This window comes from Nibribacter koreensis (genome assembly GCF_039541795.1).
Taxonomy (GTDB): domain Bacteria; phylum Bacteroidota; class Bacteroidia; order Cytophagales; family Hymenobacteraceae; genus Nibribacter; species Nibribacter koreensis.
Map to the genome: position 1 here is coordinate 1,267,948 of NZ_BAABGX010000002.1, position 115,343 is coordinate 1,383,290.

Below are 115,343 nucleotides of genomic sequence, written 5' to 3' on the forward strand. Positions count from 1 at the left end.
TTCCCGGTAGCCTTGGAAGGAGCCTTGAAACTGAAAGAGATTTCTTACATCCACGCAGAAGGATACCCAGCGGCAGAAATGAAGCACGGTCCTATTGCATTGATTGATGAGAACATGCCAGTGGTGGTGATTGCTACTAAGGACAACTCATATGAGAAGGTAGTATCCAACATCCAGGAGGTAAGAGCCCGCAAAGGCCGCGTAATCGCTATCGTGACCGAAGGTGACACCGTTATCCCAGAAATGGCGGAGTTTGTGATTGAGGTGCCTGAAGCGCATGAGGCCTTGGTGCCATTGCTTTCTGTGATTCCATTGCAATTGCTGAGCTACCACATTGCGGTAATGCGTGGTTGCAACGTAGACCAGCCTAGAAACTTGGCCAAGTCTGTAACCGTTGAATAATTTGGTTCATACATAAATAAAAAGGGCACCCCAACAGGTGCCCTTTTTATTTGCTCTGTTTTTAGCCTGTTTTGCAGAAAACAGGCTAAAAACGAATTTTAACTTATAGCTCTTCCCCTTTTAGATAGGCAGTTTTCAACAAGGGACAAATCTTGTAGCGCTCATCTTTGGTGTCTTCATAGACAGCTTCCAGCAACTCATAGACATTGGCTACCCCTATTTTATTCGCCCATTCAAACGGCCCGAAGGGGTAGTTAGTCCCCAGCTTCATGCCCAAATCAATGTCCTCCTTAGAAGCGGTCCCTTCTTGTAAGGTGTAACAGGCCTCGTTGATGATCATGCAGAGCACGCGCGGCGTTACCATGCCTACTCTATCTGCCACCAACTCATAGCCGGTGCCCAAGACCTCCATGACGCGCTTCACTTCTTTTTCAGACTCTGGCTTCAGGACACTTATTTCTAACACTTCTCTATTAAAGAGCGAAGGCAGTGCATTTACGCCGCACAAATGAAAGTTGACCGGGCCGTGCTCTTTGACAAAGGCGGCCAATTGCAGCTTGGCGGCATTGCAGAAAACCACCAAGTCATTGCCTTTCTCTGCTTTCGCGTATTGGGCAAGGCGCTCTGGCTGTTCATGCAGCAACAAGTCAAAGACCACTTCCACCTGATTCAGCCACAGACCCAGTTCTGCCGGGTCTTGCAGGTAGAGGTACGCTCTGTTAGGGAACTTCAAACTGTATTCCTGCTCCATTTCTGGAGAGGCCAAAACCATTGTCTTCATAAATCTGTACCTTTAAGCACACAAAGATACTGATTTAACTATTCTTGTTATGGCAACCAACATCATAGAAAGCAAAGCCGCCCCGGCGCCCATTGGGCCTTACAGCCAAGCCGTGATGGCAGGCAACACCTTGTATGTCTCTGGTCAGATTCCGTTAGACCAGGCCACCGGTCAGTTGGTACAGGGAGACATTCAGGCAGAAACCCATCAGGTTATGAAGAATCTGCAGTACATTCTTGAAGAAGCAGGAATGGGCTTTCAACATGTGGTAAAGTGCTCCATTTTCGTGAAGGACCTAGGCAACTTCGCGGCAATCAATGAAACCTACGGCAGCTATTTCTCTGCCAATGAACCCGCCCGCGAAACCGTGGAAGTTAGCCGTCTGCCCAAAGACGTAAACGTAGAAATCTCCTGCATCGCGGTTAAATTCTAATGAGAGAATGAACGGTTGAATGATTGAGAGAATGAACGGTTGAATGATTGAGAGAATGAACGGTTGAATGATTGAGAGAATGAAATTGATGTGAAAATTTGACGATGTGTAGATTTTGGAGATGATTCAGATGAGCATATTTTCAAATTTTCAATCTCTCAAAATTCCCTAAGCCCTTTAATACCTCCCCATTCTCTCAATCATTCAATCTCTCATTCACTCAATACAACATGCACCACCGCGAAGAACAGCACAACATCCATGAGCTCATGCAGGCCCGTTGGAGCCCTAGAAGCTTTTCCTCTGAACTGCTGACTAAGGAACAGATAGAAAGCTTGTTTCAGGCGGCGCGCTGGGCGGCATCTTCTGGCAACGCACAGCCTTGGCGGTTTGTGTATGCCACCAGTGACCAGCAAGAGACCTTTCAAAGGCTGGTCAATCTTCTGGACGAGGGCAATGCCATTTGGGCAAAGAACGCGCCTTTCCTGATGGTGGTGTTCTCCAAAACCGAAAGAGACAACGGCAAGCCGCATCCTGGCCACCTGTATGACACGGGTTTGGCCATGGGGCAGTTCTGTCTGCAAGCCACAGCCATGGGCTTGCAGGTGCACCAGATGGGCGGCTTTGCCATGGACAAGGCCAATGACGTATTACAAGCACCACATGACTACCAGCCCATCGCCATGGCGGTAGTTGGCCACCCGGCTCCCTTCACCCTACTCCCCACCCAGGAATTACAAACCCGTGAGCAGACCAAGTCTACCCGCAAGTCTCTGCAGGAGACGGTGCACATGGGCACTTGGGAAGGCAGTTACCAAGAACTAACTTAACTTCCTCGTTTTTGGCTTGATTTCCTGAAAACAGGCCAAAAACGGAAGGTTACTGCTTCGGTTCTTTTCCCTCTTCGTCGTCAGGGTCTTCCTCTCCTTTGGCCTTGGCCTCATTGGGACCGGGTTCTGCGTTTAAAGGAGACTTTCCTAGTTCTACCTCTTTGTTCTCTATGCGGACCGCATACGTGGACGGATAGATGTTGGCGCCATAGCGCCGGGCATACACCAGCGTAAACTGGGCGCCCAAAAAGATGATCTGCGAAGAATAAAACACCCACACCAGCACCACAATCACAGAACCAGCCGCCCCGTAAATGCTGGAGAAGTCACTATTGCCCAGATATAACCCAATCAAGGATTTACCCAAGGCAAAAAGCAAGGCCGTCACCAGAGAGCCCACCCACACGTCCTTCCACTTTATTTTGGCGTCTGGCAAGTACTTGTAAATAAGGGCAAACAAGAAGGTAACCACCGCGGTAGACACCAGAAAATTAGTCACCTGCGTCAATTGCAGCAAAGACGGGTCTACCTTCTGTGCCAGGTAAGAGGTAATCACTACCAAGATGGCGTTTACTATCAAACTCACTAGCAAGAGAAAGACAATGCCCAGAATCATGGCGAAGGACAACAGACGGTCCAGCAGTATTTTCAGGTACTCGTTCTTGGGCTTCGGTTTCACGCCCCAGATTTGGTTCAAGGACTCCTGCAAAGACACAAATACCCCGGTGGCCCCCACCAGCAAGGTAAACACCCCTATCACGGTGGCCATGGTAAAGTCAGCGGACTGGTGGATGCTCTCTACCATCTCCTGGATGTCTGAGGCGCCTTTTCTGCCCATGAGCTCGCGTAGCTGGGTGTAGACTTCGCCCTGCACGGCCTCCCGGCCAAAGACGGCCCCGGCGGTGTTGATCATGATGATGAGAATGGGCGGCAGTGCAAAGATGGTGTAGTAGGCCAGCGCCGCCCCTTTCTGGAATGAGTTGTTGTCCAGAAAGTCATACCAGACCTCTTTGATGATGCACCAGCCTTCAACAAAAATCTTCTTAAACATGGATATGGATTTCCCCTTCATACGCAGGACGCTCCATAGGTTTTCAAACTTCTTGCATGGCAATAGGTTTTCCCGCTGTAAGCAAGGGGAGTGAATGCAGGCTGTCCCTTTAAGAATACCTGACAGAACCGCAAGGTTTTACAGGCAAAAGCTTTACGAAAGCCTTTAAATACTGTACTTTTGCACCCTGTTTAACCTAGCATGACCATGGAAAGAGAAGTACGTGTACGCTTTGCCCCTAGCCCAACCGGGGCCTTGCACATTGGCGGGGTACGCACTGCGTTATATAATTACCTTTTTGCAAAGAAGATGGGCGGCAAGATGTTGCTGCGCATTGAAGATACAGACCAGAACCGCTTTGTGCCTGGCGCCGAGCAATACATCTTTGACAGCCTGGAATGGTGCGGCATCAAGCTGGACGAGAGCCCCGTGCACGGTGGACCGCATGCGCCGTACCGTCAGTCTGAGCGCAAGCCCATGTACATGGACTACGCTCTGCAACTGGTTAACGCCGGCCACGCCTACTATGCCTTTGACACCGCCGAGGAGCTGGACGCCATGCGCGAGCGCTTAAAGGCCGCCAAGGTAGCCACCCCGCAGTACAACGCCATCACGCGCGCCACCATGAAGAACTCCCTTACCCTGCCAGAGGATGAGGTGAAGCGCCGACTGGAAAGTGGTGACCCGTACGTAATCCGTCTCAAAGTACCGCGCAAAGAGGAAATCAGACTGAAGGACATGATCAGAGGCTGGGTGATGGTACACTCCTCGGCTATTGATGACAAGGTCTTGATGAAGTCTGATGGTATGCCGACGTATCACCTGGCCAACATCGTGGATGACCACTTGATGGAAATCACCCACGTAATACGCGGCGAAGAGTGGTTGCCAAGCGCGCCTTTGCACGTGTTGTTGTACCGCTACTTTGGTTGGGAAGACACCATGCCAGAATTCGCCCACTTGCCTCTACTCTTGAAGCCAGACGGTAACGGTAAACTAAGCAAGCGCGATGGTGACAAGCTGGGCTTCCCGGTGTTCCCGTTGTTCTGGCAAGACCCTAACACCGGTGAGACGGCCAGCGGCTACCGCGAGAGCGGCTACCTGCCAGAGGCGTTCATCAACTTCCTGGCCTTCTTGGGCTGGAACCCTGGCACCCAGCAGGAGCTGTTCACCATGGACGAACTGATTGAGGCCTTCAGCATTGAGCGGATTGGTAAGTCAGGTACTCGTTTTGACATTCAGAAAGCCCGCTGGTACAATGAGCAATACCTTCGTGCGAAGCCTGATACTGAGTTAGCCCAATATCTGTTGGCGTCTTTGAAAGAGCAGAATGTTGACTGTTCAGAAGACCGCGCCGTGAAGATTGTGAGCCTCATGAAAGAGCGTGTGACCTTCCCGCAGGACTTCGCTAAAGAGGCTACCTACTTCTTCTCGGCGCCTACGGAGTACAACGAGCAGGTGGCCGCCAAGAAATGGAATGCCGCCGGGGCTGCCGCCTTTGAGCAGTTCCGGAATGAGCTGAGCACGCTGGAGGACTTCAACGCAGACTCAGTAAAAGCCTTGTTATTGCAGATTCTGGAGCGCAACGGCCTGAAGATTGGCCAGGTGATGCAAGCCTTGAGAATTGCCGTAACCGGCGTAGAGGCTGGCCCGGATTTGATGGCCATCATTGAGATAATCGGTAAGGAAGAAACGCAACAACGCATTGACGCCGCCATTGCCAAACTGAGCCAGTACGCTGTTTAAGTAAATAGCTTACTTATATTTTTTAGAAGCCGTTTTTGGCCTGTTTTTCAGAAAGCAGGCTAAAAACGGCTTCTTCTTTTACATGTCCTTGATAAAAGGAAAGGGCAATTGCTTGCGTAAGCCAATGGTTTCTTCTTAATTCGCCTATCCTTCTTAGGATTTTTCCCGTTTGTAGTAGCATTAGACCTACCGGGCCGCAAGGCTTGGTCCACAAACAAATCCCTACTGCCATGGCTAAGAAAAAACCTGAAAACAAGAAGGAGAGCAAGCCGGAGAAAAAAGCGAAGGTACACCCTGAGCTGGAAGGCTTCGAGATTAAAATAAACCCGCTGGGGGACATTACCTCTAACTTCAACATAGACCAGCTCAACGACTTTCTGGACCGCAATGTGCGCGACAAGAAACTGGTAGGCGAACAAGGCAAGAAACGCCCCGGACAAGAGGAAGAGGAGTTCCCGATTGAGGAGACCGCCGATGTGGAGGAGAACGAGGAGGATTTCTTTAAAGGGAAGGCAAAGTTGTCTGAAGAAGACGAGGCCGACCTGGGCAAAGAACTAAAAGACCCTCCGGCGGACGACAAGAAGCCGAAGAAAAAATAAACCAATAGAACCGCATGAAATCACACGAGATTGACTACCGCATCCATGGCTCTGACATTCAGGTGCTGGAAGTAGAACTAGACCCGCAGGAAACCGTCATTGCTGAGGCCGGCGCCATGGTCTTCATGGAAGACGGCATTCAGTTTGAAACCAAAATGGGCGACGGCTCCAACCCCAGTCAAGGCTTCTTCGGGAAGCTGGTGTCTGCCGGAAGCCGCTTAATCACGGGTGAGTCTCTGTTCATGACGCACTTCACGCACCGCGGGTATAGTAAGGCCAAGGTAGCCTTCTCGGCGCCGTATCCGGGCACCATCATGCCCATTGACCTGGCGCAGTTTCCGCAGGGACTGATTGTGCAGAAAGATGGTTTCCTGGCCGCAGCCATGGGCACCAAGATTGCCATGCACTTTAACCAACGCTTGGGCGCGGGCTTCTTTGGCGGTGAGGGCTTCATTATGCAAAAACTCACCGGCGACGGCCTGGCCTTCATCCATGCGGGCGGAACTGTGGTAGAACGCCACCTGCACAATGAGACCCTGCGCGTAGACACCGGCTGCGTGGTGGCCTATGAATCTGGCATTGACTTTGACATTCAGCAGACGGGCGGCTTAAAATCCATGGTCTTCGGCGGCGAGGGCTTGTTCCTGGCCACGTTGCGCGGAACCGGCCGCGTGTGGATTCAGTCCATGCCAATCAAGAAACTCATCCAGGCCTTGATGCCCCACGGCGGAAACGCCACCAAAGAAGGTGGTCTGCTGAGTAGCTTCATGGAGTAGCAATCCATTCTGAATTAAAATTAAAATGCCCGGTTCACGCCAGGCATTTTTTGTATAACCGTTTATGGCCTGCTTCCAGAAAACAGGCCATAAATAGTCATGCCGTTTGACTAGGAAGCGGCAGGCGGAATAGGTGCCGGTACCACGTTCTTAACAGGTGGCAATGATTTGAGGTAGGTGAAAATGGCTTCTACGTCTTGATCGGTCATGCTCTGGTAATTAGGCCATGGCATGGGCGGCAGTAGGTTTCTATTGTTCTCCATGCCTTTGTATTTGCCTTCGCGCAGGGCAGTTTTAAAATTGTCTAAAGTCCAGTTGCCAATGCCGGTAGGATCTGGTGTAAGGTTCGCCGCGAAGGAGGTTCCCCAAGGCCCCACCATGGCGGTGCTTCCCATGCTAAACCGCACCCAACCATCATTGTTTGCGCCAGCTGCAAGAGGTGGCAATTTCTCAGTAGCCGGATGTCCTGACATTAGTCTGTTTGGATCTGGCGCGCCTTCTTTCCCTTTCTCCGGGGAGGCATCTTTGGGCGAATGACAGTCATTGCAGGACCCAATGGCCACCAGATACTTTCCTCTTTCCAGCAATTGGTCTTGGCTTAGCGAGGCATTCTCTACCGGAGTAGGCGCTGGAATATTGGCAACGGTTTCAGCTCTGTCCTGGGTTTTACGTTCACAGGCTACTAGTAGCGCGATGGCACATAACATGGCAAAGATGTTTTTCATGGGTATGTCTATTTAAGGTGAGAAGAAACATAGCGAACAGTCGCATATAACCTAAAACCAAGTAGGCCTACACGATGCATAAAAAGAGGGATAAACTAAAATGGGGGTTACCAGAGAACCGCGAAGGTTGCCAAGGTCAAGCGACCCTAAATAGTCACTGAGCAGGAAGCAATAAGACTATAAGTGTTTGATAGTATGGAATATAGATTATTATACTCTCAAAATGCAAGAAGGATATAAGTTCTATCCAAAATTTTTAAATAGTCATTCTGGAAAGGGGACACGCTTAAACTGTTCTTGCTCATGAATGACCTAAGCATTGAACGAGTATTGTTATAGCAACAGAATCAAGTTTAATTGCCTGATAGCAAATTGCCGTTTTTGGCTTATTTTCCAGAAAACAGGCTGAAATCAACAGGCCTACACCAAATTGTTCACCTCCAGAATCTCTTCCAGATAGTCGCGGTTGTTGGCCAGTCTGGGGACTTTGTGCTGTCCGCCCATCTTGCCTTTGCGCTCCAGCCAGTTCAGGAAGGCTCCTTTAGGAGCCACCGTGATTAACGGGGCTTGCAGGGCCATGTCTTTGTAGCGCTTGGCGTCATAGTCTGAGTTGATCTGGCGCAGCGTTTGGTCCAGCACTTCGGTGAATTTCTCTATACTGGAAGGCTCTTTAGAAAACTCTATAATCCACTGGTGACCGCCTTTGCTTTTGCCTTCAAAGTAGATGGGCGCGGCCGTGAAGTTGGTGATGGTGGCATCTGTGGCCTCGCAGGCTTTGGTGATGGCCGTCTCGGCGTTTTCTACTACTACCTCTTCGCCGAAGGCGTTGATGAAGTGCTTGGTCCTCCCAGATATTTTAATGCGGTACGGGGCCAGCGAGGTGAATTTAACGGTATCGCCAATCTTATAGCGCCAGAGGCCGGCGTTGGTAGAGATAAGCAGGGCGTAGTTCTGGCCTAGCTCCACTTGGTCTAAGGTGAGCACTTTCGGGTTTTCTTTGTCCTCCTCTTCCATGGGGATAAACTCATAGAACACGCCGTAGTCCAGCATCAAGAGCATTTCGTCTTTGAGGCTTGGCTCATCCTGTATCCCGAAGAAGCCCTCTGAGGCATTGTAAATCTCCAGGTAATGCATCTTGTCCGTAGGGATAATCTGACGGAACAACTCTCTATACGGACCAAAGGCCACCGCTCCGTGCGCGAACAGCTCCAGGTTTGGCCATACTTCGGTGATGTCCTTGGCGCCGGTCTCCTCCAGAATCCTGTTCAAGAGTACGTAGGTCCAGGTAGGCACGCCCGAGATGCTGGTCACGTTCTCTTTCACGCAGATTTCCACCATCTTGGCAATCTTCTCTTCCCACTTGTCCATGAGTGCCACTTTGAGCGCCGGGGTACGCATAGCCTCGGCCCACAACGGCAGGTTCTGCATAATCACCGCAGACACGTCGCCACAGCGGGTATCTGAGTTGAACTCATTAGGATGGTGCGTCCCACCAATGGACAGTCCCTTGCCCGCGAAGACCTTGGTGTCTGGGTAGTTGTTGACGTAGATGGAGAGCATGTCCTTGCCGCCCTTGTAGTGGCAGTCTTCCAGCGCCTCGGGACTTACGGGAATGAACTTGCTGCGGGCGTTGGTGGTCCCAGAGGATTTGGCAAACCACGCTATCTTAGACGGCCACAGCACGTTCTGCTCGCCGCGCATAATGCGCTCAATGTGCGGGTACAAGTCTTCATAGGTACAGATGGGCACCCGCTCCTGAAACTCGCGCACGCTCAGTTTGTCTGAGTAGCCATATTGTTTGCCCCACTCGGTGTTCTTCGCGGTATTTATCAAGTTGGAAAACAATTCACTTTGGACATCATGCGGATATTTCCGGAACAGGTCTATCTGATGGACCCGCTTCTTCATTACCCACGTCACAATTGAATTGATTATTTCCATGCAGACAGTAAACAGTTATCAGTAATTAGTAAACAGTGATTTTAGTTATCAATAACCAGTAATTAGTAAACAGTTTATTTCGGTAGAAGTACCTATTTAGGTACAATCCTGGTTTTCTTTAGAATACTAAACATGATTCGGCTGAGTTCGTCCGCATCCGTCAGCAATCTATCTACTAAAACAGGTTCAATATACTCTGTATCTCTAAGTAAGTTTAGCCAATATTTGGTTTCTAGAGTCTCTTTATAGGCCAAGGAAATTTTAGAGGAGAAATCAGCTGTAGAAATAGCACCATTTGCTTCTGCTACATTGGCACCAATAGAAGTGCCACTTCTCAGCAACTGCTTAGAAAGAACATATTCCCTTTTCTCACCACTAATCTTTTGATACAACCGCACCATCTCTACAGCAAAAGCATAGCTCTTCTTATACAGGTTGTTCTCCAAAATCTTTTCAGTTATCAGTTAACAGTAATTAGTAAACAGGGGTTTCCAGTAAATAGAGAGCAGTAATTAGCAAATAATCAAAAGATGCTTTAGCTCATTGACAATAATTACGGTAGGAAACAAAAGGATAAAATTCCATACTCCTGACTGTTAATTGTTAACTGAGAAACTGTTTACTACTTACTGCTCACTGTTAACTGTCTCAGACTTTCCTTTTCAGTTCAAAGTGCTTGCCTAAGTACACGCGTCTCACCTGCTCATCGGCGGCGAGTTCTTCGGCGGTACCGGATTTGAGGATTTTGCCTTCAAAGAGCAGATAAGCGCGGTCCACGATGGAAAGGGTCTCGTTTACGTTGTGGTCGGTGATGAGAATGCCAATGTTCTTGGTCTTGAGCTTGGCCACAATGCTCTGGATCTCCTCTACGGCAATGGGGTCTACACCCGCAAAGGGCTCATCCAGCAACACAAAGCTCGGGTCCACGGCCAGGGCGCGCGCAATCTCGGTGCGGCGGCGCTCACCACCCGACAGCACCACGCCCTTGTTTTTACGTACATGAGTAAGGGAGAACTCTTCTAAGAGCTCTTCTACTTTCTCCTTCTGCTCCTGCTTGGGCCGGCCCGTCATCTCCAGCACCGACAGGATGTTCTCCTCTACGGTGAGGTCTCTGAACACCGAGGCCTCTTGCGCCAGATAGCCCACGCCTTTCTTGGCCCGGCGGTACATAGGCAGCTCGGTGATGTCCTCCTGGTCAAGATAGATTCGCCCAGAGTTGGGTTTCACCAAGCCCACAATCATGTAGAACGAAGTAGTCTTTCCCGCGCCGTTTGGCCCTAGTAGTCCCACAATCTCGCCTTGGTTTACTTCCACGCTCACGTCGTTCACCACCGTGCGCGACTTATATTTTTTGAATAGGTGTTCAGCTCTTAAAATCATTGGGCTAAAAATAGGCAATAAACCGCAGATGTGATAGTGTAACGCTCAAGTGAGGGCCTTACGCGTATGAATCAGCAATGTTTCACTAATAATTGCACTTTACAAGGGACTTTATTTTATAATTCAATGAATGTTTGATTGGCTTTATTCTTCTTTCTAATTTACAATACCTTTTAGTACAAGCGCTTATCTGTTATGGCCTCCTTCTTTACTACAGCTGGTTTTAAAGCATTTACTGCTACTATTCTGTTAGCAGGTAGTAGCATTTTGATGGGAGCCAGAAGCAATGAGTCTAATTTTCTGCACGGCATTGACGTGTCCAGGTACCAGGCCGAGGTGAATTGGGAGCACGTAAGGGAGTCTAACATTGCCTTCGCGTTCATGAAAGCCACCGAAGGCAACTTTTTACGTGACCCATACTTTAAGCGCAACTGGGAGTCAAGCCGCCAACATGGCATCAAACGCGGGGCCTATCATTTTTATCTACCTTGGGTAGACGTAGACAGCCAACTAGAACTGTTTAAAAGCACCGTTGATTTACAGCCCGGCGACCTGGCCCCGGTCTTGGACTTAGAAACCTATGCCAAAGACATTTCTGATGCCCAGATGCGCGCTGACATTAAGCGTTGGTTGGTAGGCATTGAAGAACATTACGGCATCAAGCCCATCATCTATACCTACCAAGGCTTCTATGACAAGAAGTTGCGCGGTCACTTTGCCGGCTACAAGTTCTGGATTGCCCGCTACAAGAACGAAGAACCGTCTACGCACCCAAATGACAAGATGGCCTTCTGGCAGTACTCAGAGAAAGGCACCGTAAAAGGCATTAACACCCCCGTAGACGTGAACTGGTTCTACGGCGACATCAACGCCCTCAACGCGCACTGCCTGCCCGCTCCGGCAAAAGCACCTACGACAACCGCTTCCCCTGCGATGGCCCAGGCCGAGCCTGCGTTTTAAGGCTATTTTCTGGAAAACAGGCTAAAAATGAACAGGCTATCTCTGGTTCATTCTTTTTCTTTTGCCTAGCCACCATCCCAACAAAAGGCCAAGTGAAGCTCCTACTACATAGGGTCGACTAGAAGAAACAGGGATGAACTTTGTTCTTTTGGCCGTCACTTCAAACACACCTTTAGGAAGAGCCAGTAAACCGCCCCCTGCGCCAGACCCCTGCCCCTCTCCGCCTTCGGGCGTGGCTTGAAGGCTCTTCTTGCCCTGGCCATACCCACCGCCCATTCCAAGCACCACCTGGGCAACAGGAATAATGATCTTGCCGGGTCCCTGGATGGGTTCGCCAAAGATGTTTCTGATAGAAACATTGTCGCTCAGCCTGTTGATGATGGAAACGCCAATGCGGCTGTCTTGGGTATGAGTTGCCTCTTCTTGCTCCATGGTAGTTGATAATTGGTATGTATTCAAGTACCTGCTACGTGTGAGAATTGTTACTGGACAAACCCGTCAAAAACACAGATAACAGATTATCAATCAAGCACTAACTAAAGGACAGCCGTGGTTGTTTTTGGGCTATTTCCTGAAAAACAGGCTAAAAACGAAAATCAGGCTTTAATGGGTAGCGAGCAGAAAGACCTCTATTTCCTGGCCCAGGCTGTCTTGCTGTGAGTGCCCGAAGATTACTTCACATTCGTCTCCGCACGCTTCTTGGATGGCATCCGTAATTTCCGTCAGTTCATCCATCTCCAATTCAGCGTTGGCCCCAGAAGAAATCTGAATCAACACCTTGCTGGCGTTTGTCAACTGCCCTGGTTTCATAAACGGCGTTGACATCAGTTTCTGCGTCACTTGGCTGGCCCTCTCCTCGCCAAAGGCCCTGGCAAACCCAACCGACGATGCCCCGCTTCCTCGCATCACAGTCTTCACGTCCTCAAAATCTACATTCATTCCACCTTGCAGCGCCTCTTTAATCAGGTTGGCTAGGTAGGCCATGGTTTGACAAATAGCATTCACTGACTCTCTATCCAATGCCGGCGAAACCAATTCAGTAGTTGGCAACACAATCATGGCATCTACTAAAGCCAAGATTTCTTGCTGTCTTTCTAAATTATTGGTGGCCACGGTAATGACAATCGTGAAGAAGTTGGCGGCCTGCCTCTGCTGAAGAAGCTCTGCCAGTTGAGTTGTGGTTAACTCTTCCTGTTCCGTCACCAATAGCACAACCTCTTCTTGCAGAGAGGGGACACGTAGCAGTTGTTCTTTTAGAGCTGGCAGATTGGTTACTATTTCCATCGCTGGAATCTTCTCAATTGGTAAAGAGTTTTGCACAGCTTCGCCGAGTTTGCCCAGCAGGACGGCGGATATTTTGGTGGAAGTGTTCATAGCATGTTCGCGTTTAAGGAAGGTAATCAGTTTAAACAGAAAACGCCCAGCTACTTTCTAGTAACTGGGCGTTTTTGGCTTGTTTTCTGGGAACTAGCCCGAAAACGGATTATTTATCGGCGTTCACAGGTACGGCCGTGGTGTTGGTAACCGGCGGCTGACCCGGCGTGGGCGTGGTGATGGCGGGCTCTTCAATCAGCTCCAAACCATACTCTTTGCCTTTCACCAGCGTAGGTACGCCTTTCTTCATCCAGGCGGGTTCTGGCGCGCCTTTCAGGTAATGGTCAAAGAACTGCGACAGACGCACGGACAGGTCTTTGCGGTTCTTGCGTTGCATCAGGTTGTGGGCCTCGCCGTTGTAGACCAGCATCCAAACCGGTTTCTCCAGACGGCGCAACGCCATGAAGAACTCAATGCCCTGGTACCACGGAACGGCGCCGTCATTGTCATTGTGCATAATCATTAAAGGCGTCTCTACCTTTGGTGCGAAGAACAGGGGTGAGTTCTCAATATACTGCATAGGCTTCTCCCAAAGGGTACCGCCAATGCGGCTCTGCGTGCGCTCATACTGGAACTGACGGCTCATGCCGCTTTCCCATCTAATACCACCGTAGGCGCTGGTCATGTTGCTCACCGGTGCGCCGGCCATGGCCGCTTTGAACAGGTTGGTACGTGTCACCAAATACGCAATCTGGTAACCGCCCCAGCTCTGCCCTTGCAAGGCCATGTTCTTCTCATCTACAAAGCCTTTGGCCACCAGGCTCTGCACGCCCGGAATGATGGAGTTATAGGCGCTCTCGCCTGGGTAGCCGTCTTTGTAGACAATATCTGGCACAAACACCAGATACCCTTGGCTCACGAACAACGGAATGTTGATGGTAGAGGCGCTTGGAGCTGGCTGGCGGTAGTTGTGCAGGGTCTCAGAGGTGCGCTCATAGAAGTACACCAGCATCGGGTACTTCTTGTTGGGGTCAAAATTGTCTGGCTTGAACAAAAGGCCTTCTAACGGAATGTTGTCATTAGAGCGCCAGTTCACCAGTTCCACGTTGCCCCAGGCGTATTCATTCTGCTGAGGGTTGGCGTCGCTCACTTTCTGCGGAGCGTTGAAGCTGGTGGTAGTTACCCACACGTCCGGGAACTCACGGTAACTGCCTCTTCTAAAGATTAAGCGGTCAGCGTTCTTGGCTTTCTGCACGGCGGTGAAGGAATTAGGCTCCATCAACACTTTCTGAGGTTCTCCAGCCTTGGTCACATAATCCGTATAAAAACCGTTGCTCTTGGTCTTCAGGTCGAAGGTCCTCAACAATAGCTTGTCTTCTGCCGGAATGGTGCGTTGCGTAGGGTTTAGGCTCACATACCGGAACTGCAGATTGTTCTTGCGTCCGAAGCCGTCAGTTACGTTCACGGCGTTGCCTTTTCCGCTTGGGTCCAGGCGCCAGATGTCATACTGGTCATACACCAAGAGGTGCTCGTCTTCCTTGGTCCAGCCGGCCAAGCCGTACTCATCAGGCAAGGTAGGCATGTCATGCTGCACGTCGTAGAAAGGTGTTTTAAGGGCGCGAGTCAGGTTAATGGGAGAATTAGCTTTAACGCTCATGGCTTTCCAGGAGCTGTCGGCGGGCTCATACCAGTACAGATACTTGCCAGCAGGCGACAATCTCGGATTACCTCTCACGGCTTTGGCGACTAGTCTTCGGCTTCCGTCTTTGAGGTTGATTAACCAGGCGTCTTGCTTAGACGGCGTGTCATAACCCACACTCAAGAGGTAGTTCACGTTGCTGGTGCCCACGGCATAATCGGCGGTGCGGCCCGGGTTCAACGCCACTTCCGGGACTTCAAGCGTGGCCAGCTGAATCATCTTCTTGCTCTTGAGGTCATACACCGCCAAAAAAGACCGCTTTTGCTCACGCTCCAGCTGTTTTAACTGCATCGGCTGAATGAGCGGGTCTTTGTAGGTCCAGATGTCCAGGCTTACTTTGTCTTCGTCTAGCTTGGTGGTGTCTTTCTCATACTGCGTAGGGCGCGGGAACGTTCCGAAGAACAGGCGCTCGCCCTTGTCGTCAAAGCCCAATTGCGCGTGTTCGCTCACCATCCATTTGGCCGGCATGCCTTTGTACACCGTGTCGGCTAATACTTTGGCGCGATTGTCCTTGGCAGTCCAGTGCATTAAATGGAAGTAGCGCAGGTCTTTGCCCGTGCTGTCCTTGCTGGCCACAAAGGCTAGTTGTTGACCAGTGGCATCGGTGGCTAGGTTCTTATAGCTCACTCTCCCCGTGTCTACCGCCATAGCTTTGCGGGTGGCGGTGTTGAAGGCGTGCACGCCAGCTTTGTGCAGAGAATCGGTTTCGGCTTTCACGAAGAAGAGCGTACTGCCTTTGCTAGAGAACAGATAGTCCGTTACGCGGTCAAACCGGAACTCTTGGCCGGTGGGCAAATGACGTAGTACCAGTTCGGTAGGATCTTGTTTATTGGCGCCTGTGGCGGGCTTAGGTGCTGGTTTCGCGGCAGGCTTGGCCGGGGCTTTGCCTTTTGCAGTGTCTTTGGGGGCTTTGGATGCCAAGGGAGCTTCCAGGTGATAGGCCAGCCACTCGCCGTTCTGCTTGGGCAGTTTATAGGTCTTCACGCGGGCCACGTATTGGGTGTTGCCTTTGCTCAGGTCATGAATGGCCAGGGAGTCTTTGGGCATCTCCTCGGGCTTCTTCTTTTTGAGCTTGGCTTGGCGGGTGGCGGCAAACGCGGGCTTTATCTGGAAGACGGCAAACCGGCTGTCTGTGGTAAATGCGCTTCTGTAGCCTCGGGCAAACTGCTTGGACGCGTTGGCCTGGGTCAAGTCGCGTAGGTACAATAGGCCGTCGCCTTCCTGTGGGTTTATGCCGTAGAGCAAGAACTTCCCGTCTGCGGAAAGGGAGTCGCTGTCAATGGTTTTCCAGGAGTCATAGACGTCATGGGTCAGGGGCTTTTTAGTGACGGACTGCGCTTGCACGGTCATGGCACCAGCCCCTAGTACCAGCCCTATGAGGAGAGAAGGTAGTTTCATATAAAGTTGTTTGTAGGTAGTGTGGTTGGGAAAGGAGAAAGATACGGGTTTTGCGCCGGAGAATTAAATGTATCTACAGGTGGCTAGAGAGTTAGCTTCGTTTTTAGCCTGATTTCCAGAAAACAGCCCAAAAATGAAGCTAGCTACCTTGTTGGTTGCTGATTGATAGTTGTTAAAGCACTTCAACAAGCACGCCGTTGTTGATGTTCTCACCAACGACTTAAACTGCCTTTCAAACTGTATTGCTTTCTGCCACGGCCCGGTTGCACGCATTTAGCTATCCCTGAGAAAGACTGCTTCTTCCGGTGCCCTTATGCCCTTTGTTGCATTATTGCCGCTAAGCGCTCGCGGCCGCGGGGCCCCGTCTTCCCGCCTCGCGCTGTACCAGCTTGCCTCTTTTGCATGGTTCCTCTTATGGCTCTTGAACCTGCTTTGCTCTGTCGTGACCGCTGACCGGTTCAGAGGCGGCAACCTGCTTAGGCGACTCGCCGGAAAGACTGGATATCGTGCTAGTAGCAAAGGCTTCTACTCCGCGCAGATTCCCCCTTGAGGGTTGCCCAAACGAGAGTTTGAGGCACCGAGCGCAGCTCTAAGGGGGGTGTTTACACCTGCAGATGAACCAATCACCGATCAACAAATAGCAATCAACAACCAGCAATTCGTTTTTGACCTGTTTTCCAAGAAATAGCCTAAAAACGGCAGACTGCCAAGTGAAGCAATAGATGCCTCCAAGAGGTGTTGATCGGGTAAAAAAAAGGATAAGCACAGAAAAGCAAACCTGCGACTTTAGTCTACTTCATAGGGCAATCACCCTAAGTAAAAACACACTATTGCTTCAGCAAAATCTCAAAGGTGGTGCCCTCCCCTTCTTGGCTGTAAATGGTAACGGTGCCGCCTACTTTGTCTACAATGCGCTTCACTATGTGCAGGCCCAGGCCGGTGCCCTCTACGTGCGAATGGAGCCGTTTGAACATGGTGAACACTTGTGCCTGTTTCTTTTCTGGAATGCCCAAGCCATTGTCCGTCACGGACAGGGAGATGATTCCATCTTGTTTTTGGGCTGTTTTGATGAAAACAACCGGAAAACGCTCAGAAGACCTATACTTGATGCCGTTGCTGATGAGGTTGTACAGAATGCTTTTAAAGTTGCTTTTTGAGAACACAATGTAGGGCACTTGAGAGGCGTCTACCTCTATAACGGCCTTAGACATTTTAATTTCGCTTTCAATAGAGCCTTTTATCTCCTCCACTACCTCTACCACGCTAATAGAAACCGCCTTGGACTCCATCGCCTTCTGGGACTTGATGACCTCTCCCATGTCTGCCAGCGTCTGCTTAAACTTATCCACCGCCCCTCTTATGAGCTTGAGCGCCATCTGCACATCTGGGGTGGCCTCTACCAACTCTTCGTCCAGCATGTTCACCAGCCCTTCAATGTTGACTATAGGCGATTTTAGGTCATGCGAGGCGGCGTAGACAAACGTGTCCAGCTCGTGGTTGGTGTGCTTTAAATCCGTGTTAATGGCCTCTACCTCCAGCAGGTGCGCCTCCATGAGCTGTTTTGCCTGCACCAACTGGGTAATGTCATTGATGATGCAGATGAGGTGAGAATGGGCGCCGCCTTTGGTGATACTGGCCAGGGAAATCTCCAGATGCCGCTCTGCGCTCTCCTCTTGCAAGCTAAACTCCTGCTTGGGTTGCAGGTGGTACTCTTGCCGTAAAAATCGCTCCGCCTGCTCTTGCAGAGGAATTGGGAAAAGCTGGGCGAAAGGTTTGTTGATTACCTCATGCTCTACCTTCTGGAACAGGTGTAAAGAAAAAGGATTGGCCGTCAAGACGGTGCCGTTGGAATGGAGCAGAATAGCGCCAATGGGTGCCTCCTCCAAGACTCGGCCCATGTATTCTGCCTTTATCTGCTGGTAGAGGTTGCCCGAGAAGTCTGTCACGGGGGTGGAGATGCTCTTTACCTGCGCGTAACTGCGGCGTTGCTTGGTTCTCTGCCGCAAATCCTCCAGAATGGAGAGAAGCCGCTCGCCGGCCTCGTTGCTGGCCACCCGCACGGTGGTACCAATAAAAGGCGAAAACTGGATGGCCTGTTTTAGTTGGGACAGTCTTGCTTTATCTGTGAGCACCAAAATAGAAAGGTGCTTGTCCCGTCTGCAAATCTCCTGGGTGGCCTTGATGGGGTTTTCTGTCTCTTCGCCCAGCAAAAAAGCACTGTAGTTTTCTGCGTGGGACAAGGCAGACGCCAGGTCTGCCTCCAGCACCTCTTGCAAGGCAAACGCCTGGCTGTCTGTCTGCGCTTGCAGGTAGGCCAGGGTTTCCTTCTGAAGACCTATGTAGGCGATGTTTTCCATATAGAGGCCCGGCCTAGCTATCTAAGATGGGTTGCTCCAGGATGGCTCTTCCCAGCCAAGTGTAGAGGATGTCTGTGGTGGGCGCCATTACATGCGAGGCCCGAGCGTCGCGCAACAGCATTTCCAGCCTGGAATTCTCACGGTAGGCAATGCCTCCGGCAAGGGTCATGGCCTCATTCACCACGTCAACGCAACAATGGGCCACTTCGGCCTTAGCCGAGAGGATGGCCAGAACGGCCTCTGGGTCGCCTTGGTCGCCTTGCTGGGCGGCGTGGTAAATAAGCCGTCTGGTGCGCTCAATCTTGGCCCACAGGGTGCCCATGCGGTGCTGGATGAGCGCCACCTGGCTCAGAGAATCGCCGCTGTGGTGGTAGCTCCGTTGCAAGAGATGTTGTTTTACTTCATTGAAAGCCGCCTGGGCAATGCCTAGATAGGTACCAGACATGGCCGTCAGGAAAAAAGGCGCCACCACCTGGAATACGTACCACATCTGGTCGTTTCGGGCTCCCAGCAGACGGCTTGCCGGCAAGGTCACCCCTTGCAACTGCAGACTTCGCGAAGAGTTGCCCCGCATGCCAATTCCCTGCCAGGGCTGCCCCCAGGTAAGGCCTTCGGCGTCCTTGTCTACCACCACGCAGGAGAACTCATGGGTAGAGGCGGTGGGCTCCACGCCCATGGTGGAAATCACATAAGAGTCTGCCTGTCCGCCGTTGGTCACAAAGGTTTTGGCGCCGTTCACTATATAGGCGTCATCGTCTACAGACAGCAACTGCGTCTGCGGAAAATAGAAGTGCGCGCCCGTACCCGGCTCACTCAGAGCCAGGGTAGTCAGGTGCTCGCCGGCGGCAATGGGTTCTAAGAATTCTTTCTTTTGCTGAGGCGTGGCCTTGGCGGCAATCACGGCAGAAGCCACGTGGTGCATGCCAAAACACAAAGCTGTAGAGCCAGAGGCTTCTCCAATGATCTCACAGCTCTTGGCCAGGGCATACAGCCCCTGTCCCAGCCCACCCGACTCTTTGGGCACCACCATCCCCATGAGCCGCTCAGCCTGAAAAAGGCGCATGCTTTTCTCTGGCCATCTGGCCTCTCTGTCTATTATTGAAGACTCTTCCCGTACTGTGCTCTCTGTTATCTCTTTGACAAGATCCAGGATATCCTCAAGTTGCATGTAGTCTTTTTAAAATATAGCTGAGCGCCAACGGCTTTAACGGATAACCAGGAGAGACGGCCACTTCTGCAAATTAAACCCAGAAGAATCTAAAGCCAATAGTAGATCAAGAAAGGTGAATAAAGCACCACCGTTTTTGGCCTGTTTCCCAGAAAATAGCCTAAAAACGAACGTTAAGATGAGAACCGAATGTCTTTGATGCGTAACTGCAACGTCACGTTGCCACGGTACACGTTCTCCTCAATGCTGTAGCACACGTCAAACGGGATACCTTTTTGAATAAGTGGGTAGAACTCGGCCATCCCGAACGCGATGGCGTCAAAGGAAATGTCTCCGTCTTGGGTAAGACGAAGTTTAAGATGGGTATCCCCTACCACGCGTACAGAGCCGGTGTCATAGACGCAGGTGCTCATGAACACCGGCGACATGTTGCCCGGCCCGAACGGCTCCATCTGCTTGAGCACTCTAAAGAAGTTGGGCTTGATTTGATGGAACTCCAAGGGCAGGTCAATCTCTACCATGGGCACCAGTTGCTCGTCTAGGATGGTGTTGGCCACAATCTCTTCAAAGCGCGCTCTAAAGGCCGGAACATTCTCCACGGGCATGGTCAGGCCGGCGGCGTACATGTGCCCGCCAAACTGGTCTAAGAGGTCAGAACAGGCCAAGATGGCCTGGTGCACGTCAAAGCCGTGCACCGAGCGGGCAGAACCGGTGGCCTTGCCGTGAGATTCAGTTAGGATGATGGTGGGGCGGTAGTATTTCTCAATGCATCGGGAGGCCACAATCCCTACCACGCCTTTGTGCCAGCTGTCTTTGAACAGGACCGTAGAGCGGGCGTTGCGCAGAAAATCATCCTGCTCAATCATCTGCAAGGCCTCTTTGGTGATGCTGGTGTCATGCCCGCGCCGCTCAGAGTTGGAGAGGTTGATGTTGGCGGCCATGTCAAAGGCTTCTTCCTTGGTCTTGGCCAAGAGCATGGCTACTGATCGTTTGGCATCGCCCATGCGGCCGGCGGCGTTGATGCGCGGCGCAAACCCGAACACAATCTGCGTGATGTCCAGCTCTGAACGCAAACCAGCCAGTTCTTTCAAAGCCTCTAAGCCGGGGCGCAACAGCCGGCCGCTGTTCATGCGTTGCAAGCCGTGGTAGGCCAGAATGCGGTTCTCACCCGTGATGGGCACAATGTCAGCGGCGATGCTCACTACCACCAAGTCTAGTAATTGATACAGCGGCTCCAGGTCAAAGCCCTGCTGAAGGCAGAAGGCCTGCATGAACTTGAAGCCCACGCCGCAACCGGCCAGCTCTTTGTACGGGTACGGGCAGTCTGCTCGCTTAGCGTCTAAGACAGCCACCGCGTCGGGGAGCATGTCATCGGGTAGGTGGTGGTCGCAGATGATGAAGTCAATGCCTTTCTCATTGGCGTAGGCGATCTTGTCAATGGACTTGACGCCACAGTCCAAAGAGATAATCAGACTAAAACCATTCTCCTGCGCCCAGTCAATGCCCTGGAAGGAGATGCCGTAGCCTTCGGCGTAGCGGTCTGGAATGTAATACTGGATGTTGTCTCTGAAAAACGGCTGAAGAAAGCTGAAGACCAGTGCCACCGAGGTGGTTCCGTCCACGTCATAGTCGCCGTAAATGAGGATGCGTTCCTGGCGGTGCAGGGCATCTACCAAGCGGTTGACGGCCTTGTCCATGTCCTTGAGCAGGAACGGGTCGTGCAGATCTTCCAGAGACGGCCTAAAGAAGGAACGGGCCTCCTCAAAGGTACAGATGCCGCGCTGACAGAGAATGGCCGCCAGAGGCAAACCAATCTTCAGGCTGTCGCTCAAATTCTGTACTTTTACGGCGTCTGGCACCTCCTTTACTACCCATCTCTTCTGCATTGGTGTGTGGCTGCGGCGTTAAATGTATTGGACAAGCGGGCGCAAAAATAACGAATTCATCTGGCACTGTTGCGCCCCGCCCGCTGTTAGAAATCCTGAAACCCCTTTTTTAATTCCTGACTTCCGTGAAAAACCTGAAAGAATTTTACCACAAGTACAAAGCCTACGGTCTGGTAGACGCTCTCATGTACCTCTCCTTCTTCCTGTTCCTGGGGTTGCTGTTCCTTTTCTTCGCATAAGAGCACAGACCGTTTTTGGGCTGTTTTGCCGGAATCAGGCCAAAAACGAAGTCCTCTGCAGAAGCTACTTGATTTTATGGGGAGACTGTTTGTAACTTCCTGTATGATAACAGCCCGTGTCTTCCCTTCTGCTAAAAACTTCTGGATTGGCTTGGTCTTCGGGGGTACGTTTCTGTTGCTGACCGGCTTGACCGCCTGGGAATTCTACACCACTGAAATCACCACTGGTCAGATCATCCGGTCTGTACTCACCCTGGCAGTGCAGGGCTTGTTGCTTTGGTTCTGGTTTGAGACCAAGTACGCCATCATTGAAGGCTCCATTCTTACCTACCGGTCTGGCCCTCTCCACGGCCAAATAGACATCCATTCCATTACCCGCGTAAAACTAAAAGAACGGCTTTGGTCAGGACTAAGACCGGCGCTGGGACTGCATGGGCTAGTAATCTATTACAACAAATGGGATGAGATTTACCTTTCGCCGGCAGATAAGGAAGCGTTTGTGAAGGCTTTGCAAGAGGTGAACCCGCAGATTGTGGTTGAGTAGTCTGGTGGCCTGAAGGCAAACAAGACGCCTCATTACTCCCGTTTTTAGCCTGTTTCCTGAGAATTAGCCCAAAAATAGTTTCTGACCCTCAACTCCCTCGCAATGCCCTGAACCGCTTTCTGGCCTCGGCTACAAACACACTCCCTGGGTATTTGACCAGCAGTTGGTTGTAGAGCTCCTGAGCTTTGGCGGGCTGTTTTAAGTTCTCCTCGTTGATTTTGGCCAGCAGGAACAGGGCATCGTCTGAGAGAATGTCATACTTGGGGTTGTCTATGATCTTCTGCAGATTCTGGGCGGCACTTTCAAACTGACCGGTCTGGTAGAGCAGTTGCGCTTTCTGGTAATAAATCTCATCAGTGAGGCTGTGGCCGGGGTATTTGACAAGCAAACCATCTAGCGCCTTCAAAGCTTCTGGCGTCTTGTGCTGAAACACCAGGAAGTCAATAGCTGCGTACTCTTTGAGCGCCACCGCAGACGTGTCCATGCCAGTGTTGTCCACAATCAAAAGGCTCAGGTCCAGGGCGTCGTTGGCAATCTCGCGGCTGGTGGCCAGCTTTAAGATATCCAGATGGCTTTGGGCCAGCTCAAAGTCTCCTTTATAATAGCTGAGGCGGGCGTTGCGCAGCTTGGCTTCATAGCCCAACGGCTGTTCCTTGTGCGTTTTCTCCACCTGGCTGTAAAGAAGGGTGCTTTCCCAGGGCTCCCCGCGCAGGAGGTAGACGTCGGCCAGTACCAGTTTGGCTTCTGCCACCACGTTAGGGTTGGCGCCAGGCAAGGCAATCACTTCCTGTAGGTGCTTAATGGCTTGTTCGGGTTGGTCCAGGTAGAAAGCCTGCAGTTCGCCCAGGTCTTTGATAATCTCGGCGGTGCGGCCGGTCCTGCCCAATTCTGCTAGCAAGGCCTCATACTCCTGCGCCAGCAGCTTTATCTTCTCTTTGTCTACCGGAAACGTGTTTTTGACCTGCTCTTCCCTAGCTCTTATTAATCGCTGGCGGGCCATGGGGTACACCTCAGTGCCTTTGTACTGCTGCATAAGGTACGTGTAGGCGTCAATAGAAGTAGCATAGTCCTTGTTCCGTAAGCTGATGTCAGCCAGAGACAAGACTCGCTCTCCCCCGCCTTGGGTACGCCGGTCCAAGGCCCTGGCTTGCATAAGCGCCGGCGCAAAGTCCTTGCGTTGCACCAAGGTCCAGATGAGCAGTTCCTGCAAAGGCGTAGCGTCCGGCTCCAGCTGTACCGCTTGCATCAGTTTGGACTCCAGCAGATTCAGGGATTCCTCATCGCGGAGCGTATTCTGCAACATGTTCTGCGCAAAGTTGACTGGTACAGCGTTGCTTTTTACCTGAGCCATTACCTCATTGATCAGTTGCTCACTCTTGCGCTGGTAAGAATAGATTTGCAACAGCTGCGGCGCGAAGGCCTTTTCATTGCCGCTCAGCTTTCTGGCGCGCAGGTAGGCCTGCTCCATCTGGTCAAACATCTCGGCTTGCTGGAACGCCGCAGCCACATTGTACACATTCTCTGGATTGACGGACTGGATGACCTCTGCCCATTGTTTCTCGGCACCAGCAGTATTACCGGCGGCTTGCAAGACCTTGCCTTCATCCACGGCATAGTTGGCCACGCCCGGAAACTTCTTCTGCGCCCGCTTCACCAGCTTTTCAGCCTCTTTGAAATTACGGAGCGCCAGCAAGGTTTTGAGATAGTCTGAGTAGACCATACCAAACTGCAAGTCCTGTTCAATGAGCTGACTAAGTAGAACCTGGGCTTTCTGGAACTCGCTCTTGCGGAGGTATTCCTTCACCAGTGCCATCTGCTCTGGCACGCTCTGCGTCTGAGGCTGGGTTTGCGCCACGCCGTGCAAAGGGCTAGCGCACAAGCACCAGCACACCAGCAATCCACCCAAACCTAGCCGCTTGCTCATATCTTTCTTTAAAAGAGGAACTGACTTTATAAACGATGCAATTGAAAGTATACGTATTTCAACGAATAGATTGTCTTCCGGGCTATGCACGCTTCTCTTCTTACAAGATAGCGTTTTTAGGCCATTTTCTGGAAAACAAGCCAAAAACGGAAATGTATTGAAAACACAAAAGCCGCACGATAGGTGCGGCTTTTGCGATAGTTATATAAAGACTTCTAATTAAAAGAAACGTACGCGGTTGTCTTCAACCTTGGCGTTCTGTTTAACGGCCTCATAGATGGCGCCTTGTACTCTGCCGGCACGCTGACCTGCTAACTGCTGTTTAACAGTGTTCACGTCTGTTACCGGAGGGGCTGGCGTTACGCTGGTCATTTCCATCACCACTACACCACCTTCGCCTTGGATAGGCTGGGTGCGCTGGCCTGGCTTCAACCCGAAGGCGTTGCCAATGGCCACTGGCTCATAACCTAATCCTTGCGCGTTGGCAGTGCCCAAGGTTACGTCTGATACAGAGCGTACAATGGCGTTTGGACCATATTTGGCGGCGGCTTGCTCTAGGGTACCAGTAATCTTACCTAGTTTCTCCTGGATCTGCTTTGCCTTTAACTCATTGCGCACGGCGGCCGTCAACTCGTCTTTGATGTCCTCTACTTTGGCGGTTCCTTTTTCACGCTTACCGGTTAACACGGCTACCACGTATTGGTCATCCATTGTCATTACCGGAGAAACTTTACCAACTTTGGTTTCTTTGTCAAAGGCCCAACGCACCAACTCACGTGCGTTCTGCAGGTTGTTCACGCCACGGTCTGCGGCGGTGATATTCTTGGCTTCGGCTTTTACCAAGCCTTTCTCTTTGGCTAAGGCTTGCTCAAACTCTTCGGCGTTGTTGCTCTCAGAGGCTAAGATGCTGGCTCTTCTAAAGGCATCTTCTCTAGAGGCATCGCTTGGCGTGATAGAGCGGGTTACCTGTGCCAATTGGTAGCTCTTGGTAGTTTTAGGATTCACCACTTTTACAATATGGAAACCGTACTCAGTTTCTACCAGGTTTGGCAGCAAGCCGGCAGAAGAAGCACCAAACACGGCTTTCTCAAACGCGGGTACCATACGGCCCTGGGTAAACCAACCTAGGTCACCGCCTTGAGAGGCCGTGCCGTCAGTACCGTGCTGGGCAGCCATCATGGCAAAGTCAGCACCGCCTTTGATCTGGTTGTAGATGTCCTGAGCTTTGGCTTTAGCAGCAGCCTTGGCCTCTGGGGTGGTGTTCTCTGGCTTGATCAAGATGTGGCTGGCGCGGGCAGAAGCGGCACCACCGTCTTTCACGCCGGTTACCTTGATGAGGCTGAACGTACCGTTCTCTATGAAAGGACCGTACAATTTGCCTTGCTCCAAGGTCTGCTTCTTCAAAGGCTCTGGCAATTCACTTACAGACACATACGCACCGTTGTAAGGCGTGTCAGACTCGGCTTTTACAAATAGGGAGTCGTTCTGAGTAGAAGCAAATTCAGCGGCAAGTGCAGACGTTTCTTGCTGGTAAGAAGCGCTGTCTTCTCTAGAGGCGGCCACCGGAATGGTCACGTAAGAGATAGAGCGTCCTTCCTCTACTTCAAATTTCTTCTTGTTCTTGTCCAGGTAGTCCTGCAACTGCTTGTCAGACACTTTCACGGCAGAATCTGCGATGGTGAAATACGGAATGAACAGGTACTTCATGCTGGCGCGGCTGTTCTGCTCTGCGTTGAAGCGCTTCACTTCTTCTGTAGTCACGTAGTTAGACAGCGTAAACAGGTTGTAGTATTTGTTACGAAGACGGTCTGTGGCTAGCTCTGCTTCATATTTGTACCAAGACTCGCGCTGGGCGGGGTCCATGGACTTTAAGTTCTGTAGCGTCTGACGCACTCTGTTCAAGTCAAACTGGCCCGTTTGTGGGTCAGTGAACATTTGTCTGATGGCCGGGTGGATGTTCTTGCCCTGCACCATGTCATAGAGTTCATCATCAGAAACGCCTAAGCCCAGTTCTTCAAACTCTTCTTCAAAGGCGTACTTGAATACCAACTGGTTCCAGGTCTGCTCGCGCAAAGAGGCCATCTCGGCGTCACCGGGCTGGCGGCCGTACTGCTGGGCATAGTTGTTCTTGGCTTCTTCTACCATGAGCTCAAAGTCCTGTACCGGCACCTCATGCCCTGCAATCTCCCCTACTACCATTTTGTCACTGAACAACCGGGAATTTGGCCCCAGCAGGTCTCCTAACACAATGAAAAAAAGCAAGCCAATGGCAATCGCGCCAATGGCGAAGCCTGACCTCTCCCGAATCTTGTTAATTAATGCCATGTAAGTAATTGACGTATTTTATGCGTTATGCAAAATAATCTGAATAAGTGGTAAAATCAAAATATAAGTGCCTAGAGCGCAGCTTATTCTTCTGGCGAAGTGATTTTAACAGACAGGTGCACCGTATTGATGCGGTGCTCATCCATGGACAAAATGCGTATTTCAAAGGGTGGGACGGTGATTACGTCTCCGGCAGAGGGGATTTCCTCTAGCACAGACAGGATAAATCCGCCCAGAGTTTCATAGTCGCCCTCGGGCAGATTTAATTTATAGGCTTCATTGAGGTAGTCTACTTCCTGGCGGGCAGAGAACAGATAGGTGCCGGGTTCTGGCAGGGTCTGCTCCAGCAAGTCCTCCTCATCATACTCATCGTTGATGTCGCCAAAGATTTCTTCCATCACGTCTTCTAAGGTCACAATACCAGAGGTGCCGCCAAACTCATCCACTACCAGCACAATGCTGCGGTGGTCTGTGATGAACTTAACGAACAGCTCGCCGGCCAGCATGGTCTCCGGCACGGCCTCCATGGGCATGAGGATTTCTTCTAGCGTCTTGGGGTGCTTGAACAGCGTAAATTGGTGGCAGTAGCCCAGGATGTTGTCCAAGGAGTCTTGGTAGATCAGGATTTTGGAGTGGCCGGTTTCAATGAAGGCTTCACGCAGGGCGTCTACCCCGTCTTCTAGCTCAATGGCGTCAATCTCAGTGCGGGGCACCATGCACTCGCGCACTTTCACGTTTTTGAACTCCAGGGCATTATGAAAAATCTTGGTGTCTACCTCCTCCGTGGCCAGGAGCGCCAGAGTAGATTCCTCAGGGGTAGGCAGCTTGGTACCGAAGGGTTCAAACGCCAGCGCATTGGTGAGCAGGTCGTTCTCGTTTTTGGGCTCTTTTCCAGAAAACAGGCTAAAAACGGCTTTTACCAGAGTAGTAATGGGGTACAGCACCAGATATACAAGCAGCAGAGGACCAGAAAGCACCCGTAACGTTTTACCGCTGGTGGCCAAAGACGCTGCTCCCATGCCTACGCCCAGAAACAACAACCAGCTCATGAGGATGGTACTACCGGCGGCCAGCACCATGGCCAGGCTGTGCATGAGCGCCGTCTGGTTCAGGAGCAGTTGATAGAGTACTTCATACAAGCCGGCAGCAAAGAGAAGGAGCCCTATGCCCAGGCCTAGCTGAATGGTGAGAAAGACCTGAGACTCTCTGCGCAGCAGATAGCCTATCATGCTTTTCTGTTCTGTGGCCTCCAGCTGAGAGACTACTGGGTTCAAGTGCCGCAGGGCTACCTCACAGGCGCCCAGCAACAAGAGCAAAACCGCTCCAAGGCTAAGAAATATATAGGGTATGTCTGACTCCATTCAGTAGCAGGGAAGAGGCTTATTTTCCTCTGTTCATACGAAAAAGGAACAGAAAGATCATGGCGATCATGAAAATCCAGTAGCTCTCCACTATGCCGTCTTTGGTGGCCCGGTGCGTGCCTATGACCAGCGCCACAACGGCCAGGGCCAGGTAAATGGTTTGTTTAAGCGTCATTGTTGCAGGGTAAAGCTTCCAGAGAAGTTTTTGATCTGGTAGTCTGAGAAATCCTCATTGGCAGTGAGGCCATGCCCGGTGGCCACCTCTTTGGCCGAGGTGATGCGCACAAACTTTTCTGTGAAGATGATGCGCTTCTTCTTGTCCCAGTACAGCTCTTCTGTGTTGAGCTGCTCATTCTTGGTGATGTTCTTGACCACCACGTCATTGCGCACAAAGTACTGGTCTTTGGACTGGTCATACTTGCCGTACTTAGAAGACACCATGCTAGAGGGCTTGCCGTCTTCATAAAACGTGATGTACAGTCCCTTGGGGTACAGAATGTCGCCGTTCTGCATTTTCTGCTCTAGCGGCGAGGTCATCTTTAAGACGGTTTTGGCAGAATCGCTGTAGATGGTGACCAGGTCCTTGGTCTCGGCCTCAGGGCCTTTGTACTGCACTACCTTGACCGCCTCATCTCCAGACCCCGAACAGGCCGCTCCCATCATTAGGGACAACAACGCCAGCACGTATACAGAATATGCCTTCATGTCTGGAAAGTTCTTGGGTTGAGTAAAGAATAGCCTGCGCTCAGCAATTAGTCAAACCTACGCTTAATGAACCAGCGGCTGTTAAAGTTGATGCCAATGTTCACTCTAAAGTACATTTCCTCCAGTTGTGTCTGGGTGCCTTCTAGTTTACCTACGGCAAAGCTGGTGTTGATAACGGCCTGCGTATAATCTGGCGGGCGTACGCCTCTGCCCAACGGAAAGGTAAAGCCCCAGGTAAGGCCCATGTCTTTCACTTCTTGCGCGCCGGTAGTGGCCATTACCTCATTGGCACTGTAGTAACCACCTAGGCGGTATGTCACGCGCTTAAAATAGGAGCTCACAGAACCTGCATCTGGCGTTAGTTCACCGCCCAGACCAATTCTGTAGCCATCGCCCTGCTCTTGACGGCCGGCATTCTTCTCGCTGCTGAATCCTCTAAAGTCTGATCCTTTGTATGAAGAAAAATCTGCGCCCACTACAAAATTCTTGGCATTGTCAACCGCTATGCCCACCTGCAGTTGTTGCGGAAGAGTAGTATGACCATCCAGGCTGTCTACCAGCACCTGTGACACAATAGACTCGTCTACCCGTCTGCGCTCCTGGCTTACCTGTCTGTCAGCGTCCAACACAGACTGCGCAGAATAGGTGGCCCCTAGGCCCATGTGGAACTTGTCTGTCAACTTTCTGCGGTAGTGGGTACCGCCTTTTAACATAAAGCCCGTGTACTTGGTAGTGTTGTTCACCAAAGCCTTCTGCACGGCAGAGATGTCAGTTTCACCTTCTTCTACCAGAATAGTAGAGGCAGCCTTCTCAATGGTCCCAAAGATATAAGACCCAGACGCCCCTAGGGTAAGACCCGGTGCCAGAGACACCCCATGCGAAAAATGGACCTCGTTTAGGCCGCCGCTTCCGCTGTATTCTGTAAAGGATTGAGCCACTTTGTTGCCTGTTGAGGGATCATTGACCGGCGTGACCACAATGGTGTTGTAATTTACCCGGCTGTAGGGTTTAAGCCCCAAAGAGGCCGTCCATCTGCGTGTGATAGGAATAGACAACGCCAGATAGTTCAAGTTGGTTTTACCGTCTACCTGTGAGGCAGTTCTATCCTCTAGCTTTTTAAGCTCAGAGATGACCGCGGCCTCAAAGTTGACCATGTTGTTATAATACAGGAGGGCGGGGTTTATGTCATTGATAGAACCCATGTTGGCGGTGCCTACTCCTACGTTGCCCATTCCAAAATTACGAACACCGCCGGTGCCCTGCACTACGTCACCCACCCCAAACCGTGAGTATGGAGAGTTGGCGAGTTGTTGCGCTTGTACATGCGACCCAATAACAAGACCTGAAAGGAGAAGCAGTGCGCGAAAAGGCTTATACATTATACTCTAAAATTCGGTTTAGCCCGATTAAAACCAATTCGGGAATGACAAAGATGCGTGCTTTTACTGTACTTTCAAAAAACGGAGCGTCGCCGCCGCAAAGAACCACGGTCAATGATTTGTATTGACGCTCATAATGTTGAATCATGCCTTCCATCTCTGCCACCGCACCATACAGAACACCACTTTTCATGGCCTCTTCTGTGGTTTTACCCGGGCGGGGCGGCAAATCTGTCCCTGACAACAACGGCAGCTTACCAGTAAACGTGTGCATGGCCTGGTAGCGCATGTTTACTCCCGGCGAAATGCTTCCGCCCTGATAGACGCCCGCGGCCTCCACAATATCATAGGTAATGCAGGTGCCGGCGTCAATGACCAGGCAGTTGCGCTCTGGAAACAAGTGCTGCGCGCCTACGGCGGCGGCCAACCTGTCTACCCCTAGCGTGCTGGGCGTGGCATAGGCATTCTGCAAGGGTACCGGCGTCTGGGCAGAAAACAGCAACTGCTTGCCCAGTAACGGAACCACGTTACTCAGCTTCTCGGGCGTTTTGCGCACCGAAGAGACGATCACGTGCTGTACCTCTTGGTCCTTCAAGGCCTCCCCTATTTGGGAGAGATCCGTAAAAATGGACTCCCGCACCAAAGAACCGCCTTCAAAAAAGCCGACTTTGATGCGGGAGTTGCCCATGTCAATGGCTAGATTCAACATCCAGAGAACGATTGATTACATAAAGTATTTCAAGCGCACTACTTCTTTTTCTGAAAGGAATCTCCAGTCTCCTCTAGGAAGGTCTTTCTTGGTGAGGCTGGCATATTGTACACGGTCCAGAGATACTACCTCATAGCCCAGGTGTTCAAAAATGCGGCGCACGATGCGGTTACGGCCAATGTGGATCTCAATGCCCAGGAACTTGCCACTGTCCCCCAGTAAAGCCACATCATCTACGGTTGCTTTGCCGTCTTCCAGTTCCACCCCTTCAGATACCTTGGCCAAGTCATCTTTGGTAATGGGCTTGTCCAGTTCTACCTGGTAGATCTTGGTGATTTTGTGCGATGGGTGCGTTAGTTTCTGAGCCAACTCACCGTCATTGGTGAAAAGCAACAGGCCGGTGGTGTTTCTATCTAGTCTGCCCACCGGGAACATGCGCTCCTTAGAGGCGTTCTTGATCAAATCCATCACGGTCTTGCGGCCTTCTGGATCCTCAGTGGTAGTGATGAAGTCTTTTGGTTTGTTCAAGAGCACATACACCGTTTTCTCACGGCTCAAGGTCTTACGGCCGTATTGCACAGTATCAGCGGGATCTACTTTGTAGCCCATCTCTGTCACCACTTCGCCGTTCACTTTGATCTCGCCGGCGGCAATCAGTTCATCTGCCTCTCTACGGGAACAGATACCTGCATTGGCGATGTAACGGTTCAGACGGATGCCATCGTCATCGCTGTCCTGTTGCTTGCGCTTCTTACGGTCTTCGTAGTGCTTTAAGTTGTAAGAAGGCGCCTCCTGGGTTTCTTCATTAGAGCGGTCATAGCGGCTGGTACTACGCGGCTTACTGGCGTCGCGGTCACCCGGTCTGCTGTTTCTATCGTTGCCTCTGCGGTCATCACGGCCCTGGAAAGACGGACGGTCTCCTCCTTTGTTAAAAGAAGGTCTGTCTCCTCTTTCTGGTCTGGAAGAAACGCGGTCTGGGTTGTCTATCTCAAACGCACGCTTAGGTCTTTCCTCAAATTTACGCGGACGCTCATCTCTTGGGCGCTCTTCTCTGCCCTCACTTCTGCTTGGGTGCGGGTTGGGCGCAAATCTCTTCTTGCCCTCTGTAGGATTGAAGCCTCCCTCACGACGGCCTTCACCACCGCGGTTAAAGCCACGGTTTTCTCTGTTGTCAGAGCTGCCAAAGCTGCGTCTCTCATCACCGCCTCTAGAAGAAGAACGGTCTCTGTCTCCGCCAAAAGAAGAACCTGGTTTTCTGTAGCCGCCTTCACGGTTACGGTCTTCACCGCCTCTTGAGTAGCTGCCTCTTTCGTTTCTGTCTGATGAGCCTGGTCTTTTGAACCCGCCTCTGTCATCGTCACGACGTGGTGCTCTATCACGGTCTCCAAAAGAAGGTCTTTCTGAGCGGCTATTGCTGTTGCGCTCTACCGGACGGAAGTCGCCACCCCGGCGGTCATTTTCGCGGCGTGGGGCTCTTTCTCTGTCATCTCTTCTTGTGCTGGCAGCATAGCCACTGTAGTCGTCTTTGTGTTCTCTCTGCGGACGCTCTGCACGGTCTCCTCCTCTGTCTGAGGTAGAACGGCTATTGTCATTATCTCTACGCGGGCCTCTGTCTCTGTCACCGCCGGCTGGGCGGTCAAAGCGGGTGCCACGGCCAAATACTTTTCTCTCACCGTTGCCTGCGCTACGGTCTCTGTCTCTGCCTTCTTGGGGCGTGTCTTCTCTTCTAGCCATGTTGAAATTAAAAAATTGCAGTATCGCTACTGTATAAAAGGATGTGTACTATTTGCTTATAAATCAGCAGTCTCGCCGATGGTGTTCTCCTCTGGGGCCAGGTCTCTTAGCTGAGGCAGGTCTCTGAGGTGGTTGATGCCAAAGTACTCCATGAATTTCTGGCTGGTGCCATACAACACGGGGCGTCCAATGGTGTTTGCCTTGCCTTTGATCTCTACAAGGTCTTTCTCCAGCAGGCGCTGGATGGCGTAGTCACAACTTACGCCTCTTATCTGCTCTAATTGGGTGCGGGTGATGGGCTGTTTGTAGGCAATGATGGCCAAGGTCTCCAGCGCCGAGGCAGAGAGCTTCTTCTTGGACTTATGCTTCAATAAAATGCTCACCGAGTCCTGGTAGGCCGGCTTGGTCAAAAATTGATACCCGCCGCCAATGGCGTAAATCTGGAAAGAGAACGCGTCTGTAGAGAATTGAGCATTGAGTTGCTCAATTCCCTCCAGCACGTCGCTTACACTCACCTCCGTGACCAAGGCTTCTGAGAGGCATTTCTGCAGCTCCTCAATAGACACTGGCGAGGTGGCACAAAAGATAAGTGCCTGTAGGTGATTCAGTAGCAGGTTCAAATCAGGTACTCCTTATTAGTCGTTGCGGTTCATTTTAGCCTCAATGGTGTGCTGCGTGTGCGGCACGGCCTTTAAGCGCTCCTTTGGTATCAATTTACCAGTCTTGATGCACACGCCGTAGCTTCCGTTCTTGATCCGGATTAAGGCGTTCTCCAACTGCTGGATGAATTTAAGCTGTCTGGAGGCCAACTGGTTTAAGCTTTCCTTTTCCTGGGTGTCTGCACCGTCTTCCAAGACCTTAGAGGTGTTGGCCGTGTTGTCAGTACCCTCATCATTGCGGCGGCTCAAGGTTTCTTTGATAAACGTCACCTCTTTGCGCGCATTATTTAATTTCTCAAGGATAATCGACTCAAATTCGTTCAACTCCTCGCGGGAATACCGTAGTTTTTCTTCAGACATGGCTATAATTTGGTAACGGTTTTGCTATAGTTTGTTAGTATAAAAGTATTTAACGCTCGGGCTTGGTTACGACAAACGGCCTTTTGTGTTGTAGCCGCTGCCTGCTCAAAGCCCTAAGCGAATCTCAATTTCTGCCCTGCCCCTTGGTAAAAGGCACAGCTTGGGGGAGTTACAATTTTGCGCAAAAATACAGCTATTATTTCTGAAAACTATGCAGTAGTTCAAATTGATAGCCTCATTTTACAATTTACCCGCTCCTATTGGTCCTCTTAATCAGTTTGGGCGCTTTATTAAATCATTTTTGGCCTGTTTTCTCCACAATACCCCAAAAACGGAAATGGTTAACGGCCTCCTAAAAACAAAGGCTCTGCAAAAAGAGCCTTTTGCAGAGCCAATGGTTGCATGCCTGTACAGACAAAAACCGTCAAATTTACCGCCTACTTCTACTTAGGCAGCGAACCAACGGCATTTTCAGTCCCAATACCTACCGGAATAAAAGTCTATCTAAAAAATTTAACCGAAGCCCTACGGATTGACCAGCCAGGTCCTAATAGATTGCCGAGACGAAACGAGGACAAGGGAAAATACCTTAGGCAAGAAGCAGCGTGCCCGAAGGAAGAGATGAGCGTTCATGGACAAGCCTCTGCCGTTTTTGGACTCTTTTCTCAAAAACAGGCTAAAAACGGTGGTAGTGAGTAACTATACGATTGATCTTTACCAAACCCACTGTGGACAAAGCGCCTTAGAGGAGTTCTTCAGGCGCATACCCAGCATGACCTCATGACTACCGGCGTTTACATCTGAGAGACTGGAGGTAGTCCAATCATAGGCGTACCCCACGCTAAACAAATGGTTCACGTTCACCCCGGCCATCACAGAGACGGCACTTCTGTCTCTGTAAGACGCACCTGCCCAAACCCGGTTGTCATATTCCACGCGGGCGTTTACATCGGTCATCCAGGGGCCGTCAATCATCTTTCTTACCAGCACAGAGGGCACCACCGCCACGTACCGTTGCAGCTGCACCCTATACCCGGCGGTCACTACATACACAGGCTCCACACTGATGGCCAGACTGGACAGAAACGGGCTTTTAAAGTCATCCCGGCTTTTGAGTAAATGCGCCCCGGTAAATCCCAGATACCCTCTTCTGGTATAAAGCCAGGCGCCCAGGCTCACGTCTGCTTTCAAGGTGGCCATGTTGGCGCCATTCAAAGAAGGATCCATGAGATCGTTCACCTCGGCGCGGGCACTGTTAAAGGACTGCCGGGCAAAGCCCCCAGAGGCCCCCACCGAGAAGTTGATGGCCTTGGTAAGGGGAATGTGATACGAGTACACCAGATTCAATGCCTGTGACTGTAGCAAACCCATTCTGTCTGCCTGCAGCACCACGCCCACCCCATGGTGCGGCCTAACACCGTAGAACTTATTGTTACGCTCTACCCGGTTGTTAGAATAGGCGGCGTCTCTTGACATTCTGTTACGGCCCACGTTGCGGTCATTGTGCCCAATGGACGCATTGGCGCTCAGGTAGACAGAAAAAGGGCTGTTGTCAATGCCTACCCACTGCTTCCTGATGGAGCTTTTCACGTCAATGTAGTTCTCAATGCCAGCCACCGCAGGGTTTATGAGCAGGTTGTTGACCATGTACTGGCTGTAGTAGTCGGTTTTTTGGGCAGAGCCCGTGCCCACTGTGAGGCTCCATAACAACAGAGCCAGCCCTATTCCTCTTCCTGTCTTCATCACTTCACAATGGTTACACTGCCCGTAATTGGTTTCTCCTGCCCGTTGATATGGATGATATAATAGTAAGCGGCCACAGGCAAGGGGTTGCCCTGGTAGGTACCGTTCCACTTAGTTTTATACCCGTTAGAGGTGAAGACCAGACTGCCCCAGTGGTTGTAGACTTCTACTTTACAATCTGGGTAGGACTCTATGTTCTTAATGTCCCACTCGTCGTTCATGCCGTCATTGTTCTGAGTGATGACGTTGGGCACAAACAGGTGCGGCGTTACTTCTACCGTTACCTGGTCTGTGACGGTACAGCCTTCCGGTGAAGTATAGGTGACTGTATATGTGGTATTCTGTTCCGGGGCTGCCACCACCTCTGCACCTTCTGGGGATTGCAGCCCGGTGGCAGGCGACCATACAAACTTGCCGCCAGCGGCTGGCGATGCCGTTGCCCGCAGGTGCACACCCCTGCCCTTGAGGATGGAGACATCTGGCCCGGCTATGACTTCAGGACGCACTACTTCTGCTTTTACAGGTTCTCGTTCCAGACTCACGCACCCGCTACTTGAGACGGCCTCTACGTAGAAGACGGCCTCTTTCTGGAGTCTGGGTGAGGTGAATACATTGCCTGTGTGTAAGACTACCCCTCCAGTGGGTTGGCTGTACCACTTGTACTGCCACTGGGTGTTAGAAATCTCAAATTTGGCTGACTGCCCGGCGCACACCTTCTGGTTGAGATGAGCTAGAGAGTTCAGCTTGGGCAAGGGCTCGGTCTTTACGGCCACAGCGGTGCTTATGCTCTGTTGACACGGGGCAGCGGTCACTACCCTTCTGTACCACCGGGTGTCTTTCACTTGCGGTGGCTGGTAATCTTTGCCCGTGTTTACGCCCGGAGCTGGCACAAACCCTCCCGTAGGGCCTATGTCACTTGACTCCCAAAGATAGGCATACGTGCCCCCTCCCCCCGTGACCTCCGTACCCCAGATGACCTTGGGTGCCTGCCCTACGCAGGCTACCTGGTCAGGGCCAATGCTGTTGTTGGCGATTGGCGGTGACACGGTGATTTTTATGGCGTCGCTTGCACTACTAAAACAGTCTCCGGAGGTGACTACGCGCCTAAACCATGTGGTCTTGTCCAGCGGTTGGGGCACATAATCTCTCCCTTTGCTGGTTCCTGGTGCGGGCACAAACACGCTGTTGTCTGCGCTGTATTCCCATTGGTAGGTATATGTTCCATCTCCGCCAGAAGGCGTGCTTCCTACAAAGGGTGTCATGCGTGCACCTGGGCAAATGCTTTGGCTACCCGTAATAGTGTTGTTTACTAAGGCAGGCAATACGGTGACGGTGACTTTGGTTCTGGTGCTACTGGCGCAAGCAGAGCCTGCGGCGTTGGCCTGCACATAGAATACCGTGTCCCGTAAGATGGTGGGTAGGGCAAGTGTGGCCGTCTCTCCTAGTTCTGTACCGCCGGTAGCATGGGTAAACCACTTGTACACCTCATGGGTTTTAGGAGATACCACCTGCAAAGAAACGCCCTGCCCTGCGCACACGGTCTTACTGAGGAGTACGGGCGCCACTGGCTTGGTCACACGCCTAATTTTCACAGTATCGCTAATCGCCTCAAAACAACTGCCCCCAATGACAACTCTTCTAAACCAGGTGTCTTTGCTGAGCGAAGGCGCTTGATAGTCTTTGCCTTGGTTGGCACCGGCGGCTTCTACAAAGTGATACCCGTCTTCACTCATCTGCCATTTATAGGCATAACCAACATTTACATCTGAGGGGTTGGAGCCCGTAATGACGGGAGGCGACTCTCCGGCGCATTGCACCGTCTGGGTTAGGGTCAGCTTATTTACAATGGAGGCTGGGTACACCTGGATTCTTACTTCTTTCCGGGTGGTGCCCACGCACCCCATTGTACTCTCTTCCTCTACATAGCAGGTAAGAGACTTGGTTAAGGGAGGCGTGGAATAGATGTTACCGGTGTAGATGAGGGTGCCGCCGGTGGGCTGGGTATACCATTTGTAAATACCTACCGGGTTACGAACACTCAAGATGGCAGCTTTCCCTTCACAAATGACTGTGTCACCAACTAAAGAAAGCGCTTGGTTGCCGTCAAAGAAAGAAATGGTCTGGAAGGTAGTGTCTGCCGGACCGCAGAGGCTTGATACCACCAACCCCATTCTATACTCGCCTTTCTCTGAAAAAACAACCTCTGGAGACGCTGAACTAGCCGTACTGCCTTGCGCGAATGTTGCTCCCCGTGGCAGGATCCAGTTGTAGGCGCTAATAGGACTGCTGCCGGCCGTCACAGATAACGCATGGCAGGTGCCTTCTGCCCCCATCTTTACTTTTTGCGGTGCGCAGTAGACCGCCTGTTTCTGCAGGAAGGCCACCGCGGGTTTACCGGTTACTTTTAGGATCTGGCTTGTTGTTTCTGTGCCGCAGGCATTGGTTACCGTGAGCCCAATCGTATACTCCCCGGGCAGGGCGAAGGAGATCTGGGCCTCCTCTGAGAGGTTGGTGGTGTTGTTTACAAAGGCAACCCCCTGACTGGGTTCTACCTGCCACTTGACTTTTCTATCTGTGCATCCGTTGGCAGAAGTTGCTTGTTGCTGCCGCAAGACAAAAACGTCTGCGGTGCAACTGGTGGCTCTTGGCTTCTCAATGGTAAACGAGGCGGCTTCTGTGGCACTAATACAGACCTGGCGTTTTATTTCAGAAACACCGCACCCATTCTGCGCGGTGAGGATGACGGTATAGGTACCCGCTTTGGCATATTGGTGCGTTTGCTGGGGTTTGGAACCGTTGACATCCGTAAAGGGTCCCAGCTTGGTGCCGTCCCCAAAATCCCAGGTGTATTGCACTGCGCTGGAGCAGTCTGTGTTGGCCCCTGCCTCAGAAAGGTTTTTAAACACCAACGGCTGGTTGACGCAGTTAGACCCATTATTGCTCACGCTAAAGAACGGCACGGGCGCCTTGTACACTTCGGGTCCTTTAAAGGTGTTCATAGTGGTTTTACAGGCGTTGCTGGCCGTAGTCTGAATAGTGAACCGCTTGCCCGGCACGGCGCAGGAGGCGCTGTCAAACACATGGGTAATGGTGGCCGGCGGTGGATGGGGCAAACTTACCAGCGGACTACCGTCGCCGAAATCAATGGTATAGAGCGTGGTCTTGGCGTTGTTGGGTTGGTTGAGGGAATACGTGATGGAGTGAGGTCCGCAGCCATCAGGGTTGGCGGGAGGCGCCCTAAGCACCAGCCCCTCTGGCTTGCCAATATTTTTGACGGTGTATTCTTTAAACGCCTTGCATCCGTTCTTGCCTACCACGGTCACTATTAAATGGTAGACGCCTTCTTTGGCGTAGGTATGCGGCACCGCCTTAAAAGACTTGTCAGAGAAGAACTCTTCTGTGCTGTCTCCCCAGTCAATATGGTATTTGGCATTGCTTTCTTTGGTGATGGACACGTCTGACACCTGCACCGTAAAGGCTCCGTTGTTGGCACCCACGTTGGCGCAGTTGTCAAATTGGGCTACCAAGTCAATGAGCGCGGGCTCTGGCTCTTGCTTAATCAAGACGGTTTTCTGAATCACGGCCGTACAACCGTCTGGTGAGGAAACCCGCAAGGTGACAATGTAGCCGGTTACCTCGCCCCCTACAGAGGTATAAATATGAGAAGGATTGGGCGAGGATGAATAATTAAAAGGCCCCGAGGCAGGATCCCCAAAATCCCAGGAATACCGCAGGTTCTGCCCTATAGACTTGTTGGTGAAGGTAGCCGGGCTCCCTGAACAGACCGTGTCTGCCGGAATGGAAAAGTCAGGAATGATTCTGCCCATGGTCTGCGTGATGACCAGGTCATTGGACTTAGGCGAGCTGGGGCAGGAGGCATCTTGCGCTTTTACCGCGTAAGTGCCCGGCACCAGGATGGTCAAAAGATCTTTAGATTCCCCAGCTATCACCTGCCCGTCTCTGTACCACACAAAGGTGGCAGCCTTGGGATACGTGGCTTTTAAAATCACCTGTCCTCCTTGGCAAAGCGTCTTGGTGCCTTGAGTGGTTAATGATATAGCACAGGTAGATTGGGCAAAAGACGCAGTCTCCACCCAAAAGAGAAGCAACAATACTCCCCAAAGAATTTTAGTAGCGTTCATCTCATACCAACAAGTTAACGGTAAAGTAGCATGGGGGAATTGGCCAGGAAAAGCCTCTGCTTCAAGTGTTTACTTCTTTTACCTAAAAAAGATTAGAAAATTAAAAAGTATTATAAGAATAGGGCTACTTATAGAGAATTGCTATGAAAATTTACAGAAATGCATATAACTATTTAAAGCGTGTTTTATTAGTGTGTAAGAACCTAATATGGATGGAGAAATTAAGCAGACTATAGAAATCTTAGTGAACATACTTGTATATTGTTACCAGAGATAGGGGTTCCTGCGGGCTTCCCTGTCCTATGCATACTAACCCTTTATCTAAACCCTATCCGCTCATGAAAAAATTATTCTTAATGGCACTGGTATGTGCCTTGGCCATCACGGCCAAGCCTGTGCAGGCCCAAAACACCTTAATCAAAGCCAACCTCTTGACTCCGTTGTTTCAGACGGGTTCTTTTTATGTAGAGCAGGTAATCAAAGAAGACAAGAGCGTACAGTTGGGGGTTTTCTTCACCCAGATTGCAGACGTCTCTGGGTACGGCATCACGCCAGAATACAGAGTCTATCTTTCTGACACACCGGCGCCAGACGGGTTCTATGTAGCGCCTTTCCTTTCTTTCATGAAATTTACTATTGAAGACAAGGATCCCGACTATGGCTACAAAGGCAAGTCCACCAACTTTGGAGGCGGACTGATAGCCGGTCGCCAGTGGATCTTTAAAGAGAAAGTATCTTTTGACATCTTCATTGGGCCTGAGTACACTAACGGCAACATTACCGTAGAGCGCGGCACCGAAGAGCAGATAGATGACGCTGGTTATAACGGTTGGCTCCCTAGAGGCGGCATTGCCTTGGGCTTAAGATTCTAAACCATTGCCTGCCGTAGCAGAGATAAACGCGTTTTTAACCTGATTCTCAGAAAACAGGCCAAAAACGACAATTTACATCTATGTACATCAACAGAAAGGCCCGCAGAACTATCTGCGGGCCTTTCTGTTGATAAGGGGCTACTGGTTTTAATTGTGCAGGGCCAGCATCTGGATGGCCGTAACCGCGGCCTCTACGCCTTTGTTGCCATGCTTTCCGCCGGCGCGGTCTTTGGCTTGCTGCTCATCATTGGTAGTCACCAGGCCAAAAATAACGGGCTTGTTGAATTTAAGCGCGACGTCTGTCAGGCCTTTGGCGACGGCGTGGCAGATATAGTCATCATGCTTGGTATCGCCTTTGATGACCACGCCCAGCGCAATGACCGCATCAATCTCATTGCTCATGGCCAGGTACTGCGATCCTAAAGTTAATTCAAAGCTGCCGGGCACGGTGTTGCGGTGAATGTTCTCTGGCCGGGCGCCGTGCTTTAACAGGGTTTCATAAGCGCCTTTGCAAAGAGCGTCGGTGATGTCTTTGTTCCATTCGGCTACTACTATTCCAAACCGTTTGCCAGAGATGTCTGGCAGTTTATCTGAGTTGTATTCGCTTAGGTTCTTTAGGCTGGTAGCCATGCGTTCTTCTGGTTAAAAGGGGACGATAGGTTTCTTGGATACACGTCGTTTTTGGCTTGTTTTCAAGAAAAGAGGCCAAAAACGGTTCTACGCAAAAATGCATAAAAAAACGGTTCGCTCAAGAGAGAAAATCTCCTCAGCGAACCGTTCTGTACATTTCTGTAATAGAAGCTTATTTAGCGGCAGACAGAGCCTCGTTGCGGGCTTTGTATTTCTTGGCGTCGTTTACTTCTGGCGCACCCGGAAAATCTGTGATGATGCGGTTGTACACCTCAGCGGCCTCAGAGTATTTGTTGGCAGACTCAAGCGCTACACCGGCCTTCATCAAGTACTGCGGCGTGAAGTACTCGTTGGCTTTGTGATCGGCGGCTTTCTTGTACAGGTCAGCGGCTTCTTCTTTCTTGCCTAGTTCCATGTTGGCGTCGCCTTGCAGGCTGTAGGCACGGGCCTGTAGCAACAAGTCATCAGACTTAAAATTCTCCAGGTAGTTCAAGGCGTCCTGGTATTTGCCGTCTTTCAACAAAGCCACACCCGCGTAGAAGTTAGCCAGGTTACCAGCTTTGGTGCTACCGTACTCATCGGCTACCTGCTTGAAACCGTCATGCTGACCGTCACCGTTGATGGCTTTGGCCAGAGAGTCAGCCTCCAGGTAATACTCTGCCTGGAACATGGCGGCCAGCGCCTCTTGGTTCTTGGTCTGCTGGTTCTGGTAGTACAGGAACCCACCTACCACGGCGGCGGCAATGGCCACAAAAATTCCAATCAGCAAGTTCTTGTGACGGTTCACAAAATCTTCGGACCCGCCTACAAGGCGATCTGCCAGGGCGTCTGGGTTTTCCACTAGCTCGAATTCGCTTTCTTGCTTCATTGTGTTATTTGACATCAGTAATATAAGATAATAAGTTTTATGCTTTCTGTTCGCCTTGCTAGCTCCAAGAACCACTCGTTTTAACAGAGCGTTCCCGCAGCGCCAAGGTTTAGTCCATTAAGTAAGGATAGTCTGCCTCAACGTAAATGTCTGTGTACAACTCTTTTGGATCTGGGTACGGCGAGTTCTCAGCAAACTCCACTGACTCCTGCACCTGCGCCTTGATCTTGTTGTCTATCTCTTCCAACTCCTGCTCTGTGGCAAATTTGTTCTCCAAGATAGTAAAACGAACGCTCTCAATTGGATCTTGATTACGATAGCTCTCTAATTCTTCTTTGGTGCGGTACTTAGCCGGGTCAGACATAGAGTGGCCTTTGTAGCGGTAGGTTCTAAACTCCAGGAACGTTGGACCCTCACCAGCACGAGCACGCTCAGCGGCACGGGCTACGGCGTCATGCACGTCTTCACAGCGCATGGCGTTCACCGGCTCAGAAGGCATGTCATACGATAGACCCAGTTTATACAATTCGGTCACGTTAGAAGTACGCTCCACAGAAGTACCCATGGCGTAGCCGTTGTTCTCTACTACAAAGATAACCGGCAACTTCCAGAGCATGGCCATGTTAAAAGCCTCGTGCAAAGCACCTTGACGCACCGCACCGTCACCCATGTACGTGATGCACAGATTGCCTGTCTTGTTGTATTTCTCAGCGAAGGCCAGACCCGCGCCCATAGGCACCTGCGCACCTACAATGCCGTGACCGCCTACAAAGTTTACCTCTTTGTCAAAGATGTGCATAGAACCACCCTTGCCCTTAGAGCAACCGGTGGCCTTGGCGTACAGCTCAGCCATAACGGCGTTTGGCGACGTTCCCAGCCCCAGCGGATGCGCGTGATCACGGTAAGCAGTGATCCATTTGTCATCTTTGGTAAGCGCGGTGATGGCACCGGCAGCGCAGGCCTCCTGACCGATGTATAAGTGACAGAAACCTTTGATTTTCTGCTGACCGTATAACTGGCCGGCTTTTTCCTCAAATTTGCGCATGAGCTGCATCATCTCATACCAGCGCATGTAGGTCTCTTTTGAAAATGCAGGGGCAGCGTTTACCTTTGCTTTCTTCGCTTTCGCGTCTTTCGTCTCCGCCATACTTTATGTCTGTTGTGCGTACTAGTTAAGTCAGGGGCCGGAAGGCAGCCGTAGTTTTCTCTAAAGATCTGCTACTGGCTATGTTCCGAAAAGTGTTAAACATGCGAAATTAAGAAAAATACCGGAAACAAATTAATGGTCCTCGAAAATCTACACCTGCTCCACTTTAAGAACTACGAGGAAGCCACGCTACCCTTTTCCACGCACATCAACTGCTTTATTGGCGACAACGGCAGCGGCAAGACCAACCTGCTGGACGCCATCCATTACCTGTCCCTGACTAAAAGCGCCTTTACGGGCACAGACCTGCAGAACATCAAGGACGGAGAAGACTACTTTATAGTGCGCGGCCGCTTTGTGAGCAATGACAAGGTGAGCGCCGTACAGTGCTACCTGAAGGCCGGCCAGAAGAAAATCATCACGCTCAACAAAACGCCCTATGAGCGTGTGAGTGAGCACGTGGGCCAGTTTCCGGTGGTACTGATTTCACCCTATGACACAGATTTGATAAGGGAAGGTAGCGAGGACCGGCGCAAGTTCTTTGACAGTCTCATGGCCCAGCTGGACCATTCCTACCTGGATTTGCTCATTCAATACAACTACGTCCTCAAGCAGCGCAACTCTTTGTTAAAGCAGTTCGCAGAGAAAAACTACGTAGACAAAGAGTACCTGCAGATTCTGGATGAGCAGCTCATGCCGTTAGGTACTGAGCTGAGTATCCGTAGGGCCGCGTTCCTGGAGACCTTTGAACCGGTCTTCCAGCGCCATTACCAGCACCTGTCGGGCTCCTCAGAACTGGTCACGCTGGGCTACCAGAGCCAGCTTATCCGGCAGAACTACGCCTATTTGTTAGACCAGAGCCAACGCAAAGACCTGCTTTTGCAACGCACCACCGTGGGCCCGCACAAAGACGATTTTGTGTTCTTGATGGCGGATAAAAGCGTGAAGAACTATGGCTCACAAGGCCAGCAGAAAAGCTACGTCATTGCCCTCAAGCTGGCGCAGTTTGAGGTACTGGCTCAGAAAAACGACAACAAGCCGTTGCTGCTACTGGATGACATCTTTGACCGCCTGGACGAGAAACGCATCACGCACCTCATGCAGCTGGTGGCCAACAACACCTTCGGGCAGATTTTCCTGACAGACACGCACCTGGACCGCACCGACAAGATTCTCCAGCCGCTTTCCAACAACATTAGGCGGTTCAGGATTTCCGAAGGCAAGGCAGAGACCATTGAGGACGAGGAGTTGTAGCGTCGTTCTGCGGAACGACGTGGTTCTACGCAGCCAATCCGTCTCCCGCACCTAGCATCTCTTTTGCCAACAGTAACCCAAAATTTACCCAAGAAGTGGGCTATTGGCTAAAGGAAGCGTGCTTGTTCCATGGAGACACGTCGTTCCGCGGAACGACGCTACGATTTACACACCCATCCAATTCGTTTTTCGCCTACTTTCTGGAAATCAAGGTAAAAACGATTAGCTTGAACTTCTAAACTCACTCCCATGAAAGCATCTTTAGAAGTAAGAGAACTGCAGGCAGATGACATTTCCCTCATTGCGGACTATTGGCTGAAGTCAGACCCGGACTTTCTGGTGAGCATGGGCGTGGACTTGCAGAAGCTTCCCTCCCGCGAAGGCCTCACCCACATGCTTACCCAACAGCTCAAAGCGCCCATGTCTGAGAAAATGACCTATGCGCTTATTTGGCTGGTGGACGGAACGCCAGTAGGTCACTGCAACGTCAACAACATTCAGTTTGGGCAGAGTGCGTACATGCACCTGCATCTGTGGCAATCAGCGACGCGGCAACAAGGCATGGGCACGGAGCTGGTCAAGAAATCCCTGCCTTTCTTCTTTGAGAATCTTGAATTGCATGAGCTCTACAGTGAGCCCTACGCACTCAACATAGCCCCCAACAAGACGCTGGAGAAAGTGGGCTTCACGTTTGAGAAGCGGTACGTCACCGTGCCCGGCTCGCTCAACTTTGAGCAGGAGGTCAACCGCTGGAAACTCACCAGAAGTGATTACCAAAGGATTGTAGCAGGCCAGCATTCTTAAAAGCAAATACCGTTTTTGGCTTACTTCCTGGAAATCAGGGTGAAAACGAAGGTGCAGAACTTAGCGTATTTCTGGGGATAACCGGGTGGATAAATTCATCTGCCGTAAAAGGATTTAGGCGCAGTTTAAACGGCTACCTTAGCAGTTCAGAACCCGCAAATCCTTACCCGCAAAACTATGTCATTACGCCCCTTGAACCCCAGAAGCCCCTTCATGCGCAAAGCAGACACCATCTCTTTGAAAGACAGCATTGAGGCCATGCTACGGGCGTACAAACTCAACGGCAAGCTCAGTGAAGTACAGTTGATAGCCTCTTGGGAGAAGATCATGGGCAAGGCCATCGCCATGAAAACGCAAGAAGTCTTTGTGCGCAACCGCAAGCTGTTTGTGCGCCTCACCTCTGCCCCGCTCAAGCACGAACTCAACATGGCCAAAGCCAAAGTGCTTACGCTCATTAACGCTGAGGTAGGCGAATCTGTCATTGACGACGTGGTGTTCTTGTAGATTCGTTATTGGTTGTTGGTTGCTCGTCATTCGTTTTTAGGGTATTTCTGAGAAATTAGCCTAAAAACGAAAAGACGTCGTACCATTCATCACAACATTAAGCAGGAGGGTTACACAACATCTAATTCTGCTGATTCGAAAAACGAACAACGAATAACCAGTAACGCGCCCATGCCAGACCCAGACTTCTTCAAACCCGTTTCCCATTCCCGCACTACGCTCACCGAGCTGATGATCCCAAGCTATGCCAACTTTGGCGGGAAGATTCACGGCGGTATTCTGTTGTCCTTGATGGACAAGGTAGCCTATGCCTGCGCGGCCAAGCATGCGGGCAATTACTGCGTGACCGTGACAGTAGACGGCGTGCATTTTCTACAGCCTGTAGAAGTGGGCGAGTTGGTCAGCTTGTTGGCTTCGGTGAATTACGTGGGTAGAACGTCTTTGCTGGTGGGCATTAAAGTGATTGCCGAGAACGTGAAGACCGGTTCTGTCAAGCACACCAACACGTCATACTTTACCATGGTGGCCAAAGGCGAAGACGACAAACCCGCCCAAGTACCCGGCCTCACCCTAGAAACCCCCGAAGACGCACGTCGCTTCATTGAGGCCCTGCAACGCAAAGAAATCAAAGCCCGCTCTGAGCAGGAGTTCAAGGAGATTAAGACCAAGCTGGAATTGCAACAGCATCTTCCGGTTTTGCAAGGGCAGCGCTGTCAAATGGCCTTTGACCTATAAGTTATCCACAGGCGTTTTTGGTCTATTTCTGTGAAATTAGGCCAAAAATGGAATTTTAAGGATTATAGTAACGGCGATAGCAATCTGGCTAGTTTCTCAAAAAGCTGTTTTACCTTGGAGCGGTTGCGCCACTCGTCTGGGTCAATCTTCTTGGCGTCCTTCAAGTCTCGGTAGAAGGCATTGTGCAGCTGTTGAGAGATTTCCTTGTCATAGACCACGGCGTTTACTTCAAAGTTTAGTTCAAAGCTTCGGTTGTCCATATTGGCGGTGCCCACCATGGACATGTTACCGTCAATGACCATGGTCTTGGCGTGCATGAAACCTTTCTGGTACAGGTAGATTTCCACACCCGCCAACAACAAATCATCATAGTAAGACCAGGCCGCGGCGTTGACTAGCGCAGAATCTGCGATGCCTGGCACCAACAGCTTTACAGAAACGCCACCCATGGCCGCTACGCATAAAGCGTTCAAAATGCTTTCGCCGGGGATGAAATACGGGGTAGTTATCAACACCTCTTCCTGTGCCAGATAAATGGACTGCAGCAAGGAGAAGAGAATGGTAGATGTTGGGGAATCTGGTCCGCTGGCCGCTATCTGCACCCTACAATGGGCATCTGGCACGGGCTCGGCAATGAAATAATGCTCCTCTGGGTGCAAGAACTGCCCCGAACAGAAATTCCAGTCACAGAAGAATAGGTATTGTAGATAATAGATGCCCGGGCCGTCAATGCGCAGATGGGTGTCTCGCCAGTAAAGCGTCTGCTTGTACGCTGGGTTATTGGTATAACGGTCTGCTATGTTGAGGCCGCCTACAAAGGCCGTCTTGGCGTCAATGATGATGATTTTACGGTGATTGCGGTAATTCAATCTATTGGCAAGTAACCAGAAATGCACCCTGTGGAACGGATGTGCCTCTACGCCCGCCGCTGCCAAGTCTGCCACGTACCGCCGCCTGATAGACCGGCTCCCATAGTCATCATAAATCAATTTGACCTGCACGCCCTCCCTAGCCTTTTGAATGAGCACGTCTTTAATCTGATTGCCTATTCGGTCATTGTCTATGATGTAGTACTCAATATGAATATGATGCTTGGCTTGCTTAAGGGCTTCCAGCACCTCAGGGAATTTCTCTTCGCCATTAAGAAGTACCTTGACTTTGTTGCCAGCTGTCAAAGGGCTAAAACTGTCTCTGAGCAAAAGCTTGATCAACTCTTTGTTGGCTTTTACCTCTGGGCTGCTGGTTTGCAGGTTCTTTTCTGAGTAGGCCGTCACGCGCTGTTCCAGTTCACTCATAAAGACCTCATCCTCAATCAGCTTTTTGGTATAGATGCGGCGTTTCTTGTAGTTAATCCCGAAGGAAAAGTAAATGATCATGCCCAAGAACGGCACAAAAATGGCGATGAGCAGATACGCTAGGGTCTTGGACGTGGAGCGGGTGTCATAGATGATGCGCAGACAGACCAGCACCAAAATGACCGTGTAAATACTGTTGCCCACCAGTATCCAATTCTCCTGGTCCAGCAGAAAGTCAAACGGCGATGCCTGTAATTTTTGTCTGAGGTTCTCTAGCATAGAGTTTACCTGTGGATAAGTATAGTTTTAACGAATTTCTTGACCCTCATCTGGCTTAAAAATCCTGTGGAAAAGCTGCTTGACGGTATGGCTATCCCACCCCTTAAAACGGCCTCTCTGTACGGCTAGCGTATTATCCAGCTTGGGGTTCAAGTAATAATGGAAGGCAAACGAAGAAGTAGTATCTCGCCAACCCATCACCTGCCCAAACCTGAGTACATTAAAGAGCAAGGTATCCTGCTTCTGTTGGGCAGTATAATAGCCTGCGGCAAACTGCTTAAGGGCTTGTACCTCTTGCTGGTCTGGATGCTCTGTTAATAAATGGCTGTTTCTAGGATAATAAGTAAATGCGGTAGTGGCGTCTTGCTTTTCAAACACAGACCGGTAGCCTATGTGATACCCGCTGTCTGAGGCCGCTACTACGTACCACAGCCAGTTGTTAAAAGCGGTGGGCGTGGTGAAATAGCTTTGCACCCGCAGGCCCTGTTTTGCTATGGAAGCGTCTACTCCCCGGTTGACTTCGGCTTTGTTCACGTTGGCGTAGCCTAGGTAGCCAAGCGGTAGCAACAAGCCCAAAATTGCCCAGCCTTTTCTAGCCTGAAGGGTGGTCCCTCGCACAAACAAAAGCGCCAAAACAGCCAAGATGGGCCAAATGGTAAACAGCGGGTCGGCTACGTAGAGCAAATGCCAGGAAAAACGCGTCTCACTGAAGGGCAACCACAAACCAGTGCCATACGCATTGCAGGTATCTAGCAGGTCATGCAGAAAGATTTGACCCAGAAAAAATAGCAAGAACGCTGTGAAACCCACAGTTCGGGTCTTCGGCCATTTGGCTAAAATAAAAGCCAGTAACAAAGCCAAACCAGCCCCGAAGACAAAGGAATGCGTGATGCCTCTATGTACTATAAGGTTCTGGGAGAAGGGTAACCACAGGGCCGCTACAATGTCTATGTCCGGCAGGTTCTGCGCAAGGGCGCCTACCCAAAGCGCGTGCCGGCCCAGCTTCTTGCCTAGCGTCAGTTCTCCTATACAAGCCCCAATGGCGGCGTGTGTCAATGAATCCATAACAGTGCAAATGTGGTGGGTGTACGTCTTAAATCAAAAAGGCGTTTTTGGCCTACTTCTTAGAAAATAGCCCAAAAACGCCTTACAGCAATAGAACAACTGCTATTCTTTGGTGAAGATATACTTGCCGGCACCCTGTTTTAAGGTGAACTGGTCATACACCCCCGCCTCATTGGCCTTAAACTCAATCTCAATGTTAGCGGGATCAAACACAAAGGTCTGTGCTGATCTTGGCTCTAAGTTAAACGCCGACTGCCCCTGCGCCTGCGACATCAGCTTGTCTCCTTCTTTGAACATGGTCACTTTTAAGGGAAACTGCTGTGAGACAAACGTGCCCTCATACTTACTCAGGTCCAGGCTAAGGTTTTTAGGGGTCTCATATGTTGGGATCTGGTAGGGCAGGTTAAACATGATGCTCTGGATGCCTATATGGGCGTTATTAGCGCTCATGCCCAAACCATTGAAGGTAGTAGCCATGGTCAGCTTCTGCTCAGGAAAGTACTTGATCATGGACTGGAACCCGTCAATGATGCCGCCGTGGCCGTATCCTACATGATTGTTAAAGGAATACTTTTGCAAGCCCAGACCATAGGCGTCTTTCATGGTTTTCATTTTTTCCAAGGAAGTTTGGGAGATGAGCTTGCCATTTAGCAGTCCTTGGATAAAGATGGCCAAGTCCTTAGTGGTAGAAACCACCGCACCAGCCCCGTGCGGAATGCTCATGTCTGTCTCTGGGGAGGCAGTCCATTGGCTGTTGACAAACGCATAAGAAGAAGCCTCCTTTTTGTTTTTATCAATCTTTCCGCCGTAATAGGTATCCTTCAACTTGAGTTTATCCACAATCTTTTTCTGCAGAACCTCTGCGTACGGCTTCTTGGTGACGCGCTCTACAACATAGCCCAGCAATACATAATTGGTGTTGCTGTAGTCATAGTTGGTACCGGGTTCGGCCTTTGGCTTCAATGATGCCATGATGGACAGCATCTCTTCCTGCGTTTTGGGTTGCGTCATGTACAACCCATAGGTGGGCACTGAAGTAAAGCTCGTCAACCCACTGCGGTGGTTCAACAGATGTTCAATGGTGATGGTAGACGCATTTTCAAACTGCGGAAAGTAGGTAGAAAGCGGCGTGTTTAGACTCAGCTTCTTCTCATCCACCAATTGCAGAATAAGTGTAGCCGTGAAGGTTTTAGAAATAGACCCAACCCGGTATCTGGTGGCGGTAGTAGCCTTATCCTTGCCTTGATCAGCGATGGTGGCGTAACCAATGGCCCTATTATAAACCGGCTTTCCATCCTGGTAAACAGCCACCGTGCCCATGATTTTGTCCTTACTTTCCATCACGGATAGTAGGCTGTCCATTTTGGCTTTATTGAAACCCTTTTGTTGAGCCTGCGCCACGCCCATAAATGGCAAGGATACCACTAAGCTCACGGCTGCTAATTTCCTGAGATTCATATCTGATTTTAAATAAGATTATCTGATAAATGAAAAGTGAAAAGGCGTTTTTGGGCTAAAATCTGTAAAACAGCCCAAAAACGCCTTTAAGGTATCGCTAAGCTAAAAAGACCAAACGTCTAATCATCTCGACTCCAACCCTGTGGATAACTACACCGTGAAATAGCTCTCCAATTGTTGGAGCGTAGTTTCATTGGTCTTCATGTCTTCTACTACCCTGCCTTTTTCTAGCAGCACAATGCGGTCGCAGACTTCAATCACGTGGCTTAGGTCATGGCTGGATATCAACATGGTCATGCCTTGGCGTTTTAGGTCTTTCAAGAGGTTCTTGAGGCGTATCTGTGAGCTTGGATCCAGGTTGGCAAAAGGCTCATCTAAAATCAGCAGCTCTGGGTCTGCCATGGCCGCGGCGGCCACGCCCACTTTCTTCTGGTTTCCTTTAGAGAAGTCTCTGATGTACTTGCGCTGGCCCAAGATTTCGCCGTTAAAAAAGTCTTGGAACCGCTCCAAGAAGGCCTGTATGTCTCCCTGGCTTAAACCGTTCAACTTGCCAATAAAGTTAAAATACTCTTCTGGGGTGAGGTAGTCAATTAAGAACCCTTCATCCAGGTGAGAGCCGGTGTACTGCTTCCAGTCCTCGGTGGTGCGTACGTTCACGTCTTTGCTCAAGACCTCGCCGCCAGACGGGCGTATCAAGTCCAGGATCATCCGGAAGAAGGTGGTCTTACCGGCACCGTTGTTGCCTACCAGACCAATGGTTTCTCCTTTGTTAATGGCCAATGCCGGAATGTCTACCACGGTTACGCCATTGTATCTTTTCTGAAGGTCGCGTACTGTTATCATATGCTTTATATTTTATCATGGGTGTTAAGCATTCTACTTAAACATCCATGCGGTAAATGACTAGTTTTTAAACGGTTAACTTTTACTAACTCTCCCAAGAAGCTTGGGTTATCCACACCTAGGCTGTCTGCCTGAAACCAGCGGCAATCTCATACTTCTGGGCGGTGAAGCGTTTCACTACCACCCCTATCAACTGCTTATGGAAGATGAAACCCATGATGCCCAAGATACCAAGCGTGGCTATGCCCCAGTAAGGTTGACCCAATAAATTGAAAGGCAAGAAGATTAAGATGGGCCCCAGCAGTATAGGCAACATCAAGATAAACTGAGAGGCACCCACGCCTTGCCAGTTAAAAGAGGCGCTCTTGCTCAGGTCAATGCGCTTCTTGTTGAACGTGCTCATATACAGCACCACAAACGTATTAATGCCTATGTTATAGAGAAAGCAAGCCGTATTAATGAGCATGATTTTACCACCAGCCTCCGGCAAAAGGCCATACAGCAAGGTAACAAGATAGGCTATCACACAAGCAGGCACAAACATCCAGAACTTGGCCAGATAAAACTTGTAGGGGCTTAGGCGCTTGGTCAGGAGTGCATCAAAATGAGCGCTTTGCCAGCCTGGCACAAACTGACCATAGCTCATCATCACAAAGCCCGTCATGAAGATGCCCGGAAAGATCATCATCACAAAGCCGTCTGTGTACATCTTGTTCAAGTAGAACACAAAACCGTACGCCAGAAAGAAGACAGACATCACCAGCACAGAGCGTGGGCGCTTGTGCCGCTGGATCAGGCGCAACTCCAGGCCAATCAAAGTCCCTATCTCGCCAAAACGCTGAAGGAACCCAATCTCTGAGCTGTCTCCTACTTTAGACGCTTTGTTCACCCGCATCTCTTCTGGATAGGTATGAGATATCAGGAAACTGTAGTTAAGATAGTATACTGCTGCCAGCAAAATCAGGGGCACTATCACCCAGATAGGCTGCGTACCCAAGGCATTGAAGAAGCTTCTGGAGCTGTCGCTTAAAGAGATGTAGTTGAGGTAGTCTGCCAGGGCCAAGCCAATCACGGCCAGCAAGAAGCCAAACGTCACCAACGGTTTTTCTACCAGCTGGCGCTTTACATAGAGCGTAATGAAGTTGTTCACCAGCGTGAGCAGGAACAGACCCAGTACCCACATCCAGGTGCCGGTCATGCCATACACCGCCGGCAAGGTTTTTACCGCAAAGGGAATGAACAAGAACAGCGGCAGGAAGTTGAAGAGGCTGGTAATGGACTTCCAGAGCACAAAATTGACCAGCCTGGACTTGCCCACCGGCAGATGCAGATACGGCTGAATGCCCAGCACCGGCAACTCCTGCAAGAAGAAACGCATGGCCAGGTCAATCAAAAAGTAGTAGAGCAAACCGCCGTTGACCATGGCCAACGTTTCTTTGCCCGGAAACATGTAGTTGAGGATGTTGTCCAGAAAGAACCCCAGCATCACCACATACAAGAGCATGAGGAGCATGAAGAAGCCCAGCACCAGATTCACGGTCAGGTTTTTCTGCCAGACAGAGGACCGGGTGGTTTCTTTCCATTGGTGCGAAAGAAGAAGTGAAAGCATAAGCAGGTTGTTATTTGGTAGTTTGTGTGTTTAGGCTATTAGTCCTTTAACTTACCAAAATATTACAAGCTCGGCCTGAATTCTTTACCAATAGATAGAAAAAACGCTATGTATGCCAGATGAAAGACCAGAATTGGAGCTAAGCTGCAACCTCCAGGCTTTCAAGTTCATGAAGCGCGCCTCTCAGGTTCTTTAGGTGATTGCCATACATCTGACGGATGTACCACCGCAGGAAGATATAGCCAAACACGCCGCCAATCACAAAGCCAATAATCAGTCGCAGAGACAACTGCTCCCAGGGCAAATGGGAAAGGTTGATGCCTTCGCCTAGTTTCAAATACACCAACTGACCCGCCGCCAAGCCAATGGGCGCAAACAGGACGTTGCTCCAGAAATAGAGTTTGGTGAGGCCAGTGAGCATCTCGGTGAGGTTTTGCAGCGTGCCGCGCAGGTTCTCAGAGGTCACGTTCAGGCGGCGCAGGTACTGCAGGCGTCCCAAGAAATAGCCCAGGAACGGCAGGCAGATGACCACAATCACCATGCAGAGTATTTTGAACACCATGTCATCCTGCACCAATACCACGCCCACGCCAAATAATAGCACCGTGAACAAGAGCATGGCCAGCTCAAAGTACATGTTCTTCTTGAGCTTGGTGACCGCATTCTGGGTGCGGGTTTTCAAAAGACCGCTAATCTGGTCTTCGGTGACCTGGTGGACTGCCGCCGTCTGAGCGGCATACACCTGCCAGGCGTCTTTGAGGCTATCTAATTTCATCGTACACAGGAGTAAGCAGTTTCTCTAGCTTGGCTTTGATGCGGTTTAGTTTCACGCCTACGTTAGATTTGGTGATCCCGATGATCTCGGCAATCTCATCATAGGACTTGTCTTCTAAATAGAGCATCACAATGGCTTTTTCCACTTGAGACAACTGGTCAATGGCGGAGTAGAGGTACTTGATTTTTAGTTCGTATTCAGCAGAGGTGTCTGGGGCCGAGGGTATCTGCAGGTCTAGGTCAGAGAGCGAGCCGTGGTGCGGCCTTCGGGATTCCTTCCTAAAACTAGAGACGGCGGTGTTCAAGGCCACGCGATACATCCAGGTGCTTACTTTAGATTCGTGCTTAAACGTAGGATAGGACCTCCAGAGTTGCAACACTATCTCCTGGAACAAGTCTTTTCGTTCCTCGGGGTCACGACAGTACATGCTACAGACCTTGTGGATCAAGGCCTGGTCCTGTGCAATGAGCTTGACGAATTCTTTCCTAAGCGCCGGATTTTCCACCGTAGTCTAAAAGTTTACCCCTATTGGTAGCCTAAGCCACAGGTAAATTACAGATTCTAGCCGATTTGCGGTAAAATTGTTGACGGCTGGTTGCTGATTGTTAGTTATCCTGCTGGTTTACCCCTCCCGTTTTCAGGCTGTTTTCAGGAAAATAGCCTGAAAACGGCGCCTTTGCAGGTGGCCTTTGACAATAGCGTAGTTCCGCGGAACGACGCTACAATCGGCAGACGGTCGCAAGGCCCGGCCTGTCCCGTGAACCAAGATAAAGCAAACCGTGCGCAGCACGCGTGACTCTGCAGCGACATTGGCTGGTTTTGCTTGAGGAAAGTTCATGGATAAGCAAGCCCAAGCAGAATTGGAACCGAAACCAGTCTTGGTTCTGAGCGCCTCTGTTGTTTCGTCGCCTGAAAGGCGGGGCCAAAGGCCCAGAGTACAACAGCAGTGCGAAGGGCCAAGACGAGGCCCCGCGGCCTTGAGCGCTTAGCGGAAGAAATGAAACAAGGCTGTGACTTCGCACTGGAAAAGACAGTAGTACTTAGGCATAGCCAAAGCCAGTGCGCCAAGTCTTTCCCAGAGAGTAATGGCAACTAGAGCGGCAGTCTCAGTCATTGGTGACAACACCAACAACGGCGAACAAGGCAGTGAGTGCGCACCGGAGAAAACGACATTACTCAGCAAAAGCCAAGACCGTGCACACAAGTTATAGCGTAAAAAAAGCCCCAGCAGTAGTAAACTGCTGAGGCCTTGGCATTTTTGGTCTGTTTTGACGGAAACAGCCTAAAAACGATGTCTGATATCAAGGGAAAATACCCAATGACTGATAGCTCACGCCAATTTTCTCAATGGCACTATAAAAACCAGCGGTGCGCAAATCCGTGATAGTGGACTTTTGCTTGGTTACTTCACGTATCTCATGGTAGGCGGTGATCATGGTGTCTTCCAGACCCGAATAAACCAAGTCCCGCTCATCGGCGCCATGAATGATGAGTTCCTTTTCCTCAGGTGACAGGCTTTTGCCGGTGTTCTTCTCAATGGTGTCTACTAAACGCTTCAGGCTGGCTTCTTCGGCGCGCTTGCCCATGCGGCCAAACCGTACGTTGGACAGGTTCTTGAGCCACTCAAAGTAAGAGACGGTCACCCCACCCGCGTTCAGGTACAAGTCTGGGATGATGACAATACCGCGGGCCAGTAGAATGCGCTCGGCCTCCTGGGTCACCGGTCCATTGGCGCCTTCCGCAATGATTTTGGCTTTTATGCGCGCGGCGTTGTCCTGGTGGATGACGTTTTCCAGGGCGGCGGGCAATAAGACATCGCACTCATGTTCCAGCAACTCACTGGAACTTTCCAAATAGGTGCAGCCATGGAAGCCTTTCACACTGCCATTCTGCAGGCGGTATTGGAAAAGCTCGTCTACGTCTATGCCGTTAGGGTTATATATGCCGCCTTCGCGCTCGGCAATCCCCGTGATGATGGCGCCGGCTTTCTGGCAGTAGATGGCGGCATGGTAGCCCACGTTCCCCAGCCCCTGCACTATGATACGCTTGCCCTCAATGCCCGGTGTTAAGCCCAACAGCTTTATAATCTCTGTGTCAGCTAGAGCCTCACGCAAGCCAAAGAACACGCCCAAGCCCGTCGCCTCGGTCCGGCCTCTAATGCCGCCCTGGCCTACCGGCTTACCGGTTACGCAGCCCAGCGCGTTGGTCTCGCCGTATTTAAAGGTGTGGTAGGTATCTGCTATCCAGGCCATTTCGCGGGCGCCGGTTCCGTAGTCAGGCGCGGGTACGTCCATGGCGGGGCCTATGAGGTTCTTCTTGATGAGCTCACTGGCAAAACGACGGGTTACTTTCTCTAGCAACTCAACGGAAGACGTTCTAGGGTTGATCTTCACGCCGCCCTTCGCGCCGCCAAACGGCACGTCTACCACGGCGCACTTAAAGGTCATGAGCGTAGCCAGGGCCACTACCTCGTCCTCGTCTACGTGCATGCTGTAGCGGATACCGCCTTTGGTGGGCAGCTTGTGATGGCTGTGCTGGGCACGTATGCCCTCAAACACTTGCACTTCGCCGTTTATCTCCACCGGAAAATTCACCTTGTAGACGCTGTTGCACGTCCTTATCTGGGCCAGAATGCCTGGGTTAAGGTTAGAGTGCTTGGCGGCATTGTCATAGTAGTAGTGGACGCTGTCTAGGAATTCTCTTCCGGGGGCTACATTGGCGCTCATAGTTTTCTGTTGGTTGATGACTAAACTAGAACGTACTAACCCTTGACTGCGTTGCTCCCTTTTAAATGTTCCACGGAGAACAATGTTGGAGACGTAAGATGTAAGACACAGGACTTCATGCTATGCCCATAGTTCGTTTTTGGTCTGTTTTCTGGAAAAGAGGCTAAAAACGAATAGTAAAACCAGGTATGGCACTATGCTAAGATTGAGTTTCTGGGGATTAATGCAGAAATTACAAGGCTATAAAGAACAAGTTGGCCTGTTTTAGTTATTGCTTTAAACCCTGGCCTGCTACTTTGCTCTAAGACCCAAAACCACCCTACACAAACAACCATGTTTAAATTTTCCACCGTTGCCTTGGCGGGCGCCTGCACCTTATTGATGAGTGCACCGCTGGCTCAGGCCCAGTCAATTGTAAGAATAGACCCGGTTATCAAGAAAATGACCGAAGAGGTCTCGGCCCAGGAACTGGAGCGCCTGGTGCGCAGCCTGGTAAGCTTTGAGACCCGCCACTCGCTTAGTTCCACCAAAGATAAAAAGAAAGGCATTGGCGCCGCCCGCAACTGGGCCGAGGCCGAGATGCAAAAAGCCGCCGCCTTGTCAAATGGACGCATGACCGTGACCCAGGACAAGTTTTTGGTGAAGGCCGATGGACGCCGCGTCAAGGAAGACATAGAGATGGCCAACGTCATGGCTACGCTCAAAGGCACCGACCCCAACGATGACCGCGTGTTCATAGTGAGCGGGCATATTGACTCTAGAAATACAGACGTGATGGACGCCGTAGGCAAAGCACCCGGCGCCAATGACGATGGCTCCGGAACTGCCGCGGTGATTGAACTGGCCCGCGTCATGGCCAAGCAGTCGTTTCCAGCTACTATCATTTTTGTCTGCGTGCAGGGAGAAGAACAAGGCTTGATTGGGGCCCGCCACCTGGCCGAGCGCGCCAAAAAGGAGAACTGGAACCTGGTAGCCATGCTCAACAATGACATGATTGGTAACTCTTTGTCAGATGAGACCGGTCTGGCAGACAATACCCGCGTGCGTATCTTCTCTGAAGGCGTACCTGCCCTGGAAACCCCAGAAATGATTGCCATGCGCAAAAGCACCGGCGGCGAGAATGACAGCCGAAGCCGCCAATTGGCCCGCTACATGAAAGAGATGGCCAGCCGCTACGTGCCGCAGCTAGACGTGGTCCTAAACTACCGCACCGACCGCTTCCTGCGCGGCGGCGATCATACCCCTTTCAGTCAATTAGGCTTCACGGCCATACGCGTCTGCGAGATGAACGAGAACTACCAGTATCAGCACCAGAACGTGCGCACAGAGAAAGGCATTGCCTATGGCGACTTCCCGGAGCATGTGGACTATGAGTACGTGCGCAAGAACACGGCTATGAACCTGGCTACCTTGTCTAACCTGGCTTTGGCGCCTTACTCCCCGGAGAACGTGGGCGTGGTCACCAGCAATCTCACCAACAAGACCGAGCTGAAATGGGAAGCCCCTGTCAAAGGCAAACGCCCGGCTGGTTACTACATCTTAATGCGGGAAACGTCTTCGCCTATGTGGGAAAAGAAAATCTACATAGACGGCGGCAATACCACTACTACCATTCTGCCCTACTCCAAAGACAACTACTTTTTTGCAGTACAGTCCGTTGACGCAGAGGGCCATGAAAGCCTACCTATCATGCCCAAACCGATAAGATAAGAACGCAAGCCCCTCTCCTTCTGGTGAGGGGCTTTTTTTGTTCGTCCGTTTTTGGGCTATTTTCTGGAAAACAGGCAAAAAACAGCCCGGCAGTTTACGCTGTAGGGCTGTTTGTTTTAAGGGCTTTGCCGTATAGACACGGTTAGTGCCCGTGCCGTGTAACCTTTCCTAGAATATTGTGGTTTATGAATATACACGTTGCTGGCAACAACTCCCTGTATTCTTGGTTATTCACCAGACAGGCAGTTTGACAAAACCGCTGTATTTCCTTTCCCATTACCGCTCTCCTACGCTATAGAAACATATTTATGCATCGTTCTTATTTCTTCTCTTGCCTGCTGCTGCTGCTCCTTTTGTTGGGCACAGGACTCCAGAACAGTACTGCCCAAAAAGTAGGATTGGTCTTAAGCGGCGGCGGCGCCAAAGGTCTGGCCCACGTGGGCGTACTCAAGGTGCTGGAGAAAAACCAGATTCCCATTGATTACATTGTGGGTACCAGCATGGGTGCCGTAGTGGGCTCTCTATATGCTGCGGGGTACTCGCCGCAAGACATTGAAGACCTGGTGCTGTCACCTAAGTTCCAGTACTGGGTGTCTGGCAAGCAATTAGAAGACCGTGCCTTTAACTACTTCAGTCTGGACCCATCACCGGCTGCCTTGCGGTTACCGCTTACCCTTCAATCCAGCCTGAAAGTACAGACCACTGGTGGTTTGATCAGTGACGTAAACTTGAACTACGCGCTGGCGTCTACGCTGGCGGCGGGCGGGGCCATTGCCAACTATGACTTCAACCAATTATTTGTGCCGTTCAGGGCCTTAACCGCCGAGATTTTCACGCGTCAGCAGATTGTGCAGCGCAAAGGCTCCCTGGCAGATGCGGTGCGTAACTCTATGGCCGTGCCGCTGGCGTTCAGGCCCATTAGGCAGTCAGACGGGCGCTATCTGTTTGACGGCGGCTTGTTCAACAACTTCCCCACAGACGTGATGCGCTCAGAGTTTAAGCCAGACGTGATTATTGGGGTGAACGTGGGCGATGTCTCCTTCAAGAAATACCCGCATGAGAAGGACGATGAGATTCTGGGTACTTCTTTGGTATTTTTAAGCTTTGACGTGGCAGACACACTGGCCGTGGGCAAGAACGGCATTCTCATTCAGCCAGACCTAGAGGGCTTTGGGACCACTGACTTTGCCAAGGTGAAGGAATTAATAGACATAGGCACCAAAGCCACTGAGGCCAAGCTGGACCAAGTGAAAGAGCGCATAGGCCGCCGCGTGGACACAGTAGATTTGATCAAACGCAGAGCAGCCTTTCAGGAAAAGGCCCCCCCTACCCGTTTTGACCGCGTGCGCGTATCTGGCCTCAAGGAAAATCAGAATGAGTACGTACGCAAATTCTTCCTGAAGAAAGGCGACTACTATACCATTGATGAGATTGAGGAAGGTTACTACCGCCTGGCGGCCAATGATTTCTTTAGAGGCATCTACCCGCGCATTCAGTATGACCCGGCCACCAAAGGCTATGTGTTAAGCGTAGACGCCCAACAAAGCAACAACGCCACCGCCGAGGTGGGCGCGGTTTTTAGTACCCGGCCTGTGGATAACTTGTACATGGGGCTAGAGTACCGGCACCTAACCAAGCTGTTGTATACGGTGGGCATCAATGCCAACGTGGGTAGGTTTTACACCGCAGGCCAGTTTGGGTTTAGGGTGAATGTGCCGTCCAGGTTGCCGTTTTATATGGAGCCTTCTGTCATGTACAGCAGTTTGAACTACCAGAACACCAGCTCCATCTTTGACCGCGAGGCCGCCAGCACCCAGGTACGCCAGCGCGATTTCAAAGTAGGTTTACAGGCCGGCCTGAGCCACAATTTTAGGGGCAGGTTTGTGTTAGACGGTGCTTTTTTCTCTAATGAAGACGAGTACGCCAACATTGAAGACGTGTCTTCTGATGACAAGCTAGACGAAACCGATTTAACTGGCCTAACAGCCGCCTTCCGGTTTGAGCGCAACTCTTTGAACCGCAAGATGTACTCTACCAAAGGACACCGCGCCGTATTGGGGCTGCGCGCCGTGCAGGCTACCGAGTTGTATAGACCGGGTTCTACCTCCATCATGCCAGAAGGCCGCGAAGAAGACCATACCTGGCTTCAATTCTCAGCTATTTATGAGGGCTATTATGAGGCAGAGGACAGAAAGAGCAGCTGGGGCTATTTTGCTGAAGGCATGCTGAGCACCCAGGGTCAGTTCTCTAATTTTAGGTCTTCCTTGACCAGTGCCCCTACGTTTCTTCCCTTGCCAGACTCGCGCACGCTGTTCCTAGACAATTACAAAGCCACTCGCTACGGAGCCTTAGGCCTAAGGTACTCCCGTAACTTCCTGACCAAGTTTGAATGGCGCACAGAGGCTTTTACCCACATCATTCACCAGCCTTTGCAAGAAGGGCCTGAGCAACGCGCGGTGCAGAAAGACGGCTTTAGCAGACCCTACCTGACTGCCAGTACCGGCATTATTCTGCAACTGCCCATTGGTCCGGCGGCCTTGCACGTGATCCATTATGACAATGACGCGCACCGGTGGTCTGTGTTTGGACACGTGGGTTTCTTGCTCTACAGAGGCCGCAGCCTGCAATAGTTAACCTAGTTTGCCTTAGTCGTTTTTAGCCTGTTTTTATGAAAAGAAGCAAAAAACGATAGTTGAGGCGACTCTTTGACAAGCCTCTTTTTGGCATGAATTGCTGTGGATAACCTAGGATTAGCAGCCACAAAAAACGCCCGCCTATCAGGGTCAGGTCCTGAGTAGACGGGCGTAAGGCCAAGGCGTTTTCTAGCCATTTCCCAGAAAACAGGCCAAAAATGAAATGCTAGCTACGGCGCTTCACAGATCCAGAACCACTCACGCGACTGTCAATTCTAGGCGAACCCTCATAAGACACGCGGCCGCTACCAGAAATGGTAGACTTGAGACTGTCCTTGGCTTTAATCTCGCAGGAGCCAGAGCCTGAAATTTTTACGGTGGCTTCTTTCGTCTCAAACTCATAGCCCTTCAAAGAGCCAGAGCCGCTGATAGAAGCCATAGCATGGTTGCTTTCGCCCTTTAAGTAAATATTCCCTGAGCCTGAGATTTTGCTTGACAGGTTATCCACATCTGCCTGCAAGGTAATACTCCCAGATCCGCTCACGGCCAAGTCCATACGCTCGCCTTTGAAGGTGTCTTTAGAAACCAGTTTGCCTGATCCGCTAACAGAAACAGCCTCTACTACAGGCGTGGTAATGTAAATGTTGACGCGTTTCTTATCATCAGATCCCCAGCTAATCCAGGAGCCGGTGTCTTTGCGTCTTATGTATAATCTGCCGTCCTTTACCTCGGTTATCAACATATCCAATTGGTCTTTGTCGCCTTCTACCCTTACGCTATGGCTGTTGCCTTTCCGCAATTCTACATGGGCAGGATAGCCTAGGCTTATCTTAGTAAAAGCACCCACGTTTCTATCTTCCTGTTCTCTTAAAACGGTAGAGAATTTAAATGAGGCCAAAGTGGTGGCTAGGGCAACTAGCAGAAGGGCAGTGAGTAGAGAATGTCTTTTCATGGTTTTTGAAGTAAGGTATATTCCAAAGATGAAGACTTAAGGGAAAGGGTTGCTTATAGCCTAAGATATTTTTTGATGTTCCTTTATTAAATAGTCAGGTACTATATGTTTTATGCGCAAGGTATCTAAGGCGTTAACTCTGGTGGGGTTTGAATTAGCCCAGCTTCTATTCTTTCTTAAGGTGGGTTTATTTTATTAGCATGGCTGGAAGCGTTGCTCTCTTATGTGTTTAGTTTTTGCACTTGCTTTGGCAGCAGTTTTTGCCGCCGTTGCTGGTGTTCTCACCAACGACCAAGACTGCTTCTCCAGCTGCAATCCCATTGTACACTGCTGTTCAAGTGCACACCGTTGGCTGTTCCTGAGAAATACCGTCTTTACCGATGCGCACCACCTTTCTTGTTGCATCTTCTCCGCTAAGCGCTCACGGCCGCGGGGCCCCGTCCTGGCCCTTCGCACTGCTGTTGTACTCTGGGCCTTTGGCCCCGCCCTGGCGGGCGACGAAACAACAGAGGCGCTCAGGACCAAGACTGGTTCTGGTTCCAATGCTGTTTAAGCCTGTTGGTTGATTACTGTTGGTTGGAGGTAAAGTCCGTCCCTGTCGCTGCAGAGGCATTCGTGCCAAGGCACGGTTTACTTTATCTGCTGGCACGGGTCCGGCGTAGGCCTGCGGCCGTCTGCTGATTGTAGCGGCGTGGCACCGATACGACGTGGTCCAGCGCAGCAATCAACCGCCCCATCCGGAAAAACGTCCTCTGCAAATGGAAAGAAATTCATCCCTGCCCAGAAGGAAGGCCCATGCAACTTAACCGCTACTGGTAGCGCTTAGAGACGCTTTTACTAGTAGGCATTTGGTGTATGAGGTTCTTGATTACAAAGGGGTAAATGAAATTTCTAATCAAGAACTACTGGTCAGTGTACATCTAGTTAGGAAAGAGCAGTCATACATCCAATTCTGTAGGATCATCTTGAATCTTGCCTGTCCAATAGCGATGTATTTGCTTTACAAGGATTGGGTAAGCGTCTTCGTTTTTAGCCTCTTTTGCCAGAAATAGCCCAAAAACAGCAAGAGCGGCCCTGGGGGTTTGGCCGCTCTTGCATGTATGAACAATAGGATGGATGGGTTAAAAGGTAGTGGAAACGGGTGCGCTCAAGACGCCGTTTATCTGGTGCCAGGTGCCATTAGAAAACGGCTGGTCTGCGTTGGTTATCTTAACGCCATCTATTAGAATAGCGCCTTTCTTTTTGAGTATTCGTAGGGAACCGCCGCCGAAGGTTTTTAGCCGCGCCCCATCATGCATGTCTTTGGTGGTAACGTTGCCCTGCACAATGTGCTGCGATAGAATAGTCTTCAGCTCATCTGGGGTCTTGCTTCTCAATTGCACCAAGCCTTCTTCTGAGGGCGCAAAGAAGGTATAAGCGCCTGCGCTAGATAGAACAGGCATAAGCCCCGCCTTAGTCACCAAGTCCAGTAAGTCTTTTTGATTACTACTTACAATCCCTTCGGCGATGGTGGTCAACGGCAACTTGGCTGTGCCGGCCGTAGAGGCGGTCACTACCTGCGCGTGGCTAGTGACTGGTATCGCCAGACTTATGCTTAGCAGAAACGCTGCCTTTAAAATACGCAATTCACGCTTCATCTTATTAACCTCCGTTCTGTCTGTGTATGTAATATATACGCAGATTTGAAGAAATAAGATGAGCCCGCTTACAAAGGGAAAATACAATATTTATCCTATAATTAATTCTAAGAATCTAGGGAAGTATTCTGGTACCAGACCCACCGTAAACACCACCCCAAAGAGCGCCCCGTAGAAGTGGGCACTATGATTGATGCCATCGCCGGCACGTCTGGCTTGGTAATAGGAATAGGCTAAATACAAAGCGCCAAAGATGTAGCCTTTGATGGGCAAAGGTATTGGGAAGATGATGAGTTCTGAGGTTGGGTTGAAGTAAATACTAGAGAAGATAATGGCCGCTACCCCACCAGACGCTCCTAATGAATAATACCCTCTGTCATTTCTATGCTTAAAATAGGTTGGCAGATCTGACAGCACGATGGCTCCCAAGTACAAGGTCAAGAATAAGACAATGCCCATGGTTGGCCCAAAGATGGCTACAAAGTACTGCTCTACCACTCCCCCGAACATATAGAACGAGAACATGTTAAAAAACAAGTGCCCGAAATCTGCGTGCAGAAAACCAGAGGTTAACAAGCGCCACCACTCATTGTCTTGGGCCACCGTCTGCGGGTGATGCACCCAAGCCTCCATGAGGTTCTGGTTGCGCCAGGCGTAGATGGAGATGCCAACGGTGATAAGGATGAGTATAATGGTGATGCTAATAGGGAAAGGCATGGTTGGTGATGATTGGTAGATATTGAAATAAGATAAGAGCCCTCTTATGGCCTCAAATGATTGCAGGGTCTAAATGCCCTATTTATTTTAAATTAAGCTTATTAGCAGACAGATAAGCGGCAAGATTCTTAAATATCATCGTCTCACTGTTTACTTGTAGCTCACATTTCTTAGATGTGATGTCTTTGCCTTTTTCATCCGTCATTTTATAAGTGCTGTCTATTCTGGTAAAAGATGGCGAATACAAGTTGATTACTTTCTCCCTTGTTACGTCGTCCACTAATTCATTATTGGGACAAAAGGTATTAAAAGCGCTTACCAGCTTCTCAAACGCAAACGTCTTGCCTTCTTCTGTAAAGTAGTGGCTATACATTATGTCCCAATCGCCGCTTTCACTGTAAGGCATTTCTGCTATTCTAATGATGCGTCCTTGGCTGTCCAATTGAAGATTAAAGGTGCTCTCTACCTCTTCTGGCCAGTTGTTATTTACTACCTGCGTAAGCTCTCCGCTGTTGGGGAGCTTCACCCAAACCTGAAACTGCTTTCTGTTTGGGGTAAGTAGCGTATCCTTAATTTCAACATCAAACAGTGAATCAATTAAGGCCTTCTTTTGACGTAACGCCTCCTTAACAACTATTGTATCCACAGTAGCTCCTATCGTAGAAACTTCTACAGTTTCATTCCCAATAGAATCACCTTGCTTTGATGTACAGGCAAAGGATGATAACGCAATCAAAGCCAGCCCTACTACTTTATGCATCACAGACGGGTTTTATACATCAAGCTCTATAAAAGAAATTACTTTTGAAAGAGCTACTTAGATTGTTGATGAGAACACCAACAATGGCGAAAAGGTAAAACTGCTTAGGGCAACCGCAAGGGATTGCCCCTACCTTGAAATGCTTATAATATGCTTTGCTCTCGTTTTTGGCCTATTTTATGTAAAACAGCCTGAAAACGAAAGCCCATTTTCACATCTCCACATTTTCAAATTTTCACATCTCCTTAGCTATCCCGCTCTATCAATTGAATGGCCAACGTTCTGAGCAAATCCTTCTTGTTATTCAAAGCATTCACTTCCTGCAGGTGGTGCAAGGCCTTCTGGAAGTAATGGTTAACCTGGGTTTGGGTGATGTCTTGGATGTTGAGACGGTCATAGATGGCTTTCACGGCCTCTACTTTATCCACATCCGTTCTGCCCTGCCAGCTTAGCAATTCTTTCTGCTCCGTAGCCGAAGCGCGTTCTAAGGCAGTTAACAGCAGGTACGTTTTCTTGTCTGAGACAATGTCTCCACCTACGCGCTTGCCAAACTTGGCCTGCTCACCGTAGACATCCAGTAAGTCATCCCGCAATTGGAAGGCTAAGCCCATGTTGATGCCAAACTCCTTTAAATGCTTGGCATCTTCAGCATCGGCGTTATTTAAAAGCGCGCCAAGTTCTAAGCTGAAGCCCAGCAAAACGGCTGTCTTCAGTTTAATCATCTCCAGGTACTCGTCAATGGTCACGTCCTGGCGGGTCTCAAAAAGCATGTCCAATTGCTGGCCTTCGCAGACCTGGGCGGCGCAGCTACTGAACAGTTGCAGAGCCATGGGCAGTTTGGCGGGTTCAATGCCTATGAAGTACTCATAGGCCCGCACCAGCATCACATCTCCGGAGAGAATAGCCACGTTGGTGTTCCATTTCTCATGCACCGTGGCTTGTCCTCTTCTAATAGGTGCCTGGTCCATGATGTCATCATGCATGAGCGTGAAATTGTGGAAAACCTCTACACCAATGGCCGGCATCACCGCCTTTTCTACGTCATCCTCAAACAGATATGCGCCCAGCAAGGTGAGCAAGGGACGTATGCGTTTGCCGCCCAGTTGCATAATATACTGGATGGGCTCATACAGCTCCCTGGGGTTTTCACCATACTGGAGCGTGGAAAGGGTTTGGTTGATTCTCTCGGAGAATTGGGAGATATCCACAGCGGTATTCTTTAATTGTGTTGTCAAAAAAGTAGTTGAAAGGAGGCTACTTTGCGTCTGCAGTCAAAGCTACTGTAAAATAAGGAAACGGGCTGTTTTGTTTAGCCAAACAAGAAAAAAGCGTTTTTAGCCTCTTTCCTGGAAAAGAAGCCAAAAACGCTTTACGTGTTTAGTGTTACTTATTTCTTGACAGTATCTATCAACTCAAGGTCAATAGTACGGTCCAGAATGTTGGCGGCCTTCACTTCTACAATCACCTCATCCCCGAAGGAAATCATGCGCTTGTTGCTACGACCAATGATGCGGTAATTAGCCGAGTCCAGCTCGTAGAAGTCGTCCTGCAGGTCTGCCAGACGAATCATGCCTTCGCACTTGTTCTCTTCTATCTCCACGTACATGCCCCACTCGGTCAAGCCAGAGACAATTCCTTTGAACTGCTCGCCAATGAAGTTGTTGATAAACTCCACCTGCTTGAACTTGATAGAGGCCCGTTCTGCGTCTGCAGCGCGTTTCTCCATGTCTGAAGAATGCAAGCAACGCTCTTCAAACTCTTCCACGTCAGCAGAGTCCTGTCCATGCGTGTACCGGTCAATAAGACGGTGCGCCATCATGTCTGGGTACCTTCTGATAGGTGAGGTAAAGTGCGAGTAGTGCGCAAAGGCTAGTCCAAAGTGCCCTTCTGGTTCTGTGGAATACTTGGCCTTGGCCATGGTTCTGATGGCCAGGCTTTGAAGGACGTTCTGCTCAGGCTTGCCTTCGGTTTGGTCTGCCAGGCTGTTCAACTCCTTGGAGATGTCACGGCCTTCGGCTAGATTCAAATTATAGCCAAACTTGCGCGCGAACATGGAGAAGTTCAAGAGTTTCTCTGGGTCTGGGGCGCCGTGGGTACGGTACACCATGGTCAGTTTGTTCTTGCCCTTCTTAATGTGGTACACATGCTCGGCCACGTACTTGTTGGCCAACAGCATGAACTCCTCAATCAATTTGTGCGCGTCCTTGCGTTCCTTGATGTATAAGGATAACGGCTTGCCGTTCTCATCCAGCTTAAACTTCACCTCAATGGTTTCAAAGTTCACGGCGCCGTGCTTAAAGCGCTTGTCCTTGAATTTCTTGGCTAGTTCGTTCAGCTTCAGAATCTCATCCTTGTAGTCGCCTTCGCCGGTTTCAATCACCTCTTGGGCGTCTTCATAAGCAAAACGTCGGTCTGAGTGGATGATGGTACGTCCAATCCAATAGTCATGGATTTTGGCGCTCTCATCTATCTCAAACACCACCGAGAACGTGAGCTTATCTTCATTGGGTCTCAATGAGCAAAGGCCGTTAGACAAGCGCTCCGGAAGCATAGGGATGGTACGGTCCACTAGATACACGGATGTGGCTCTGCGGTAGGCTTCCTTCTCCAGCTTGGTATTGGGCTGTACATAGTGCGTTACGTCGGCAATGTGCACGCCAATCTCCCAGTTGCCGTTCTCTAGTTGACGCATGCTCAAGGCATCATCAAAGTCCTTAGCGTCTGCCGGGTCAATGGTAAAGGTGGTCACATCTCTAAAATCACGGCGCTTGGCAATCTCTTCCTTGGTGATTCCTTCAGGAATAGCATCCGCCTCAGCTTCCACGCTCTCCGGGAATTCAAACGGCAAGCCGAATTCCGCCATAATCGCGTGAATCTCGGCGTTGTGCTCACCGGCTGGCCCGAATACTCTTATGATTTCACCCGTCGGGCTCTTCTTAGGGTCTTCTGGCCATTCGGTTACTTTCACCATCACTTTGTCGCCGTCTTTGGCGTCTGCCAAGTTGCGCTCGCCCACAAACACGTCAAAGTACATGCGTTTCTGGTCAGGTACCAAGAAGCCGAAGCCCTTGCCCATTTGCAGACGGCCCACCACTTCTTCGCGCTCGCGCTTGAGTACTTCCACTACTTCGCCCTCGGGCCGGTCACTAGGCTTACGACCGCGTCTCACGGCCACACGCACGGTGTCACCGGTCATGGCAAACATGAGTTTCTCTGTAGGGACGCGTATGTCCTGCTCAGAATCCTCACAGATGACATAGGCGAAGCGTCCGTTGGCCAAGTCTACCTTACCAATAAGCGTTTCACTGCCACGTCCGCTAAAGCGGGTAGAGGTAGTGCGTCTTTCACCGCGGTCACCGGCATCCTCGCGTTTAGGGCTGCGCGTGCGTTCGCCTTTAAAGTCTGGGTTGAAAACGTAGGCGTCATTCTGCAAATGCACAATCTCACCGGTCTTCCGCAATACTTTAAGCAAATTGAATACCTCTTCACGCCCGCGCTGGTCATTAATGCCCAGACGGCGGTGCAATTGGCGATACGTGAATACTTTCTCTGGGCTCTGGCTGAAGATGTTAATCAACACGCCCGCCGAAATCTGGCCAACGTTTGGTCCGTCTTTCTTTTTAGAACCCCTTTTATCTTTAGAGGCCGAGCCTCTGCTGTTGCTTGATTTTTCGGACCGCGGGGCAGATGGCCCCTTTTCGTTACGGTCTTTTCTTTTTCTTTCCATTATTACTAATTACAAATTGTATCTGGCAGACGTACTTTTTCTAAGACGGCCTGCCGTTTTTATCGCTCTCTTGCAAGAAGCGATGGGAACTCCAGCAAATGAATGTTGTGAGTTGCTGATTCAATGGAGAACCTAAGGATAATCGTTTTTGGCCTGTTTTGCTAAAAGTAGGCTAAAAACGGAAGCTTTGAGCGCTTCGCAAATATATCTATTCGTCTATACTTGCTTTTAATGCTTTTCGTTTCTCTTGGGCTGTTAAAATATCATTAACATCACCTTTGGGGATGGACTGAAGCAAGGTATGGGTATAGGGGTGCTGTGGACTCTCAAAGATCTGCTGCGCGGGCCCTTGTTCTACTATCTGTCCTTGGTGCATCACAAAGATGCGGTCGGCCATGAACCTAGCCACGGCCAAATCATGGGTGATGAACAGGTACGTGATGTTGAACTCGCGCTTAAGACGGTTGAGAAGATTGAGCACTTGCGCCTGCACAGAGACGTCTAAAGAAGAGACGGCCTCATCACAGATGATACACTTGGGCTGGAGCGCTACGGCGCGGGCTATGTTGATACGCTGGAGTTGCCCGCCTGAGAATTGATGTGGATAACGATGTATATGTTCTGGCAAGAGATTCACAGTCTGCAACAATTCTAATACGCGCTGTTCCCGCTCTTGCCGGCTCTTTAACACCCCGTGCACCTTCATTGGTTCCATGATGGCGTCCCCAATGGCCATGTGCGGATTCAACGCCGAAAACGGGTCTTGGAAGATAATCTGGAAGTCCTTGCGTCGCTTTCTGAGTTCTTTGGAGGACAGATTTTTCCACGCGATGCCATCTAGTAGAACATTCCCATTGGTAGGTTCTACCAAGCGTAACAAAGCCCGTCCTAAGGTAGTTTTTCCACAACCCGACTCTCCTACCAGCGCTACTGTCTCACCCGGATAAATCTCAAATGAAACGCCGTCCACGGCTTTGACTACTTCCTTTGGCTGCAAGAAGATGGAACGCCTCACTGGCAAGTATACTTGTAGATTTTCTACCTGAATAAGTGGTTCCTTATTCTTATTTACAATTGGTGTGCTTGTTGGAGCTTCCTGTTTGTGCTTATTATCCACATATTCTGCGGTGTGCTTTTCCTTCATAAAGTCTGCCACAGTGGGCAACACCTTCGCCTGGGTATGCAAAGACGGTCTACATGCTAACAGTCCTTGAGTATAGGGATGCTGCGGATTGGTGAGAATATCCAAGACGGTTCCCTGTTCTACTACTTTGCCTTGGTACATCACCAGCACCCGGTCAGCCATCTCTGCCACCACGCCTAGGTCATGCGTGATAAAGAGCATGGACATGTGGCGCTTCAGGCAGATGTCCCGTAGCAAATCCAGAATGGCGGCTTGTACGGTGACGTCCAAGGCGGTCGTGGGCTCGTCTGCTATTAATATGGACGGATTGCAGGCCAGGGCCATGGCTATCATGACGCGCTGCTTCTGTCCCCCAGACAGTTCATGTGGATAAGCATTGAATTTCTTAGCAGGGTCTGGGAGCTGTACCAACTCAAAAAGCGCAATAGTGCGGTGCATGGCCTCTTTCTTAGATATGGGAAAGTGGATGAGGAGAGCCTCGGCTACTTGTTTCCCACAGCGCATGACGGGGTTCAAAGAAGACATAGGCTCCTGGAAAATCATGGAAATCTCCCGGCCGCGTATCTTCTGCAACTCCTTCTCTTTCAACCGCAGTAAATCTACTTCGCCTAATTGCTCTGATTGAAAAATGGCCTGGCCGTTGATTATGCGCGCAGATGGCGTGTTCAATAGTTGCAACAATGCCAGGGAGGTAGCGGTTTTGCCTGAGCCCGTCTCTCCTACTATGGCCAAGACCTCGCCTCTCTGGAGCGTGAAGTCAATCCCCGCTACTGCCTTGGTATGCACGCCTGCCGTAGAAAATTCAATTTCTAGGCCGTTGACAGTAAGAAGAGGCGAGGAATCTTGCACAGAGTAGTAAGGGATGAGGAAAAATCAAAGGTAATGAAATAGAGTAAGCCGTTGGTTCTTAGGACAGCGTTAAGGAATGTGTAAAAATTCACGGTTTACTATACAACTAAAATAGTCAAACCTAAGTATGCCACAATACCCCTGTTCAAGGACTCCCCCCTCTAAAATTAAATACCTCACACAAATTGTATATGAAACACATTCACTACCTAACCTCACTTTGCCTAAAAACAGCCTTCGTGGCCGTTCTATGCAGTGTAATCTCCTTCTCGGCCTCAGGGCAACATGTTTACAAAAACAGCTTCCGGTCAGGTGTTGCCTTTGCCTATATTGTAGAGGGAGACAACAGTGGGGCTTTGTTCTCTAACCAATACAGTCGTGAGCTGACGGACAGATTGAACGTGGCCATTTCTGGTGAATATTTAAGCTCGTCAAGATTTGACCAGGGCAAGAAGATTTTCACGTCAAGAAAGGCTTTTGTCATGTTTGACACCTCTGTGTACTTTGATTTGTTGGAGAATGATAAGTTCACCATCAAGATTGGGGCGGGCCCGGCCGTGCGCAGACGCTCTGAGCTAGACTTGGCCAAAGGTGCATTAGGTGATAATACCACTCCTGGCGCAACTCCAGATGAACAGTTCATCCATACCCGTGAAAAAGACTTTGGGGGGAAGATTGCCTTGGAGAATGACTTCTTCAGTGACAACCGCTTGTTCTTTGGCTGGAGAGCCACTGGCTACCTGTACAACAAAGGCACCTCTATCTTCTCTGTAGGCTTAAACATGGGCTACGCGTTCTAAACTACTCCAACTTAGTATAAACGAAGAAGCGTTTTTGGCCTACTTTCTGGAAAGTAGGCCAAAAACGCTTCTTCGTTTTAAGGCAATCTGTTATGCCTGCGCTTGTACGGCTGGCTCTTGGTTTAAGAATCTATTCTGATTGAAGACGATAATCAATACGCCTACAAAGATGGCGGCGTCTGCTACGTTAAAGATAGGCCACAAAGACATAGGCGTTCCACCAATGATGGGAATCCAATGCGGTAAGATGCCTTCCCAGATGTCCAGATAGAACATGTCAATCACCTGGCCGTGCAACCAAGGGGTAATCACGCCATACGGCGCATTGTCAAACAACACGCCGTAGAAGGTACTGTCAATGAGGTTACCAATGGCACCGCCTAAGATGGCGGCCACGCACCAGACTAAGCCTTTGTGCGCTTTGGTTTTCACCAGGTAGTACACCAAATACCCAATTCCCACCATAGCTACCATTCTGAACAGGGTTAAGATCAGTTTACCGTAGTCAGAGCCAATCTCCACGCCAAAGGCCATGCCTGGGTTAAGCGTGTAATGCAGTTTAAACCAATCGCCAAAAACCGGGATCTCGCCGGGCAGGCCCATCTGCATGTTATAGTGGACCAGCATCTTAACGGCTTGGTCAATGGCAATCACCAGCAAGGTGAGCAGGTAGTATTTTGTGTACTTCATGTGAGAAGGTTAACCTTCGTTTTTGGCTTCTTTTCTAGAAAACAGGCCAAAAACGAAGGGCAAGTAGAATCAAATGTAGTTGTTTTAACGGACTACTTCTATGCGAACCGGTAAAGAAAAGCCTTCCATGTCCAGAACGGTGGCATCACCTTCATTAAAGGCTGGCACGCCGGCCAGGTCTACCGCCTGTATCTCCTCAGCGATGTAGTTGCCAAACAGTTGCAAAGCGGCACGCACTTCTTCCTGGATGTCCTGGATGTAGACTTTGATTTTGTCTTGTACTTCCAGGCCGCTATCCTTGCGCAGGTTCTGCAGACGGTTCACCAATTCGCGGGCCATGCCTTCTAGACGAAGTTCCTCAGTCAAGGTAATGTCAAGAGCCACGGTGATGGTGCCCTCTGAGGCGACCAGCCAGCCCGGGATATCCTCAGACATGATTTCCACGTCCTCACGGCTGAGCACGGTGGTATCGCCGTCAACGGCAATCTCAAAGAAGCCTTCGCGCTCCATTCTGGTAATGTCCTCCTGGCCCATGGCCTGAATCTGTGCGGCTACTATCTTCAACTTAGGTCCGAACACTTGGCCCAGACGCTTGAAGTTCGGCTTGATTTTCTTCACCAAAATGCCGGTCGTGTCTTCCAGGTATTCCAAGCTCTTCACGTTCACCTCAGAAAGGATCAAATCCTCTACGGCCTGCAACTGGGTTTTCATCTTGTCATCCAGGATAGGCACCAAGATACGGCTCAACGGCTGACGCACTTTGATCATCTGCTTTTTGCGCAGGGAGTGCACCAAAGAGGACACGCTTTGGGCCAGTTGCATGCGCTCTTCCAAATCTGTGTCTACCAGGTTCTCATTCACCAGCGGGAAACGCTCCAAGTGCACAGACTCAGACAGGCTGCGTCCGCTTACGCGGTTCAAGTCCAGGAACAGGCGGTCCATGTAGAACGGCGCGATAGGAGCCCCTAATTTGGCCACCGTCTCTAAACAGGTGTACAGCGTTTGGTAAGCGGCCTGCTTGTCTTGGTTCAATTCGCCTTTCCAGAAGCGTTTGCGGTTCAGGCGCACGTACCAGTTACTCAATTCATCTGCCACAAAATCCTGGATGGCCCTGGCTGCCTTAGTCGGGTCATAGTCGTCAAAATAGCCTTCTACTTCTCTAATCAACGTATTCAGGCGCGATATAATCCAACGGTCACTTTCGGTGCGCTGGTTAACCGGTACAGGATCTTCTTGGAACGTGAAGCCGTCTAGGTTGGCATATAACGCGAAGAACGAGTACGTGTTCTGCAAGGTCCCGAAGAAACGGCGCTGTACCTCGGTGATCCCGTCCAGGTTGAACTTGAGGTTATCCCACGGTGGCGCGTTCACAATCATGTACCATCTGGTGGCATCCGGCCCGAAACGACCGATGGTCTCAAACGGGTCAATGGCATTGCCTAGGCGCTTGCTCATCTTGTTGCCGTTCTTGTCCAGCACCAGACCGTTGGCAATCACGTTCTTGAACGCTACGCTGTCTTCCAACATTACGGCAAGCGCGTGCAAGGTAAAGAACCAGCCACGGGTTTGGTCTACGCCTTCAGCGATGAAGTCTGCCGGGAAATTGGCCTTGAACTTGTCATGGTTGTCAAATGGATAATGCCACTGCGCATATGGCATGGCGCCCGAGTCAAACCAAACGTCAATCAAATCCGTCTCGCGTTGCATAGGCTCACCTTTGGCGCTTGCTAGGACGATGTTATCTACATACGGTCTATGCAGATCAAAGCCGTCGTAGTCAATGTCCGTCAAGAAGAATTCCTCGCGGGGCTCTTCGGTTCCGGTTGGGCTTAGCACAAACTCACCGGCGAACTCAAACATATTGTTCGCCTCTTTTTCATCTTTGTTACCGGTATGCACAGGCTTGGGCGCCGGCTTGCCTTTGCGCAAAGGATTCTCCTGCATGAACCCTAACTGGATGCTGCGCTCAATCTCTTTGTCTAGCTGCGCCACAGACCCGATGCAGATTTCCTCAGAACCGTCTTCGGTGCGCCAGATAGGCAACGGCGTTCCCCAGTAGCGCGAACGCGACAGGTTCCAGTCTACCAGATTCTCCAACCAATTGCCAAAACGGCCGGCGCCGGTAGATTCTGGTTTCCAGTTGATGGTCTTGTTCAGTTCTATCAATCTTGCCTTTACCGCCGTGGTCTGGATAAACCAGCTGTCCAGCGGGTAGTACAAGATAGGCATGTCGGTGCGCCAGCAATGTGGATAGCTGTGCTCGTATTTCTCTACCTTAAATGCTTTGCCTTCTTCTTTGAGCTTGATGGCTATCAACACATCAGTGCTCTTGTAGTCGGCGCCGTTCTCGTCTAGCTTGTCATAGTTCTTAACAGGCATTCCGGCAAAGTCCGTAATCTCTTGAACAAAGCGACCTTGGCGGTTCACAATCGGAGCTGGCTTGCCGTTCTCATCAGTTACCAACAGCGCTGGGATGTCATTCTGAGCGGCTACTCTAAAGTCATCGGCGCCAAACGTAGGCGAGATATGCACAATACCAGTACCGTCCTCGGTGGTGACAAAGTCGCCTATCACTACTCTAAACGCGGGCTTGTCTGGCTGTACATACGGCATCAACTGCTCATACGTCACATCCTTGATTTGCTCGCCGGTAAACTCCTGCACTATGTGGAAAGGAATTACTTTATCCCCAGGTTGGTAGTCTTCAAAAGAAGCCTCTTTGGCTTTCTCTGAGAAGTACTTACCCACTAGGTCTTTGGCCAGTACGACTGTGATAGGCGCAAACGTGTACGGGTTAAAGGTCTTTACCTGCACGTACTTGATGTTCTTACCCACCGCCAAGGCCGTGTTGGCCGGGAGCGTCCAAGGCGTAGTTGTCCACGCCAGGAAGTAGTTGTCTTGGCTGTCCTGGAATAGGAAGTCAGACTTCTCACTCTGCTGGATTTTGAATTGCGCCACAATGGACGTGTCCTTCACATTGCGGTATGTGCCCGGCTGGTTCAACTCATGACTAGACAAACCGGTACCAGCCGCTGGAGAGAACGGCTGAATGGTGTAGCCTTTGTAGAGGTAGCCTTTGTCATAGAGTTTCTTGAGCAAGGCCCAGTTAGACTCAATGTATTTGTTGTCAAAGGTGATATAAGGGTTGTCCAGGTCCACCCAGTAGCCCATGCGCTCGGTGAGGTCGTCCCACTGGTCCTTGAACCGCATCACGGTCTCACGACAACGGGCATTGTACTCCTCTACAGAGATGGTCTTCCCGATGTCTTCCTTGGTGATGCCCAGTTCTTTCTCTACCTGCAACTCAATTGGGAGGCCGTGGGTGTCCCAGCCGCCTTTGCGTTGCACTTGAAAGCCCTGCAGGGTTTTGTACCGGCAGAAAATGTCTTTTACCGCGCGGGCCATCACGTGGTGAATGCCCGGCGCACCGTTGGCAGAAGGCGGACCTTCATAAAACACGAAGGTCTCTTTTCCCTCGCGGGTCTCTACTGATTTCTCAAATATGCGGTTCTGTTTCCAGTAGGCTCTTACCTCTTCGGCAAGATTCGCATAGTCCAGTTGTTTATACTCGTTATACTTCACCTTTCTTCTCCGTATCTAGGTTCGTTGATTTCTTAATGTCTTCAGACAAAGCCTCGTTCAGCTCTTCAGCGTCTTGGGTATAAAGCTCGTCATAATCTTCAATTGGGGCATCTGACTCATGGATATATTTTCCTTTGTCAAAACTCACCAGCAAAGCGGGCAATACAATCAGGTTGGTGAACAGGGCAATGAGCAAGGTCAAGGCCATCAACACGCCCAGGGCCTTGGTGCCGCCAAACTCTGAGAAGGCGAAGATACCAAACCCGAAGAACAATGTCACCGTGGTGTAAATCATACTGGTCCCCGCCTCTACAATACTGGTACTGATGGCCTTCATCACATTAAACCCATTGGCCACCAACGTGTGTCTGTAGTAGGCCAGAAAGTGCACCGTGTTGTCTACGGTTATCCCCAGGGCAATGGTGAAAATAAGAGCTGTGCTAGGCTTTAAGGCGATGTTGAAAAAGCCCATGAACCCACCCACTATCAACAAAGGGATGATGTTGGGAATTAAGGTAATAATCACTGATTTGGACGTCCTGAACAAGAAAACCACAATCAAAATCACCGCCACGAAGGCCTGCAACAAGCTAGACCCTAGGCTGTCTATCAAATACTGGTTACCCTTTATAAACAACAGCGTGGTCCCCGTCAAACTCACCGACTGCTTCCGGTCACTGTCTGCCCGCGTGAATTTCATGGTGTTGCCTTCCTCGGTGATTTTCACCTCGTCCCCGCCCCAAATCTTTCTAATCTCTGGTTTTATTTTGTTGATGATGAGCGAGTCCAGCTCCTGCGAGCCCACGTCGGCTACCTTTAAGGAGATGCGCGCCTCCTGCCCCGTGCTGTCCACAAAGCTGCGGAGCAATTTCTGAGTTTCGGCTTTGGGTTGCTTGGCCAGGTAACTGAAGATGAAGTTCCGCTCGGTATTGTCGGGTAGTCTGAATGAGCTTTCGTCCCCATTATAAAAAGACTGCGTGGCCGTCTTCACTAATCCCACAATGGAAATTGGCGAGGTCAAGATGGGCTGGGTCTGCAGGAAGTTCTCCAACTCCTCCATCTTGCGCAGGTTGGGCAATTTAAGGACGCCTTGCTTCTGTCCGGTGTTGACAACTATCTCCAAAGGCATGACGCCGTTGAAATGATGCTCAAAGAACTGAAGGTCTTTGTTCACACTACTTTCCTCGGGCAAATCGTCTACCATGTAAGAAACAGCCTTCATTTTGTAGACGCCCCAACATCCCAGCACGACCAAGGCCAGTGTAAAACCATAAATGACCCCGCGCTTTTTCAACACCAGGTAATCCATGAACTCCAGCAGTTTGGTGAGCGTGCGGGCGTCCAGGTGCTTGAGCTGTTTCTCGGTGGGGGGCTTTAAATAAATGAAAACTGCCGGCACCAGAATGATAGACAGCAGGAACGTCACAAAGGTGTTCACCCCGGCCACTACCCCAAACTCATAGAGAATGGCAATGTCTGTAAACATGAACACAATAAACCCGATGGCTGTGGTGGCGTTGTTGATGAAAATCACCAGACCCAGTTTACTGATTACCCGCGCCATAGCCAGCACCTGGTTGCCGTGCTTCCTGAACTCCTGATGGTAGGTAGCCAGCAAATACGTGGAATTAGGCACCCCAATCACCACGATGATGGCCGGAATCAGACCCGTGAGCAACGAGATTTTGTAGCCCATCAACGAGATGGTCCCCAATACCCAAATCACCGCCAGACTGATAATCAACAGCGGGAACACCACCGCTGAGAGGGACCGGAACGATAGATACAACGTCACGCCCGTTACCACCAAGGCCAGCAACAGGAACATCTTCATCTCATCGGCTACCTTGGTGGTCATGATGGCCCGCACAAACGGAAGCCCCGCCAGGTGCAGTTTGATTTTGGTCTTGGCCGAGAAATCATCGGTGAGCGTCATGATGTTGTTCATCACGGATGCTCTTCTTGAAGAATTAAGGTAGGCCGGGTCTACCGTGATGGCCAAGAGCGTGGCACCCGTCTTTTGGTTGATGATCTGCCCGTCATAGAAATGCAGCTCACGAACTTTCCTGAGCAAGGAATCTAGTTGCGATTGGCTCTGCGGGAACGGCTCAAAGATTTTGCTAGTGGTGAACTTACGCTCTACCGTGTCTTTGGTGATGTTGATTAAATTAGGCAGTGAGATAACCGCCGTTACCCCTTCTACCTTATTCAGGTTTTTGGAAAGGTCGCTTAGGTGCTTGAAGTTGGCCAGTTCATAGACGCTGCTGTCCTGCATGCCTGCCACTAATACGTTTCCGTCTTCGCCGAACTGGTCATGGAACCGTTTGTAGTACATCATGTCCGGGTCATCCGCAGACACTACTTTGGCAAAGTCATAGGTCATTTCTACGTCCTTGGCCTTGTAAGCCATAAACGCGGTCATGACGGCTAACAGCGCTATTAGGGGTAAGCGCTGCTTAATTATAAAAATCGCGAGTCTAGTCCACATAATCCTCAATAATCCGGCAAAGGTACGGAATAATTGGGCAGTGCACGGTCACCCGCGGTAAACCCGCGTTTTTGGTCCATTTTCTAGAAAACAGCCCAAAAACGATTAGCGGCTTATAACTCCTTTGCACTTCGCTCGTTTTGGAGGTTTGAGATTAGCCATAATCTTTTCTTTCTTGTGTTTACACCTAACGCCTTCCCCTATGACCCCTACCCGTATAGTCTCCGTCACCTATGAGCCTCTGGACTTAGATTTAAAAGAGCCCTTTGCCATTGCCACGGGCACCCAGCACCAAGTGGAGAATGTCTTGATACGGGTGAAGCTGGCAGACGGAACGGTGGGTTTGGGCGAGGCTGCTCCCTTCCCGGCGGTCAACGGCGAAACCCAGACCAGCACCTTGGGCGCGTTGGTGGTGTTGGAAACGCATCTGGTTAACCAAGACGCGCGGGAATGGAGAACACTGGCTAAGAAACTAGACGAAATTGCTCATGAAGCACCTTCTGCCCGATGCGGCTTGGAGATGGCCCTGCTGGATGCACTCTGCCAGCATTACAAAATGCCCTTGTATATTTTCTTCGGGGGAGTAGGCACCCAGTTGGAAACCGATTTAACCATCACCGCCGGAAACGAAACCCACGCCGCCGCCTCTGCCAAGTCCATTGTGCACCGCGGCTTCTCTACTATTAAGGTAAAAACCGAAGGCACCGATGTGGATTATGATTTCAGGAGAATTCTGGCTATTCACAACGCGGCGCCGGGGGTTGACTTAATTATTGACGGCAACTGCGGCTATGATTTGGCGCGGGCTCGGGACTTTGTCCACCGTTTACAAGTGGCGCAAATACCGGTTGTGTTGCTAGAACAACCACTTCCTAGGGAAGATTGGGACGACTTGCAGCTGTTGGCAACTTCCTGCCCTTTCCCCATTGCCGCAGATGAGTCGGCACGCAATTCCTCAGACGTAATCAGGCTGGCCCAAGACCAAAGCGCCGCCGTTGTCAACATAAAACTGATGAAATGCGGTGTACTGGAGGCTTTGGAAATGGTAAGCCTGGCTAAAGCATATGGATTGCGACTGATGATTGGCGGCATGGTTGAGAGTATTTTGGCCATGAGTTTCTCAGCGCATTTTGCGGCAGGTTTGGGCGGGTTTGACTTTGTGGATTTGGATACGCCCCTATTCATTGCGGACCATCCCTTCACCGGCGGCTTCTCCCAAGACGGCCCGCAGCTGACGTTAGACAAAAACGCGCCAGGTCATGGGGTGAAAGTGGGATAGATGAAAGTTGGCGTTTTTGGGCTGTTTTCTGGAAAACAGCCCAAAAACGATAATGACCTTTAATCACTATCACTCTGTCAATCAGCACCCAAATGCGGATTCTACCCTCAAAGGTAGAATCTGCGTTAAGGACAGGCCCAATGGTTAAAATGGTGTCCTCTAAAGTTCTCCTTCCCTATTCATATAACCCTATCATTTCCCTAACTGAAAATTTGCAGAAATAAAACTGTGGGTAAACGGATACAGCCCTTGTCACCTATCCACATTAAAAAAGGCTCTCCTGTAGAAGGAGAGCCTTTTCTGTATTTTTGTTTTTGGCTTATTTTCTGGGAAACAGGCTAAAAACGCACGTTTATAACTTCTCAAAAATACGCTTGAAACTGACAGCATCCCCAATGTACTGACGGAGCTCAGAGATGTGCATGCGCTTCTGCTCACGGCTGTCGCGCTCACGTACGGTCACGGTGTTGTTCTCTAAGGTCTCATAATCTACGGCAATACAGAATGGCGTACCAATCAGGTCTTGGCGGGTATAGCGTTTGCCAATAGCGTCGCGCTCTTCGTAAATCATGTTGAAGTCAAAGCGCAGGTCATTGAAGATTTCCATGGCTTTTTCTGGCAGTCCGTCTTTCTTCACCAACGGGAATACGGCGGCTTTCACTGGGGCAATGGCTGGGTGAAATTTCAGGAAAGTACGGGTCTTGGTGTTTTCGCCTTCCGTGATTTCCTCTTCTTGGTAGGCGTTGCACAAGGTCATCAAGAACAGACGGTCAGCGCCTACAGATGTTTCTACCACATAGGGCACATAGTTGCCGTATGGTTTTCCGTCCTCGTTGAGGTCGTTGTCAAAGTACTGCTGCTTTTTGCGGCTCAGTTCCTGATGTTGTTTCAGGTCAAAATCGGTGCGGGAGTGAATGCCCTCTACTTCTTTAAACCCGAACGGGAATTCAAACTCAATGTCCACGGCGGCGTTGGCGTAGTGGGCCAGTTTCTCGTGGTCGTGGAATCTTAGCTTCTCAGCCGGAACGCCCAAGGCCTCGTGCCAATTCTTGCGCATGCCTCTCCAATGCTGGTACCATTCCATCTCAGTGCCAGGGCGCACGAAGAACTGCATCTCCATTTGCTCAAACTCGCGCATTCTGAAGATGAATTGACGGGCTACAATCTCGTTGCGGAATGCCTTACCAATCTGGGCAATCCCAAACGGGATTTTCATTCTACCCGATTTCTGCACGTTCAGGAAGTTCACAAAGATTCCCTGCGCGGTTTCTGGACGAAGGTAAATGGTGCTGGAGTCCTCGGCCACGGATCCTACCTGTGTGGAGAACATCAGGTTGAACTGACGCACGTCGGTCCAGTTGGAAGTCCCTGAAATGGGGCACTTTATGTTTTCTGAGATGATGAGTTGCTGTACGCCTTTCAAATCCTCGGCTTCCAGCAGACGGCCCATTTCCTTGAGCAGGGACTGGGCTTTGTCCACATCGCCGGCGTTCTCGTACTCAGCGGCTTTGTCTTCCAGGAGCACGTCGGCGCGGTAGCGCTTTTTGGAGTCCAGGTTGTCAATCATTGGGTCATTGAAGGAGTCAATGTGCCCAGAGGCCTTCCAGGTAAGCGGGTGCATGAAGATGGCGGCGTCAATGCCCACTACGTTTTGGTGCAGTTGGGTCATGCATTTCCACCAAAGGTTCTTGAGGTTGTTCTTGAGCTCAACCCCGTTCTGCCCGTAGTCATACACGGCCTGAAGGCCGTCATAAATCTCGCTGGAGGGGAATACGAAACCGTATTCTTTGGCGTGTGAGATAATATCTTTTAACTGTGTATTTTCGGTGGGTTTGTCTGGTTTACTCATAATCGCAAATATAGAGGATTCTGGGGCATTTTATTTGGGTTAAATTTGAAAATAAGGCTTACCAAGTTTTCCTAATCTCGTACTGTGTCTGTTACTTATCTTACTGCCGCCGGCGTCTTTTTATAAATTAACAATTCAGTAACATTGCAGGCTGATATTACAAGTACCTTTGCGAGCTTTTTTCTCACCCTTATCTATATGTTTGGACTAGAAACCGATTTATTCATCCTGCTGGTCATCTGTTTGCTGGCAGCCTGTGCTTTTGAGTTTGTCAATGGCTTCCATGACACGGCCAACGCAGTGGCAACCGTAATTTATACCAATACCCTACGTCCTTGGGCGGCTGTGATCTGGTCTGGTTTCTGGAATTTTATTGGCGTTTTTGCCGGCGGTATTGGCGTGGCCATGGGCATTGTGTACCTGCTGCCCATTGAAACGCTCATAGACCAGGACGTCTGGCACGGGGTGGCCATGGTGGGCGCTCTTTTGATCAGTGCCATTCTCTGGAACCTGGGTACCTGGTACTATGGTCTTCCTTCGTCCAGCTCGCATACCTTGATTGGCTCTATTCTGGGCTTGGGCATTGCGTTCTCTTTGTTGCCTTCCTCCAACGGGGCCACCTTTGCCTGGGATGAGGCCACCAAAACGGGTATGTCTTTGATTGTGTCCCCTTTCTTAGGATTCACGCTGACGGTCTTTTTGATGTTTATCTTGAAGCGCTTTGTAAAGAACAAGGCAATCTTTAAGGAACCGCACAAACGCAAGGCTCCTCCCCTTTGGATTAGAATCATCTTGATCATTACCTGTACGCTGGTTTCTTTCTTTCATGGATCTAATGACGGACAGAAGGGCGTGGGCTTGGTGATGTTGATCTTGATTGCCATTGTACCTACCTATTTTGCCCTGGACAGCACCAAAAACCCGTTTGAGTTGCAAACGTCTCTGGTAAAAGTAGAGCAGGTTCTGGCTAAGGTGGACAGCACTGTTCTTTCTGCCTCTGATATGGAGCAGTTGCGCCACCTGAATGAAGAAGTTAAGGAGATGAACACCATCTTCGCCGCCAGCGCCGGGTTAAAATCCATGCCCGCTGACACTCGCTTTAAACTACGCCGCGACATATTGCTGATTACCAAAAACTCTAAAGAATTGCTAGACAGCAAGGATGTGAGTTTAAGCCAGCGCGACCGTGACCTATTAAACGAAGGGGTAACTGGTATGCGCTCTTTCACGGACTACGCTCCTAACTGGGTAATTATGATGATTGCCCTTTCTCTGGGGATTGGTACCATGATTGGTTGGAAGCGTATTGTAAAGACCATTGGCGAGAAGATTGGAAAAGAGCACTTGACGTATGCTCAGGGTGCTTCTGCTGAGTTCATGGCCGCCAGTGTCATTGGTTTCTCTACGTTTATCTTTAAGCTGCCAGTGAGTACCACGCACATTCTTTCTTCTGGTATTGCCGGTAGTATGGTAGCCAACAAAGGCATTAAGAATTTGAATGCCGGAACCGTGCGGAGCATAGCCATGGCTTGGGTATTGACCTTACCGGTTTCTATGTTTTTGTCTGGCTCCCTGTTCTTGTTATTCAGATGGATGCTAGGCTAGTCTATTAACCGCTTTGCTTTGATAAAAAAGGCCTGGGTTTGTAAACCCAGGCCTTTTTTTGTGGTTGTCTTTTACGGCAACAGGTAGAAATCCTCAAAAGACTGGGATTGGCCTTAGTGCTTTGTTGTTTTGCCTACCGGTTAATTTTCTATCTTGGAAAAGGTGATTAGCGTATGCACCTAGTATTTAAACTTTAATACCCGCTTTATTTGATTTTATCTCTACCTCTAAATTGTTTTAATGGCTAAAAGTAGAAAAGGGAGAGGCTCTTTGGTGCCTGCCCAACCGTACAAGTTCAGGAGAAGGTATAGCGTCCTGGACATCCTTCTAAAAAAGGAGAAGAATTTTCTTTACTTCATTACGTTCGCCTTCATTTTAGCGGGAGCAGTCTATCCGTATGCACCGGTAGCCATGTGGGTGGGCTTTGCCTTTGCGGGCTACTCTGCTATTGCCAATGACAGCATTCAGACCATTGGAACGTTCATTGTCTCTAACGAGGATAAGAAATGGTACTGGCAGTGGCTGTTTATGGGCGGTATTTTCCTAGCCACCGTCTTCTACAGTTGGTATTTCTTTAACGGTGACGTCACGTATGAACGCCTGGCGTCTAAGGGATTTTCAGATACTCCCACCAGTTTTGTGTTTCTGCAGATAGCAGCCCCAATCATCTTGCTTTTGCTCACTCGCTTCAGGATTCCGGTGTCTACCACTTTTATGCTGTTGAGTATGTTTACCATAGACTCCAAGGCCATTCTGAGCATGGTCAATAAGAGTTTGATGGGGTATGTAGCGGCATTTGTAGTGGCTTTGCTTTTGTACCTGCTTTTAACCAACATCATCAAGAAGTTTATTAAAGGTGAGGCGCACGGTGCCTGGATATGGGCGCAATGGATTATTAGTGGCTTTCTCTGGCATATCTGGCTGGCCCAGGATTTGGCCAACATTGCGGTGTACCTGCCACGACAATTGAATGTATGGGAGTTTGTAGCCTTTGCGGCCTTCATCTTCTTTGGTCTGGCCTATCTATTTTACATGCGCGGCGAGAAGATCCAGAACATCATTAATGAAAAGTCTGAGGTAAGGGACGTGCGCAGTGCCACTATCATAGACTTGGTGTATGCGCTTATTCTCTACTACTTTAAAGAGATCAACAATGTGCCCATGAGTACTACCTGGGTGTTTGTGGGTTTATTGGCAGGACGTGAGTTAGGCATGCGCATAAGATCCCGCGACTCTGGAACTAAAATTGTGAAGACCTTTAAACTGATTGGCCGCGACATCCTTTCAGTCACCTTTGGTTTAATCATTTCCATTCTTCTGGCAATTGCCATTAACCCTGCTATACAGGATGAGATTAAAGCTTATTTCTTTAAGTAAGACTTATGCAGTGAAAATGCATTCAACAAAAAAGCCGCTCTAAAGCGGCTTTTTTGTTTTAAAGATAGTTGGTATGGGCTATTCTCAGATTAAGATTTCTCTTCTTCGGGCCACAGGACTTCAAGATTATCATCCATGTGCACGCCAAAATTGATGGCTAATAATTTACCTTCTTCAAAGTATAGGTCAATCATTTCTTTGTCATAAGAGATGCAGGTCACATTGTTTTCAATGGTCTCCTTCTCTGCGTTGGTGATACCATGCTCTTTAAAGAGGTTTTCTACCTCCTCCAGGCTCATATCAAAGAGTTGCTTACCCCATAGTGTCACATTAGGATTGGCGGTCTCAATGCAGCTTAAACGGTAATCGTCTTCTTTGTCAAAGTAGAAAGAAAAGCCGCTGTCCCAGTAGTTCCAGGCCTTGTGCTCAAATTCGTCTTCCTCGTCAGACTCTTCTACTTCTTCTGGCTCGCCCATCAGCTCCTCCACGTCTTCCATGGTGATGCCAAATTTCAAATCTCCTATGCCCTGTCCTAGGCGTATTTCATTGTCGAATGCTTCGTTTGCTTCTTCCATAGTATTGCTCTTGATTGATGATGCCGTTTTTGGCTTACTTTTTATAAAACTACGCAAAAACAGAAACTCTGCACGCTCTGTTTTTGAATTCTTGTTTTTTGCGGAGGCCTTCCAATTTTTTTTCTTTTCCAGTTCTCAACAGTGTTCACACTGTATTTATGATAAAACAATTTTTCTTAAAAAGAATCTCTTTCATCATTAGCTCTGTTAGCAAGTGGATAAGTTTGGGTATCCCCAGTGTAGTTCTCAGCTTGTGTACAAAACAGGCTTTTCATGCACACTTTTCCTTTACGTTGTGAATTTGATTTTATTCTTGGTCAAGCACTTATCTGTCTTTTCCACCAATTCACAATTTGACCTGTTTAAAAGCCCCTTGGGTTATACATACGTGCATAACTCTGAAGAATTCTTGATTTTGTAAACGCCCATTCACACTTTGGTGGTTAACTACCCTCTTGGTCCTGTGGTGATGTTCAGTTATTAGACTTATGCCCGATTTATTCCACTAGTTTCCCACAGGTTACCCACCGCCAGGCTAAAATTCAATAGTAGTCATTTCTACTTCCCAGTTGGCACGCACCTCTTGGGTGTCGGGCACTAAAATCACGGGCTCAGGCAGGCGTCTATCCTTTAATAAACCGTTGTCCCAGCGTCCGTTGCCGTTTTTGTCTACCAGAATTCTGATCTGGTATTTGCCTGGCTCCAGGTCCTGCCAGGTTCTGGACTTGATGTTCTTCTCAGTGAAGATAATTTTGCCTTCCTTCATTAACTGCACCAGATAATTTTTCTCAGTGGTCTTCAAGGTGATTTTTAAACTGCCGGTGGTGGCCTTGTCACTGATGCCTACTCGCTTGGTGCCTTTGGTAAATGAATCTCCTATAAACGGAAGCACCTTTGTAGTGTCAATGCTCACTTGTACGCTCTTAGCGGCTTTTATGGGAAGCTTTAAGATAAGTAGGGTTTGATTTTCTGAAAGGGTGAAGTCTTTGGCAGTGGCTGTGGCTGCGGTGTTAAGGGAGTCTAAGAGTAAATTCACTGCGCCTGCTGGTTGGTTTACCTTGATGGGCACGTCAAATTTCAGCTTCAACTCTTCGCCGGGTTTAATGGTCTCACCGTTTACCAGCGTGAAGGTGTTGTTCTTTCTTGTGGCCTTGGCCCCGGCCAGTCTTACAGCCACCGTGTCTGTCTTGGTATTGCCGGCACTGTCCTGCACCTGCACGCGCCAGGTTTTCTCTTGGGCTGCCACGGGGAACAATTGAAGCGTTTTGCCATTGTTGGTGAGTTGCCATTTGATTTCTTCGCCGGCGTCCTGTACAATGGCACTGGCCAAGCCTTCATTATATTCTACTTCATATTGGTTGCCGAAGCTTTTTCTAGAGGCTAGAATGGGGCTTGTATTGTCTTGCAGGTGCAGTTGCAAGTTGGCGGTGGCGGGTTTATTGGAAATCTGGATGGGCTGCGCTAAGTAGGCTATCTGTTCCTTTTCACTGTCATAGCGCAGGTTGTTGTTGGTTTCTATGAGCGCGTAGATGTGGTAGCTTCCTTCTTTGATGTTCTGGAATTTGTAATTCCCCGCAGAGTCTGACGTGGTCACATACAAGGGTCTGCCCTTCTGCACCTGGGCGGTGTCTTCGGCTTTGTAGAGGAGCACGTTTACTTCCTTGTTCAAGGTTGGACTGAACAGCTGTGTCACTTGCCCGGCTACACTTCCAGAGTCCAGCGTAGCGCCCGTACTAAAGGTGATGACTACCTGCCTGGCGGGATTCTTCTCGGTGATGTCGCCAATGGCCTGCCTAAAGTTTAAACTGTAAGTGGTGTTGGCTTGCCACGGCTCCGTAAACTCCAGTTCTATGGTACCGTCTTTTACCTTGGTTTTGTAGGTATTCTCCGTGAAAGGCGCAATAATCAACTGTTGCGTAATTTCCGGGGCCTGGATGGCCTCATCAAACGTCAAGGTGATTTTTTCTGGGCTAACGTTGGTCTGGCCGTTCTTTGGATAGCTGGAGACCAGCTTTGGCGCCACTATGTCTTTGTCCCCTCCCTCAGGGGAACTGATGCTGGCACATCCTTGTAGCAAGGCAACTGTTAGGGAGAGTATGGGTAGAAATGTTTTTTTCATGTTCTGTTTTAAAACGGAAATGACCTTATAGTATTCTATAAGGTCATTCTACTATACGGGTTTCCTGTAATTACTTTTTCTGGGCAATGAAAATCTGGCTGGAATAGGAGTTGTCATTCCGGTAGCCGTGCAGGTTAGACCGAAAGCCGGTCCAAAAAGGACTGAGCATCTTCATCTCGCCGTGCTTGTACTTTTCACTCAACAGACTCACGTAGTACGAGTCCCAATGCATGGGCAGTACTTCTTTCAATTCAAGCTTGTGCTTTTTGAGCAGCTTCTGCATGCTGGCCTTGTTGAAGTGGTACAAATGACGCGGCACATCATAGGCGGCCCAGTCGGCGCCGTACTTTTTGGCATCGTAGGAATCAGCGTTCGGGACGGCAATCACTACATGCCCCCCTTTCTTAGTGGTTCTTACCAGCTCTTTTACCGTCTCGTTCAGTTTGTGTACATGCTCTAACACATGCCAGAGCGTAATAACGTCAAACGTCTCGTCTGCAAACTGGCTCAAATTCTCATGGTGCACTTTCTGCCCTAGTTTCTCCTCGGTTTGCTCTCTGGCCAGTTGGTTGGGCTCAAAGCCTTCTACCTGCCAACCATCCTTTTTACAGGCTTGCAGAAAGTACCCCACCCCACAGCCGTAGTCCAGGATCTTTCCTTTCTTGGCCAAGCTGTTGACCAGGTCCACTTTTTTCTTGACGGCCATGGACCGCACAAACCGGTAGGTCTTATTCAAAAGCCCTTTGTCCGTGTCACTGTGCGATATGTACGCCTCTGACGAATAATACGGACCTATGTGTTGTTCCTCTGGTCTAGGGTTGGTGAACTTGAGGCCGCAGCCGGTGCATTGCACAATCACAAAGCTCTCCTGCGAGACACTTTTGTCCTGGACCACCAAGAAATTTTTCAGATCAGTTTTCTGGCAAACAGGGCACTGGTCTAGCCGTTCGTAGCTCATTTATTTTCCTAAGTAAACCATCAGGATAGAAATGTCTGCCGGAGAGACACCGCTTATTCTGGAGGCTTGGCCTAACGTTTCGGGTTGTATTTTGAATAGCTTCTCACGGGCCTCATTGGAGAGCGCCGGTATAGCTTTGTAATCTAGCCTGTCTTTAATAAGGTAGTTTTCCAATTCCTCCATTTTGGTGGCGAGTTGGTTTTCTTTCTCAATATAGCTGGCATATTTGATGGAAATCACTGCCTGCTCCAAACTGTCTGGCAGGTATTTGCTCAAGAACAGGTTCAGGCTCTCCGAGGACTTCAGTAAATGCTCCAGCTCAATGTTGGGGCGCTTGAGCAAATTAGCTGCCTTGGCTCTTTCGCTGATAGGTGCAGATTCCATCTCCAGTAGAGTGGCATTCACTTCTTCCGCCTCTATCCCCTTCTGTTGTAAATATGCCAACACTTCTTTGGTCTCCTGGATCTTGCGCTGCACTCTTTCCAAACGGTCATCAGAAGCCAGGCCTAATGTATGGCCTTTCTCAGTGAGCCTGATGTCTGCGTTGTCCTGGCGCAATAAAATCCGGTGCTCCGCACGGGACGTGAACATGCGGTAAGGCTCCTCGGTGCCTTTGTTTACCAAGTCGTCAATCAACACACCTATGTAGGCCTCTGATCTTTTCAGAACGAACGGCTCCAGGTTATGCACCTTGTTGTGGGCATTGATTCCTGCCATAAGGCCTTGGCAAGCCGCTTCCTCATAACCCGTGGTGCCATTGATCTGGCCCGCGAAGTAGAGGTTTTCCACGCGCTTAGTTTCTAATGTCAGGTTCAACTGGGTTGGTGGGAAGAAGTCATATTCTATTGCGTAACCTGGACGGAACATCTTGGCGTTCTCAAAACCAGTTATCTCGCGCAACGCTTTTAACTGCACATCTTCTGGCAAAGAGCTGGAGAAACCATTCACATATACTTCAACGGTATTCCACCCTTCTGGCTCCACAAAGATTTGGTGGCGGTCACGTTCTGCGAAACGATTAATCTTATCCTCAATAGATGGGCAATAGCGTGGCCCAAGTCCTTGAATCCTTCCTTTAAACATAGGCGATTGCTCAAACCCTGTTTTCAGAATCTCATGGACTTTGGTATTGGTATAGGTGATGTAACAGCTTCTCTGCGATGGCAAAGACGGCGTATCTGTGTAGGAGAACTTAGAAGGGTTCTCATCCCCTTTCTGTTCTTCCATCAAATCATAGTTCAAGCTACGGCCATCTACTCTAGGCGGTGTGCCAGTTTTCATACGGCCTGCTTCAAAACCCAATGACACTAGTTGTTCTGTAATGCCTTTAGCAGATTTTTCAGCGGCACGGCCACCACCTAATTGTTTCTCGCCAATATGGATGATGCCGTTTAGGAAAGTACCGTTGGTTAAGACCACAGCCCTTCCTTTGATTTCTATTCCTAAACTTGTCTTAACGCCAACAACTCTGCCTTCCTCCACTATAAGCTCTGACACCATTTCTTGCCAGAAGTCTAGGTTGGGAGTTTGCTCCAACGTGTTTCTCCACTCTTCGGCAAAACGCATTCTGTCGCTTTGGGCGCGTGGGCTCCACATAGCAGGACCTTTAGACATGTTAAGCATTCTGAATTGAATCATGGTTTTATCCGTGACAATTCCGCTCATACCGCCTAAGGCATCTACTTCGCGCACAATTTGTCCTTTTGCGACTCCGCCCATGGCTGGGTTGCAAGACATCTGGGCGATGGTGTTCATGTTCATGGTGACGAGTAGTACCTTCGATCCCATGGTCGCAGCTGCGTGTGCAGCTTCACAACCTGCATGCCCTGCCCCTACTACTATAACATCATACTCTGTGAACATAGTGTGGATTACTGTGATGTTTCACGTGAAACATTGTTGATAACTGAGGTAAAACTATTAGAAGGGATGTTTATAAACTTAATAAGGACAAACATTCATCTTCCTTTGATTTCATTAATTTCTTTAATTCTGGGCTTTTATCATCAAACCCAAGCAGATGAAGCAGTCCATGCACCATTACTCGCTGGAGCTCTCTTTCTGGCGTAATGTTGAAAGAGTGGGCATTGTCCACAACACGGTCTATACTAATGAAAACATCACCTTCAATAACTCCTTCTATATCGGAATTATCAAAGGTGATGACATCAGTTAGGGTATCGTGGTCTAAGTAGTCTACATTCATTTGATGAAGATATTCATCTGAACAAAAAATGTAGTTCAAAGATTCTAATTCAAAAGAATAGTTGGAGATAATTTTCTGCAACCATTCTTTAGTCTTTTGTTCGTCTTTTACTTCAAACTCTATGTCCTCGTTAAAAAACTCAATGGGTGGTGATTCAGGCATTTTCTATGTTGAAGGTTAAGGAAACGGTGCGGCCGTCATTGCTGAAGGACACATCATCACAGAGGTTGCGCATCAAGAAGATGCCGCGGCCACCTGGGTTTTCTAAGTTCTCTGGGGCAGTAGGATCAGCTAGGGCTTCTGGGTCAAACCCCGTGCCCTCATCCTCTATCTCAAACTTAAGCTGTTTAGGCTCTACAAATAAAGAGAGGTAAACGTTCTTGTCCTTGTCAAATTTATTTCCGTGTCTAATGGCATTGTTGACAGATTCCGTAACAGCCACCATGATATTGCCATAGATATCATCTTCTATCTGGAATTTTTCGCGGGAGTTGTCAATGAAGCTCTCCACTATCCGAATGTTCTCAATGATAGAAGGAATCTGAATTTTTACTTGATTCATAATATGTTTAAAATATCTGAAATGTCTGCAAATCTAATACTAATAACCTAATTTTTTAAAATAAGCATCTACCTGTTTTTTATAATACGGAGTAAATGCAGGTAAGCTCTCACGGAGTGACTCTGTTTGCTGTTGCTGGCGCTGTTTATACTTCTGAAGAGACGCAGGAATACGGGCCGGAAGATCCTTTGCCGTGTTCGCTTCCCGCTTCTCATCCAAGTCCCGCTCATTGGCGGCCTTCTCAGCTTGCAACAAACGCGTCATAATTTCTTTTTGACGCGTTATTGTCTGCTCTGTAAGACGTTTATTAACGAGATCAGCCTCGGTTTGTTCCATGAGCTTGCTCAAATTGGATAGATTCTGACCCTGCTCCTTGCCGCCCGGTGAAGTAGGCGCTGGGCTGATGTCTTTTAGGGCATTGCGTAACCGTTCCTGTTGCGCCGCCAGCTTGGCCAAAGATTCTGACAAGGCCTTACCAGACTGACCACTTTGCTGTAGCTGTTGGATCTGTTGGTTAAGCTGTTGTTGCATCTGGCCCAAGGCGCCTGGCTGGTTCTTGCCGCTCTTACCTTTCTTCTTGCCCGGCCCGCTCTGCTGTGCCGCCATCATAGCCTGTTGCATCTGCTTCTGGACATCGCTTAGCATTAAGGCCAGGTTGTTCATAGAGGTCATGGCCAGTTGCTGGTGCGTGCCTGTCTTGGAGAGGTTGCGGTCTTTAATGGACTCAGAGCTCTTGTCCATATTGCTTTCCATCTCCCCCACCTCACGGGTCACAAACGACTGAATCTGGAATACCCGCTTGGCCAATGAGAGTAAGCTGTCTTCAATTATCTTGGCGTCATCGGCCAGCTTAAGTTGTTGCTGGGCTAAATTGATGAAGCGCGGATCGCTTTGATGCACACTTCTAAAAGACTTCATGAGGTTCTCCTGGTCAAAAGAAAGCGTCACCAGGTTCTCCAGGATATCGCGGAGGTGGTCCAGGTTCTGTTGCATCTGCTCCATGTCACCGGACATTTCTTCTGATTTCATCTGCTGGGCCATCTGTTGCATCTTTTGGGCGGCCGACTTTTGAGACTGGCTGGCTTTCTTGTTCTGTCCTTTCTCTAAGGACTCCTGTGCATTCTCCTGCTCCTGCTCAATCTGTTCTTCCAGTTTATCAGAGTCTGGAATGGATTCTGGGTTTTCTAGCTTCTCGTTCTGGTTCTTAGCATCTTCTAGCGCCTTTTGAGCATCCTTGAATTCTTCCTGCAGTTTCTTCTGCTCCTCTTGTAAGGCTTTCTCTGGATTGTTTTTGTCCAGTGACTTCTGTGACAGTTCTTCTTGTTCCTTGGCTACTTTCTCTAGTTGCTGAGTGGTTTGGTCCAGCTTCTGCTCCACCTGTAACTGTTGAAATAAGTCCAGCAGACGGTCCAGTTCCTTTTGCAGGTTCTCTTCTTTCTGGTTGAGCTTGTCTAAAAGCGGCTGGATGGCGGCTGGATTAGGCTGGCGTTGCTCTAAGAGTTTCTCCAGTTCATCATAGAGTTTCTTGGTTTCCTCGTCCAATAGCTCATCCATCATCTTTTTAAGCTGGTCCCGTTTTTCGGCTATTTTCTCATTTTCAGGCGAAAAACGCTCTTGCTGTTGGTTGAGCTGATCATTGAGTTCCTGTAAAGAGGATAGGTCTTCCTGCAAGGCTTTCTTCTTCTCTGCCAGTTCCTGCAAGGCCTTTTTGTCCTGGAAGCTTAACTCGCGCTTCAGCTTGGTCTTCTCCTCTTGCTGTTCCAAGGACTTCTTCAACTCCTCTGCCTTAGAGAGGGATGACTTTAGCTGAGACTGCACCTTCTGCGAAGTAGCGTCAATGGACTTCTGAAGTTGGTTGGGGTCTGGGTAGGTAAACAAAAAGGTAGAGGTGCGGGCGCTCTTCGGCGAAGGTACCTGGTCGTTGTCCGTTACCTGCACAAAATATTCCACCTTGTCGCCGGGCTGTAATCGCAGTGGCTTCAGGTTGAACTGGTGGAAATAGGCCTGGGTAGAAATGTTTCGGTTGAACGGCACAGAGATGGCTTGGTACCTGCCACTAACTTTTCCCGCCCGAGATACTTTATAATGTAAGGCCAGCCTGCTGAACCCGTAGTCGTCTGAGATGTTCCCGCCCACTACTAGATATGAGAACAGCACCGAGTCCCTGAATTGCTCCAGCGTAATCTCTGGGGCTCTGTCTGGGATGACCGTCACTTGGTAGTTGATTTGTTCCTTATTGGTGCTGTACTGGTTGCGCAAGTGCATGCTGTACGGCTGACTTTCTAAAAACGTCTTACGTACCAAAAACTCATCATCGGTTTCAAGAGCTTTCAGTCGCTGGTGAGGATTTTTAAGGTCTATCCATAGGGAGTCTGCGTGCTCAGCGGCTAAACGCCAGGTCACCTGCGTACCTTCAGGCACAGTAAGGTCTCCGGAGTTTTCCACAACCTCTAGGGGCTTTCGCAAGTAGTTTGGGAACCGCAATTCGGCTTTCAGGCGGCGCAGCATGGGTCTGGGCACCACGGTGAGGTGTTTCTGGTCTGAGTAGAATCCGGCCCCAGTCAGCTGGAAATCCACAGTTTCTTCTACCGCTTTAAAATCATAGACATAGGTATTGTCTGGGGCTTTGCGCAGAGGAATCTCTCTATTCTCTAACACCAGCGCAATTTGCTCTGGCACTTTGTCTCCCTTGATGTTTACTTTTAATTGAAAGTCTTCTCCCCTAAAAGCCTGTAGGTTTTTGTTCAGGATTTCAAACTCAAACGGAGCCTTAGGGGTGTAATGCGTTTTAAAATTGAGGATACGCTCACTGCCTTGTACAAAGAAGCTAGGATAGATAAAGGCAAGGATGATGACCAAGGCAGAGGGCAACAGCACATACTTCATGTATGGCTTGTTCTGCGTGAGCCGCACCCGCTCCGGAAACTTGTACCCGGCCAACTCCTCTGATCGCTGCTCTACGCTGGCAGCCACCAGATCATTCTCTACTGCCTGTTGCCGTAGTTGTAATAAGTTTAAAAGCCGGTCCTGAATTTCGGGGAAGTACGTGGTGACCTGTTGCGCGGCCTGCTCATCTGACAGCAGCTTCTTCAAATTCGCTAAAGCCATCAATGGTGTCCAGAGCCAACGGCCCACGGCAAATACGGTGATGGCCAGAAAAGAGAACAGCAAGAACGCCCGTATCTCGGGCTGGAAGTAAAACAAGTACTCCAGCAGAGTGAAGAGCAGGAAAAAGGAAAGCAGAAGACCTGCAGTGAGAAGGGCGCCTTTGAATAGTAGGTTCAGGTAGAACTTACGTTTAAACGCCTGGAGCTGCTGTAATACACTATGTAAAGAACCGGCAGCCTGCATGGTTTTGTGTTGTTTTGGAAAAAATAGCCCAAAAACGGATTGAAAAAAGGGTGGCCCTTGCTTCAATCCGTTTTCTATTTAGCCATACGTAAGTAACAATATAGTAACTAATTATACTATCAAAATATTGTAAGAATGCTACGTGAGCGGATGCATTTCTAGTAAAACCGGGCAATGGTCAGAGTGTTTAGCCTCTGGCAGAATAGCGGCCCGTTTCATGTGCGATTTTAAATGCTCAGAAACCAGCAGGTAGTCAATGCGCCAGCCTAAGTTCTTAGACCGTACGTTGGCTCTATAACTCCACCACGTGTATTGATGCGGCTCCGTATTAAAATGCCTAAACGAATCTATAAACCCGTCCTGCAGGAAATTGCTGAACCAGTTGCGTTCCTCGGGCAGGAAACCCGAGCTGTTGGCATTTGACTTGGGGTTGTGGATATCAATGGCCTGATGGCAGATGTTATAGTCCCCGCAGATCACCAAACCGGGCACTGTGTTCTTGAGCGTCTGTATGTACTGTTGAAAATCCTGCAGCCATTGAATCTTAAAGGCCTGTCTATGCTCGCCGCTGGAGCCAGAGGGCATGTACACGTTCAACACCGAGTAGCCGTCAAAGTCGGCGCGGATTACCCTTCCCTCTTGGTCATAGTGCTCAATGCCGCAGCCTATGCAGACGCTCTTGGGTTCTTGCTTGGAGAGAAGCGCCACGCCGCTGTAGCCTTTCTTCTGCGCCGGATGGATATACACATGGTAGCCTAGCTCTTCCCAGACGGCTTTGTCAAACTTGGACTCATCTGCCTTGATTTCCTGCAGGCACAACACATCTGGATTAGCGGCCCGTACCCAGTCTGCGAAGCCCTTAGACAAGGCAGACCTAATCCCATTCACATTATAACTGATGATTTTCATTTAATTCATTTGGTCAAAATACTCCAGCACGTGCCAGCGCATCATGCGTTCCTGCTCCTTGAGGTTGCAGAAAGGCAGGGCTTTCACGGCTTTCCAATGCGGCCAACCGTCCTGGTCGGCACCCTCCAGCTCATAGTAACCCGAAAGGCTCAAAATCTTGCAGGTGGCAATGTGCATTAAGTCCTGCTTTTGCTCTTTGGTGAACTCCCGTACTCCCTGGCCCAGTTCCTGCACGCCAATCAAAAAGAGAAGGGCGTTCAAATCTGGCTTCTTACCAAAGCGCTGTTTGATATCCTGCCTCAGGGCGGCCCACCGGACGTCAAAATCCTCTTCGTTCTCCATTGTTTATTGAATGAATGAGTGATTGAATGAAGGAGAGAATTAAAGTTTCCTTCATTCCTAAAAGGAAGAGAAGTCGTTTCTGGCCTGTTTTCTGGAAGACAGGCCAAAAACGGATGTTCTCAAAGTAAGAGACAAAGAAATTAGGCTTGCTGTTCCGCCTTTAGTTCTTCCCAGTACTCCACGGCTCTTCTAAAATGAGGAATCACAATGGAACCGCCAATCAGGTTGGCAATCGCGAAGACCTCATATACCTGCTCATCAGTCAAGCCGCACTCAAAGCATTTGCCTAGGTGGTACTTGATGCAGTCATCGCAACGCAATACCATGGAGCAGGCCAGGCCCAGCATCTCTTTGGTCTTCACGTCAATGGCGCCCTCGGCGTAGGCGTTGGTGTCCAGGTTGAAAAAGCGTTTGATTACTTTATTGTCCGCCTCCATGATCTTCTCGTTCATGCGGGTGCGGTAGTCGTTGAATTCTGTAACTAAGCTCATAGGTATTGCAGTATGTAATAGGCAAATACGCCTCTAAAGTAAAGTTACACCAAAAAACGCAAGAGTGTATGGCCAAGGCATCTGTGAGCGTCTCTTCCCTGTTTCAGGATTTCCTGAGCCTGCTGTTCCCCGAGGAATGCCGGGCCTGTCACGGGGAGTTGGCCATTGGCGAGGACGTCATCTGCAGCCATTGCCGCATCAAGTTACCCTACACAGACTTCCATCTTTCGCCGCAGGATAATGCCTTACATAGAGTTTTCTGGGGTAGAGTACCCATTCAACTGGCCGTATCTTACTTGATGTTTCAGGAGAGAAGCCGCGTGCAGCAGCTCTTGCATCAACTCAAATACCGGGGCCGCGAAGAAGTGGGCGAAGTGTTGGGCCGCTGGTACGGTGCACAACTGCAGCAGCAAAAAGCCTTCAAAGAAATAGACCTAGTGGTACCAGTGCCTTTGTACAAAGCAAAACTGCAACAGAGGGGCTACAACCAAGTGAGCGCGTTTGGCCGCGAGATAGCTTCTGCCCTGCAAGTACCGTTTGAGGAAGCCGTCCTGAAGAAAGGTCGCAGCGGTAAAACCCAGACCAAAAAGAACCGGCAGGAACGCTGGGAAGCCATGCGCCAATTGTATTTAGTTTCCCAGCCGGAAGTCATAGAGGGAAAGCACGTCTTGCTGCTGGATGATGTGGTCACGACCGGCGCTACCTTGGAGGCCTGTGCCACTCTCTTGTTGGCAAACGGCGCCAAGGCAGTGAGCATTGCCACCATCGCCTACACTTTATAACCCGCCCCTACCTATATATAAGGAGTGGCTTGTTCATTCTGTTGGATATCGTTTTTGGCTTGTTTTCCGGAAATGAGGTCTAAAACAATAAAGCGTGTCTCTAATCCTACCAAAATTATAAGGCACAAAAAAAAGGGCCGGTATAAACCGGCCCTTTCTATATGATATGAAACTCTAAGGAGATTACTTGTTTGATCCTGTGTTGATCATAGCGCAACGGAAACCGATGGTAGAGGTAGCAGAGTCCTGAGCCATGAAGCGACGCGTTCCTGGAGACAACCAGTAAGCTACGTCTTTCCATGAACCGCCTTTGTACACTCTTACGTTGTTACCGATCAAAGATTTGAAACCGGCTACATCGTAGTTAGAAGAGTCATCTAAGACACCGTTTCTACGTACTGGGTTCAAGTCTTCCACGTCTTGGAAAGAAAGCGGACGGTAAACGTCTTGTACCCACTCGTTCACGTTACCAGCCATGTTGTACAAACCGAAGTCGTTTGGCGGATAGGCGTAGATGTATTCTGTGATCATGGCACCATCGTTCAAAGAACCGGCAATACCAGCGTAGTCACCACGTCCGCGTTTGAAGTTGGCCAAGAACTGACCCATGCCTTTACCATATGGGTTACGCACTTGGTGGCCATCCCATGGGTAGATACGCTTGTTCAACTGGTTTTCTTCTTCGTCTAGTTGTACACCAATCAACGCTTGAGCGGCATATTCCCACTCAGCCTCTGTTGGGAGACGGTAGTTCGGTAACACGGCACCAGACTCAATTGGAGGCGTAGCGCCTTCTGCTAGGTCACCGTCATAATCTTTAGCCAGGTTCTTGTTCACCATGGCGGTACGCCATAGACAGAAATCCTGCGCCTGCTCCCAGCTCACGCCTACCACCGGGTAGAAACGGAAACCTGGGTAACGTAGGTAATAGTTTACATATGGGTCGTTGAAAGACAACTCACGCTCCCAAACGGTAGTGTCTGGAAGGGCTTTGGTATAGATTTCCTCAGAAGAGTCTTTTCTAACGTAGTGTAGGTACTCTAACCAGTGAATGTTAGCAACCTCTGCCTCGTCCATGTAGAAAGAAGCGATGGTAATGGTGCGCTCAATGTTGTCACGGGTCATGGCAATGTCTTCCTCAGAAGAGCCAAGGGTGGTTCTACCACCTTCAATAAACACCAAACCCGGTCCTTCTGGAGTGTCACTATAATCAGCTACAGCAAAATCGCCTTCTTCTTGATCAAATTCTACCCCCGTGGCAGTACTCACATCGCCGGGGTTACGGCTAGTGGGATGGTTTCCTTTTTTGCAGGAAGAAATAGCAAGCACGCCTGCTACCATCGTGTACAAAAGTTGCTTAGACAGTCTCATAAATTTTGGTTGATGCCAAGTAATAATTGGTAATAAGTGTATTCTCTAAAAACGATTTGCCTTTAACGTGTAAAAATAGACAAAATCAAAATTCTGGACAAGCAATGCGATTATAATTTTTATCAGAACCCAATCTTTTAAAAATCTTCTCATAGTCTGCCATGGCAAACCCCACACTAATCTCATGGGTAGGCCCCAAAGCATTACGCTGGCCAGACAGCATGGTTCTATACCCGTAGCCTACCTTAAAACCTTTATAAGCCAGTCCTAAAAGACCGCTAACTGCGCTAGAAACAGGTAGTTGCGACCCACCTGGCAGGTAGCTGTAGCCAATACCTAACGTGATAGGTGTTATAATAGTATAAAGGTTCCCGTCCAGTCTTTTAAAACTACGCTGCTGCAAATAAGAGAGGGTAGGCGTAAAGCTTAGCTCTTTTAAAGAATTTCTGGCATAGTAGTTTTTTACATAGAATCTATAGCCCGTCTGCACCTGAAATACCGGAGGCAGCGTGGCTTCAGCTCCCCTGCCCGTGGTTGGATTATTTAAATGTTGCGCCGATGCTCCCAACCAGAACTGGTCTGTGAAAAGTAAAAATCCGGTGGCTACCGTGGCATACATGGAACGCTCCCTATCTAGGGTTTCTGCGGTGGGTTGCTGCACAGAACCGTCACTTCCAAGCTGGTCTTCAAACACCAATCCAGAGAAACTGGGCTTCTGCGAGGCAAACGCCGCCTGCAATCCCGCACTAAAATCCAGGTTTTCTCTTAACTTAGTATGGTACGCATACACAGCCCCTGCCTGAAGGCGGGCAAAACCACCAGCTGGTTCCCGGTCTGACAATACGGTGAGGCCTACCGCAGTCTTGCTTTCCTTGAATCTATACTCGCCGCTCAGCCATTGTGTGGAAAAACCGTTTTGGGCGCCCGTCCACTGGGACCGGTGCCCGGCGGTGAGGCTGTAATCAGACAATAAACCGGTAAAAGCGGGGTTAAGAAAGACACGGTGCGCAAACTGCTGGACCGGTGGCGCCTCCTGGGCCTGCACGTTAAGGATAAGAAGAGCAGGCGCAAAAAAAGACAGAAACCCACCCAGCCGTACCACCTTTAAGAGACGGCACGTAAATTGCGATGGTTTTCTTACGCCTATTTTCATTCTAAAATAAGTAAACTTACATTCTGAACTCACCTTCCTGACAAGATGAAAAAAGTATTCATAGGGCTGGCCATCTTTTTTGTAGTACTGCTGGCCGCCGCCGCGCTAGTGCCGGTTCTGTTCAAAGATAAAATCAAAGACCGGCTAGATAAAGAAATAGCCAAGAATATTAACGCCCGGGTGCTATACGAAACAGACAACGTATCGCTGTCCCTGTTTCGCACATTCCCAGATTTGGCCTTGAGCGTGAAGGAACTGCGCATTGTGGGCAAAGACTCCTTCCAGCGCGACACCCTCGCCTACCTGCCTGACTTTGCCCTGGGCCTGGACCTGATGAGTGTGATTACGGGCAATGAGATGGTCATCAAATCAGTGAAGATGGATCAGCCGCAGTTAAAGCTGTTGGTCTTAAAATCGGGTAAGGCCAATTGGGACATTTTTATTCCAGACTCTTCGCAGGCTACACAAGCAGATACCTCAGACTTTAAGATGGGCATTGACAACTGGGAGATGACCAACGGGCAGATTATCTACCAGGATTTGAGCATCCCGTTTGGGGTGGCGGCTTACAATGTACAGCACACTGGTAGCGGTGACCTGGACAAGGACATCTTTGACATGAAGACTCAGACCCAGGCCGAGCGCTTCACCATGACCTATGACGGCATCAACTACATAGAAAACAAGAAGCTGGACGCCGACGTGACCATGGCCATGGACCTGGCCAACATGAAATATACCTTCAAAGACAACAACTTCCGAATCAATGATTTTGCGTTGGGAATGGCCGGTTCTGTGGCTATGCCCACCGAGGACATCCTGCTGGATTTGACCTTCAAAGCCTTGGAGACCGATTTCAAAAACCTCTTCTCTCTGGTACCGGGCGTGTTCACGGATAAATTCAAGGACATTGACACAGACGGTAAGCTGGCGTTCAACGGCTACGTGAAAGGAACCTTCAACGAGACCACCATGCCGGGCTTTGGGGTGGACCTGAAAGTGAACAATGGACGGTTTAAATACCCAGACCTGCCGCAGGAGGCCCGAAACATCAACGTGGACATGAGCGTGAAGAACGCAGACGGCATAGTAGACCATACCCAAATCAACATCAAGAAACTGCATCTGGACCTAGGCAAGAACCCGGTAGACGGGCAAGTAATGATTGACGGCCTGGAGCCGATGAAGATTAACGGAAACCTGAAAGCCAAGCTGGACCTGGCGGAGCTGACCAAGGTTTTCCCGCTGGAAGGCACCACCCTGCGTGGTTTGCTGGACGTGGACGCAACGGCCAACGGCGTGTACTTTGAGAACCACATGCCCATGGTGGTGGCCAAACTGAACCTGGTGAACGGTTATGTGAAGTCTTCCTCTTTCCCGGCGCCGCTGGAGAATGTGACCATGGTCTCTACCGTGACCAACAAAACCGGCCAGGCCGCCGATACGGACATTCAAGTGTCCCAATTCAAGATGCTTTTGGACAAAGAGCCCTTGCAAGGCCGTGTGTCCATTAAGAACCTGGCAAAGCCGCAGTTTGACCTGGTCCTCAATGGTATTCTGGATTTGACCAAGCTGACCAAGATTTTCCCGATTGAAGGCACCACGGTTAGCGGTCGCTTGAACGGGAACATGGCCGCCAAAGGAAAAATGACCGATGTAGAGGCTGGCCAATACGGAAACGTGATTGCCAGCGGGGCCATGCAAATCAGTCAATTGAACTACAAGAGCACAGATTTGCCGCAGGGCATGCGCATTAATACCGCCAAAGCCACCTTTAACAATGAGCAAGTGCGTCTTGAGAACCTGAACGGGTTCCTGGGCAAGAGCGATGTGCAGATGGACGGGACCGTGACTAATTACATGGGCTATCTATTCTCAGAGAATCAGCCCTTGCGCGGTACTTTCAATCTGCGCGCCGGAACGTTCAATGTGAACGAGTGGACCGTAGATGAGCACACGGGTCAGGCCGCCCCATCTACCACTGCCAAGGCGCAAGGCGTGGTACAAGTGCCAGATAACCTAGATTTGGTCTTGAACACGCAGGCTGGAACTGTTTTGTATGACAACCTCAAGCTGCAAGACTTTAAAGGACAGGTAGCCATCAAGAACCAGGTTGCCAAACTGGAGAACGTGAGCTTCAACACCTTGGGTGGTCAGTTTGTGACCACCGGTTCTTATGACTCCAGAGACCTGATTCACCCTAAGTTCTCGTTTGGCTTGGACATCAAGAACCTGGATTTCAAGAGTGCTTTTAACGCGTTCAATACCCTGCAACAGATTGCCCCTATCGCTAAGGCGCTGGACGGTCAGTTCTCTACCAAGTTCAGTTTGAACGGCGAACTGGGCAGTGACATGATGCCTGTGATGAGCACGTTGACCGGTAGAGGCGCCGTAGAGGTAATCCAAGCCGTGGTGACCAACATCAAGGCGCTCTCTAAGATAAGCGAGGTGACCCAGCTCAAAGACGTGCAGAACTTTGTGGTGAAGAACAAGGGCTTTGCCGCAGAGATTCTGGCGGGTAACCTGGTGGTAAAACCGTTTGACCTGACCGTGGGCGACATGAAAATGACCGTGGGCGGTACCAACAACCTGGCCGGCACCATGGATTACGTGGTGGCCATGGACGTGCCTTCGGGTAAAGTGGGTGGCGCCTTGTCCTCTAAATTAACAGCCTTGTCTGGCGTGCAGAACATCAAAAGCCTGGACCGAGTGACCCTGCAACTGGGCGTAGGTGGTACGTATAACAACCCTACCGTAGCCCTGCGCGGCAGTAGCCTCAAGGCCGAAGCCAAGGACCTAGTCCAGCAGGTAGTGAGCAATAAGTTGGAAGGCGTGAAGGAGAAACTCAACGTGAACGTACCTACTAACAAAGACAGCTTAAAAGTTGAATTTGCCAGAAAGCAGGAAGAAGCCAAGGTGAAGGCGCAACAAGAACTGGAGAAGAAACGCCTGGAGGCAGAGCAGAAAGTGCGCGAAGAAGCCAAGAGCCAACTGAATAAACTGTTCAAGGTTCCGGCTAAGAAACCAGCCACCACTACCGCGCCGCCAGATACTACCAAACAGCAGTAGATACTAAAGGAGTAAAACCCAACGTTCCGTTTTTGGCTTGTTTTCTAGGAAAGAGGCCAAAAACGGAATTTTTTTGTCTAACCCCCTAATTTTGCAAACTCTGGGACGGTTTTTCGTATACGTCCCGTGCTGTCACTAGCCAGCATAATTTTTTCCCCCACCCATAATTTTAGTACCATGAAAAAATCTATTGTAGCCGCCCTCTTCGTGTTTGGAGCCCTTGGCTTTTCTGCCTGCTCAGACGATGACAAAGAAACCACTGGCACCTCGCGCATGGAAGTGCGTTTAACAGACGCCCCCGGTGATTATGACGAAGTAAACGTAGACATTCGCTCGGTGCAGATCCATAGAGATGCCACTGGTGATGAGTCTGGTTGGATCACGCTGGACAACATCAAGCCGGGCGTGTACAACCTGTTGGACTTCGCCAATGGCCGTGATACCTTATTGGCCAGCGCTACCTTGCCCGCCGGCGCCATCACCCAGATCCGGTTGGTATTGGGCAACAACAACACCTTAAAACTGAAAGGTCAGAACAACCTGGTGCCGTTGACCACGCCTAGCGGACAGACCTCTGGCTTGAAACTACAACTGAACACTACTCTAGAGGAGGATGTGACCTACGTAGTCCTGTTGGACTTTGACGCTGCCAAATCTGTAGTGCCGCGTGGCAACAGCGGTGCCTATAACCTGAAGCCAGTGATTAGAACCATTACTACGGCCGTGGCTGGTGGTATTAGAGGAACCGTAACGCCAGCCGCTGCCAAGCCTGGTATTCTGGTGATCTCTGCCGCCAATGACACCGTGGGTGGTTTTGCCGATGATGCCGGACGCTTCTTGATTAAAGGCTTGAGAGCCGGTACGTACAAAGTGCAGTTTACTACTGTAGAGCCGTACAAGAACAAAGAAGTGACCAACGTAGTGGTGACCAATGACCAAATCACCACCATGCCAACAACAGACCTGAACTAATCTGATTCAGGGTCTAACGCATAAAAAAGGGAGCCTTTCTACAGGGCTCCCTTTTTCTTTATTGGATACTTCGTTTTTAGGCTATTTTCTGGAAAATAGGCCAAAAACGACGTCTTATAACTCTAAATCCTGTCCGTACTGAATGCGCACGTAGGTCACGTAGTCTGAGTTGATGGGCTCATGGCCGGCCAGTCTCAATTCACGGGCCACTTGTCCGCGGTGGTAGGTGGCATGGTTGATGGCGTGGGTCAGGATGTCCTGTACTTTGGTAGAATAGGCCTTGCCCTGGGTGTTGGTGTACTCAATTTCGCGGTTCAGTTCTGCGGCGTCAGCGTTGGCGTAAATCTCCACTAACTTCTTAGAGGTGTCTTCTGCCAGGCGGTGGAGTTCTTCTAAAGAGTGTACTTGTAAAACGGTAACGGGGCTTTTGGTGCCGGTAATGCGGGCAATCCAGATGGCTTGGGCGTTCAACACGTGGCTGAACATCAAAACGGCGTAGTCTGGCAGTTCGCCTTCTATTCTGTCAAAACTTTTGAGCACGCGGGTGTTGGCCCATACGTTGTACTGTGTTAAGTTTTGGAGGACGTCATTGGTAGTCATAAAAGTAAATTTGGTAAACCATTCCAGAGCCGCGCCCCGGAATTTGCGCAAAAGTACTAAACGGGGGCCTCAGAAAGAATGTTTACTTTGTTTATTCCATAAGCTGTACCAAATACGGCCAGAAGACTAGCAGCCCAATAGCCGCCGCCGTGATAGAGGCAATGAGCACGGCCCCGGCGGCAATGTCTTTGGCCTTGCCCGCCAAGGGGTGCGGCCCCGGCGACACCAGGTTCACCACCACCTCAATGGCCGTATTGAACAACTCAGCCATCCAGACCAGGCCAATGGCCACGCAGACCAGCGCCCATTCCACCGTAGTCAGTTCTAAGTAAAACCCTAACCCCACTGCCAGTCCTGCAGAAAGCACGTGCCAGCGCAGGTTTACCTCAGACCTAAACGCCGAGGAGATTCCTTTCATGGCGAACCCAAAGCTGTTAATCCGTTGGCGTATGAAAGACGGTCTGGTTTTTTCCATATGGTGCTTAGGTACGTAAGATGCGTGCCTGAGGGTAACAAAGGCCTGATGGATTGGGAGCTTATTAGAATAATAACTACCATCACATCACAAGAAGGCAATCTAGCAAAAGCGGCAGGTCATCTTCTTTCGTTTTTGGCCTGTTTCCTAGAAAATAGCCCAAAAACGGGTGGTTAGGGAAGGCAGTGACTTATACTTTGATGATAATGTTCTTCTTGTACATGACCCACAGGATGAGCATCCAGAAGGCAATCCAGGTAAGTGCCCACGCCAGCGAAGCATTGATGGGTGAGAACAAAGGCGTGTAAAAAGACTCATACAACCAAGTTTTGCTGTCCACCTCGCCTTTAGCGGTATCTACTTTTATCATGCCCATGATGCGTGGTATCAACCCAGACAGAAAGAAGACCGTGATGGCATTTACCCCATAGACTAAGAACGGTGTGGTAAACCTATGATAGCCTTTCACGTCAATCAGCCAATAGCAGAGGCCCAGGCCTAGCATGGCCAAGCCGGATGTATACAGCACATAAGAACTAGTCCACAGGCTTTTGTTGATAGGAAAGTGTAAATCCCAAATAAGTCCCAGGCAGACGCAGATGACGCCCCAGACCATAAGCCAAGCAATTTTCTCTCCTGCTTCAACACTGGGTTTCTTCAGCCATTGTCCTACCAATACCCCAGTCAGGGCCGTGGCCACTGCGGGCAGGGTGCTTAAGATGCCCTCGGGGTCCCAGACTTTGGATTGCTTCCAGAGGTGACCAGAAAGCAAGGTGTTGTCCAGCCAGGCTGCCAAGTTGGTAGCAGGTTCCAAGTTGGCCATGCCTATGCCCGGCACCGGCGCGAACATCATTAAGGCCCAATAGCCTACCAGAAGGACAATAGTCGTCCAGATTTGCGTGCGTCTGCTGGTTTTCAAGAAAAGAATGGCGGCTATGATGAACACTACTCCTATTCTCTGTAGTACGCCTGGTATGCGCACGGTGTCAACCTCAAACTTGGGGAACAGCGCCAGGAACATTCCCAGAGCAAACAAGGTAAGGCCGCGCCGCACAATCCTTAGCAGCGTGGCCTTATGCGTCTCGGGTAAATGTTTGTTGCGGTCCAAGGCATACGCAATGGAAACTCCCACAATGAACAGAAAGAACGGAAACACCAGGTCGGTGGGGGTGCAGCCGTGCCAGGTGGCATGCTTAAGCGGCGAATATATCTTTCCCCAGTTGCCGGGGTTGTTCACCAAGATCATAGATAGCACCGTGAGGCCCCTAAAGACATCTAAGGATCTTAATCTTACAGGGCCTGTGGGCTTAGAGGATGTTATAGGTGGGGTTTCAAGGGAGCTAGTAGAGGTAGGCACGGGACGAGGGAAAAATATGGGTATGGATAAGTATGTTATTGCTGGTCAGGTACTTAAGTGAAATGTCTTAGCTCTTATTAAAAAGCTGTGACACTAGGAATACAAAATACGGTCTAATGTCTCTTTCCTAAATTACTGGTCTTTTGAGATGCGTGCAGAGTGCTCATAAAGAGTAATTGCTCAAGTAAGTAATTAATAAAATTTTAAAAGTCGGTCAAATGTTTAACAATGATTTAAGGAAATCATAAATTTGGGAGTGTGTGTCTAAATTTTTAACAGTTCTCTGTTTGAAAACATACCTCATGTTTTTCTCACTTATATCTTTTCTTAGTCCCCTTAACCAATTTTTCCCCAATTATTTTCTATGAAGATAGCGTTACGGCTTATGTTGTTTGCTATGAGTTTCCTCATAGTGCAATCAAGTTTTGCCCAGAGCAAAACCATTACCGGGAGGGTTACCTCCTCAGATGACGGCACGGCCCTGCCAGGAGTAAGCGTGGTGGTCAAAGGGACTGCCAACGGTGCCTCTACAGACGGAGATGGTAAATACACCATCCAGGCTGCCCCGGGCAGCGTGCTGGTCTATACATTCATTGGCATGCTCTCTCAGGAGCGTACCGTGGGTGTGGACAATACCATTGACGTGGTGCTAAAATCAGACGCCAAAGCTTTGGAAGAAGTAGTGGTAACTGGTTTTAACATTGCCCAAGAGCAGAAATCTATCAACTACGCGGTGCAGTCCGTTTCTGGCAAAGCGCTGGAAGAAACCAGACAGCAGAACGTGGTGAACGCCCTGCAAGGCAAAGTAGCCGGGGTGAACATCATCAGTTCTGGTGGTGGAGCCGGTGAGGGTGCCAGCATTGTGATTAGAGGGGGTTCTTCTATTGACGGGGATAACCAACCGCTTTTTGTGATTGACGGTATTCCGGTAGACAACTCCTCTTTCCAGGAGTCAACGGCTCCTGGGGCTGGTAGTGGTTTCAACGGTTTATTAGGCCGCTCAGTGGGTTCTTCTAACCGGGCTGGTGACTTGAATCCAGATGACATTGCCTCTATCACAGTCTTGAAAGGACCAGCGGCGGCGGCTTTGTATGGTCTGCGGGCCGGTAACGGAGCGGTAATCATCACTACCAAAAAAGGAGTGGCGGGCCAGACCTCTGTTTCTTACAACGCCATGTTCTCCTTTGACCAGGTAAACAGATTGCCAGAGGTGCAGAGTGTGTACAAGCAAGGCACCAACGGCGTGTATGATCCTACCACCCGTAGATCATGGGGGCCTAAATTCCTGGAGGGCGAGCCTGTGTATGACAACATTGGAGAGTTCTTCCAAACGGGTTTCAAGATGAACCACAGCCTGAGTGTGTCTGGCGGTTCTGAGAAGACCAATTTCTACATCTCTGCCAACCACTTAGACCAAGGTGGGGTGGTGCCTGAGACAGAATATGAGAAGAACTCTGTGCGCGTAGCCGGTACTTCTAAATTCAATGACTACTTATCCTTTGACGGTTCTGCCAACTACTTGCAGACCAGTGGTAAGAGAGCTTTGCAAGGCCCGGGCCTTTTTGGCGGTACCGGTGGTTTCTTGGTGAGTATCTTCAACTGGCCTTTAAATGATAACATGGCCGACTGGCAAAATCCGGACGGTTCGCGCCGTAGATTGCTGGAAAGCGTAACCGGTGATATTGACAACCCTTACTTCACGGTTAACAAAAACCCACAGACAGATAGAGTAGAGCGCATGATTGGCAACGTAGGCGTAACCATTGACCCTACAGACTGGCTGAAAATCAACTACCGCTTAGGTTCTGATGTGTACACAGAGCGTACTGAGAGTGTGCGTTCACCAGGTACCTCGCTTATCAACAACCAGCAAGGTGGTTTGGCCGTGACGGTAAACCAGTTCCAGCAGTACACCTCTAACTTTGTAGTAACCGCAGACAAAGACATCACTGAGAAAATTGGCGTGGGTCTTGTGTTAGGTAACACCGTAGAGCAGACAGAAACCAAAGGCGTGGATTATTTGGGATTGATTTTCCAGAACCCAGACTTTGTGGGCTTGAACAACACCACCAATCGTAGCGTGATTCAGAGAAATTCTTTGCGCAGATTGATTGGGGCCTTTGGCCGCGTAAGCTTTGACTATGACAACTTCCTGTTCTTAGAACTACAGGGCCGTAACGACTGGTCATCTACCCTGCCGGTGAAGAACCGCTCGTTTGCCTATGGTTCTGCCAGCTTGGGCTACGTGTTCACAGAGCACCTGCCCTTGGGCTCTAGCTCTTTCTTGAAGTTTGGTAAGTTCAACGTTTCATATGCCCAGGTAGGAAAAGATTCGCCACCGTACCGCGTGTCCTCTCCGTTGACCAACAACACCTTCTTGGGTGGCGGCTTTAGAAACAACTTCTTTGGCGGTAACCCAGAGTTGAAACCAGAGACCAAAGCATCTTTTGAGACGGGCCTTGACTTCAACTTCTCCAAGAACAACCTGCGCTTTAACCTTACCTATTATCAGGATAGAACCATTGACCAGATCATTGCCCCAAGACTGAGCCAGGCGTCTGGCTTCATCTTGCAGTATGTGAACGGTGGTACGGTAGAGAACCGCGGTATTGAGGCCGTCTTGTCTGGAACAGCCATCCAGAAAGGCGACTTCGCCTGGGATGTGGTGGCCAACTTTTCCCGTAACAGAAGCGAGGTAGTGTCTATTCCGTATCCATTAACTGAAATCTACCAGTCAGACTCTTGGATTGTAGGGTTTGCCAGAGGTTCTGTTTTCCAGGGAAGCTCTCTAAGCGCCTTGGGTGCCATGCAGTATGAGCGTGCCCCAGACGGACAGCTAATCATTGGCGCCACCGGTTACCCAACCTTTGTAGACCAGAAGTTTACGTATGCCGGTGACCGTGCCCCAGATTTTACCTTGCAGATTACCAACACCTTCAACTACAACAACCTGTCGCTTTCTTTCTTGACAGACATCAGAAAAGGCGGCGTAGTGGTGAACGGCAACGAAGCAGCCCTGGTAAGCAGCGGACTTAGCAACCGCACCCTGGATAGATACAAGAAAGCAGTGTTCCCGGGCGTAGTAGCCGTAACCGGAGCAGACGGCAAGGTATCTTATGTGCCTAACACCAGAGAAGTAGAACTAACGGAGAGCTATTACCGCAACATCATGTCTGTGGTAGGCAGTGACTTTATTGAGGACGCCTCCTGGATTAGATTGCGCTACGTGACCTTGGCCTACAGCCTGCCTACCAAGTTCTTTGGTAAGATTCCTTTCAAAAACGTGGAACTGAATGCTACTGGCCGTAACCTGATTCTCCTGACCAAATACTCTGGTTCTGACCCAGAGACAGCGGCTGCCGGTTCTGGTGTGCGCGGTGGTGGTTCTGGCGGGTTTGACTATGGTAGCGTACCCGGAACCAAAGGTGTTGATTTAGGCATTAAGCTATCATTCTAGATTATTGAGAACGCAAATCATGAAAAAATTTATAATAGGATTATGCACGGTGGTAGGCTTGGGCCTTACCGCCTGTGACAGTTTTTTGGATGTGAATGATGATCCAAACAACCCCGTCTCTACTACCCCTAACTATCTGTTGCCCAGTATTATTGGGAACGGTCTGCAGGTGCAGTTGCTGACAGAATTACGCGTGGGGCAGATTACGCAGAACATTGCTGGTAGAACGGCCAACATTACCACAGACCAGTACTACTTTACGCCCAGCAACTCTACCTCTACCTTCAACAACACCTATTATCTGGTGGGCAGCAACATTGGCCCCATGATAGCGGCGGCAGAGGCAGAAGGTTCTCCTTACTATGTAGGCGCTGGTAAGACCATGCGCGCCATCATCATGGCCCACCTTACAGACATGCTGGGAGACGTACCCTACACCGAGGCTTGGCAAGGCTACACTAACATTGCTCCCAAGTATGACCCACAGGAAGAAATCTACAACACCATCTTCAAGCTGTTAGAGGAGGCAGAGGCAGAGTTCTCTAAACCGGCTACCGCCAACAAGCGTCCCTTCTACTCGGCTAACCCGGTAAGCGGTGACATTTTGTACCAAGGCGACGTGTCCAAATGGATTAAGCTCATCAACTCCATTAGAGCCCGTCAGTTAAACCATTTAACCAAGAAGGCAACCTACAGCGCTGACGCGGTGTTGGCGGCTATTGACAAGGGCATCAAAAACAATGCAGATGATGCTACGCTTGGTTACAGACAGCCTACCAGCGTTGAGTCCAGCACTACCAGCATCTGGGGACCTACCAGAGGCAACATGGCCTCTTATACCTTCGGAAGAATGTTTGTGAACTACTTGAACGGTACTACGTTGTTAGGCGATGCCACCGCAGCAGATGATCCGCGCTTTGCCATCATCTCTCCTACGTTGAGCAACGGTGCCATACCGGGTGCCGGGCAGCCCTCTGCCCCTACCGTGACCGACTTCTATGGTGGCTGGTACTCTACAGACAACAGCCCGTTCCCGTTGGTGACCAACGCCGAGATGCGCTTTATTGAGGCAGAGGCTGCGTTCCGTAAAAGCGACAAGAGCCGTGCGTTTACGGCGTACAAGGCAGGTATTACGGCACACATGACCAAGTTGGGCGTAGCGGCCGCGGCACAGGCAACCTACTTAGGCAGTGCCGCTGTGGCGCAGAGCGAGGGTACTTTGACCTTGAAGAACATCATGGAGCAGAAGTACATTGCCATGTTCCTGAACCCAGAGTCCTGGTCAGACTTGCGCAGATTTGACTTTGACCCTGCCATCTACCCAGACTATGCAGTGCCCGCGGGCGTAAACCCTAACCTGGGCGGTAAGATGGTGCGCAGACTGCCGCCGGCGCAGACAGAGACCCAGTACAACCCCGCCGAAGTAGCCAGAATGGGATGGGGAACCCCAGACTACGTGACCCTTCCGGTTTGGTGGGATAAGCAATAAGAGGTTGTCAGGCATTTAATTTTAAGAAGACATGAAAAGCATTTTTAAGAAATACATGGCCGTGCCAGCCATTGCCCTAATGGGTTTTGTGGCCGTCTCTTGTGAGGAGGACTATGAGCCCTCTTACCAGATCACTGAAGATTCCTTCCAGCTCCTGCAGGCTACCGGTACCTTGCCGGTAGCGGCCAAATACGCCACCGGCGAAACCGTGAAAATGGAGCTGGTCTACAACAAGTCAGACATCAAGGAGATAGTGTTGCTCCAGAAGTTTGACAACCAGGATTCTAGCGTAGTCAAGACCATACCAGCCCAGGGCGCTTACTCGCTGCGTAAGAAGGCAGACACCCTGGTAGTGGAGTATGTAGTGCCTCCTGGTCTGGCTAATAAAACCTTGATTAGGTTAGACGCCAAAGGAGTTGGTTTCAACAACAGCACCAAAACCAGAAGCGTGAGCTTTAGAGTAGCTGAGGCCATGCCCACCATCAGAATCAAAAGCATGAGCAACCGCACTGCCACGGCGCAGTACGGCAATGCGGCCAATGATGTGATTAGGTATGAGCTGGTCATGAACGAAGGCGGCGTGACATCTGTAACCACTACCACGCCGGCCACGGCCATTCTGTACAAAGACCTGGACAGCTTGAACGTGTACGCTAAAGTGGGCGCTGGAGCAGAAACCAGAGTGCAACGGATTGGCTTGACCAAGTCTGGTGCGGCAGTGACCAGAAACGTAGACGTGACCGTACCCGCTAATTCCGCCAACCAGGAAGTGATTTTCCGTTTCGAGGTGAAATCATTGTTGCCAAAACTGGCGGCCTCTGTGAGCTCTGCCCCAGTTACGCCTAGTGCGGCTACGGCCTTTACGGGAACCAGCACGGCTACCATTGGCTTGAACGGTGACGCCAACGCAACGTCTTTCAACTTTGTGGCCAGAACCAACGCAGGGACTGACGTTGCCGCCAACAAGGACATCACCGTCACTAGCGTGGCCGGTAACAAGGTAGCTGTGAAGGCTGACAATACCACCTCCTTTGTAAAGTCTACTGCCGCCGCGTATACGTCTGCTACTTTCTCTAGCGTGCGTCAGGCCTATTACGCTGGGGCCAATGCCGTGCCTACCACCGTAGTGACCTCTATTGCCGACCTGTTGGTGGGTGACGTGTATATTGCCAAGCTGGTGGGTACTGACAACTATGTCATCTTCAAAGTGACGGCCATTAACCGCACCGAAACAGGTGCCACTGTTACCATGGACTACAAGTATCTGTAGTCCTCAACTGCTATAGCTATCTATTACAAAGGCCACCATGCAACAAGGTGGCCTTTGGTTTTACCCAGTTTCGGTTCAAGTAAAAAGCCCTTCCGCTATTTTAGCAGAAGGGCTTTTCGTTTTTTGGCTGTTTTGGCCAAAAGAGGCTAAAAACGGCTTATCCTTTTAAGCTTCCAATCATGTCTTCTGGTCTCACCCACTCCGTGAACTGCTCATCTGTTAACAGGCCCAAGTCCAAAGCGGCCTGACGAAGCGTAGTGCCTTCTTTGTGCGCTTTCTTGGCAATCTTGGCGGCGTTGTCATAGCCTACGTGCGGGTTCAAGGCAGTTACCAACATTAAGGAGTTCTCCAGCTGGCGCTTGATCACTTCGTAGTTCGGCTCAATGCCTACGGCGCAGTGCTTGTCAAAAGAATCACAGGCATCACCTAATAAACGGGCGCTCATCAATAGATTGAAGATCATCACCGGCTTGAACACGTTCAGCTCAAAGTGACCGTTCATGCCGCCCACCGAGATGGCCACGTCATTGCCAATCACCTGCGCGCAAACCATAGTCATGGCCTCGGCCTGGGTTGGGTTTACTTTGCCCGGCATGATAGAAGAACCCGGCTCGTTTTCTGGGATGATGATTTCACCAATACCAGAACGAGGCCCCGAGGCCAACAGACGGATGTCATTGGCAATCTTCATCAAGCTCACAGCAATCTGCTTCAAGGCGCCTGAAGTTTCTACAATGGCATCATGGGCGGCCAAAGACTCAAACTTGTTCTCAGCGGTCTTCAAGGGCAGGCCAGAGAACTCAGAGATTTTCTTCGCTACTAATTCAGCGTAGCCTTGCGGGGTATTCAAACCAGTTCCTACGGCAGAACCGCCCAGGGCTAGTTCGCTTAGGTGGTCTAAGGTGTTTCTAAGGGCGCGCATGCCGTGGTCCAACTGAGACACGTAACCCGACAGCTCCTGGCCCAGCGTCAACGGCGTGGCATCCATTAAGTGCGTACGGCCAATCTTCACCACGTTCATGTACTCCTGTGACTTGGCGTGCAGCGTGTCACGCAGCTTCTGAATCATAGGCAAGGTATGCTCCGCTACAATTCTATAGCCGGCAATGTGCATCGCCGTCGGGAAGGTGTCATTAGAGGACTGAGACTTATTCACGTCATCATTCGGGTGAATCTGCTTTTTCTCGTCCATCAAGTCACCGCCCAGCAATACGTGTGCGCGGTTGGCCACCACTTCGTTCACGTTCATGTTGCTCTGCGTGCCAGAACCGGTCTGCCACACTACCAGCGGAAACTGGTCTGCCAGGTCACCAGCCAGAATCTCATCGCATACGCGGCCAATGATTTCGGCTTTGTCCTGGGCCAGAACGCCCAGTTCAGCGTTGGTGTAGGCGGCGGCTTTCTTCAGGATGGCGAAGGCCTCAATCACCTCAGTAGGCATTAGCTGGCCGCCAATGGTGAAGTTTTCTTTAGAGCGTTGCGTCTGGGCGCCCCAGTATTTATCTGCGGGTACCTCTACCGGTCCCATGGTGTCTTTCTCTATGCGTATGCTCATGTCTTATAAGAATAAAGTGAATACTGTAGATGCCTCAAAACTACGCAATAATTATAAAAAGTGGGTGCGATTGAAGGCTTCCGTTTTTGGCTTATTTTCTGAGAAACAGCCCAAAAACGCCGGCCAGCGACTACTCTCCTTCTTTATCTACGCTTGGCCTTCACCGTCTCTGATGGCCGGCTTTCATTGTGCAGGCGGTCTACGGCAGTGACCAGATACGTGTAGCGCTGGCCAGCAACAGCAGAAGTGTCCACATAGGTAGGTCCGCCGTGATGAATTTTCAAGATGTGCGCCGGATTCTCCACGTCAATCACAGTGCCCTTGGGAGCTCGGTACAATACATAATAGCGGGCGGTCTCGCCGTCTGGTGCTTTGGCAGGGGCTTCCCAGGCCAGGTGGATGCCGTCTAGCGTAGAAGTTGCCTTCACATCAGTTGGTGCCAACGGGGCCACATCATCTATCCAAGGCATGGTGGGTACCAGCGCCGGGTATTTGTAGAAGCTGTTCCGAAGGCTGTCCTGCACGCCCAGCGGGTTGCTCATGACTGACTTAGAGCTGAAGAATACGCTGCCGTGCACATTGGGCGCCTGACGGTTGAGGCGCAGCTGGTTGCCGGTTTCCAGCGGGTTGTACCATTCTTTGACCCGGGCGTCTGTGTTCACGCGGTAGGTGCCTTGGCCAATGTAGAGATGCTTCCCGAAGTTGTTCTTGCCCCACCAGTCCAGCAGTTTGGCGTAATCGGCCACGGGGTAGCCAATGGTGAAATAGAGCTGCGGCACGTTGTAGTCAATCCAGCCTTTCTCCAGCCAGCCCCTGATGTCGGCGTAGAGTTGGCCGTAGTTGGTGAGGCCGTTGGTGTCTGAGCCGCGCGGGTCTTCCTTCTTGTTTCGCCAGATGGCAAACGGGCTTATCCCAAACTTGACATGCGGCTTCACTTTCTTTATTTCTACAGACAGCGTCTTAATCACCTCGTCTACATTATGGCGGCGCCAGTCGTCCTTGGTGGTAAAACCAGCACCGTACTGGGCAAAATCGTCGTCGTCTGGAAACGTGTCCTTGGTGGGATACGGGTAGAAATAGTCGTCAAAGTGAATGGCGTCCACGTCATAGCGCTGCACCACGTCCAGGATGATGTCCACAATGTATTCGCGTACTTCGGGCAGGCCGGGTTTAAAGTATTTCTTGCCGGCATAGGTCACAAACCACTCGGGCCGGGTTTTGGTGATGTGGTTGGACGCAATGTTAGCGCTGATGGTGTCATGGGTAGCCCGGTACGGGTTAAACCAGGTATGAAACTCCATCCCGCGCTTGTGTGCCTCCTCTATCTGGAACGCCAGCGGGTCATACGGCGGGTTAGGGGCCTCGCCCTGCCTGCCAGACAGCCATTGCGACCAGAGTTCTTTGGTACTTCTATAGAGCGCATCTGTGGTAGGCCGTACCTGTACCACTAGGGCGTTGATGCCATTCTTCTGGTGCTCATCCAGAATGTACCTGAACTCCTCCATCTGCGTGACCGGCGAAAGCCCCTGCTGGCTGGGCCAGTCAATGTTAGCCACGGTGGCAATCCAGACGCCCCTGAACTCGCGCTTGGGAGCTATTTGGGCGTGCAGTTGAAAGGAACAGAACCAACAAAAAATGACGATGAAGAGCAGCGATTGGGGACGGGGAAAGAAAAGCATAAGCTAAAAGAAAGGTAAGCGGCAAAGCAGGCAAGTAACCGCCTTTTTAGGTTTCTTCCAACCTTTCTTTCACGCCATTTCGTTTTTGGCCTACTTTCCAGAAAAGAGGGTAAAAACGGAAATCCTAGAAGAGGGTTTTAAGGAAATCGATTGCCAAAAAAATAATATAGGGTTTGGCTATATTTTGTTTTGTATTAGACGGTTAGGGCTTATATTTCTAGAACTTTCAACCAACCCCAAACCCCTATCCATGAAAAAATTTTATCGTCCGTTGGTACTGGCTTTGCTGGTAGGCTTTAGTGTGTCTTGTTCTAAAGAAGACGTAGAGCCCAATCAATCCCCCAGTGTGACTGGGACTGAAGATGCTACCGCCACCAAAGACTCACACCTGACTATGGGCAATCCCAGCAGTGCAGGCACCAGCTACAGCAATTACCTGGTGAGCAAATCACAGTACGTGATGTCCTACAACAGCTACCGCGGCACACCCAACTGGGTAAGCTGGCATTTGAGCAGCGCCTGGGTAGGCAGCACGCCGCGCCAGGATGACTTTAGGGCAGACACGTCATTGCCAGCGGCTTTCTACAAAGTAACGTCTTCTGACTACACCGGAAGCGGCTTTGACCGGGGCCACAACTGCCCTTCTGCTGACCGCACCTTGACCGTGA

The 115,343-nt window shown here is 50.1% G+C and carries 92 protein-coding genes (2 of these 92 only partly in view); 28 read left to right on the forward strand and 64 right to left on the reverse strand.

The window, feature by feature from the left end; genetic code table 11:
- Positions 1-402, forward strand: partial view of a glutamine--fructose-6-phosphate transaminase (isomerizing) gene (glmS, locus tag ABD880_RS12755; RefSeq protein WP_345166695.1) — the 3' end only. The gene continues 1,437 nt to the left of window position 1, outside the view; the window shows 402 of its 1,839 coding nt (coding positions 1,438-1,839); the start codon falls outside the window, past its left edge; it ends in the stop codon at positions 400-402.
- Between the two features lie 103 nt (positions 403-505).
- On the opposite strand, the gene ABD880_RS12760 is transcribed toward glmS, so the two are convergent.
- Positions 506-1,183 carry a 3-hydroxyacyl-CoA dehydrogenase family protein gene (locus ABD880_RS12760; protein ID WP_345166697.1) on the reverse strand — a complete coding sequence of 226 codons (678 nt, stop codon included), beginning with the start codon at positions 1,181-1,183 and terminating at the stop codon, positions 506-508.
- A gap of 49 nt (positions 1,184-1,232) precedes the next feature.
- On the opposite strand from ABD880_RS12760, the gene ABD880_RS12765 reads away from it, so the two are divergent.
- Both ABD880_RS12765 and ABD880_RS12770 read left to right on the forward strand, forming a co-directional pair.
- Complete coding sequence (locus tag ABD880_RS12765) at positions 1,233-1,616, forward strand: RidA family protein (RefSeq protein WP_345166699.1); 384 nt, start codon at positions 1,233-1,235, stop codon at positions 1,614-1,616.
- Positions 1,617-1,846: 230 nt separating this feature from the next.
- A complete protein-coding gene (locus ABD880_RS12770) occupies positions 1,847-2,446 on the forward strand; it encodes a nitroreductase family protein (RefSeq protein WP_345166701.1) in 600 nt (199 codons plus the stop codon).
- A 49-nt stretch (positions 2,447-2,495) separates the two neighbouring features.
- Here the strand turns inward: ABD880_RS12770 and ABD880_RS12775 are convergent, their stop codons facing one another.
- Entirely contained in the window at positions 2,496-3,497 is a 1,002-nt protein-coding gene (locus ABD880_RS12775) for a YihY/virulence factor BrkB family protein (protein ID WP_345166704.1), read from the reverse strand.
- 207 nt (positions 3,498-3,704) lie between these two features.
- Between ABD880_RS12775 and gltX the strand changes: the two genes are divergently transcribed.
- Positions 3,705-5,243, forward strand: coding sequence for a glutamate--tRNA ligase (gltX, locus tag ABD880_RS12780; RefSeq protein ID WP_345166706.1), 1,539 nt, complete (start codon positions 3,705-3,707; stop codon positions 5,241-5,243).
- A gap of 22 nt (positions 5,244-5,265) precedes the next feature.
- Here the strand turns inward: gltX and ABD880_RS12785 are convergent, their stop codons facing one another.
- On the reverse strand, positions 5,266-5,475 hold the full coding sequence (locus ABD880_RS12785) for a hypothetical protein (RefSeq protein ID WP_345166708.1): 210 nt from the start codon (positions 5,473-5,475) through the stop codon (positions 5,266-5,268).
- Between ABD880_RS12785 and ABD880_RS12790 the strand changes: the two genes are divergently transcribed.
- Together ABD880_RS12790 and ABD880_RS12795 are read left to right on the forward strand one after the other, a co-directional pair.
- On the forward strand, positions 5,474-5,842 hold the full coding sequence (locus tag ABD880_RS12790; RefSeq protein ID WP_345166710.1) for a hypothetical protein: 369 nt from the start codon (positions 5,474-5,476) through the stop codon (positions 5,840-5,842). The two genes, ABD880_RS12785 and ABD880_RS12790, sit on opposite strands and share 2 nt — an antisense overlap.
- Positions 5,843-5,856: 14 nt before the next feature.
- Complete coding sequence (locus ABD880_RS12795) at positions 5,857-6,618, forward strand: TIGR00266 family protein (protein WP_345166712.1); 762 nt, start codon at positions 5,857-5,859, stop codon at positions 6,616-6,618.
- Between the two features lie 110 nt (positions 6,619-6,728).
- Here ABD880_RS12795 and ABD880_RS12800 read toward each other — a convergent pair whose 3' ends face one another.
- The 4 genes from ABD880_RS12800 to lptB all read right to left on the reverse strand — a co-directional run bounded on the left by ABD880_RS12800 (position 6,729) and on the right by lptB (position 10,664).
- On the reverse strand, positions 6,729-7,343 hold the full coding sequence (locus tag ABD880_RS12800; protein WP_345166713.1) for a c-type cytochrome: 615 nt from the start codon (positions 7,341-7,343) through the stop codon (positions 6,729-6,731).
- 420 nt (positions 7,344-7,763) lie between these two features.
- Positions 7,764-9,284, reverse strand: a complete 1,521-nt coding sequence (locus ABD880_RS12805; RefSeq protein WP_345166714.1) for a GH3 auxin-responsive promoter family protein — start codon at positions 9,282-9,284, stop codon at positions 7,764-7,766.
- Positions 9,285-9,376: 92 nt separating this feature from the next.
- A complete protein-coding gene (locus ABD880_RS12810) occupies positions 9,377-9,730 on the reverse strand; it encodes a four helix bundle protein (RefSeq protein WP_345166716.1) in 354 nt (117 codons plus the stop codon).
- 202 nt (positions 9,731-9,932) lie between these two features.
- Complete coding sequence (gene lptB / locus ABD880_RS12815) at positions 9,933-10,664, reverse strand: LPS export ABC transporter ATP-binding protein (protein WP_066512591.1); 732 nt, start codon at positions 10,662-10,664, stop codon at positions 9,933-9,935.
- 195 nt (positions 10,665-10,859) lie between these two features.
- Here lptB and ABD880_RS12820 point away from each other — a divergent pair, with 195 nt between their 5' ends.
- The gene (locus ABD880_RS12820) at positions 10,860-11,624 is read left to right on the forward strand and encodes a glycoside hydrolase family 25 protein (RefSeq protein ID WP_345166719.1); all 765 of its coding nucleotides are present in this window, start codon (positions 10,860-10,862) and stop codon (positions 11,622-11,624) included.
- A gap of 36 nt (positions 11,625-11,660) precedes the next feature.
- On the opposite strand, the gene ABD880_RS12825 is transcribed toward ABD880_RS12820, so the two are convergent.
- The 6 genes from ABD880_RS12825 to recJ all read right to left on the reverse strand — a co-directional run bounded on the left by ABD880_RS12825 (position 11,661) and on the right by recJ (position 21,446).
- Complete coding sequence (locus tag ABD880_RS12825; protein WP_345166720.1) at positions 11,661-12,056, reverse strand: spore germination protein GerW family protein; 396 nt, start codon at positions 12,054-12,056, stop codon at positions 11,661-11,663.
- 171 nt (positions 12,057-12,227) lie between these two features.
- On the reverse strand, positions 12,228-12,998 hold the full coding sequence (locus ABD880_RS12830; RefSeq protein ID WP_345166722.1) for an FtsZ/tubulin family protein: 771 nt from the start codon (positions 12,996-12,998) through the stop codon (positions 12,228-12,230).
- Between the two features lie 109 nt (positions 12,999-13,107).
- The gene (locus ABD880_RS12835) at positions 13,108-16,035 is read right to left on the reverse strand and encodes an alpha/beta hydrolase family protein (protein WP_345166724.1); all 2,928 of its coding nucleotides are present in this window, start codon (positions 16,033-16,035) and stop codon (positions 13,108-13,110) included.
- An 827-nt stretch (positions 16,036-16,862) separates the two neighbouring features.
- Positions 16,863-18,392, reverse strand: coding sequence for a sensor histidine kinase (locus ABD880_RS12840; RefSeq protein WP_345166727.1), 1,530 nt, complete (start codon positions 18,390-18,392; stop codon positions 16,863-16,865).
- A 13-nt stretch (positions 18,393-18,405) separates the two neighbouring features.
- Entirely contained in the window at positions 18,406-19,560 is a 1,155-nt protein-coding gene (locus ABD880_RS12845) for an acyl-CoA dehydrogenase family protein (RefSeq protein ID WP_345166730.1), read from the reverse strand.
- A gap of 173 nt (positions 19,561-19,733) precedes the next feature.
- On the reverse strand, positions 19,734-21,446 hold the full coding sequence (recJ, locus tag ABD880_RS12850) for a single-stranded-DNA-specific exonuclease RecJ (RefSeq protein ID WP_345166732.1): 1,713 nt from the start codon (positions 21,444-21,446) through the stop codon (positions 19,734-19,736).
- Positions 21,447-21,788: 342 nt separating this feature from the next.
- On the opposite strand from recJ, the gene ABD880_RS12855 reads away from it, so the two are divergent.
- Positions 21,789-22,229 (forward strand): PH domain-containing protein, encoded by a 441-nt coding sequence (locus ABD880_RS12855; protein ID WP_345166735.1) that lies wholly within the window; start codon positions 21,789-21,791, stop codon positions 22,227-22,229.
- Positions 22,230-22,317: 88 nt separating this feature from the next.
- Here the strand turns inward: ABD880_RS12855 and ABD880_RS12860 are convergent, their stop codons facing one another.
- The 10 genes from ABD880_RS12860 to ABD880_RS12905 form a co-directional block, all read right to left on the reverse strand.
- The gene (locus ABD880_RS12860) at positions 22,318-24,153 is read right to left on the reverse strand and encodes a tetratricopeptide repeat protein (RefSeq protein WP_345166738.1); all 1,836 of its coding nucleotides are present in this window, start codon (positions 24,151-24,153) and stop codon (positions 22,318-22,320) included.
- Positions 24,154-24,372: 219 nt separating this feature from the next.
- Positions 24,373-26,478, reverse strand: coding sequence for a peptidylprolyl isomerase (locus ABD880_RS12865; protein ID WP_345166741.1), 2,106 nt, complete (start codon positions 26,476-26,478; stop codon positions 24,373-24,375).
- 83 nt (positions 26,479-26,561) lie between these two features.
- Positions 26,562-27,839 (reverse strand): hemolysin family protein, encoded by a 1,278-nt coding sequence (locus ABD880_RS12870; RefSeq protein WP_345166743.1) that lies wholly within the window; start codon positions 27,837-27,839, stop codon positions 26,562-26,564.
- 19 nt (positions 27,840-27,858) lie between these two features.
- Positions 27,859-28,014 (reverse strand): hypothetical protein, encoded by a 156-nt coding sequence (locus ABD880_RS12875; RefSeq protein ID WP_345166745.1) that lies wholly within the window; start codon positions 28,012-28,014, stop codon positions 27,859-27,861.
- On the reverse strand, positions 28,011-28,544 hold the full coding sequence (lptC, locus tag ABD880_RS12880) for an LPS export ABC transporter periplasmic protein LptC (RefSeq protein WP_345166748.1): 534 nt from the start codon (positions 28,542-28,544) through the stop codon (positions 28,011-28,013). The genes ABD880_RS12875 and lptC overlap by 4 nt, the downstream gene beginning before the upstream one ends.
- Positions 28,545-28,591: 47 nt before the next feature.
- A complete protein-coding gene (gene bamG / locus ABD880_RS12885) occupies positions 28,592-29,923 on the reverse strand; it encodes a BamG family beta-barrel-assembly machinery protein (RefSeq protein WP_345166751.1) in 1,332 nt (443 codons plus the stop codon).
- Entirely contained in the window at positions 29,916-30,632 is a 717-nt protein-coding gene (locus tag ABD880_RS12890; protein ID WP_345166754.1) for a type III pantothenate kinase, read from the reverse strand. Before ABD880_RS12890 ends, bamG begins: the two co-directional genes overlap by 8 nt.
- 15 nt (positions 30,633-30,647) lie before the next feature.
- A complete protein-coding gene (locus ABD880_RS12895) occupies positions 30,648-32,366 on the reverse strand; it encodes a pseudouridine synthase (protein ID WP_345166756.1) in 1,719 nt (572 codons plus the stop codon).
- A 56-nt stretch (positions 32,367-32,422) separates the two neighbouring features.
- Positions 32,423-32,986 (reverse strand): SMC-Scp complex subunit ScpB, encoded by a 564-nt coding sequence (gene scpB, locus ABD880_RS12900; RefSeq protein ID WP_066507532.1) that lies wholly within the window; start codon positions 32,984-32,986, stop codon positions 32,423-32,425.
- Between the two features lie 15 nt (positions 32,987-33,001).
- Positions 33,002-33,385, reverse strand: a complete 384-nt coding sequence (locus tag ABD880_RS12905; RefSeq protein WP_345166759.1) for a TraR/DksA family transcriptional regulator — start codon at positions 33,383-33,385, stop codon at positions 33,002-33,004.
- Positions 33,386-33,787: 402 nt separating this feature from the next.
- On the opposite strand from ABD880_RS12905, the gene ABD880_RS12910 reads away from it, so the two are divergent.
- Complete coding sequence (locus ABD880_RS12910; protein ID WP_345166762.1) at positions 33,788-34,084, forward strand: hypothetical protein; 297 nt, start codon at positions 33,788-33,790, stop codon at positions 34,082-34,084.
- A 15-nt stretch (positions 34,085-34,099) separates the two neighbouring features.
- Here the strand turns inward: ABD880_RS12910 and ABD880_RS12915 are convergent, their stop codons facing one another.
- Together ABD880_RS12915 and ABD880_RS12920 are read right to left on the reverse strand one after the other, a co-directional pair.
- Positions 34,100-35,128, reverse strand: a complete 1,029-nt coding sequence (locus ABD880_RS12915) for a PorP/SprF family type IX secretion system membrane protein (protein WP_345166765.1) — start codon at positions 35,126-35,128, stop codon at positions 34,100-34,102.
- Positions 35,128-39,270: an Ig-like domain-containing protein gene (locus ABD880_RS12920; protein ID WP_345166768.1), complete on the reverse strand. Its 4,143-nt coding sequence runs from the start codon at positions 39,268-39,270 to the stop codon at positions 35,128-35,130. Before ABD880_RS12920 ends, ABD880_RS12915 begins: the two co-directional genes overlap by 1 nt.
- 338 nt (positions 39,271-39,608) lie before the next feature.
- Between ABD880_RS12920 and ABD880_RS12925 the strand changes: the two genes are divergently transcribed.
- Positions 39,609-40,142 carry a DUF3575 domain-containing protein gene (locus ABD880_RS12925; protein WP_345166770.1) on the forward strand — a complete coding sequence of 178 codons (534 nt, stop codon included), beginning with the start codon at positions 39,609-39,611 and terminating at the stop codon, positions 40,140-40,142.
- Between the two features lie 147 nt (positions 40,143-40,289).
- Here ABD880_RS12925 and ribH read toward each other — a convergent pair whose 3' ends face one another.
- The 3 genes from ribH to pdhA all read right to left on the reverse strand — a co-directional run bounded on the left by ribH (position 40,290) and on the right by pdhA (position 42,787).
- The gene (ribH, locus tag ABD880_RS12930; protein ID WP_345166772.1) at positions 40,290-40,772 is read right to left on the reverse strand and encodes a 6,7-dimethyl-8-ribityllumazine synthase; all 483 of its coding nucleotides are present in this window, start codon (positions 40,770-40,772) and stop codon (positions 40,290-40,292) included.
- A gap of 172 nt (positions 40,773-40,944) precedes the next feature.
- Positions 40,945-41,640, reverse strand: a complete 696-nt coding sequence (locus tag ABD880_RS12935) for a tetratricopeptide repeat protein (protein ID WP_345166774.1) — start codon at positions 41,638-41,640, stop codon at positions 40,945-40,947.
- A gap of 109 nt (positions 41,641-41,749) precedes the next feature.
- Positions 41,750-42,787, reverse strand: coding sequence for a pyruvate dehydrogenase (acetyl-transferring) E1 component subunit alpha (gene pdhA, locus ABD880_RS12940; protein WP_345166775.1), 1,038 nt, complete (start codon positions 42,785-42,787; stop codon positions 41,750-41,752).
- A gap of 135 nt (positions 42,788-42,922) precedes the next feature.
- Here pdhA and recF point away from each other — a divergent pair, with 135 nt between their 5' ends.
- From recF to ABD880_RS12960, 4 genes are all read left to right on the forward strand, one after another.
- Complete coding sequence (gene recF / locus ABD880_RS12945; RefSeq protein ID WP_345166776.1) at positions 42,923-44,041, forward strand: DNA replication/repair protein RecF; 1,119 nt, start codon at positions 42,923-42,925, stop codon at positions 44,039-44,041.
- A gap of 249 nt (positions 44,042-44,290) precedes the next feature.
- Positions 44,291-44,845: a GNAT family N-acetyltransferase gene (locus ABD880_RS12950; protein WP_345166777.1), complete on the forward strand. Its 555-nt coding sequence runs from the start codon at positions 44,291-44,293 to the stop codon at positions 44,843-44,845.
- A 177-nt stretch (positions 44,846-45,022) separates the two neighbouring features.
- Positions 45,023-45,349 carry a DciA family protein gene (locus ABD880_RS12955; RefSeq protein WP_198001412.1) on the forward strand — a complete coding sequence of 109 codons (327 nt, stop codon included), beginning with the start codon at positions 45,023-45,025 and terminating at the stop codon, positions 45,347-45,349.
- A 171-nt stretch (positions 45,350-45,520) separates the two neighbouring features.
- On the forward strand, positions 45,521-46,084 hold the full coding sequence (locus tag ABD880_RS12960; protein ID WP_345166782.1) for an acyl-CoA thioesterase: 564 nt from the start codon (positions 45,521-45,523) through the stop codon (positions 46,082-46,084).
- Positions 46,085-46,146: 62 nt separating this feature from the next.
- Here the strand turns inward: ABD880_RS12960 and cls are convergent, their stop codons facing one another.
- The 7 genes from cls to ABD880_RS12995 form a co-directional block, all read right to left on the reverse strand.
- The gene (cls, locus tag ABD880_RS12965; RefSeq protein WP_345166784.1) at positions 46,147-47,658 is read right to left on the reverse strand and encodes a cardiolipin synthase; all 1,512 of its coding nucleotides are present in this window, start codon (positions 47,656-47,658) and stop codon (positions 46,147-46,149) included.
- 27 nt (positions 47,659-47,685) lie between these two features.
- Positions 47,686-48,723, reverse strand: a complete 1,038-nt coding sequence (locus tag ABD880_RS12970; RefSeq protein WP_345166786.1) for a metal-dependent hydrolase — start codon at positions 48,721-48,723, stop codon at positions 47,686-47,688.
- Between the two features lie 102 nt (positions 48,724-48,825).
- A complete protein-coding gene (locus tag ABD880_RS12975) occupies positions 48,826-50,181 on the reverse strand; it encodes a serine hydrolase domain-containing protein (RefSeq protein ID WP_345166789.1) in 1,356 nt (451 codons plus the stop codon).
- 150 nt (positions 50,182-50,331) lie between these two features.
- Positions 50,332-51,024, reverse strand: coding sequence for an ABC transporter ATP-binding protein (locus ABD880_RS12980; protein ID WP_345166792.1), 693 nt, complete (start codon positions 51,022-51,024; stop codon positions 50,332-50,334).
- 118 nt (positions 51,025-51,142) lie between these two features.
- Positions 51,143-52,633 carry a DUF5687 family protein gene (locus ABD880_RS12985; RefSeq protein WP_345166794.1) on the reverse strand — a complete coding sequence of 497 codons (1,491 nt, stop codon included), beginning with the start codon at positions 52,631-52,633 and terminating at the stop codon, positions 51,143-51,145.
- 139 nt (positions 52,634-52,772) lie between these two features.
- Positions 52,773-53,408 carry a hypothetical protein gene (locus ABD880_RS12990; RefSeq protein WP_345166797.1) on the reverse strand — a complete coding sequence of 212 codons (636 nt, stop codon included), beginning with the start codon at positions 53,406-53,408 and terminating at the stop codon, positions 52,773-52,775.
- Complete coding sequence (locus tag ABD880_RS12995; protein WP_345166800.1) at positions 53,395-53,913, reverse strand: RNA polymerase sigma factor; 519 nt, start codon at positions 53,911-53,913, stop codon at positions 53,395-53,397. The genes ABD880_RS12990 and ABD880_RS12995 overlap by 14 nt, the downstream gene beginning before the upstream one ends.
- Positions 53,914-54,493: 580 nt before the next feature.
- Here ABD880_RS12995 and ABD880_RS13000 point away from each other — a divergent pair.
- Positions 54,494-54,619 (forward strand): hypothetical protein, encoded by a 126-nt coding sequence (locus ABD880_RS13000; protein ID WP_345166802.1) that lies wholly within the window; start codon positions 54,494-54,496, stop codon positions 54,617-54,619.
- Between the two features lie 90 nt (positions 54,620-54,709).
- Here the strand turns inward: ABD880_RS13000 and ABD880_RS13005 are convergent, their stop codons facing one another.
- Complete coding sequence (locus ABD880_RS13005) at positions 54,710-56,134, reverse strand: Glu/Leu/Phe/Val family dehydrogenase (RefSeq protein ID WP_345166805.1); 1,425 nt, start codon at positions 56,132-56,134, stop codon at positions 54,710-54,712.
- 333 nt (positions 56,135-56,467) lie between these two features.
- On the opposite strand from ABD880_RS13005, the gene ABD880_RS13010 reads away from it, so the two are divergent.
- Positions 56,468-57,844, forward strand: coding sequence for a M20/M25/M40 family metallo-hydrolase (locus ABD880_RS13010; RefSeq protein ID WP_425575831.1), 1,377 nt, complete (start codon positions 56,468-56,470; stop codon positions 57,842-57,844).
- A gap of 308 nt (positions 57,845-58,152) precedes the next feature.
- Complete coding sequence (locus ABD880_RS13015; RefSeq protein WP_345166808.1) at positions 58,153-60,474, forward strand: patatin-like phospholipase family protein; 2,322 nt, start codon at positions 58,153-58,155, stop codon at positions 60,472-60,474.
- A gap of 229 nt (positions 60,475-60,703) precedes the next feature.
- Here the strand turns inward: ABD880_RS13015 and ABD880_RS13020 are convergent, their stop codons facing one another.
- From ABD880_RS13020 to ABD880_RS13050, 7 genes are all read right to left on the reverse strand, one after another.
- Positions 60,704-61,429, reverse strand: a complete 726-nt coding sequence (locus ABD880_RS13020) for a head GIN domain-containing protein (RefSeq protein WP_345166811.1) — start codon at positions 61,427-61,429, stop codon at positions 60,704-60,706.
- 1,121 nt (positions 61,430-62,550) lie between these two features.
- Positions 62,551-63,066 (reverse strand): fasciclin domain-containing protein, encoded by a 516-nt coding sequence (locus ABD880_RS13025; RefSeq protein WP_345166814.1) that lies wholly within the window; start codon positions 63,064-63,066, stop codon positions 62,551-62,553.
- 90 nt (positions 63,067-63,156) lie between these two features.
- A complete protein-coding gene (locus ABD880_RS13030) occupies positions 63,157-63,783 on the reverse strand; it encodes a rhomboid family intramembrane serine protease (RefSeq protein WP_345166815.1) in 627 nt (208 codons plus the stop codon).
- Positions 63,784-63,865: 82 nt separating this feature from the next.
- Positions 63,866-64,543 (reverse strand): hypothetical protein, encoded by a 678-nt coding sequence (locus tag ABD880_RS13035; RefSeq protein ID WP_345166816.1) that lies wholly within the window; start codon positions 64,541-64,543, stop codon positions 63,866-63,868.
- Positions 64,544-64,788: 245 nt separating this feature from the next.
- Entirely contained in the window at positions 64,789-65,751 is a 963-nt protein-coding gene (locus ABD880_RS13040) for a polyprenyl synthetase family protein (RefSeq protein ID WP_345166818.1), read from the reverse strand.
- A gap of 179 nt (positions 65,752-65,930) precedes the next feature.
- A complete protein-coding gene (gene rnr, locus ABD880_RS13045; RefSeq protein ID WP_345166821.1) occupies positions 65,931-68,270 on the reverse strand; it encodes a ribonuclease R in 2,340 nt (779 codons plus the stop codon).
- 208 nt (positions 68,271-68,478) lie between these two features.
- Positions 68,479-70,263, reverse strand: coding sequence for an ABC transporter ATP-binding protein (locus ABD880_RS13050; protein ID WP_345166823.1), 1,785 nt, complete (start codon positions 70,261-70,263; stop codon positions 68,479-68,481).
- A gap of 191 nt (positions 70,264-70,454) precedes the next feature.
- Between ABD880_RS13050 and ABD880_RS13055 the strand changes: the two genes are divergently transcribed.
- Positions 70,455-71,063 carry a hypothetical protein gene (locus ABD880_RS13055; RefSeq protein ID WP_345166826.1) on the forward strand — a complete coding sequence of 203 codons (609 nt, stop codon included), beginning with the start codon at positions 70,455-70,457 and terminating at the stop codon, positions 71,061-71,063.
- Between the two features lie 90 nt (positions 71,064-71,153).
- Here the strand turns inward: ABD880_RS13055 and ABD880_RS13060 are convergent, their stop codons facing one another.
- The 3 genes from ABD880_RS13060 to ABD880_RS13070 form a co-directional block, all read right to left on the reverse strand.
- Positions 71,154-71,753 carry a lipoprotein signal peptidase gene (locus tag ABD880_RS13060; RefSeq protein ID WP_345166828.1) on the reverse strand — a complete coding sequence of 200 codons (600 nt, stop codon included), beginning with the start codon at positions 71,751-71,753 and terminating at the stop codon, positions 71,154-71,156.
- Between the two features lie 84 nt (positions 71,754-71,837).
- Complete coding sequence (gene ileS, locus ABD880_RS13065) at positions 71,838-75,335, reverse strand: isoleucine--tRNA ligase (RefSeq protein WP_345166830.1); 3,498 nt, start codon at positions 75,333-75,335, stop codon at positions 71,838-71,840.
- A complete protein-coding gene (locus tag ABD880_RS13070; protein ID WP_345166832.1) occupies positions 75,325-77,757 on the reverse strand; it encodes an efflux RND transporter permease subunit in 2,433 nt (810 codons plus the stop codon). Before ABD880_RS13070 ends, ileS begins: the two co-directional genes overlap by 11 nt.
- A 268-nt stretch (positions 77,758-78,025) precedes the next feature.
- Between ABD880_RS13070 and ABD880_RS13075 the strand changes: the two genes are divergently transcribed.
- Positions 78,026-79,102, forward strand: coding sequence for a dipeptide epimerase (locus ABD880_RS13075; protein WP_345166835.1), 1,077 nt, complete (start codon positions 78,026-78,028; stop codon positions 79,100-79,102).
- A gap of 352 nt (positions 79,103-79,454) precedes the next feature.
- Here ABD880_RS13075 and ABD880_RS13080 read toward each other — a convergent pair whose 3' ends face one another.
- Positions 79,455-80,951: a glycine--tRNA ligase gene (locus ABD880_RS13080; protein WP_345166837.1), complete on the reverse strand. Its 1,497-nt coding sequence runs from the start codon at positions 80,949-80,951 to the stop codon at positions 79,455-79,457.
- A gap of 198 nt (positions 80,952-81,149) precedes the next feature.
- On the opposite strand from ABD880_RS13080, the gene ABD880_RS13085 reads away from it, so the two are divergent.
- Entirely contained in the window at positions 81,150-82,556 is a 1,407-nt protein-coding gene (locus ABD880_RS13085) for an inorganic phosphate transporter (protein ID WP_345166840.1), read from the forward strand.
- Between the two features lie 240 nt (positions 82,557-82,796).
- A complete protein-coding gene (locus ABD880_RS13090) occupies positions 82,797-83,933 on the forward strand; it encodes a hypothetical protein (RefSeq protein WP_345166843.1) in 1,137 nt (378 codons plus the stop codon).
- Between the two features lie 89 nt (positions 83,934-84,022).
- Here ABD880_RS13090 and ABD880_RS13095 read toward each other — a convergent pair whose 3' ends face one another.
- The 10 genes from ABD880_RS13095 to ABD880_RS13140 all read right to left on the reverse strand — a co-directional run bounded on the left by ABD880_RS13095 (position 84,023) and on the right by ABD880_RS13140 (position 95,446).
- The gene (locus ABD880_RS13095; protein ID WP_345166846.1) at positions 84,023-84,508 is read right to left on the reverse strand and encodes a hypothetical protein; all 486 of its coding nucleotides are present in this window, start codon (positions 84,506-84,508) and stop codon (positions 84,023-84,025) included.
- A gap of 535 nt (positions 84,509-85,043) precedes the next feature.
- Positions 85,044-86,627: an Ig-like domain-containing domain gene (locus ABD880_RS13100; RefSeq protein WP_345166848.1), complete on the reverse strand. Its 1,584-nt coding sequence runs from the start codon at positions 86,625-86,627 to the stop codon at positions 85,044-85,046.
- Between the two features lie 70 nt (positions 86,628-86,697).
- Complete coding sequence (locus ABD880_RS13105; RefSeq protein WP_345166850.1) at positions 86,698-87,522, reverse strand: class I SAM-dependent methyltransferase; 825 nt, start codon at positions 87,520-87,522, stop codon at positions 86,698-86,700.
- Positions 87,523-87,585: 63 nt separating this feature from the next.
- Positions 87,586-89,448 carry a tRNA uridine-5-carboxymethylaminomethyl(34) synthesis enzyme MnmG gene (mnmG, locus tag ABD880_RS13110; RefSeq protein WP_345166852.1) on the reverse strand — a complete coding sequence of 621 codons (1,863 nt, stop codon included), beginning with the start codon at positions 89,446-89,448 and terminating at the stop codon, positions 87,586-87,588.
- Between the two features lie 70 nt (positions 89,449-89,518).
- On the reverse strand, positions 89,519-89,953 hold the full coding sequence (ybeY, locus tag ABD880_RS13115; RefSeq protein ID WP_345166855.1) for an rRNA maturation RNase YbeY: 435 nt from the start codon (positions 89,951-89,953) through the stop codon (positions 89,519-89,521).
- A complete protein-coding gene (locus tag ABD880_RS13120; protein WP_345166858.1) occupies positions 89,946-90,353 on the reverse strand; it encodes an ATP-binding protein in 408 nt (135 codons plus the stop codon). Before ABD880_RS13120 ends, ybeY begins: the two co-directional genes overlap by 8 nt.
- A gap of 39 nt (positions 90,354-90,392) precedes the next feature.
- Positions 90,393-93,704 (reverse strand): DUF4175 family protein, encoded by a 3,312-nt coding sequence (locus ABD880_RS13125; protein WP_345166861.1) that lies wholly within the window; start codon positions 93,702-93,704, stop codon positions 90,393-90,395.
- Positions 93,705-93,842: 138 nt separating this feature from the next.
- On the reverse strand, positions 93,843-94,613 hold the full coding sequence (locus tag ABD880_RS13130) for an exodeoxyribonuclease III (protein WP_345166863.1): 771 nt from the start codon (positions 94,611-94,613) through the stop codon (positions 93,843-93,845).
- Positions 94,614-94,955 (reverse strand): hypothetical protein, encoded by a 342-nt coding sequence (locus tag ABD880_RS13135; protein ID WP_066507395.1) that lies wholly within the window; start codon positions 94,953-94,955, stop codon positions 94,614-94,616.
- Positions 94,956-95,095: 140 nt separating this feature from the next.
- A complete protein-coding gene (locus ABD880_RS13140; RefSeq protein WP_345166867.1) occupies positions 95,096-95,446 on the reverse strand; it encodes a carboxymuconolactone decarboxylase family protein in 351 nt (116 codons plus the stop codon).
- A gap of 68 nt (positions 95,447-95,514) precedes the next feature.
- On the opposite strand from ABD880_RS13140, the gene ABD880_RS13145 reads away from it, so the two are divergent.
- Positions 95,515-96,228, forward strand: coding sequence for a ComF family protein (locus ABD880_RS13145; RefSeq protein ID WP_345166870.1), 714 nt, complete (start codon positions 95,515-95,517; stop codon positions 96,226-96,228).
- 183 nt (positions 96,229-96,411) lie between these two features.
- Here ABD880_RS13145 and gldJ read toward each other — a convergent pair whose 3' ends face one another.
- Positions 96,412-97,599, reverse strand: a complete 1,188-nt coding sequence (gldJ, locus tag ABD880_RS13150) for a gliding motility lipoprotein GldJ (RefSeq protein WP_345166872.1) — start codon at positions 97,597-97,599, stop codon at positions 96,412-96,414.
- Between the two features lie 85 nt (positions 97,600-97,684).
- Positions 97,685-98,752, reverse strand: a complete 1,068-nt coding sequence (locus ABD880_RS13155) for a PorP/SprF family type IX secretion system membrane protein (protein ID WP_345166874.1) — start codon at positions 98,750-98,752, stop codon at positions 97,685-97,687.
- A 45-nt stretch (positions 98,753-98,797) separates the two neighbouring features.
- Between ABD880_RS13155 and ABD880_RS13160 the strand changes: the two genes are divergently transcribed.
- Together ABD880_RS13160 and ABD880_RS13165 are read left to right on the forward strand one after the other, a co-directional pair.
- Positions 98,798-101,821 carry an AsmA-like C-terminal region-containing protein gene (locus ABD880_RS13160; protein ID WP_345166876.1) on the forward strand — a complete coding sequence of 1,008 codons (3,024 nt, stop codon included), beginning with the start codon at positions 98,798-98,800 and terminating at the stop codon, positions 101,819-101,821.
- A 177-nt stretch (positions 101,822-101,998) separates the two neighbouring features.
- Positions 101,999-102,793, forward strand: a complete 795-nt coding sequence (locus ABD880_RS13165; protein WP_345166879.1) for a DUF4382 domain-containing protein — start codon at positions 101,999-102,001, stop codon at positions 102,791-102,793.
- A gap of 114 nt (positions 102,794-102,907) precedes the next feature.
- Here the strand turns inward: ABD880_RS13165 and ABD880_RS13170 are convergent, their stop codons facing one another.
- The 3 genes from ABD880_RS13170 to ABD880_RS13180 all read right to left on the reverse strand — a co-directional run bounded on the left by ABD880_RS13170 (position 102,908) and on the right by ABD880_RS13180 (position 105,225).
- On the reverse strand, positions 102,908-103,393 hold the full coding sequence (locus ABD880_RS13170) for a DinB family protein (protein ID WP_345166882.1): 486 nt from the start codon (positions 103,391-103,393) through the stop codon (positions 102,908-102,910).
- Between the two features lie 91 nt (positions 103,394-103,484).
- Positions 103,485-103,868, reverse strand: a complete 384-nt coding sequence (locus ABD880_RS13175; protein ID WP_345166885.1) for a diacylglycerol kinase family protein — start codon at positions 103,866-103,868, stop codon at positions 103,485-103,487.
- Between the two features lie 190 nt (positions 103,869-104,058).
- Positions 104,059-105,225 (reverse strand): acyltransferase family protein, encoded by a 1,167-nt coding sequence (locus ABD880_RS13180; protein WP_345166888.1) that lies wholly within the window; start codon positions 105,223-105,225, stop codon positions 104,059-104,061.
- Positions 105,226-105,622: 397 nt separating this feature from the next.
- Here ABD880_RS13180 and ABD880_RS13185 point away from each other — a divergent pair, with 397 nt between their 5' ends.
- Genes ABD880_RS13185 through ABD880_RS13195 form a run of 3 tightly spaced genes read left to right on the forward strand, consistent with a single transcriptional unit; the run spans position 105,623 to position 111,441 of the window.
- Entirely contained in the window at positions 105,623-108,682 is a 3,060-nt protein-coding gene (locus ABD880_RS13185) for a SusC/RagA family TonB-linked outer membrane protein (RefSeq protein ID WP_345166891.1), read from the forward strand.
- Between the two features lie 19 nt (positions 108,683-108,701).
- Positions 108,702-110,171, forward strand: a complete 1,470-nt coding sequence (locus tag ABD880_RS13190; RefSeq protein ID WP_345166894.1) for a SusD/RagB family nutrient-binding outer membrane lipoprotein — start codon at positions 108,702-108,704, stop codon at positions 110,169-110,171.
- 31 nt (positions 110,172-110,202) lie between these two features.
- Positions 110,203-111,441, forward strand: a complete 1,239-nt coding sequence (locus ABD880_RS13195) for a hypothetical protein (RefSeq protein WP_345166896.1) — start codon at positions 110,203-110,205, stop codon at positions 111,439-111,441.
- A gap of 157 nt (positions 111,442-111,598) precedes the next feature.
- Here the strand turns inward: ABD880_RS13195 and fumC are convergent, their stop codons facing one another.
- Positions 111,599-112,996 (reverse strand): class II fumarate hydratase, encoded by a 1,398-nt coding sequence (gene fumC, locus ABD880_RS13200; protein WP_345166899.1) that lies wholly within the window; start codon positions 112,994-112,996, stop codon positions 111,599-111,601.
- 143 nt (positions 112,997-113,139) lie between these two features.
- On the reverse strand, positions 113,140-114,675 hold the full coding sequence (locus ABD880_RS13205; protein WP_345166902.1) for a glycoside hydrolase family 10-like protein: 1,536 nt from the start codon (positions 114,673-114,675) through the stop codon (positions 113,140-113,142).
- A gap of 250 nt (positions 114,676-114,925) precedes the next feature.
- On the opposite strand from ABD880_RS13205, the gene ABD880_RS13210 reads away from it, so the two are divergent.
- A protein-coding gene (locus ABD880_RS13210) for a DNA/RNA non-specific endonuclease (protein WP_345166905.1) crosses the window boundary here: on the forward strand, positions 114,926-115,343 show its beginning. Its footprint extends 455 nt past the window's final position; 418 of the gene's 873 nt are visible here — the first part of the coding sequence; the start codon lies at positions 114,926-114,928; its stop codon lies off the right edge, out of view.

Bases quoted from the DNA above. Each gene is read 5' to 3' on its own strand.
- ABD880_RS12760 (WP_345166697.1), bottom strand. From the start codon at position 1,183: ATGAAGACAATGGTTTTGGCCTCTCCAGAAATGGAGCAGGAATACAGT.
- ABD880_RS12765 (WP_345166699.1), top strand. From the start codon at position 1,233: ATGGCAACCAACATCATAGAAAGCAAAGCCGCCCCGGCGCCCATTGGG.
- ABD880_RS12770 (WP_345166701.1), top strand. From the start codon at position 1,847: ATGCACCACCGCGAAGAACAGCACAACATCCATGAGCTCATGCAGGCC.
- ABD880_RS12775 (WP_345166704.1), bottom strand. From the start codon at position 3,497: ATGTTTAAGAAGATTTTTGTTGAAGGCTGGTGCATCATCAAAGAGGTC.
- gltX (WP_345166706.1), top strand. From the start codon at position 3,705: ATGGAAAGAGAAGTACGTGTACGCTTTGCCCCTAGCCCAACCGGGGCC.
- ABD880_RS12790 (WP_345166710.1), top strand. From the start codon at position 5,474: ATGGCTAAGAAAAAACCTGAAAACAAGAAGGAGAGCAAGCCGGAGAAA.
- ABD880_RS12785 (WP_345166708.1), bottom strand. From the start codon at position 5,475: ATGGCAGTAGGGATTTGTTTGTGGACCAAGCCTTGCGGCCCGGTAGGT.
- ABD880_RS12795 (WP_345166712.1), top strand. From the start codon at position 5,857: ATGAAATCACACGAGATTGACTACCGCATCCATGGCTCTGACATTCAG.
- ABD880_RS12800 (WP_345166713.1), bottom strand. From the start codon at position 7,343: ATGAAAAACATCTTTGCCATGTTATGTGCCATCGCGCTACTAGTAGCC.
- ABD880_RS12805 (WP_345166714.1), bottom strand. From the start codon at position 9,284: ATGGAAATAATCAATTCAATTGTGACGTGGGTAATGAAGAAGCGGGTC.
- lptB (WP_066512591.1), bottom strand. From the start codon at position 10,664: ATGATTTTAAGAGCTGAACACCTATTCAAAAAATATAAGTCGCGCACG.
- ABD880_RS12820 (WP_345166719.1), top strand. From the start codon at position 10,860: ATGGCCTCCTTCTTTACTACAGCTGGTTTTAAAGCATTTACTGCTACT.
- ABD880_RS12825 (WP_345166720.1), bottom strand. From the start codon at position 12,056: ATGGAGCAAGAAGAGGCAACTCATACCCAAGACAGCCGCATTGGCGTT.
- ABD880_RS12830 (WP_345166722.1), bottom strand. From the start codon at position 12,998: ATGAACACTTCCACCAAAATATCCGCCGTCCTGCTGGGCAAACTCGGC.
- ABD880_RS12835 (WP_345166724.1), bottom strand. From the start codon at position 16,035: ATGAAACTACCTTCTCTCCTCATAGGGCTGGTACTAGGGGCTGGTGCC.
- ABD880_RS12840 (WP_345166727.1), bottom strand. From the start codon at position 18,392: ATGGAAAACATCGCCTACATAGGTCTTCAGAAGGAAACCCTGGCCTAC.
- ABD880_RS12845 (WP_345166730.1), bottom strand. From the start codon at position 19,560: ATGCAACTTGAGGATATCCTGGATCTTGTCAAAGAGATAACAGAGAGC.
- recJ (WP_345166732.1), bottom strand. From the start codon at position 21,446: ATGCAGAAGAGATGGGTAGTAAAGGAGGTGCCAGACGCCGTAAAAGTA.
- ABD880_RS12855 (WP_345166735.1), top strand. From the start codon at position 21,789: ATGATAACAGCCCGTGTCTTCCCTTCTGCTAAAAACTTCTGGATTGGC.
- ABD880_RS12860 (WP_345166738.1), bottom strand. From the start codon at position 24,153: ATGAGCAAGCGGCTAGGTTTGGGTGGATTGCTGGTGTGCTGGTGCTTG.
- ABD880_RS12865 (WP_345166741.1), bottom strand. From the start codon at position 26,478: ATGGCATTAATTAACAAGATTCGGGAGAGGTCAGGCTTCGCCATTGGC.
- ABD880_RS12870 (WP_345166743.1), bottom strand. From the start codon at position 27,839: ATGGAGTCAGACATACCCTATATATTTCTTAGCCTTGGAGCGGTTTTG.
- ABD880_RS12875 (WP_345166745.1), bottom strand. From the start codon at position 28,014: ATGACGCTTAAACAAACCATTTACCTGGCCCTGGCCGTTGTGGCGCTG.
- lptC (WP_345166748.1), bottom strand. From the start codon at position 28,544: ATGAAGGCATATTCTGTATACGTGCTGGCGTTGTTGTCCCTAATGATG.
- bamG (WP_345166751.1), bottom strand. From the start codon at position 29,923: ATGTATAAGCCTTTTCGCGCACTGCTTCTCCTTTCAGGTCTTGTTATT.
- ABD880_RS12890 (WP_345166754.1), bottom strand. From the start codon at position 30,632: ATGTTGAATCTAGCCATTGACATGGGCAACTCCCGCATCAAAGTCGGC.
- ABD880_RS12895 (WP_345166756.1), bottom strand. From the start codon at position 32,366: ATGGCTAGAAGAGAAGACACGCCCCAAGAAGGCAGAGACAGAGACCGT.
- ABD880_RS12905 (WP_345166759.1), bottom strand. From the start codon at position 33,385: ATGTCTGAAGAAAAACTACGGTATTCCCGCGAGGAGTTGAACGAATTT.
- ABD880_RS12910 (WP_345166762.1), top strand. From the start codon at position 33,788: ATGCCTGTACAGACAAAAACCGTCAAATTTACCGCCTACTTCTACTTA.
- ABD880_RS12915 (WP_345166765.1), bottom strand. From the start codon at position 35,128: ATGAAGACAGGAAGAGGAATAGGGCTGGCTCTGTTGTTATGGAGCCTC.
- ABD880_RS12920 (WP_345166768.1), bottom strand. From the start codon at position 39,270: ATGAACGCTACTAAAATTCTTTGGGGAGTATTGTTGCTTCTCTTTTGG.
- ABD880_RS12925 (WP_345166770.1), top strand. From the start codon at position 39,609: ATGAAAAAATTATTCTTAATGGCACTGGTATGTGCCTTGGCCATCACG.
- ribH (WP_345166772.1), bottom strand. From the start codon at position 40,772: ATGGCTACCAGCCTAAAGAACCTAAGCGAATACAACTCAGATAAACTG.
- ABD880_RS12935 (WP_345166774.1), bottom strand. From the start codon at position 41,640: ATGAAGCAAGAAAGCGAATTCGAGCTAGTGGAAAACCCAGACGCCCTG.
- pdhA (WP_345166775.1), bottom strand. From the start codon at position 42,787: ATGGCGGAGACGAAAGACGCGAAAGCGAAGAAAGCAAAGGTAAACGCT.
- recF (WP_345166776.1), top strand. From the start codon at position 42,923: ATGGTCCTCGAAAATCTACACCTGCTCCACTTTAAGAACTACGAGGAA.
- ABD880_RS12950 (WP_345166777.1), top strand. From the start codon at position 44,291: ATGAAAGCATCTTTAGAAGTAAGAGAACTGCAGGCAGATGACATTTCC.
- ABD880_RS12955 (WP_198001412.1), top strand. From the start codon at position 45,023: ATGTCATTACGCCCCTTGAACCCCAGAAGCCCCTTCATGCGCAAAGCA.
- ABD880_RS12960 (WP_345166782.1), top strand. From the start codon at position 45,521: ATGCCAGACCCAGACTTCTTCAAACCCGTTTCCCATTCCCGCACTACG.
- cls (WP_345166784.1), bottom strand. From the start codon at position 47,658: ATGCTAGAGAACCTCAGACAAAAATTACAGGCATCGCCGTTTGACTTT.
- ABD880_RS12970 (WP_345166786.1), bottom strand. From the start codon at position 48,723: ATGGATTCATTGACACACGCCGCCATTGGGGCTTGTATAGGAGAACTG.
- ABD880_RS12975 (WP_345166789.1), bottom strand. From the start codon at position 50,181: ATGAATCTCAGGAAATTAGCAGCCGTGAGCTTAGTGGTATCCTTGCCA.
- ABD880_RS12980 (WP_345166792.1), bottom strand. From the start codon at position 51,024: ATGATAACAGTACGCGACCTTCAGAAAAGATACAATGGCGTAACCGTG.
- ABD880_RS12985 (WP_345166794.1), bottom strand. From the start codon at position 52,633: ATGCTTTCACTTCTTCTTTCGCACCAATGGAAAGAAACCACCCGGTCC.
- ABD880_RS12990 (WP_345166797.1), bottom strand. From the start codon at position 53,408: ATGAAATTAGATAGCCTCAAAGACGCCTGGCAGGTGTATGCCGCTCAG.
- ABD880_RS13000 (WP_345166802.1), top strand. From the start codon at position 54,494: ATGGCAACTAGAGCGGCAGTCTCAGTCATTGGTGACAACACCAACAAC.
- ABD880_RS13005 (WP_345166805.1), bottom strand. From the start codon at position 56,134: ATGAGCGCCAATGTAGCCCCCGGAAGAGAATTCCTAGACAGCGTCCAC.
- ABD880_RS13010 (WP_425575831.1), top strand. From the start codon at position 56,468: ATGTTTAAATTTTCCACCGTTGCCTTGGCGGGCGCCTGCACCTTATTG.
- ABD880_RS13015 (WP_345166808.1), top strand. From the start codon at position 58,153: ATGCATCGTTCTTATTTCTTCTCTTGCCTGCTGCTGCTGCTCCTTTTG.
- ABD880_RS13020 (WP_345166811.1), bottom strand. From the start codon at position 61,429: ATGAAAAGACATTCTCTACTCACTGCCCTTCTGCTAGTTGCCCTAGCC.
- ABD880_RS13025 (WP_345166814.1), bottom strand. From the start codon at position 63,066: ATGAAGCGTGAATTGCGTATTTTAAAGGCAGCGTTTCTGCTAAGCATA.
- ABD880_RS13030 (WP_345166815.1), bottom strand. From the start codon at position 63,783: ATGCCTTTCCCTATTAGCATCACCATTATACTCATCCTTATCACCGTT.
- ABD880_RS13035 (WP_345166816.1), bottom strand. From the start codon at position 64,543: ATGCATAAAGTAGTAGGGCTGGCTTTGATTGCGTTATCATCCTTTGCC.
- rnr (WP_345166821.1), bottom strand. From the start codon at position 68,270: ATGGAAAGAAAAAGAAAAGACCGTAACGAAAAGGGGCCATCTGCCCCG.
- ABD880_RS13055 (WP_345166826.1), top strand. From the start codon at position 70,455: ATGAAACACATTCACTACCTAACCTCACTTTGCCTAAAAACAGCCTTC.
- ABD880_RS13060 (WP_345166828.1), bottom strand. From the start codon at position 71,753: ATGAAGTACACAAAATACTACCTGCTCACCTTGCTGGTGATTGCCATT.
- ABD880_RS13070 (WP_345166832.1), bottom strand. From the start codon at position 77,757: ATGACCGCGTTTATGGCTTACAAGGCCAAGGACGTAGAAATGACCTAT.
- ABD880_RS13075 (WP_345166835.1), top strand. From the start codon at position 78,026: ATGACCCCTACCCGTATAGTCTCCGTCACCTATGAGCCTCTGGACTTA.
- ABD880_RS13080 (WP_345166837.1), bottom strand. From the start codon at position 80,951: ATGAGTAAACCAGACAAACCCACCGAAAATACACAGTTAAAAGATATT.
- ABD880_RS13085 (WP_345166840.1), top strand. From the start codon at position 81,150: ATGTTTGGACTAGAAACCGATTTATTCATCCTGCTGGTCATCTGTTTG.
- ABD880_RS13090 (WP_345166843.1), top strand. From the start codon at position 82,797: ATGGCTAAAAGTAGAAAAGGGAGAGGCTCTTTGGTGCCTGCCCAACCG.
- ABD880_RS13095 (WP_345166846.1), bottom strand. From the start codon at position 84,508: ATGGAAGAAGCAAACGAAGCATTCGACAATGAAATACGCCTAGGACAG.
- ABD880_RS13100 (WP_345166848.1), bottom strand. From the start codon at position 86,627: ATGAAAAAAACATTTCTACCCATACTCTCCCTAACAGTTGCCTTGCTA.
- mnmG (WP_345166852.1), bottom strand. From the start codon at position 89,448: ATGTTCACAGAGTATGATGTTATAGTAGTAGGGGCAGGGCATGCAGGT.
- ybeY (WP_345166855.1), bottom strand. From the start codon at position 89,953: ATGCCTGAATCACCACCCATTGAGTTTTTTAACGAGGACATAGAGTTT.
- ABD880_RS13120 (WP_345166858.1), bottom strand. From the start codon at position 90,353: ATGAATCAAGTAAAAATTCAGATTCCTTCTATCATTGAGAACATTCGG.
- ABD880_RS13125 (WP_345166861.1), bottom strand. From the start codon at position 93,704: ATGCAGGCTGCCGGTTCTTTACATAGTGTATTACAGCAGCTCCAGGCG.
- ABD880_RS13130 (WP_345166863.1), bottom strand. From the start codon at position 94,613: ATGAAAATCATCAGTTATAATGTGAATGGGATTAGGTCTGCCTTGTCT.
- ABD880_RS13135 (WP_066507395.1), bottom strand. From the start codon at position 94,955: ATGGAGAACGAAGAGGATTTTGACGTCCGGTGGGCCGCCCTGAGGCAG.
- ABD880_RS13140 (WP_345166867.1), bottom strand. From the start codon at position 95,446: ATGAGCTTAGTTACAGAATTCAACGACTACCGCACCCGCATGAACGAG.
- ABD880_RS13145 (WP_345166870.1), top strand. From the start codon at position 95,515: ATGGCCAAGGCATCTGTGAGCGTCTCTTCCCTGTTTCAGGATTTCCTG.
- gldJ (WP_345166872.1), bottom strand. From the start codon at position 97,599: ATGAGACTGTCTAAGCAACTTTTGTACACGATGGTAGCAGGCGTGCTT.
- ABD880_RS13155 (WP_345166874.1), bottom strand. From the start codon at position 98,752: ATGAAAATAGGCGTAAGAAAACCATCGCAATTTACGTGCCGTCTCTTA.
- ABD880_RS13160 (WP_345166876.1), top strand. From the start codon at position 98,798: ATGAAAAAAGTATTCATAGGGCTGGCCATCTTTTTTGTAGTACTGCTG.
- ABD880_RS13165 (WP_345166879.1), top strand. From the start codon at position 101,999: ATGAAAAAATCTATTGTAGCCGCCCTCTTCGTGTTTGGAGCCCTTGGC.
- ABD880_RS13170 (WP_345166882.1), bottom strand. From the start codon at position 103,393: ATGACTACCAATGACGTCCTCCAAAACTTAACACAGTACAACGTATGG.
- ABD880_RS13175 (WP_345166885.1), bottom strand. From the start codon at position 103,868: ATGGAAAAAACCAGACCGTCTTTCATACGCCAACGGATTAACAGCTTT.
- ABD880_RS13185 (WP_345166891.1), top strand. From the start codon at position 105,623: ATGAGTTTCCTCATAGTGCAATCAAGTTTTGCCCAGAGCAAAACCATT.
- ABD880_RS13190 (WP_345166894.1), top strand. From the start codon at position 108,702: ATGAAAAAATTTATAATAGGATTATGCACGGTGGTAGGCTTGGGCCTT.
- ABD880_RS13195 (WP_345166896.1), top strand. From the start codon at position 110,203: ATGAAAAGCATTTTTAAGAAATACATGGCCGTGCCAGCCATTGCCCTA.
- fumC (WP_345166899.1), bottom strand. From the start codon at position 112,996: ATGAGCATACGCATAGAGAAAGACACCATGGGACCGGTAGAGGTACCC.
- ABD880_RS13205 (WP_345166902.1), bottom strand. From the start codon at position 114,675: ATGCTTTTCTTTCCCCGTCCCCAATCGCTGCTCTTCATCGTCATTTTT.